We start from the raw sequence: 115343 nt of genomic DNA, 5'->3' as shown, positions 1-115343 counted from the left end.
GCTCTCCGTCCGAGTCGATCGAGCCGCCGAGCTTGCAACGCCCGTGTCGCTCTCGCAGGTCCTCCAGCTCTCGCTCGACCGCGCCCACGTCGGCGGCGCGCGAGAACACCTGCTGGAGCGGCGTCTTCCGCTGGCCGGCCGCGAGCGCCACCACCTGCTCTGCGGCCCGCTTCATCGCCTCGGTGGGGGGCGCGACGGCGCTGAAGCGAAACGTGTTGATCCTGGAAGTCTCGGTGTCGAGGGTGAGCTTCGCCACCATGCGCCCCCGCTCGCAGGCCATCGCGAATTTCGCCTCGCGCGGCCCCTTCGAGGAGAGCGCCGCGCCGGGCTTGCAGGCGCCGTGGTCCTTCCGCAGGCGCTGGACGATCTCCTCGAAGGCGACCGGCGACACGCGATCGAGGAAGCTCCTGGCGAAGAGCTCCTCGTAGCGCGCCGGCTCGAAGCGCTCGTAGAGGGCGACGGACGCCTGGAAGGCCGACTCCAGCCGGGGGCTCGGGCGCTCCTTCCGGGGCGCGGTGACGCCGGCCTGCCGGAGCGCCGCGCGCACCTTGCCGAGCAGCGCCTCCCTGTCGGTCTCGCTGTAGCTCGAGAGCAGCACGAGCCCCACGCCGGCCCGCGGATGGAGCTCCACCCACGCGGAGTATCCGTCTGCCACCCCGCTGTGCCGGACGACCTCCTCGTCCTCGCAGCTCTCGTGGACGTGCCAGGCGAGCGCGATCGCGCTCGCCCGCGCGTCGACCGCATAGCGCCCTTCGTCGCCCGCCGGCTCGACCGAGAGGCGCGCCGGCCGCGCCGCCGTGTGGGCCTCGCGGATCGAGCTCCGCCGCAGGGGCCCAGCCTCCTCGCCGCTGCGCGGCGGGTAGGCCGAGAGCTGGAACGAGGCATAACGTGCCATGTCGCGCACCGAGGAGTAGAGCCCGCCGGCCGCCTCCGACGCGCCGAACCGCCAGTGGGACTCCGGCTTCAGCTTCCCGTCCTTCTTGACATGGCCTGTCGCCATGCGACCAGGCGGGACGGCGCCCTCGTCCCATACCGAGGACGACATGCCGAGCGGCGCGAGGATCGTCTCGCTCACGTAGTCGCGATAACGGCGCCCGGAGGCGCGCTCGACGACGAGCCCGAGGAGCGAGAACCCGAAATTCGAATAGACGTCCTTCGTCCCCGGGACGTACTCGAGGACCGTACCGGGCACCGCCGCGCGGACCTCGGCGGCGGTGACCTCGCGTGTCGCGTCCGTGTAATGGAATTTCCCGAGCCGCGGCAGCCCAGAGGAGTGGGTGAGCAGGTGGCGGATCGTGATCCGCGGCGAATCGGCGGTCGGATAGACCACCTTCGCGAGCTCCGGGAGGTAGCGCGCCGCGGGGTCGTCGAGCGAGAGCTTGCCCTCGTCCCGCAGCCGCAGGATCGCCGTGGCGGTGAGCGTCTTCGTGATCGAGCCGACGCGGTAGACCGTATCGGCGTCCGGGACCGCCCCTGTCGCCGGGTCGCTCGCGCCGAACCCCCGGGAATACGCGAGCTCGCCGCCGATGACGACGCCGAACGAGAGCCCCGGCAGCTTCTGCCTGGCGAGCTCGGCGGCGAGGTGGGCTTCGATCTGCGGGATCACGGCCTGGAGCTTCGCCTTGCGCCCGGGGTCGTCGCTCCACGACGGCGGCTCCTCCGCGACGAGGAGGGGCGCGTCCGTCAGCGCGGCTGGCGGGGCGGCCGGCGGCGCGGGAGCCGCGGGAGCCGCGGGTGCGAGCGCCGAGGACCGCGGCGCCGCGGTCCTCGGCGCGGGGGGCGGGCTCGCGCCCGCGGCGCAGTGGGTCAGGGACAGCAGGACCGGCAGGAGGGCGGCGCGGCGCATGGGCGGCATGGGCGGGGCGCCGAGGCTACCACCGGTTCACCGGCGGGCAGCTGCGACCCGACCCCATCACCCCCGGAGCGCCTCGGCGCCCCACGCGAGCACCGCCTTCACGCGCGCGTTGCCGCGCATGTCCGCGTGGCAGACGCCCCACACGTCGCGCGCGGGCAGCGCCAGGCGCGGGAGCATGCGCACGACGCGCGGCTCAGCGCCCCAAAAGGCCCGTCCCGTTGCTCGCAAGCTGCCGCTCGCGGAGCACGCACACGAGGTGCTCCGACACGACAGCGCCCGCCTCGTTCTCCTCGTCACGAGCGGAATCGACGACGAGCAGCCCGTCGAACAGGTGATCTCGCTCGTCGCGGCTTCGCGCCACGATGCGCACCGTCCGGTGGTGGCCCAATTTGCCCCGGAGTGATTCACATGAAGGCGGGAAGGCAGGAAGATCATTGATCTTTTCTTCCCGCCTTCCCGCCTTCATGTTCAAATCCGGCCACCACCCACCGTCCCGTGCATGTTGAAGTCCGGTATCCTGGGCGCCGTGCGGCCCCGCCCTCCCGCCTCCCCCTCCCGTCCTCGCGAGTACCTCGCCATCATCGCTGGCGCCCTGGCCGGTGGCGCCTGTGGGGCGCTCTTCGATCAGGTCACCGCCACGATCTCTCCGGAGTACTTCCTCGACGGCAAGGGCCTCGCCGCGTCGAGCTTGCCGTTCCGGCTCGCGGTGGCGTGGACGGGGTTCCGCGGAGGTCTGCCGCTCGGCGCCCTCGTCGCCGGCGTGGGCCTCCTCCGCGCCGCGCGCAGCGACCGGTTCTCGTGGCGCGCCTGGCTGGCGAGGATCATGGCGGCGCTCGCCGCGGCGCTCGCGCTCTGCCCGGCCGTGATGGCGGCGCTCGACCCGCTCGGCGTGCGCGAGGCGAGCCTCGGCGCGTGGCGCCCCGGCGCCGCCACGCGGTACCTCGCCTGCTGGGGGCTCCACGCCGGCGCTTACCTCGGCGTCCTCGTCGGCGTCTTCCTGGATGGCCGAAGCGCCCTCGGCCGATCGCCGCGGCCGTGAGCTTCGCGCACTTGCCCTGGTAGGGGCGAGCATGACCCCTGATCTGGCTCAGGGCCGCCGGTGTGGAGCGCGTGGTCCTCGCCGCCGGCGAACACGACAAGGCTCCCGATTCTCGTGCTCCGCCTTGTCTCCCGTCCGCCCCGGCGAGCGCCACGCCTGGTTCACGGCGTTGCCCGATGGCGGCAGGGCGCCGCGGTCCCCAGGCTCGATCCGGGGCGGAGGGGGGATCCATGGCACAACATCGAGCGATCGTGATCGGAACCGGTTTTGGCGGGGCGGTCTCCGCCTGCCGCCTGGCGCAAGCCGGCTTCGCGGTGACCGTGCTGGAGCGGGGCCGCCGCTACGACCAGAAGGTCCCTGAATTCCCGAAAGGCCCTCCCGATCAGTGGCTATGGCAAAAGAAGGGAGGGATGTACGACGTCCGGCCCATCGATCAGATGCGCGTCGTGCAGTCCGCGGCCTACGGCGGCGGCTCGTTGATCTACGCGAACGTGCACCTGCGCGCGCCCGCGGAGGTCTTCGCGCGCGGGTGGCCCGAGGGCTACAGCCGCGAGGCGCTCGACCCGTATTACGATCTCGTCGCCTACATGCTGGACATCCAGCCGATCACCCGCTCGCCGGGGGGATTGCCGCCCAAGACGCGGCAGATGCTCGAGGCGCTCTCCCGGCTGGGGCGCGGAGGCCAGGTCTTCTATCCGCCGCTGGCCCTCAACTTCTCCGACGATCCGACGCTCCGGCCGAACAAGTTCGGGGTGCTCCAGGGCGGGTGCGTCAACTGCGGTGAGTGCACCCTGGGCTGCGTCCACCGGGCGAGGAACACCCTCGACATGAACTACCTCGCGCTCGCCGAGCGCGCCGGCGCGGTGATGCGCACGCTGTGCGAGGTCGTTCTGATAGAGCCGCTCTCCGGCGCGGAGGGGCAACGGTACCGCGTGACGTACCGCGACCGCGGGCGCGGCGGACAGGTGCTCTCGGAAGAGGCCGAGCACGTCTTCGTCTGCGGCGGCTCGCTCAACTCGACGGAGCTGCTCCTGCGGTGCAGGGAGGCGGGCGCGATGCGGCAGCTCAGCGAGCACCTCGGCGCGGGGTACTCGGGCAACGGAGATATGCTCACCCTCGGCTTCAAGGTCGCCGCGCCGTTCGATCCGGAGAGCGGGCCGCCCATCACCGCGGGCGTCGTCTACGCGCGTCCGGGCGGGCGCGACGCGGGGTGGCTCCTGATCGAGGAAGGCGGCTTCCCGAAGGAGATCTGGCCGATCCTCAGGCTCGCGCGGCCGCACACCGACTGGCGCTCCCGGCTCTTCACGGCGCTGCACAGGCGCCGGACCGCCACGCGGGAGCCGCCGACCGCCCGCGTGCTCGACGAGATCGTGGAGGAAGCGTCGAAGCAGGAGCCGCCCCCGGTCACGCCGGAGGAGATGCGGCACACAGCGGTCTTCCTGGTCATGGGGCGAGACCTGGCCAACGGGCGGATCGAGCTCGTGAAGGGCAACAAGCTGTCGGTCCGGTGGGACGTCGCGTCGAACCTGCTGCTCTACAGCGTGGCCGAGCGGCTCTCCCAGGACATCGTCAAGCAGCTCAGGGGGAAGTACGCCGTCTCTCCCTTCTGGCGGTACGCTCACCTGCCGATCACCGTTCACAGCCTCGGCGGCTGCCGCATGGGGAACAGCGCGGAAGAGGGCGTCACGAGCGGGCTCGGCGAGGTGTTCAATTACCCGAACCTCTTCGTCCTCGACGGCTCGATCCTCCCCGCGGCGACAGGGGTCAACCCCTCGCACACGATCGCCGCGGTGGCCGAGCGAAACATCGAGCGGATCATCCGGCGGATCACGGGCCAGGAGGGCTGGACGGCGCCGGAGCGCGCGCACGCGCCGCCGTACGCGGATCCGCTGACGGCCGTCGCGATACCGGCCGAGGGGACGGCGCCGCCGCGGTGCAAGGGGCTCGGCCTGACGTTCCGTGAGCGACTCGCCGGCTCCTGGGAGAGCCGCTCGGAAGGGGCGGCCGCCGGACGCGCGGCGTCGCGCCGGGTGCGCCTTCACCTGCGCATCACGATCTCCTACCTGGCCAGGTTCATCAGCGATCCGGCGCACCCGGCGATCGCGACGGGCACGTTGTTCGTCGAGGGCCTTACCGCGCGGGAGACCGCGATCAAGGAGGGGGTCTGGAACCTCTTCGCCGCCGCCGGGCCCGGCCCGGAGCGGGAGATCCGCTACGTGCTCCCGTTTGACGGCGACGGCGGCCGGCGGTTCACGCTGCGCGGCGCCCGGGTCTTCCGGTCGCGAGGCGTCGCCGCCCTGTGGCGGATGTGGAGAGAGGGCGCCGCGCTCCCCTTCCGGATCCAGGAGGGAGATGACGAGCAGGGGCGCGTCGTGGGCGAGGGCATGACGCGGCTCCGGCCGATCGACGTCGTGCATCTCCTCCTTTCGTTCCGGGTGCCCGGGGGGCGCGTGATGCCGGACAAGACGCGGGCGGTGTTCGGGTTCCTCGCGTTCTTCTTCCGCTCTCTCCTCCAGGTCGCGCTGGGCCGTTCGTGAAGCGACCCTGCATGCCCCGGTGTGCTGTTCCGCTCGTGGCGCGGCCATGACACCGGGGCGATCGTTCAATCAGTGCACCATCCGCAGCCGCACCCGGAGCGCCTCCCCCATGCAGCTCTCGTTCACGAGCGTGGCCAGATCCTGACCGCGGCGCTCCAGATCTGCGAAGCGGCTCGAGTTCATCGTCCCGGCGGGATCAGGCACGGGGGCCCCGTTCCCCTTGAGGAAGCCCGATAGCGCGGGTTGTGAACCGCGCTCCCGGTTTCCGATGTGGAGGAACGGGGTGTTCGTCTCCCCGGCGTGGCACCCGTTGCAGGTGGCCAGCGAGAAATTTCGACGCACCTTGTACGGCACCTCGCCCATCGCCTGCCAGAAGAGACGCAGAGGTACCTTCGCAGACCCCGCGAGGAACCTCTTGCCCGGGGGGAACTCGAGCGGCACCTCGTGCCTGTTCTCGCCGATCTCGCCGGCGTGCTTGCTGATGAATTCGGCGAGCACCGGCGCCTCCCTCAGCGTGAGGTCCGGAGTCTGCAAGACCGCCGTCTCGACGAGATGCTTCTCGCTCGGGCCTGATTGCGCGATCCGAAACTCTCGCATTTCCCACAGCTTGTCGGGCTCTTCGACATCGATCTCATTGGTGCGCACCTGGCCGAGCGCGCTGCCGTTCGGCCTGTCAGGCGCAGCTCCGGCCCGGATCACGGACTCCGTGATCGCCTCCAGCCCGGCGTTGTAGGCGCTCTGGCCCAGCGCCGGGAGCTCGACCCACCGCCGCGCCCACTCCTTCAGCTCCTTGCACCCCGTGCGCTCCACGCGATACTCGAGGATGACCGTGAATGGCAGGGGGGCGCAGCTCTCCGGATCGAGCACGCCGAAAACGAAGCGCAGCTCGCTGGCCTTGCCGGAGCCAAAGACCAGCGCATCCCGGAGGTCCACCCGGTTCACGATCGCGAGGAGACGGAAGGGGGCTCGTGCGAGGTCGAGCGACCCGTCCTGGAGCCGGGGCCAGTTCGCGAAGGTCCGTTGAACCCCGGCGCGAGCTGTCACCGACCAGCCGTTGATCGTTTGAACCTCGTTCCAGTGCTTGGTCCAGCGCTCCACGAAATCGGCAGGCCGGACCCCGGTGACCTTCTCGTTGGCCATCTGCTCCACGAGGTGGCCGAACGTCCATTTCCCCATCGAGGTACCCGGGTTGCCCTGATCGCAGATGTCAAACGTGCGCGCCTTGTCCTCGATGACGGTGAGAGCCGTGATCATCAGGGTCCTATCAGGATCGACCTCCGCCGCCTTGTGGTCGGTCCGGGTGACCTGCGTCGACTCCTGGCGCGAATACTCCTCCAGGAGATGTCGCCGCCAGGGGTCGGACGGTCGCGGGACGGCGACGCGCCCGTCGAAGGCTGTGTTCGGGACGTTCTCGCTTCGCCTCCCTCGCTCGATCCGAGCCCGCTCCGCCGCGATCTCCTCGGCAGACATGGGGGCGACCCCGGTGTACGTCCCGTCCCTGGGCCGCTCATCGTCGCCTCGGCCGTCGTCGCGCAGCTCGACGAGGCCCTGCTCCAGGTGCAGCGTGAGCTCGGGCGGCAGGCGCTCATGCTCCGCCACCTGCGCGAGCACGAGGGCGCGGCCTGCCTGCGCGCCGGAGAGAGGCCTGAGGACCAGGTTCACTATCCGCGGCGGATCGAGCGCGAGATCGATGCGCGCGGGCTCCGCGCACGTCGCCGTGGTCTCGTCGCGCGCTTGCGGCTCGGGAGCCTTGAGGCGTTGACACCCAACTACCGAGGCTACGGTCGTCCCGAGTAGCACGGCCAGCAACATCTTACGAACAGCACGTAACGGCATGAGGGTCCTCCGTGCGCCGGATATGCGCGCTGCGTGCCACGCGACGCAGCACGGAACGTTACCGCGGCGCACGCGCGTCCCTCCGGCATTCGCCATCTGCTCGGCAGTCCATCATCTCGATCTCGATGGAGAGCGCTTCGCCCCAGGGCAAGCACCGGAGGAAGAGGGGAAGATCTCGGCGAAGATGCCGGCCCCACAGTTTGGAGGCGTCATGACCGGTCCAGAGCGCGCTGCAGGAGCCGGGGGCAGCTTGGATCGAGCGCGACGCACGCGCGCCGGAGCCCAGCGTACATGCGGCTGCTGCGTCCAGGCGACGGTGGACGGGCACGTGCCCGTCAGCGTGACAGCCGGCGCAGCGTCGCGCGTCGCCTGAAGCCACGCGGCCCCCTCGACCAGGCGCGAGGACGCCGGTGCCCACATGGCGACCTCAGCAAAGGCTCGCGGCCGCGGCGCACAGCGGCCTCGCAATGCGACCCGCTTTCGCCGCGCGAATACCTGGATCACCTGACCTTCCCTTGCTCACCTACCTGACCTGCTCAGGCGCTCGCCGGGTCATTCGCATTGCGGTGCAACTTCAATTTGACAATCGCCGCTTTTAGTAAAGACCTCTGCCTTGCAAGGGCGCGAGTCAACGGCCGCCCTGCGATCCGCGGTTTCACGCCGGAAGCTCGCTCGCGTGGACCGACGGCACGCCCCCCACCTCGGTCCCCCAGCAGCAGGAGAGCGCCTGGAGCACACGAGCGGTCCCACCGGCGGGAGCACGACCACCCTGAGCAACCCGGGAGCGAGCCTGGAGTTCACGTACACGGGCTCGAACTGATCCGGCGCTCTTCCAGCACCTCCGCGAGGCTCGACGCGACGTCGGCGAGCGCCGCGTCCACCCGGTCCGCGTGCGTCCTGAAGCTCAGGATGCACATCCGCAGCAGGAACCGCCCTCCGGCCATCACCCCCGTGAGCAGCACCCGCTGCTTCGCGTTCACCCGCGCCAGGAGGCGCCGATTCAGCGCGTCGAGCGGCGGCCCTTCATCGACGCCGGGCGGGCGCGCCCTGAACGCGAGGAGCGACAGCTCGGGCTCCGCCACCAGCTCGATGTGCGCCATCCGCCGGAGCGCGTCGGCCGCGCCGCGCGCGAGCGTGAGCTTCTCGTCGAGCTCGGCCCGGAAGACGGAGGCCCCGTGCATCTTCAGCGGCAGCCACACCCGCAGCCCGCGCGCGTCGCGCGACAGCTCGGGGCTGATCTCGCAGAAATCCACGAGATCGTCCTCGGCCTGCATCGGCGGCATGTACGACGCGGAGAGCGCGTGCGCGCGCCGCAGCGCCTCGCGATCGCGCACCGCGAGGCAGCCCGTCCCGTACGGCAAGAAGAGGCTCTTGTGCGGGTCCAGCGTCACCGAATCGGCGCGCTCGATCCCCCGCAGCGCCGCGCGCCCCCGCTCGGTGAGCGCGAAGAAGCCGCCGTAGGCCGCGTCGACGTGCAGCCAGAGGCGCTCCGCCGCGGCGAGGTCGGCGAGGGCGGGCAGATCGTCGACCGCGCCGGTGCCCGTCGTGCCCGCGGAGGCGACGAGCAGGAAGGGCGAGAGGCCGCGCGCCCTGTCGCGCGCCACCGCCGCCGCCGCCGCGTCGGGCCGCATGCGAAAGCGCGCGTCCACCGGGATCTCGCGGACGGCTTCCGGCGGAAAGCCGGCGAGGAGCGCGGCCTTCCTCACCGAGTGGTGCGCTTCCTCCGACGCATAGAGGGTCCCTCGCAGGAAGTCCGGCGGGAGGCGATCGCGGCGCGCGGTGATCACCGCGACGAGGTTCGCGAGCGAGCCGCCCGTCGTGAGGATCCCCCCGGAGCCCTCGGGCAGGCCGAGCATGTCGCAGAACCAGGCGATCACGTTCGCCTCGGTCTGCACGAGCAGCGGGGCGGCCTGGAAGACGCCGACATACCTGTTCACCGCGTCGGCGATCAGGTCGGCCACCGCCGCGTGAAAGAGCCCGCCGCCCGGGATGTACCCCATGTAGCCGGGCGACGCGGTGTTCAGGCTCATCGGGATGAGCTTGCCGAAGAGCCTCCGGAGGAGCTTCTCGTAAGGGACGCCGCGCTCGGGCAGCGGCTCACGGAGCGAGCGCGCGAGCCGCTTGCCCCCGCGCGTGGCGTGCATCGGCTGCTCCGGCAGGCTCTCGATGTGCTTCACGATGCGATCCATCGCGAGCTCGACCATCTCGCGCATGACGTCGCCCGGCAGCTCGAGCGGGTGCGGGCCTGATTGCGGACGCTTCGGGCGGGCCAACGCGCGCCATCCTACTGCATCGCTGCGCTCCGCGCCGGGCGGGGCTGCTCTGGTCTGCGCATGGGGTACGCACCGCTACGCACGTCCAGGGTCACGCGCGTCCGTACCGTCGCTGCCCGTGCACCACCACGGCTCGCGCCTCGCGCTCGGCGTCTTGCGTCTTGATGGCCTCGCGCTTGTCGTAGATCTTCTTCCCCCTCGCCAGCGCGATCTCGACCTTGGCCAGGCCGCTCTTGAAGTAGAGCCGGGTCGCGATGGCGGTCATCCCCTCGCGGGCGATCGAGAGGTCGATGCGCTGGATCTCGCGCCGGTGAAGGAGCAGCTTGCGCGCGCCCTTCGGCAAGTGGCCGAAGGCGGCGTCGGCCATCGAGGCGATGCTCACCCCCTGCAAGAACACCTCGCCCCGGAGGACCGTGCAGAACGAGTCGGTCAGGTCGGCCTTGCCGGCGCGGAGCATCTTCACCTCGCTCCCCTTGAGGACGATCCCCGCCTCGAACCGGTCGCCGAGGTCGTAATCGAAGCCCGCGCGCTTGTTGCGGGCGATGAGGGTCTCGCCCGGCCTGGCCTTCTCCTTCGGCACGACGGGGAGATCGTAGCACGACGCGCCCGCGCCCCGGCGACCACGGAGCCGCGCGAGCTCCCCGGCCCGGCAGCCTCGAGCAGCGCTGCGCGCACCGGAGCGCCCCTGCGCTATGCTCCGCCGGGCCGTGCCCCCGCTGAACCAGCGCCCCGACCGCGAGCGCGTCCTCGCGTTGCTCAAGCGCCACGGGTGGAACGCGACCTCGTTCCAGACCCTGGAGCCCGACTTCCGGTACTGGTTTGACGGCGACGACGCCTGCGTCGCCTATGTCGACACCGGCGGCGCGTGGGTCGCCGCCGGCGCGCCCATCACGGCGGCCGAGCGGCTGGCCGAGGTAGCGCAGGCGTTCGTGGAGGCGGCCGCGGCGGCGGGGCGGCGGGCGTGCCTCTTCGGCGCGGAGGCGCGGTTCGCCGAGCGCGTCCCGTGGAGCGCGATGCTCATCGGGGAGCAGCCGGTGTGGGATCCGGCGCGCTGGGCCGGCGTCCTCCGGTCGAGCCGGAGCCTGCGCGAGCAGCTCCGGCGCGCGCGCGCGAAGGGCGTCGTCGCGCGCGCGGTGAGCCCCGGCGAGCTCGAGGACGCCGGGAGCCCGCTGCGGCGCGAGGTGGAGCGCCTGATGGCGCGCTGGGCCTCCTCGCGGCCGATGGCGCCCATGGGCTTTCTCGTGCAGCTGGAGCCGTTCTCGTTCGCGGGCGAGCGGCGCTACGTCGTGGCGGAGGCCGGAGGCGCCGTGGTCGGCTTCCTCGCGGCGGTGCCGGTGTACGCGCGGCGCGGCCTCTTCCTGGAGGACCTGCTGCGCGACCCGTCCGCGCCGAACGGCACCACGGAGCTGCTCGTGGATCAGGCGATGCGCACCGCCGCGGCGGAGCAGTGCCTCTATGTCACGCTCGGCCTCGCGCCGCTCGCCGGGCCTGTGCGGCGCGGGTTGCGCGCGGCGCAGCGGCTCGGGGCTCGCCTCTACGACTTCCAGGGCCTTCACGCGTTCAAGGCGAAGCTGCGGCCCGACGGCTGGGCCCCGATCTACCTGGTTTATCCGCCCGGCGGCCACGGGCTCGTGGCCATTCACGATGCGCTCGCCGCGTTCGCGCGCGGGGGTCTCTTGCGCTTCGGGCTCTCGACGCTGCTGCGCGGGCCGGCCGTGGTCTTCGAGGTGCTCGGCTGGCTGCTCATCCCCTGGACCGCGCTGCTCGCGCTCGCGCCCGCGGCGCGATGGTTCCCGTCACCCGCGGTGAAATGGGCGTGGGTGGCGTTCGACGTGTGCCTCGCGCCGGCCATGCTGCGGCTGAGCCGGCGGCACGGGCAGACGCTGTCGCTGGTGCTGGCCGCCCTGGTGACCTGCGACGCGGCGCTGACGCTGGCGGAAGCGTTGCTGTTCAACCTGCCGCGGGCGCGGGGGGCGTTCGAGCTCGCGGCCGTGGGGGTGGCGGTCGCGGCGCCGGCGGCCGCGGCGGTGCTGCTGTGGAGCGCGCGGATGCACAGGCCGGAGCGGCTCGTCCGGGCGACGTAGGCCTGCGAGCCTCGACGAGGCGTCACCTCTCGCTGTCGAGCATCGCCATGTGGGCTTCCGCGTAGCGCGCGCCGGCGACCGCGCTCGCGGGCACAGCGGCCTCGAGCGCGGCGACCTCCGACGCGTCGAGGGAGACATCGAGGCTCGCCAGCGCGTCTGCGAGCTGTTTGCGCGTGCGAGCCCCCAGGGTCGGGACGATCGTCACGCCCTGAGCCGCGCCCTTCGCGCGGACCCACGCGATGGCGAGCTGCGCGGGGGACACGCCCTTTGCCGCCGCGATGCGCGCGAGCGCGTCCACGAGCGGCTGGTTCCTCTCGGCGTTGCCCGCGGAGAAGCGGGGCATGTGCGCGCGGAAGTCGCCCTCGCCCGAGGGCTTTGCGCCCGTGAGCAGCCCGCGGGAGAGGACGCCGTACGCCGTCATCGCGATCCCGAGCTCGCGCAGCGCCGGGACGATGCTGGCCTCCACGCTCCGGCTCACCAGGGCATATTCGAGCTGCACGTCGCAGATCGGATGGACCTTCGCCGCGCGCCGGATCGTCTCGACGCCCACCTCGGACAGGCCGATGTAGCGGACGTAGCCCGCCTTCACCATGTCGGCGATGGCGCCCACCGTCTCCTCGATCGGAACATCGGGATCGAGGCGCGACGGCCTGTAGATGTCGATGTGGTCGACCCCGAGGCGCGACAGGCTGTGCGCCAGGGCGTTCTTCGTCGTGGCCGGACGCGCGTCGTGCCCGAGGATCGCGCCGTCCGGCCCGCGGAGCGCGCCGAACTTGACGCTGAGGAGCGCCTTGTCGCGGCGGCCTCGCAGCGCCTTGCCGACGAGGAGCTCGTTCTTCCCCATGCCGTAGAAGTCGCCTGTGTCGAGGACGTTCACGCCGCGCTCGAGCGCCTCGTGGAGGGTCGCGATGCTCTCGACCTCATCCGCTGCCCCGTACCAGCTCCCGGCCCCCATGCCCATGCAGCCGAGGGCGATGGGAAACACCGGAGGACCGCTCTTGCCCAACCTTGCTTCGCTCGTCGTGATCATGTGATCCCTCTCTTTTCAGGTCTCGAAATAACGCCCCTGCTCGAGGTGCCGCGGGTCCGGTCGCGGGAGAGATTGGCGCTGCGTCGAGCCTTCTGCACGTGCATACTCGGAAGCCTGAGCATGAACAAAAGTAGGTCTCGCGGGTTCGACCGGCACCTGCTCGACGGTCTCGGCGTCCTCCGCGCGGTCGTGGAGGCCGGGAGCTTCGTGCGCGCGGGGGAGGCGCTCGGCCTCACGCAATCCGCGGTCAGCCGCGCGATCGCCCGCCTCGAGGACCGCGTCGGTGTACGCCTGTTCCGCCGCACCGCCCGCTCCATCTCGCTGACCGACGAGGGTCTCCGCTACTACGAGTCGGTGGCGCCCCACGTGGCCGCCATCGAGGACGCGACGATCGAGGCGGGGGGCTCCTCGGCCAAGGTCCGCGGCCGCCTGCGCGTGAACGTCAGCGAGAGCGTCGGGCAGTTCGTGCTGACGCCCCGCCTACCGCCGTTCCTCGCGCAGCACCCCGACCTCTCCGTGGAGATCGCCGTGCGCGATCGCATGGGCGACCTGGTCCGCGATGGCTTTGACGTCGCCGTCCGGTTCGGTCATCCGGAGCCGTCAGCGTTGAAGTCTCGCCTGCTCCTGCGCACGCGCGTCGTCACCTGCGCATCGCCGGCGTACCTCGCGCGCCACGGGGCGCCGCGCCTCCCGCGCGACGTCGAGAAGCACGCGTGTGTTCTGATGCGGGATCCCTCCACGGGAAGCCATTTTGGATGGGAGTTCGTGCGCGGGAAGAAGGTCGTCCCCGTGAGCGCCTCTGGGCAGCTGATGGTGAACGGGGTCGGTCCGCTCCTCGCGGCGTGCCTCGCGGGACAGGGGATCGCGCAGGTGCTCGAGCTCTCCGCGCGCGATCTCCTGGCCGACGGACGGCTCGTTCAGGTGCTCCCGGAGTGGGCCGATGAGACCTATCCGCTTTACGCGTACCACCACTCCGCGCAGCTCATGTCGGCCAAGGTACGCGCCTTCCTCGAGTTCGTCGTCGCCCTGACGCGCGCGTAGCGTCAAGGGCAGGCCGCGGTCGCGGCCCTGAGAGCGCGAACGCGTCAGAGCGCGGCGAACTCCCGCGCGTGGATGGAGCGCACCTTCTCGAGCACCCTCGGACCATGCTCCCGGAACGGGAGGTCCCTCGCGCGGTTCTTCCTCAGGTAAACGCCCGAGAGGTCCCGGCTCGCGCCGAAAGCCGCCTCGTACAGCCGCGAAGCGCCCTGGGTCGGCGGCGGGAAGAAGAACCTCATCAGCGCCGCCACGAAGAACGGCAGCCCCGACCGCTTCCCCTTCCTCAGCGTGTTGTTGGCCCCTGGATCCACGCTCCGGATCTTGATCCCCTCCCCCTCGAGCAGCGGCGCCACCTCGCGCGTCCAGAGGGAGAGCGCGAGCTTGGACGTCGCGTACGGGCCGAAGAGCTGCTTGAACGACGCCGGGCGCTCCAGGGCGTCGGGGTCGAAGCGCTTCGTCATGTCGAAGGCAGCGGTGGAGGTGTTCACGATCGTCTTCAAGGCCCCCTTCCGCAACAGCTCTCTGAGCTCCATCGCGATGACATAGGGCGCCACCGTCTGGAGCTCGAAGTGCAGCTCGCGGCCTTGCCTGGAGAAGGTCAGCTCCGGGGCGCTGCCGCCAGCGTTGTTGAAGAGCACGTCGATCTTCTCCTCGCTCGCCTTGATCGCGCCGAGCGCGCGCCTGAGGCTCTCGAAGTCGGAGAGATCCGCCCTGTGGACACGGAGCGTCCGGCGCGCGAGGCTCTCCCGGATCAGCGCGTCTTCCTCGGGGAACCCCGAGCGGTTCAGCGCGATGACCTGAAAGCCCTCCGAGAGCAGGCGGCGCGTGAGCTCGAGGCCGATACCGTGGCTCGCGCCCGTGATGAGCGCGATCTTGTCGTGTTCCTTGGTCTTCATCGTTGATCCTTCGAGGCCGCCTCCCCGCGCTTCCTCCGGAGAGAACGACGGTAAAGCGCGCCGATCGCCCGAGCCGATCGGCGCGCGTTCAGAAGCATCGGTGTCCGCCCCGGAGCGGCCTCCGGCGCCGCGCCCGCGCGCGAAGGCCCGTGCGCGCGACGGCCGCGCCGAGGCCTCCGCCGCGCCCCGGGAGGCGGCGCCGGATGGACTCCGCCCCTGTGACGGCGCGCTCCCTCGCCCGAGATCGCTCGGTACAGGCGTGGAGACGCTACAGGAGGAAGAATGTGCCACTGAGTGGCATTTGTCAAGGAGGGGCACCTGGATCCGGCGCGTGGTAGCGTGGCGGCATGACGGAGGGCCAGGCGCCGGGGCTCCGGGAGCGCAAGAAGGAGCGGACACGCGCGCAGATCATCGAGGCGGCGATCGACCTGTTCCTGAAGGATGGCTACGAGCAGACGACGCTCGATCAGGTGCTCGCGGCGGTCGAGGTCTCGCGGAGGACGTTCTTCCGCTACTTCGAGTCGAAGGAGGACCTCCTCATCGCCTGGATGGACCAGCTCATCGAGGTGGCGCGCGAGGCGGTCCGCGCGCGCCCGGCGAGCGAGCCGCCGCTCATCGCGCTACGCAACGCGATCCGCGACACGCTCGGCCACCTCCACGAGGGGGACGTGCCGCGGTTCGTCGCGGTCCAGCAGCTCGTCGCGAAGACGCCGGCGGTCCGCGCGCGGCAGGGCGAGCGGCTCGACCACTGCGCGGAGGCCGTCCGCGAGCCGCTGGCCGCGCGGATGAGCCTCGATCCGCGGCGCGACCTCGCGCCGCAGGTGCTGGCGAGCTGCGCGATCGCCATCATGAGGTGCTCGATCGAGGCGTGGATCGCCCGCGGCGCGAAGGACGATCTGCTCGAGCTCGTGGACGAGGGCTTCCGGGCGCTCGCGCGCGAGGAAGAGCGGCCGTGACAGGGCGAGACCGGGCGGGCCCCCGGGCGGCTCAGGGAGCGCAGGGATCGAGGAGCCGCACGGTCGGGCCCCCCGGCAGCTCCATCACCGCAGCTCCGTGGCGGCCGGCGGCTCCGGCGGCTCGCTGAAGCAGCCGTCGTCCGCGCCCGCCCGGTGCCGCGCGCGGTACTCCGAGGGGCTGATCCCCTCGGAGCGCCGGAACTGCTCGGCGAAGCGCGACGCCGAGTCGTAACCGCAGGCGGTCGCCACCTCGAGCACCCCGTGGCGCCCCGAGCGCAGGAGCGTCTTCGCGAGGTCGAGCCGCTCCTTCCACAGGAGGGCCCGGAACGAGACGCCCTTGGCGCCGAGCCGGCGGCGCAGCGTCGCGTCGCTCACCCCGAGCGCGCGCGCCACGTCCGGGGCCGCCCAGGGGCGCGCCGGGTCGCGGCGCACCAGCGTCCGGACCGCGAGCGTCGGATCGAGCGCCATCGTCGAGGAGGCGGCGCGCGCCGCCTCGAGCTGCTCCCGGTGCTGCAGGAGCAAGGTGAGGATGACGTCCTCCAGCCGGTGCTCGATGAGCAGCGCGTGCGCGCCCGGCAGGAGGAGCGTGTTCACGAGGTGGATCAGCGCCTGGATCGACGGCATCGCGGAGCGCAGGAGGTGCGGCCGATCCGCCTCGAAGCCGCCGAGCCCCCGCTGGACGCAGAGCGTGGGGTAGCGGCGCTGGAGCCGCTCGTCGACCTCGCTCAGCAGCTCTACGGTGAACGCGCGGTAGACGCCGCGCTCCGGATCCGGCTCGTTCACGAGCTCGAGGGGGATGCCCTGCGGCACGAGCAGGATCTGCCCTTCGCGGGCGACGAGGCGCGTGTTGCCTTCCGGTCCGTCGAGGAACAGCCGCTTCGTGCCGTCGAGGATGAGCACCACGAGCGGCCGGGAGAGCCGCTGGATCGACACCCGCTCGCGCGCGCGGGAGAAGACGTTGATCCAGCGGGCGAGGCCGGCGCCGCCGGTCGACGACGCGCGCTCCAGCCGGGAGATGGCTTCCCTGAGCGCGCCCCAGGCCTGGGTCTGGTCGCTGGGCTCGAGCAGTCGGGTGAGCTGGGTCTTCATCGTCACTCCTGATGACTAGAACAGCGATCACGTTGAAACCCGGAGAATTTTCACAGGGAGGCGGGGAGGCGGGGAGAAAGAAAAATGAAGTTCTTTCTCTTGCCGTCTCTCGCTCCCCGCCTCCCCGCCTCCCTGTGAAAATTCTGTTTTTCTCGTGTTTCAACCCGTTTGTCGCTCTAGCGGTTCATTTCATGTCGAGCAGGACGACCTCGCCGTCGTTGAAGAGCGGGACGAGCAGGCGGCCCCTCGAGCGGTCCCAGCCCAGGTCGGCGGGGCTCGGGAGATCCGAGGCGAGGGTGGAGACGCGCGGCGCCCCTTCCCCGCGGGGGTCGACCTCGAAGATGGCGCTCGCGTCCCAGCTCGACACGAGGAGCCGGCCGTCGTCGAGGCGCACGATGCCGTCCAGCGAGCCGGCCGGCAGGGAGAGCTCGCGCCGCTGCTCCCCCGAGGCGCCGCGCGCGTCGACCCGCGCGGCGCCAAGGTAAGCCACCCAGATCTCGCCGTCCGCGCCCGCCACGCCGTTCGGGTGCGGCAGCGCGGGGTCGGCGACGAGCCGCGAGATCTCCCCGCCCGGACCGATCGCGACGAGCGCGTCGGTGCCCGTCGGCGTGATCGCGCCGTCGGCGACGGTCACGCCGGTGTCCGAGACGACGAGCGACCCGTCGGGCAGGGCCGCGATGTCGTTGAGCAGGCTGGCGCCGGGCACCTCGATGCTGGCGATCGGAGCGCCGTCGCCCGCGTCGAAGACGCGGATCGCGTCGATGTCCGCCACGTAGAGCTTGCCGCCCGCGATCGCCATGCCCTTGGGGGCGCTCAGGGTGACGCCCTCGGACGCGCCGTCGATCCACTTGAGGTCGAGGACGTCGCCGTCGGGCGACACGCGCGAGATGAACCCATTGTCGTCCTTGTCGACGGGTGAGCCGACGATGTTCGAGACGAGGTACACGTCGCGCTCCTCGTCGTGGAGCACGGACTCCGGGGTCGAGAAGCCGCCGACGCGGCGGCGCTCGGGCGCGGCCGGGGCCGCGGGCGCGGCCGCGTCCTCGGCGCACGCCTGGAGGACGGCGGAGCAGCAGACGAGGAGCGCGGCGGCGAGCTTCGGGTGCGAGTTCATGGGCGATCCCTCTCGGTTGAGCGGGCCCGGCGACGCGCCGGCCCGTGCGCCTACCGTGCGCCCGGCCGCCGGGCCGCGCGCGCCCGCGGCGCTCATCGGCGCGCCCGAAACGCTCACGCGCGCCCCGCCCACTGGTCGACGGTGAGCGGGCTCGACTCGACCTCTCCGCGGCTCCGGTTGTGGTGAATGTATTGCTCGCGGCACGCGCGCCATCGGAGCTCGCGCACGCCGCACGCGGTCGGCCGCCCGGCGCGAGGACGCTCGCAGGCCCGACACGACCGTGCCGACGAGCGTTGCGCCTGGAGCCGTCCTCGGCTAGGTGTGACAAAGCTAACAGGCATGGTACCCTGAATGCAGCCGGACCCAGAGAACGAGATTCCCCTCGGCGAGCAGGTGGTCGCGCTTCGCAGCCGCGTGGCGGAGCTGGAGCAGGAGCTGGCCGAGGCGCGGCGGGGCCAGGAGAAGCAGCGCGACGGCATGCAGGTCGACCGGGGAGACGCGTTGCTCTCCAGGTTCTTCTCCGTCGAGCCCTCCGGCCAGATGGCGCTCCTCGACGCCATCCCGGCGATGGTCTTCTTCAAGGATCGAGACCACCGGTACCTCGCCGTCAACAAGGCATACGCCGAGCACTACCGCATCTCGGCCGACAGGATCATCGGGAAGCGCGATGAGGACATCTTCGTCCCCGAGGTGGCGCGCAGCTACCACGACAACGACGAGGCCATCATGGCGGACGGGACCCCCAGGCTGAACGTCGAGCTCCGGTGGCGGCTCGAGGACGGGAGCGACGGGTGGACCCTGGAGAACAACGTTCCCTTCCGTGACGCGAGCGGGCGCGTGATCGGCATGGTGGGCGTCGTCGTCGACATGACCGCGCGGAAGCGGATGGAAGAGGCGCTGCGACGCACCGAGTCCGATCTCCTCGCCAGCCAGTGGCGCCTGCTCGAGACGATCACCGCGCTGTCGACGCCGCTCCTGCCGATCGACCACGGGGTCCTCGTCCTGCCGATCGTGGGCCACCTCGACTCGGCGCGGAGCAGCCAGCTCATGGCGACGCTCCTGCAAGGCGTGCAGCGCCACAACGCCGAGTTCGTGATCATCGACCTCACCGGCGTCCCGCTCATCGACAGCGCGATCGCGTCCCACCTCCTGCGCACGGTGCAGGCGGCGACCCTGCTCGGCGCGCAGTGCGTCCTCGTCGGCATGTCCGCGGCCACCGCGGGCTCGCTGGCGAGCACCGGCGAGGCGCTGGAGGAGCTCATCCTCCTGCGAGACCTCCGGGCCGGCGTGCGCTACGCGATGTCGCGGCGCCGGGCCAGGACCCGCCACCGCCCCATGACGCTCCGGTAGGCGACGAGCGGCGTCGCGGCGGCATCACCCCCGCTCCCCGCTGGGCGCCACGCGCGCCCGCATCGGCTGGAGTCGACTCCCCTCCTCGCACACTCACCCAGTGTGCGCGACCCGAGGCGCAGACATGCGCGGTGGTGGGCTCATCCGCGCCGTCGCGCGCCAGAGGAATCCCGCTTGACGGTCCGTCTCGCGGCTGATGACATCGATATCCGGAGCATCCTGACGCAGGTCAGTTGAGCGCCTGCTGCACAGGCACCGACGTCAAACCACCTTGGGGCCAGCTCCCCTCCTGTCCCGGCTCGGTCTGTCTCGAAAGAAGTTCACGATGGGAGGCACGGAGGCCTTCACGCGGATGCTCGTCGACTCGAACCTGCGCGCGCCGACGCGCCAGTGCGGACAGGCGCCGCCCCGCTGGCTCGCGCTGGGCCGCGCCATCCCCGGCCGGGCCCGCCTCGTCCTCGGCGCCGCGAGCTTCCTGCTGATGGTCGCGGCCTACGCGTGGCTCCCGGACCGGAGCGGCCAGGCCGCCGCGATCGTCCCCACGCTCGCGAGCATCGCGCACGCCACGGCCGACGCCCTCGCCTCGAGGGAGCTGTGGATCGACGTCGAGCACAGCTTCCTGCGGGTCACGGCGGGGTTCGCGGCCGCGGCGGTCCTGGCGGTCCCCCTCGGCGTGCTCGCCGGCGCCTTCCGCTCGGTCGCCGCGCTGCTCGAGCCGCCGGCCGACTTCCTCCGCTACGTCCCGGTGCCGGCGCTGATCCCGCTGGTCATGATCGCGGCCGGCATCGGCGAGGGCGCGAAGGTCCTGCTCGTGTTCCTGGGCACCTTCTTTCAGCTGCTGCTGATGACCGCGGACGAGGTGCGGCGGGTCCCGGCGCCCCTCGTGAAGATCAGCCAGAGCCTGGGGGCGACGCGGCGCGAGATCGTCTGGCGCGTCATCACGCCGGCCGCCCTCCCCGGGATCTGGGCCGCGCTGCGCATGTGCAACGGCTGGGCGTGGAGCTACGTCGTCGTCGCGGAGCTCGTGGCGGCGACCGAGGGCCTCGGCTTCCGCGTCCTGCGCTTCTACCGCTTCCTCCAGACGCCGAGCATCTACGCCTACCTGCTCGTGCTGGGGCTCCTCGGCCTCGGGCTCGACTGGGTGTTCCGCGCGGCCTCTCGCCGGCTCTTCCCCTGGGCGCGGGGGGGCGCGACATGAAGCTGTCGCTGCGCGGCGTCGGCAAGTCGTACTCCGGTCGACGCGGCGAGACGAACGCCCTCTCCCCGCTCGACATGGATGTCCGCGCGGGCGAGTTCATCAGCATGGTGGGCCCCTCCGGGTGCGGCAAGTCGACGCTCCTGCACATCGTCGCCGGGCTCGAGCCGCCGTCGGCCGGGACCGTCGACCTCGACGGCGAGCGCGTCCGCGGCCCCGGCGCCGAGCTCGGCCTGATGTTCCAGCAGCAGACGCTGTTCCCCTGGCTAAGCGTGCGCGAGAACGTCCGCTTCCCCCTGACCCTGGCCCACCGCCGCTCGCGCGTGGGCGCGGGCGACCCCGACCGACAGGCGGCCCAGGTCGAGGGGCTGCTGCGCCTCGTCGGGCTCTGGGACTTCCGGGACAGCTACCCCGCGGAGCTGAGCGGCGGCATGCAGCAGCGCGCCGCCCTCGCGCGGGCGCTCGTCGGGCAGCCCGAGGTGCTGCTGATGGACGAGCCGTTCGGCGCGCTCGACGCCCAGACGCGCGAGGAGATGCAGGAGCTCCTGCTCCACCTCATCCAGCGCCACCGGATCACGACGCTCTTCGTCACGCACGACGTGGACGAGGCCCTGCTGCTGTCCGATCGCGTCGTGGTCTTCTCCGAGCGGCCGGGCCGCGTCCTGGCCACCCTCGACGTGACGTTCGCGCGCGCGGCGCGCTCGTCGGAGCTCAAGCTCGACGAGGCTTTCCTGCACCAGAAGCGCGCGATCCTGGCGCTCCTGCGCGGGCGCCCGCGCACGGCGACGCAGCGCGATCGCCTGCTCCTCGGCCTCACCAACACACGATCGGAAGGGGGATCATGAATCGAAGGACCGTCTTGCAAGAGCTCGGGGCGGCGCTCGCCTGCCTCGTCCTGTCCGTGGGCTGCTCGAACCGGGAAGCCGGGCCGGACCAGGCGCCCTCCGCCGCCCCCGCTTCGCGCGAGCGCGCCGGGGCCGCGGCGCCGCTCACGCAGCCCGCGCAGCCCGCGAAGCTCACCGTGGGTCACGACCTGTGGATCGGCTACTCGGGCGTCTTCCTCGCGAACGAGCTCGGCTACTTCAAGCAGGCGGGGCTCGACGTGGCGCTCAAGCCGTTCTCGAACCCCGGGGACACGCTCGCGGCGCTGGCCTCCAGCCAGCTCGACGTGGGCCTGACGACCCTGCAGAACCTCGCCGTGCTGAACGGCAACAGCGAGACGGACGTGGTGGCCATCGCGCTGGTCGACAGCTCGAACGGCGCGGACGCCGTCGTGGCGAAGGACAGCATCGCCTCGATGGCCGATCTGAAGGGCAAGACGGTCGCCCTCACGCTCGGCGAGGTGAACCACATGCTCTTCCTCTTCGGGCTCGAGAAGAGCGGGATCAGCCCGGACGCGGTGAAGATCACGAGCATGAGCGCCGACGACGCCGGGGCGGCGTTCGTCGCCGGGAAGGTCGACGCCGCGGTCACCTGGGAGCCGTGGATCACCAAGGCGACGAAGAACGGCGGCCACGTGATCTTCTCGAGCGCCAGCATGCCGGACACGATCACGAACTCGGTGGTCGTGCACAAGGCCAAGCTGGACGCGGGGCGCGACGCCTACACGAAGTTCATCGGCGCCGTCGACCGCGGGGTCCAGACGCTGCGCGGCGAGCCCGACAAGGCGTACCCGATCATCGGCAAGTACCTGAACGCCTCGCCCGAGGACGTGAAGGGCATGCTGGCCGGCGACAAGATCTACGACCTCGCCGACAACAAGCGGCTCTTCGGCGCGGCGGATGCGGCCGGCCCCATCCACGCCTCGATGAAGTCCGTGGTCGACTTCGCGGTCCAGTCGAAGCTCGTCAAGAAGGCGCCGGCGCCGGCATCGATGTTCGACGCGAGGCTCGTCCGATGAAGCGCGACGAGGAGCTCATGGGGCGCGCGCTGGAACTCGCGCGCGGCGCGATGAAGGCCGGCGAGCCGCCGTTCGGCGCCCTGGTAGCCGCCCCGGACGGCACGGTCGTGGCCGAGGCGACCGACGAGGTGAACGCCCAGCGCGACTTCACGTGGCACGCCGAGGTGGGCGCCGTTCGCCGCGCCTGCGCGGCCGTCGGGCCGGACTTGCAGGGATACACGCTGTACACGACCGTCGAGCCGTGTCCGATGTGCTTCACCGCGGCCTGGCTCGCCCGGATCAGCCGCATCGTCTTCGGCTGCACGATGGCGGAGGTCACGGAGGCGACCGGCGGCGCGCAGCGCGAGCTGGCGGTCCCCGCGCGGTGGATGAACGAGCGCTCCGGCGCGCCGGTCGATCTCGTCGGCGGCGTCCTCGACGATCAGTGCCTCGCGCTGTTCGGCAAGGCGTAGCGGCGCTCGGCGGCCCTCGCGCCCTCGCGGGGCGGCTCTGGACGCCTCGCCGCGGGGCCCGGGCGCGCCAGCGCTGCTGCTGAGGCAGCAACAGCGCTGAAGCGCTGCTCGGATCCGTGCAGCGCGCGGAGGGGCGAGCGCCGCGCGACGCGGAGCGCGAGCGCCGGAGAGGCGCTGAAATCAAGAGTCAGGACGGGAGTCGGGGGGCGAGCGCGCCGGGGGCACGCGCGTTGCACTGTGCTGCGCGCCAGCACGGCCAATCGTTCTTCCACGGCGACCTCGGCGCGCCCTGAGGCATCCCCTCAAATTTTTCGGAAAATTGAACAGGGAGGCGGGGAGACGGGGAGGAAAATCTCCCAAATACTCCCCGCCTCCCCGCCTCCCTGTTCAATTTTCCCGCTGAAATGGCTGCAAATGAGGAGATTGCTCAGCGGCGCGCCCCTACCCTCTCCGGAGTCTTTCATGACTGACCGTATCGCTCGTCTCAAGGCCTCGCCCTCCGTGGCGGTCAAGGAAAAGCTCGACTACCCCGTCATCGACACGGACATCCACACCAACGATTACACGCCGGCGCTGGAGGACTTCGTCGCCACGTACGGGGGCGCCAAGCTCGTCGACGATCTGCGCAAGGCGATGAGCTCGCGCCGCCGCAACGCCGAGAACAGCAGCGGTAAGGACTGGTACACGCAGACGCCGGAGGAGCGCCAGCACTACCGCACGGTGAGGTCTCCGTGGTGGGCGCGGGTGACGCGCAACACGCTCGACGTGGCGACATACCACATCCCGTCGCTGCTCGCCGAGCGGCTGGAGGAGCAGGGCTCCGACTACTCGGTGCTGTTCCCGAACAACACCCTCGCGCCGCTCGCGGTGAAGGACCCGGGCGCGCGGCAGGCGCTCCAGCGCGCGATCAACCATTACCACGCGGACCTGTTCCGCAAGTACAGCGACCGCCTCACCCCGGTCGCCGGCATCCCGCTGAACACGCCGCAGGAGGGCATCGAGGAGCTGGAGTTCGCCGTCAAGAAGCTCGGGCTCAAGGCGATCAACATCGCCGGCGGCGTGCGCCGGCCGATCAAGGCGATCGCGGAGAAGTACCCGGCGGACCAGCACCCGGAGATCGCCAAGTACGCGACGTACATCGATTTCTACGGGATCGACAGCGAGCACGACTACGATCCTTTCTGGGCCAAGGTGGTAGAGCTCGGCGTCCCTGTGCTCACCCATTACGGGAGCCAGGGCTGGACGGGGCGCTCGTCGATCAGCAACTACATGAACAACCACATCGGCCACTTCGCCGACGGCTCGGAGGCGTTCGCGAAGGCGCTGTTCTTCGGGGGCGTCACCCGCCGCTTCCCGGGGCTGCGCATCGGCATGCTCGAGGGCGGCGCGGACTGGGGCGCGCGGGTCTACATCCACCTCGTGGACCGCTTCCAGAAGCGCGGCCCCGAGGGCCTGAAGCACTACGACCCGGCGGCGACCGACCGCGCGCTCCTGGCCGAGCTGTTCCGGCGGTACGGCAGCGATCTCGTGAGGGGCCGCTCCACCGAGGGCGAGCAGCTCATCGCCGACACGCTGGGTGCCGGGTACACGAGCGACGCGCGCCAGCCGGCGCCGGAGTACCGCAATGACTTCGCGGCGGCCGGCATCGAGAAGATCGAGGACATCCGCGACCGCTGGGTGAACAATTTCTTCTTCGGGTCCGAGTCGGACGACCGCAGCATCGCCTCCGCCTTCAACAGCAAGGCGAACCCGCTCGGCGTGAAGATCAACGCCATCTACTCCTCCGACGTCGGGCACTGGGACGTCCCCGACCTCACCGAGGCGCTCGCGGAGAGCTGGCACCTCGTGGAGGAAGGCGTCCTCAGCGCCGAGGACTTCAAGGCCTATGTCTTCGAGAACCCGTACAAGCTCTACACCGAGGCCAACGCGAGCTTCTTCAAGGGCACGCGGGTCGAGGAGAAGCTGAGGCGGCAGGCCGCGACGCACGGCGCGCACGGCGCGCGCGACGCTGGCGACGAGCGGCGCGCGCCGCAGCCGCGGGCGGACGGCTCAGCCGGCAAACCGGTCGAGATAAGCGCGTAGGCCCCCGAGGTCGAGCCCGGCGCCCAGCGCGAACATCAGCGCGAGCCTCGCCTTCGGCCCCGAGAGCGCGCCCGCGGGGATCACCCCGAGCTCGCGGAGCCGCCGCCCGCCGCCGGGCGCGCCGTACGTCGGCGTGACCCGGCCGCCGGGGCAGCGCGAGGTCAGCACCACCGGGGTGCCGGCCTGCACCAGCGCGCGGATCGCCCCCTCCCAGCTCCCGCAGACGTTCCCAGCGCCCGAGCCCTCGATCACCACCCCGCGCGCCCCGGCTTCCAGGAGCGCGCGCAGGAGGAGGTCGTCCATCCCGGACGCCATCTTGACCAGGTAGACGCGCGGCTCGGGGTCGGCGAGCGGCAGGGTCGGCGTCCGCGCGGGGCGCGCGAGGATGCGCACGCCCTCGCCGTCGACAGCGCCGAGCGGCCCCGCGCCCGGCGAGGCGAACGTGCCGAGCGCGGTCGTGTGGGTCTTCATCACGCGCCGGGCGGCGTGGATCTCGTCGTTCATCGCGACGAGCACGCCGAGCCCGCGCGCCGCGGGTTCGACCGCCACCTTCGCCGCGGAGACGAGGTTGCGCGGGCCGTCGGTGCCCGCCGTGCTCGCGTCGCGCATCGCGCCGGTGAGCACCACCGGGGTGTCGCCGTCGAGCAGCAGGTCGAGCGCGAAGGCGGTCTCCTCCAGGGTGTCCGTGCCGTGGGTGACGACGACGCCGGTCACCGCGGGGTCGGCCTGCAGGTCGCGCGCGGCGCGCGCGAGCGCCGCGATCCTGTCCGGGCCCAGGTTCCAGCTGCTCTCGAGGCAGTGCTCGGTGACCGCGATCTCGGCGACGCGGCCGAGCGCGGGCACGCTGGCGACGAGCTCCTCCGCGCGGACGGCGGGCACGGCGGCGCCGGTCTGGGGGTCGACGCGGCTCGCGATGGTGCCGCCGGTGGTGACGAGGTGAACGCGAGGCATGGGGGTGGCTCCGGGCGTGGGGGGCGACGGCGAACGAGGAATGGCGCGGGGCACTCTACTACGCTGCGACGCCACGTCGCGACGTCGTGCCCTGAGCCTCTCGCGCCCATCTGCCCTCGACACGCGCGGAGAGCGCTGGACGGCCACGCCGCGCGAGCGGCCCTGGAGCTTGCGCCAGCAGAGGACGCAGGGTAATCAACGGCGAGCCAGGGATACGCGAAGAGGCGGAGTGTCTGCGAGCCCTCCCGTCGTCAGGACAGCGCTAGCTCGCGGCGCGTGCGCGCGGGAGAGCCGGCAGCGCTCTCCGTGAAGACCTCGGCAGGCGTGCGCCGCGATCGGCGAGGTGCCCCGGGCGCCTCGCCGGCGCCCCGGCCGACCCGGCGATCCGGCGCGTCACGGGTGGTGGGGCCGTCGACGACGCGAGCGGCGTCACGCCGGGGACGCGCATGTCCATGTTCCGGAGCTTCACCAGAGGAGGGAGCCCATGAGACTGTTCTCGGCTTGTGCCATGGTCGCGACCTGCGCGCTCATCGGTTGTGGATCATCAACGGACGTGACGGGACACGTGACAGAGGGAACGGACGCGGCAGCGGAGGCGTTCGGCTGCCATTCCCCCTCTCCGATCGTCACCCGGCGCGGCACCACATCGCTCTCCGCGCCTCCGACCGGCGCCGCGACCGATGACAACCTGCTCGTGCTCGACAGCGGCGAGATCGAAGCAGCAGGCGGCTCCGAGGGCCCCGAGCCCCCACCCCCGGGCAGCCTCCCGAGGCCCGCGCCCACCCCCGTCACGAGAGACAACCCGGGCGCCTCGGGGTTCAACGGTCTCACGCACCGCGACCAGCTGCTCGCCGGCACCGGGAAGTACGCGGGCACGCAGGCGAGCCTGGAGCCGCCGGACGTGCCGCTGTGCGCCGGCAACGGCTTCGTCCTCCAGGCGGTGAACCTCGCGATCACCGCCTACGACAGGCGCGGCGACCGCCTCGTCGCCCCGGTGCCGCTGAACCAGTTCTTCCGGCTGCGCCCCCTGGTGGACCCGGAGACGGGAACGGTGAACGAGTTCATCAGCGACCCCAAGTGCTATTTCGACCCCGAGGTCCGGCGCTGGTTTCTCACCATCTTTCAGGTGGACCCGCTCCCCGTGGATCCCGCCGAGCCCATGCGATCTCACGTCGAGCTGGCGGTCAGCAAGACAGACGACCCCACCGGGGAGTGGAACCTCTACGAGGTCGACACCACCAGCGATGGCGAGGACGGCACGCCAGAGGTCGGCGAGTGTCCCTGCATGGCAGATCAGCCGCTCATCGGCGCCGACAGGTTCGGCCTCTACTTCAGCGTGAACCTCTTCTCGTTCGATACCTCGGAGTTCCAGGCCGCGCAGGTCTACGCGCTGCAGAAGTCGGCGCTGCTCCGGGGCGCTCTGCCGCAGGTCGACGTGCTCGGCGTCCCGGCGCAGGAGGGCGCGGGCGCCTCGCTCCAGCCGGCCCTCATCCCCCCGCGCGGCCGGTTCGAGCGGCGGAACGGCGGCACCCAGTACTTCTTGAGCTCCATCAACTCGGGGCGCCCGGAGGAGCGAATCGCGGTCTGGGCGGCCACCAACACGAGATCTCTCGAGCGCTGCGCGCCGGACATCGCCCTCGATCAGGTCTTCGTGCCCAGCCTGGGGTACGCGCCGCCGCCTCCGGCGCTGCAGAAGCCCGGGCCGACCCCGCTCCGCCGGCTCCTCCAGGACATGGGCTTCGATGAGCCGCTCGAGCGCCTCAACGCCGACGACGTCCGCATGCAGCAGGTCTACTTCGCCGACGGCAAGCTCTGGTCAGGCCTCAACACCGCGGTCGCCGACCCCGAGCGCGCGGGCGTCGCCTGGTTCGTCGTCGAGCCGGACGCGCGCCGCGGGCTCGCGGCCCGGATGGTGAACCAGGGGTACATCGCGCTCGGCGACGCGAACAGCGCGATCTACCCCGCCGTCGCGGTCAACGCCCGCGGCAAGGGCGCGATCGTGTACTCGATCAGCGGGCCGGACTTCTTCCCGAGCGTCGGCTACTCCCTCCTCGACGAGCGCGGCGCCGGGCTCGTTCACCTCCTCGCCGAGGGCGCCAGGCCGGAGGACGGCCTGAGCGGCTACACCGCCTTCGGCGGCGAGGGCGTCTCGCGCTGGGGCGACTACTCGGGCGCCGCGGTGGACGACGACGGCTCGCTCTGGCTGGCCGCCGAGTACATCCCCGACCTGCCGCGATCCACGCTCGCGAACTGGGGCACCTTCATCGCCCACGTGCGCCGGGACGCCACCGACCCCGAGCCGTCGCGCCCGTGAGGCCGGTCCCCGGCGCACGCCGCGACGGCGAGGACCTCGCGCGTCCGGGCCGGGAGCTCCGCGATCTTGCGGGCCAGGAGCTCGACGACGGTCTCCGTGACGGCGAGCCGCTCGAGGTCGGAGAGGGCGGCGCGGAGCGGGTGCGACGGGTCGACCTCGTTGTCGCGGTACGCGCCGAGCAGCATGAGCCCCGGCTGTCGGTCCTCGCCGAGCAGGTGCTTCAGCAGCCCGAGCGACGCGGCGTCGACCCACTGCAGGTCGTCGAGGAACAGGACGAGCGGGCGCTCGGGGCTGACCAGGGCGCCGAGCAGGCGGGAGAAGAGGTGGTTGAAGCGGTTCTGGGCCTCTTGCCCGGACAGCACCGGCGCGCTCGGCAGCTCGCCGAGCAGCGGCCCGAGGCCCGGCATCACGGCGACGAGCGCCTGCCCGAGGTCCCCCACGGCGGCCCGCGCGGCCTCCTGCCTGCGCGCGTACTCCGGCGCGGGCAGCCCGAGCACGCGCGCGGAGAGCGCCTCCATCGCCTGCACGAAGGCGCCGTACGGCGTCGTGCGCGCGTGCTGCTCGCACTTGCCCGCGACGAGCGCGCCGCCGGCCGCCGTGACCTCCTCGCGCAGCTGCTCGACGAGCGAGGTCTTGCCGATGCCGGAGTAGCCGGCGATCAGCACGACCTCGGGCAGGGCGGCGCTGCGCTCGAACGCCGCGCGCAGCGCCGCGAGCTCCTTGTCGCGCCCGGGATGCCGAGCGCGTAGAGATCCGCCCGGTGGTCGAGCCGGTGCCGGGTGCGCCCCGTCTGCTCGGGGGCCATGTACTCCAGCGTCCCGGCCGGCTCTCCGAGGCTGCCTTCGAGCCGCGCGCCGCGCACGGCGAGGCCGAGGTCGATGACGCGGATCTCCCGGGTGGCCGGCGAGACGAGGACGTTCGCGCCGCTCAGGTCCCGGTGGATGACGCCGGCCTGGTGCAGCCCGGCGAGCGCGCGCGCGATCGACGCCGCGACCTCGACGCGCTCGCGCAGCGCCGGGCGGTGCTCCGCGACGAAGCGCCGCAGCGTGATGCCGTCGAAGAGCTCGAGGTAGAGGACCGGCTTGCCGTCGACGACGCCTCGCCCGTGCAGCTTGCGGATCCCGGGCACGGCGAGCCCGCTGAGGATCTCGAACTCGTTGTCGAGCGCCGCCTCCTGGCGCTCGGTGACGAGCTCCCCCGTCGGCTCCTTGAGGGCCACCTGCTCGCCGAAGGGGGTGCCGCTCGCGGCGTGGACCGTGAAGCCTGTGCCCTCGTGAAGGATGGTGGTTTGCATGTCAGATCACCCCGGCAGAACGACCGCGTATCGCGTTAAGGGCTGCGACGCGAAAATTCCGATCCCGCTCGAAGATCGCACCCCCGCGGAAACGATCACGTCACGCCGACGTGTCACGATCGGCGCTATCGGGCGTCAGGAATCCCTGGCGTGATTTCTGTTGCGCGATACTAGACTGCTGCCGATCGGTGCTCCCCTTCCCTACGCATGCTTGCAGCTCCCGCAGGTCGCGCCCGAATGGCGCCTCTGCGAGCGAGACCCACGATGGATAGCGACGTCCTCTCGTTCGTTCGTATCAGCGGTGTATCCGCCGCCCTGGGGTCGTTGATCTACGCGGTCGGCGACGTGCTGTTGCTCGCGCCGAAGGTCGGCCCGACCAGCGGCGCCCCCCTGGCGATCGACACGGTGTCGCGCCCCGAGCTGCGGCGGCGGGCGGCGCTCCTGGCCAACCTCTCCATCTTGCCGCCGAGGCGGCTGATCTGGGGCGGGCTCCTCGGCGTGTTCGCGGCGCCGCTGGTGCTCGCGGGCGTCTTCCAGATCTACCAGGGGCTCCGCCCGGCGGGCGTCGCGTGGGCGCTGCCGCCGGCGCTGCTGTTCGCGTACGCGATCGCGATCGGCCCGTTCGTCCATGGTTCGTTCATCTACCTGGGCGAGACCGCGCAGGCGCTCCGCGCCGGCGGCCCTACCCGGGAGGTGCTCTTCCGGAGCCTGCAGCGCCAGCACGGCGTGATGCAGCTCGGGTATGCGGTGATCTTCCTCTGCACCCTCGTCGCCTCGTTCTGGTTCTCGGCCGTGGTGGCGAGCGGACGTACCGCCTTCCCCGCCTGGATGGCCGCCGTCAACCCGGTGGTGGCGACGCTCGCCTGGCTCGGGGCGAAGCGGGCGCTGCCGCAGCGGGCGCGCGACTGCACCGAGGGCGCGGGGTTCAACATCGCCTACGTGATCTTCTTCGCGCTGACCACGGCGACGCTCTGGTAGCGAGCGAGTCGGGGAGCGCGTTCGGGCTGCCTCGAAGGCGCTGGTCGGGGGTGGCTGGTGCCGCGTTTGCCCCTGGCGTCCGGGCGGCGCGCACGGACCTCGTCGCGGCGGCCGCGGCACGGGGGACGCGGCGCACGCGGCTCGTCAACCCGCCGCCCGAGCTCGTCGAGACTCCAGCGCAGCGCGCCGTGGCGTCCATTCCATCGACCCAGGCTCTTTTTTCATCGGCAGTCCATCGCCCCTGCGAATCGGGGGCTATGAACAAATTCTGGCAATTCACAGCATCAATTCGGAATGAGTTGCAGCCGAGTTCTGGAGGGTGCGCTCCCGCCCGGCCAATCGCTTTTTCATCTCACGATGAGCGAAGACCCCTTTTCGTTCTGCCCGGTTGTGCAATGAATTTGCGAGTCGATGCCGCTCGTCTTTCTGCCCGACGATCTCCGCTTCTTCCTCTGGGACGACACGGCCCCTGAGCGGCTCGCGGCCCGGTCGCTCGGCGCGACGACCCCGGCGGAGGCGGTCGTCGTCTCCGAGGCGGGCCGCGCCGTGAGGAAGGCCGGGGAGGCAGCGGCGCTGCTCGACGGCGTCGCCGCGCTCGCCAGGATGGCCCAGGACGACCTCGGGCGAGCGCCGCCGTCGGTCGCCGCGTGGAGCCTCGCGAGCAAGCTGGCGCTCGATCTCGTGGTGCGCGAACGGGTCGTACCCCGCGTCACGCCCGGCGACGGAGGCGGCGGCGGCGTAGAAGCACGCTGGGCGGTGTCGCTCGCCGCCTTGGAGGACGCCGCGCGCGTCGCGGCGCTCGCCCGCGCCATGCCGCCCGCCGCGCACGCGGTGCCCGCCGCCGCGCACGCCGGGCCGACCGCCGCGGGGCGCGGGCGCCCGCGGGCGAGCTCCGCCCCGGAGGTCTGGTCCGCCGAGGCCCTGCTGCGCGCCTTCCTGGACGCCGTGGCCGACGCGCTCGCGCGCGGCAGCGCGACGAACCACCCGAAGCCGCCGCAGCGACCGGCGCGCGCGCCCTGGGAACACCGGCTGGTCCTCGCCTTGACGGGCGAGCGGCGCTCCTTCGCCACGGAGGGGTTCGCCGAGCGCGCGCTCGCGGCCGACCTCGACGCCTGGGTCCGGCCGGCGCTCGGCGCCTGCGACGCGCTGCGCGCCTGCTTCCGGCTGGAGCTGCCGGAGGGAGACCGCGGCTTCGCGCTCGGCTTCCTGCTGCAAGCCACGGACGATCCGAGCCTGCTCGTGCCCGCCGCCGACGTGTGGAAGGCCAGGGGGCGCACGCTGAAGGCGCTCGGGCGCGCGTTCTCCGACCCGCAGGAGGCGCTCCTCGGCGCGCTCGGCGCCGCGGCGCGGCTGTTCCCGCCGATCGGGCGCGCCCTCGGCGAGGCGAAGCCGGAGCGCGCGGCGCTCGATCCCGCGGAGGCGTGGGCGTTCCTCGCGCAGGCCGCCCCGGCGCTGGGCGAGGCCGGGTTCGGCGTGATCGTGCCGGCCGAGCTCCTCGGGTCGGGGCAGCGCCGCCTGCGCCTCCGCATGCGCGTCGGCGCGACGGGTCGCACCGCCGGCGTCGTCGCCGGCAGCGCCGCGCTCGGCCTCGATGAGGCGCTCGACTTCCGGTGGGAAGCGGCGCTCGGCGACGAGGTGCTCTCGGCGCGCGAGCTCGCGGCGCTCGCGCGGCAGAAGTCGCCCCTCGTCCGGCACCGCGGGGCGTGGATCGTCGTGGTCCCCGAGGAGCTCGCCGAGATCCAGCGGCGCCTGGAGGCCGGCGGCGGGCGCGTCCCGGCGCGCGAGGCGCTGGAGGTCGCGCTCGCGGGCGAGGCCCAGGTCGACGGCGTGGCCGTCTCCGTGGTCGCCGAGGGGGCGCTCGCGCAGGCGATCGAGCGGCTGCGCTCGGGCGCAGAGCGCGCCGCCGCGCCGCCGGAGGGGTTCGCGGGGACGCTGCGCCCGTACCAGGCGCGCGGCGTCGCCTGGCTGCACACGATGGCCGGCCTCGGCCTGGGCGCGTGCCTCGCCGACGACATGGGCCTCGGCAAGACCGTGCAGCTCCTCGCGTTCCTGGTCGGCCGGCGGGGGGCCGCGCCCGGCGACGCGCGCCCGACGCTGCTCGTCGCGCCGACGTCGGTCGTGGGCAACTGGGAGCGGGAAGCGGCGCGCTTCGCCCCTGCCCTGCCCCTCGTGCGGCACCACGGCGAGGGGCGCGCCCGCTCCGCCGAGGAGCTCGCGGCGCGCGCGTGCGGCGGCGACGTCGCGGCGGACGGCGCGGCGAACGACAACGGCGCGGCAGACGACGGCGGCGCGGCGGATGACGACGGCGCGGCAGACGACGGCGGCGGCGCGGGCGGCCCGAACGGCGCTCGCGCCGCGCACGGCGCGCTCGTCATCACCACGTACAGCCTCCTGCGCCGGGACGCCGCGATGCTCGCCGGGGTGGACTGGGCGGCGGTCGTGCTGGACGAGGCCCAGAACATCAAGAACGCCGCGTCGCGCACCGCTGCCGCCGCGCGCGCGCTCCGCGCATCGCACCGCTTCGCGCTCACGGGCACGCCCGTCGAGAACCGCCTGGCCGAGCTCTGGTCGATCCTCGAGTTCGCGAACCCGGGCCTGCTCGGCCCGCTCGAAGCGTTCCGGCGCGCCTACGCCGTGCCCATCGAGCGGTACGGCAACCGCGAGGCGGCGGAGCGGCTCCGGCGCGTCGTCGGGCCGTTCTTGCTGCGGCGTGTGAAGACCGACCCCGCCGTGGCCGGCGACCTCCCGCCGAAGAACGAGGCCAGGGTCTTCTGCACGCTGACGCGCGAGCAGGTGACCCTGTACCAGGCGGCGCTCGACGAGGCGATGCGCCGCATCGAGGAGGCCGAGGGCATGGCCCGGCGCGGGCTCGTGCTCGCGCTCCTGACGATGCTCAAGCAGATCTGCAACCACCCCGCGCAGTGCCTCGGGGAGGCGGGGCCGCTCGCGGGCCGGTCCGGCAAGCTCGCGCGCCTCACCGAGATGCTCGAGGAGGCGCTCGCGGCCGGCGATCGCGCGCTCGTCTTCACGCAGTTCCGCGAGATGGGCGACCGGCTGGTCCGGCACCTCGCCTCGGCGCTCGGCACGGAGGTCGCCTTCCTCCACGGCGGCACGCCGCGGCTCGCGCGCGACGAGATGGTGCGGCGGTTCCAGGAAGATCCGCGGGGGCCGCGCGTCTTCGTCCTCTCGGTCAAGGCCGGCGGCGCGGGGCTCAACCTGACGGCGGCGAGCCACGTGTTCCACTTCGATCGCTGGTGGAACCCCGCGGTCGAGGACCAGGCGACCGACCGCGCGCACCGGATCGGGCAGCGGCGCGCGGTGCAGGTCCACAAGCTCGTCTGCGCGGGCACCGTGGAGGAGAAGGTCGACCGGATGCTGGAGCAGAAGCGCGACCTGGCGGCGCGCGTCGTGGGCCAGGGCGAGGCGTGGATCACCGAGCTCGACGACGCGGCGCTGCGCGAGCTGTTCGCGCTGTCGCGGGACGCCGTGGCGATCGCGGGCGAGCTGGACGACCGTGACGAGCCGGAGGGCGATCGGGGCGATGGCGACGCGCCGGAGGGCGACATGCTGGGCGATGGCGACGGTGACGAGCCGGAGGGCGACCGAGGCGACGACAAGCGCGTGCGAAAGGCGCGGCGCGCCGGGAGCCGGCGGCCGGGCGCGAGGCGCGCGCGGGAGGCATCGACATGAGCTCGCCGGCGCGCTGGGCGCCGTTCCGCCGCGAGGCCGGGCCGAAGCCGCCGCCGCCGGCGCGGGGCATCCGGATGAAGCGGGCAGGCGCGACCTGGTGGGGCAAGCGCTGGGTCGAGGCGCTGGAGCGCATGGCGCCGGACGAGGCGGGTCGCCTCGCGCGCGGGCGCACGTACGCGCGCGCCGGGCGGACGCACGATCTGGAGGTGAAGCCGGGCCTCGTCGTCGCGCGCGTGACCGGCTCGCGGCCGAAGCCGTACAAGGTGATCCTCACGCTCGCGCGCCTCGACGACGCCACGTGGGCGAAGGCGATCGCCGCCATGGCGAAGCGGGCGAAGTTCGCGGCGGAGCTCCTCGCGGGCCGGATGCCGGACGATATAGACAGCGCGTTCCAGAATGCCGGCGCGAGCCTGTTCCCGGAGAGGCCCGAGGACCTCACCACCGCCTGCTCGTGCCCCGACTGGGTGAACCCTTGCAAGCACGTCGCGGCGACCCACTACGTGCTCGGCGAGGCGCTCGACAAGGACCCTTTCCTGCTGTTCGAGCTCCGCGGGCGCACGCGCGAGCAGGTGATCGAGGCGCTCCGCGCCGCGCGGGGCGGCGCACAGGGCAGCCGAAGGGCGCGCGTGGGCCGGAAGAGCGCGCCCTGCGCCGCCGAGGCGCCGCCCGTCGCGACGGTGACGCTCGGGCCCATGGAGTCGAGGGACTTCGACGCCTGGCGCGGTGCGCCGCCGGCGCTCGACGTGGCGCTGGAGCCGCCGCGGTCGCGCGGGGCGCTGCTGTCCCAGCTCGGCGCGCCGCCAGGCTGGACCGAGGAGCGCTCGCCGGCGGAGCTCCTGGGGCCGCTGATCCGGGCGGCCTCCGAGCGGGCGCGCGAGATCGCGCTGGCGGAGGGCGCGGAACCGGCGGAGAGCCCCCGGGCCCGCGCCGAGTCACGATAGACAGCGCATGAGCGACCACGACCCCGCGCCGGCGCCGCTCCGTGGGGCCGAGACGCCCGCCAGCGACCGCGAGGGTTTCGAGCGACTTGCCGCCGAGCTCGGCCCGCAGCTGCGCCTGCATTGCTATCGCATCCTGGGCTCGCTGCACGACGCCGAAGACGCGCTGCAAGAGCAGCCGCTCTGGCGCATCGCCCGGCACAGGTCGCTCTACCCCGAGGCGCTGCGCCTGCCCGCCGACATCGACCTCGTCCTCCGGCCGAGCTTCTCAGGACGCATGAGCGCGGGGCTCACCTGTCCAGGTCGGTTCGCTCGTATTCCGAGATCACCTGGCGCGGCTCCTGCTCGAGCGCGCGGCGAATACGGAGGCAAGGGCGAGAAATGCGAACCCGCCGAGACCGGCGGTGGCGTCTTCGGAGTTGACGGCGCAAGCGCAGCCCGCCGCGGAGCCGTCATCGTCGGAGGCCCCTGCGGCTCCGGCGGGGCCGTCCGTGCCGCCCGTGGCGCCGCCGCTCTCCGGGAAGCCGCCGATACCCACAGCGCCACCCTGGCCAGCGCCGCCGGCCGCGCCCATTCCACCGCCGGTGTCGCTCGCGCCGCCGGACTCGCCGCCTCCGCTTCCATCGGCTGCCGTGCCGCCCACGCCGCCGCCCCCGGCGCCCGAGCCACCGGTCCCTGCGGCGGGTCCGGCGCCGAGCTCGTAAGCGCCGAGGTCCGGCGCCGATCCGACGAACGGAAGCCCCACGTCCGTGCCTTCGTCGATCAAAGCGCTCCCAGCCTTGAGCTTCATGAACACGCACGCGGAGGGGATGCTGCCGTCGGCGTCGCGGGGTCCGGTGCAACCGTCGTCGGACGTGCTCTCGAAGGCCGAGCTGGTCTCCGTGATGTTCAGGTCCCAGGTGTTGAACGCTGTATCGACGCCTCCCATGTTCGAGTTCTTGTTCGGGAAGCCGATGTTGTTCCGCATGACGTGCGCGAGCTCTCCGGTCAAGATGATCGTCTGGCTGCTGTCGTCGGGCGGGCTCGCCAGCATGTTGTACTGGGTTCCATTCTTGTACGCGGTGTTGTTGAGCCAGGTGTTGCCGCCCGACGAATGGTTCGCGTAGAAGCCCGCGGCCTTGTTCTTCCAGGCCACGTTGTTCCGCACGATATGCCGGATGCCCGTCTTGCTGCTGCCGACCTTGAACCCGTTGCCGTTGCCCTCGCTGCCCCGGCCGTTCGACATGGCGAAGCTGCCCTCGGTGATGACCGGCACCTCATGCGAGATGTAGTCGTAGCCATCGTCCGAGTTGTTCCACGCGCGGCATCCCCGGATGATCGTGCTGGGGCCCGTCGTCTGGTAGTGGACCCCGAAGCCGTCTCCGTTCTGGCCGTCGCCCTGGCTGCCGTTCTGGTCGTAGTTGTCGTGCGAATCGCAGTTGAGGACGAGGTTGCCGCCGGTGCCTGTATCGATGAACAGGCCGGGCCCGAAGCCATGATGGAGGTGGAGCAGCTCGAATGTGTTGTTGCTGGAGCTCTTGGTGCGGAGCAGCGAGTACGAGTGGTCGCCGCTGCTGCCCACCTTGGCGTTGGCGATCTCGAGCCCTCGAAGGTGCATCCAGCTTCCGGTCACCAGGACCACCGGCACGTCGACGGCCCGGTTGCTGGTGACGTACCTCGACGCATCGAGCACCGGCTTCTCACCTGGGTAGGCCCAGATCTTCGTGCGGCTCGTGTCCGAGGTGCCGCTCCTCGAAAGGACGAGCTGGGTCGTGATGTAGTACGTGCCGCCGCGCACCCAGATGGTGTCACCGGCGGCGGCGGCGCTGTTCGCCTTGGAGAGGGTGGCGAACGGCTGGTCCATGTTCCCGCGATCGGAGTCGCTGCCGTCCGGCGCCACATAGTACTCCGCCGCGCGCGCGGTTCCGGCCGCCAGCAGCACGAGGAGGCCCGCGGTCGTCGACGTCGCTGCCAGAGACTTCTTTCGATTGATGCTCATCGGTGTGGCCTCGCTGATTCCGGGTCCGGAGATGATCGGCACATGCAAGAGACCGGGCTGGCTCGACGGATCGGGTCTGAATCCGGCCCACTTCCCGCCGGGCAAGCCCGACCAGTATGTGTGATCAGGTGCTGGCTTTCGGTCACCACTCCGCGGCGTCCACTCGCCTTTTTCGGTGGCGGAAGGCCGGAACGATCGCGCCGGAAGGTATTTGTTCGATGAGGAAGGAAGCTATCGCCGCGATGACGCGTGCGACGCGCTCGGCGCGGTCGCGGAGAGCCGCAGCGCGCGGCCCGGTCGACGACCTCGACGCTGTCGACGCGCTGCCGCGCCGTCGTCCTCGGGGATCAGGAGGGGCCCGGGTCGCTCACGAGGGGATCGGGCGGCTGGCCCGCTCGTGACGAACCCGTGCCCCGAAGAGCCGGATGCGGGTATTCCGCACGTCCGGCTCTGCGGGGGGGCCGGGGGGTCGACCCCGGCCTGACCGACTGGCTAGCAGTTTCGCGCGGCCGGGGCGCTCGTCCGGGTCGCCGCGGCGGCGCGCACCGCCGCCTTCTCCGACTCGGAGAGGACGACGTTCAGCTCGAGCACGTCGCAGTCGCCGCTCCGCTCCACGTTCACGCTCACCTGATCCAGGTCGATCCGCTCGTATTTCGAGATGACCTGGAGCAGCTCCTGCTTCAGCCGCGGCAGATAGTCGGGCTCGCCGGTCGGGCGCACGCGCTCGCGCGCCACGATGATCTGCAGACGCTCCTTCGCCACGGCCGCAGACTTCGGCTGCGTCCTCCGGAAATAATCCATGATCGACATGGCAGATCTCCCTAGGCGGTCGCCGCCTGGCCGCCGAAAATCCGGCTGAAGAACCCCTTCTTGGCAGGCTCCAGGAAGCGGTGCGGGCGCTCCTCGCCGAGGAAGCGCTGGACCACGTCGAGGTAGGCCTGCGCCGCGTCGCTCGTCGGGTCGAGCACCACGGGCGTCCCGGCGTTCGACGCCTGGAGCACCGCCGTCGACTCCGGGATCACGCCGAGCAGCGGGATGCCGAGGAGCTCCAGCACGTCCTGGTGCGCCAGCATCTCGCCCTTGGCCACGCGCGCCGGCGCGTACCGCGTGAGCAGGAGGTGCGTCTTCACCGCCTCCTCGCCGAGCTCCGCCCGGCGCGTCTTCGCGTCGAGCAGGCCGAGCACGCGGTCCGAGTCCCGCACCGAGGAGACCTCGGGGTTCGTCACCACGATCGCCTCGTCCGCGAAGTACATCGCCATCTGCGCGCCCCACTCGATGCCCGCCGGCGAGTCGCAGAAGATGTACTCGAATCCAGCGGCGCGCAGCTCGTCGAGGATGCGCCCAACGCCGTCGAGCGTGAGGGCGTCCTTGTCCCGCGTCTGCGACGCGGGGAGCACATAGAGGGTCTCGATGCGCTTGTCCTTGATCACCGCCTGGCGGAGCGTCGCCTCGCCGCGGATCACGTTGACGAGATCGTAGACCACCCGGCGCTCGCACCCCATCACGAGGTCGAGGTTGCGCAGGCCCACATCGAAATCGATGGCGATCGTCTTGTAGCCGAGAGCCGCGATACCGGACGCGAGGTTTGCGGTCGTGGTGGTCTTGCCGACTCCGCCCTTGCCCGAGGTGACGACGACTACCTTTGACACCAGAAACCTCCTTAGATGGTTCGAAAGACGTGGCTGTCCGACGGCCGAGCCCGCTCGGATGCCCGTCCTCCCGGCGTCCAGTCGGCGCCGTCGACGTGATGGGAGCTCGGCGCCCACCCGATTCCATTGAGGCCGGGGACGCGCTCGACTGGGTACGTCATCGCGAACCGAACGAACAACTTTTTCGCAGCGAAACTTGAGAGCTTAATCCGGTGCGAGAAACGGATCCAAGTTACCTACATGTAGGTAACCGCGATCGACGATGAGCGACGCGCGCGAACCGCGGCTCCCCGAGGGTGGAGACGGTCCATCGCTGGTTCGGCCGATCCGCGCGACCGCCGTGCCGGTGAGCGCCAGAACGGCGGCGAGCGCCGCCATGCGATACTGCGGCGCGCATGACGCCGGGGCAGCGGATCGGACCGCATCACGTGGTGGAGCGGCGGGCGGGGGCGGGCTCCCTCGGGACCGTCTACCTCGCGCGGCGCCTCGCGACCGGGGAGCCGGCGGCCATCAAGGTCCTGAGGGATCCGAGCGACGAGGCGCGCAGCCGGTTCGCCCGCGAGGCGCGCGCGCTCGCCGCGCTGAACCACCCGCACATCGTCCGGTACATCGACCACGGCGTGATGCCGGACGGCGAGCCCTACCTCGTCATGGAGTGGCTCGAGGGGGAGGACCTCGCGGCGCGGCTCGGCCGCGGCCCGCTGGAGCCGGCCGCGGCGCTCCGGCTCGCGGCCACGGTCGCCGACGGGCTCGCCGTCGCGCACGCGCAGGGCGTCATCCACCGCGACATCAAGCCGCAGAACCTCTTCCTCCCGCAGGGCGACCTCGATCAGGTCAAGATCGTCGACTTCGGCCTCGCGCACCTCCACGACGCGACGTACGCGCTCACGCGCGCCGGCCAGACGCTGGGGACCCCGTCGTTCATGCCGCCCGAGCAGGTCACCGGCGAGCAGGAGATCGACCCGCGCGCCGATCTTTACTCGCTCGGGTGCGTCCTCTTCGCGTGCCTGACCGGCCGGCCGCCGTTCGCCGCCGCGCAGCTCGTCGCCACGCTCGCCAAGGTGGTGTTCGACGAGGCGCCGCTGCCGAGCTCGCGCTGCCCGGGGCTGCCCGCGGCGCTCGACGCGTTCGTGGCGCGGCTGCTCGCCAAGAAGCCCGCCGCGCGGCCCAGCAGCGCCGTCGCCGTCGCCGAGGCGCTGCGCGCGCTGGAGGCCAAGGTCGCCGGGCCCGCCTCGTCGAGCGCGCCGGTCTCGTCGGCCGCGCTCACCGGCCGCGAGCGGCGCGTCGCCAGCGTGATCCTCGCGGCCAACGTGGGCGACGTCGGGCGCGGCCTGCTCGCCGCGGACCTGCTGCGCGACCGCACCGCGCCTCTAGCTGACGCACGCGACGCGCGCGACGCGGACGACGCGCGCGCGCTCGACGGCGTGGGGCTGACCGCGCAGGCGCTCCGGCAGGTCGTGACGCGGCACGGCGCGCAGCTCGAGCTGCTCGGCGACGGCTCCCTCGCGGCGGTCGTCCCGGGCGCCGGCTCGCCCACCGAGCTCGCCACGAGCGCCGCGCGCTGCGCCCTGGCGCTGCGCGGGCTCCTGCCGAGCGCGCGCGTGGCCCTCTCGACGGGCTGGGACGAGATCGAGCGGATGCAGCCGATGGAGCAGGTCATCGACCGCGCCAGCGCGTTGCTGGAGGGCCGCACGAGCCGCGAGGGCCGCGCGGAAGGCCCGGCCGACGGCGCCCCGCCGATCCTGCTCGACCCGATGACCGCGGCCCTGCTGAGCGACAGGTTCGAGATCGCGCGCGGCGCCGACGACGGGCTCGTCCTCGTCGGCGAGAACGAGCCCGCCGACGAGGCCCGCAAGCTGCTCGGCAAGCCGACGACGTGCGTGGGCCGCGAGCGCGAGCTGCTCCTCCTCGAGGCGACCTTCGACGAGTGCGCCGGGGACTCCGCGGCGCGCGCGGTGCTGGTCACCGCCGGCGCCGGCGTGGGCAAGTCGCGCCTGCGCCACGAGCTCGTACGGCGCCTCGGCGCGCGGGCGGAGCCCGTCGAGATCTGGAGGGCGCAGGGCGACTCGATGCGCGTGGGCGCCCCGTTCGGGATGCTGGGCCAGATCGTCCGGCGCGCCGCGCGGCTGCTCGACGGCGAGCCGCTCGAGGCGCGGCAGCGGAAGCTCGCCGCGCGCGTCGCGGCGCACGTGCCGGAGCCCCTCCGGCGGCCGGTCGCCGAGTTCCTCGGGGAGATGGTGGGCACGCCCTTCCCGGACGACGACAGCGTGCTGCTCCAGGCGGCGCGGCAGGACGCGAAGCGCATGGGCGACCAGATGCAGTGGGCGTGGGTGGAGTTCGCCCGCGCCGAGTGCGCCGCCCGGCCGGTGCTGCTCGTCCTCGAGGACCTCCACTGGGGCGACCGGCCCACGGTGGAGTTCGTCGACGCGGCGCTCCGGCTCCTCGACGACCAGCGGCTGATGGTGCTGGCGCTCGCGCGCCCCGAGGTCCACAAGGCGTTCCCGGCGCTGTGGGAGGCGCGCGCGCCCACCGAGCTCCGGCTGAAGGAGCTGTCGCGCAAGGCGTGCGAGCGGCTCGTGCTCGAGGCGCTCGGCCCGGCCACGCCGCCCGCCGTCGTCGCGGAGCTCGTGGGGCGCTCCGCGGGCAACGCCTTCTTCCTCGAAGAGCTCGTGCGCGCGGCGATGGAAGGCCGCCCTGACGGCGTCCCCGAGACGGTGCTCGCGATGACGCAGGCGCGCCTCGCGGGGCTCGTCCCGGAGGCGCGGCGCCTGCTGCGCGCCGGCAGCATCTTCGGTGAGGTGTTCTGGCGCGGCGCGGCGAAGGCGCTGCTCGGCGCGCCGGTGGACGAGCCCGAGCTCGACGCCTGCCTCGCGGACCTCGAGCAGCGCGAGCTCGTCACGCGCCGGCCGGAAGCGAAGTTCCACGACGAGGTCGAGTACGTCTTCCGCCACGCGCTCCTGCGCGACGCGGCGTACGAGATGCTGACGGACGACGATCGCTCGCTCGGCCACCGCCTCGCGGGCGCGTGGCTCGCGCAGGCCGGCGAGACCGACGCGATGGTGCTCGCCACGCACTTCGAGCTCGGCGAGGAGCGCGAGCGCGCCATCAACTGCTACCGGCGGGCGGCCGAGCAGGCGCTCGGCGGGAACGACTACGCGGCCGCGATCGAGCGCGCCGAGCGCGCGGTCGCGTGCGGCGCGGCCGGCGAGGAGCTCGGGGAGATCGCGACGATCCAGGCGGAGGCGCACCGATACCGCGGGGACTTCGCCTCGGCCGAGCAGCACGCGGTCGCGGCGATGGCGGCGCTGCCCGAGGGGAGCATCCGCTGGTACCGCGCCGCGAACCTGGTCGCGCTGGCGGCGTGCCCGCTCGGCCACGAGGAGACGGCGACGGGGCTGGCCAGGGCGCTGTGCGAGCGCTGGTCGGAGCGCGCGGCGCGCGGGCCCGAGGTCATCGTGATGGCGCAGGCGGCGAGCGGGCTCCTGGTCCTGCGGGGCGAGTGCGAGGACGCGGCGGCGCTGTGCCGGCGGATCGACGCGGTGGCCGAGCGGTTTCAGGCCGATCCGGCCGTGAGCGCGGCGGTCCTGCGCCTCGGGGTGCACCGGGCGATCCTGGCGGGGGATCTCGGCACCGCCCGGGAGCGCTGCGAGGCGGCGGCGCAGCGCTTCTCGCAGGCGGGCGACGCGCGCATGGCCTGCAGCTCGCGCAGCAACGCCGGGCACCTCTGCAACGAGCTCGGCGCGTATGCCGAGGCCGCGGTCCTGATCCGCGCCGCGCTGGCCGACGCCGAGCGCCTGGCGCTCGCCAACACGGTGGCGCACGCGAAGGAGAACCTCGGCCGCGCGCTCCTCCACCTCGGCGCCCTCGAGGAGGCGCGCGCGCTGGAGGTCGACGCGCGCCGGCACTTCGTGGCCGCCGGACAGCGGCGGCTCGAGGGGGGCACGTACATCTACCTGACCGAGGCCTACCGCCTCGCCGGGGACCTCGCCGCGGCCGAGGCCGAGGCGCGCCGGGCGTGCGAGCTCCTCGCCGACCTCCCGCCGCTGGCGCCCTGCGTGCTCGCGACGCTCGCGAACGTGCTGCTCGCGCAAGGGCGCGCCGGCGAGGCGCTCGGGCTCGCGCAGCGCGCCGCGGAGCTCGCCGCTGCCGTCGTGGCGTCGCTGGGCCACCTCGAGACGGGCGAGTCGCTCGTCTACCTGGTGCACGCGGAGGCGCTCCAGGCCGCGGGCGACGCGCCCGGGGCGCGCGCCGCGATCGCGCTCGGCCGCGACCGGCTGCTGGAGCGCGCCGCGAGGATCGCGAACCGCGCGTGGCGCGCGTGCTTCCTCGAGAACGTGCCCGAGAACGCCCGCACGATCGAGCTGGCCCGCGCGTGGCTGGGGGAGAGCGACGGGCGAGAGGCTCGCTGAGCCGCGCCGTCGCGCGGGGCGGTGGCGCACCGAGAGCTCTGCGCTTCGTCTGGCGGGCGGGCTCGGCGATGAGTGGTCGCTGGAGTCTTCTGCTCTGGTTCGATCGCCGTGATGGGGGGTCGCGCACAATCCGACAACGTCGCTCGGGTGCGGTTCGAGCGAAGGACGACCGAGTTGCCGGCATCCACCAGGTGACGGTCGAGCGGCGACGCAGGACCCATCCGCGCCTCGAGGATCGAGGCCGCAGCTACCGCAGGAGCGTCGTTTCCGGTCCCCGGGAGCGCTCGGGGGCAGCTCGCGCCCATTCCTGGGGCCCGCTCAATGACCTCGACGACACGACGACACAACGCGACGGAGCTTATCATGAAGACAGGCATCATTTTCTTGTTGGCGGCATCGTTCCTTTCGGCGTGCGCGGGAGAGGTGGACGAACTGCCCACGAGCGACACGGACGCCGCGCCCGCGAGCATCATCGGAGGCACCATCGACGAGGGCGACCCGGCCGTGGTGCGGCTGCAGGTGAGCCGACCGCGAGGAGACGACTTCAGTATCAACCACTGCACCGCTTCGGTCATCGCCCCGACGGTGCTCCTGACTGCAGCCCACTGCGTGCAGCCCTCGCAGGTGAACGGCGCGACGATAAGGGCCTTCTTCGGCACCGACGCCCTGAGTGAGGAAGGGACCTGGGTGAACGTGACCGAGACCCATTTCGACCCCGCGTACGACGGCTCGAACATCAGCGCGGGGCACGATATCGCGGTGGCCATCCTCGAGGAGCCCGTCTCCGTCCAGCCGCTGCCTTACAACCGCGCGCCGATGACCCAGGCCATCGTCGGCGAGCCGGTCCGGCTGATCGGCTTCGGCGCTGACGACGAGGGGTGGGACGGCGTCAAGCGCCACGTGTCCACCACCGTCAACACCGTCACCCCGCTCCTGCTCGGCCTCGGCGACGCGGCCCACCACACGTGCCAGGGAGACTCGGGCGGGCCCGCGCTGATGGATGTGAACGGCGTCTCCACCATCGTCGGTGTCACGTCGTTCGGCACCTCGAACAACACCACCATCTGCGCGGACGGCTGGGATACACGGGTCGACCTCTACCTCGACTTCATCGACCAGTTCGTCGGCGCGCCCTAGCAGGAGCGGCGGCGGCCGAGCGGGCGCCGCCTGCGCGCGGCGGCGAGCGCGACGAGCGCCACACCGGCGGCGTACGCGGCCGAGGAGGAGGGACGGCCCGGTGCGGCGCTGCAGGCGCCGGCAGCGCCCGGCGCGGCCGACGGAGGCAATACGCAGTGGCCTCGCAGGTTGCAGACGAACCCCAGCGCGCAGTCGTCGAGCGAGGCGCACTCCGACCTGCAGGTGCCGCGCTCCGGATCGCACCGGTAGGCGATGCAGGCGACGCGCTCCTGCTCAGGACAGGTGGAGGACGCCGCAGTGCACAGCGCCGGCAGCAGGCTGTGGGTCTCACCGTCGCACCTCGGGGGCGCACATTCGCTGCCGGCCTTCACCGGACTGCCTCCGGGGCCGCAGTGGCCCGCGGAGCTGCATGCGCCGCAGGGGCAGGGCGCGTCGCAGCAGATCCCGTCGACGCATACGTCGCCGAAGAGGCATACGGCCGCGGGGTCTGGGCACAACTGTCCCCGAGCAATGCCGAAGCGCTCTGATGTCAGCTCGCTGCCACCCGCCAGCAGGACCTCGCCGGTCGGCAGCAGCGTCGCGGTATGAAAGGCGCGCGGGAGCGCCATCGAGCTCGTGTCGGTAAAGGTCCCGGTGTCGGGGTCATAGAGCTCCGCGGTCTCGAGAGAGACATTCGCGTTGTACCCGCCCGCCACCAGGACGTGGCCGCTCGGCAACAGCGTCGCCGTTTGCGAACGGCGCGGATAGCTCATCGAGTCCGTGACGGTCCAGGTGCCGGACGCTGGATCGTACAGCTCCGCGATGTCGATGGCGACGCTCGAATTGTCCTCACCGCCGCCGGTCACCAGGACATGGCCGCTCGGCAGCAGCGTCGCGGTGTGCCCCTTGTGCGCGTGAACCATCCTGGCCGCGGCGGTCCACCTGTCGGTCGCTGGATCGTACAGCTCGGCGCTGTCGAGCACGGGGCCCTCCATGTCTCCGCCCGCCACGAGGACCAGCCCGCTCGGCAGCAGCGTCGCGGTATGACCTGCGCGCACCTGCGCCATGCTGCCCGTGGCGGTCCAGGCGCCGGTCGTGGGATCGAACAGCTCCGCGGTTTTGAGCAACGAGTCGAAATTGGTGCCGCCTGCCATGAGGACCATCCCGCTCGGAAGCAGCGTCGCCGTGAACCTGCCCCGTGCCTCCATCATCTCGCCCGCGGGCGTCCAGGTGTCGGCCGCGGGGTCGTACAGCTCCGCACTATTCATATAGACCGGGTCCAGAGAGGAGACGTCATCCAGGCCGCCAGCGACCAGGACCTGGCCACTCTGCAGCAGCGTCGAGGTGTGCAAGACGCGCGGGGCGCCCATGCGCGCCGCGAGGGTCCAGGCGTCGGTCGCAGGGTCGTACAGCTCTGCGCTGTCGAGGGCGCCGGACGCTACTCCGCCCGCGACCAGCACCTGGCCGCTCTGCAACAGACTCGCGGTGTGCAACATGCGCGGCTCATTCATGACGCCGGCCGGCGCCCACGCGGGATCGACCAGCACCGCCTCGCCGCCCGCGTCGATCGAGAGCTCGATGCGCGCCCCCCGCGCCGTCAGCGTCGCGGCCACGAGCCGCCCCGACGCCGCATAGGCGCGCGGCGCCGTGACGCGCAGCACGGCCGCCCCGCTCTGCTCGTCCACGACCTCCACCGCGGCGCCGCGCGCGCGCAGCGTCGCTCCCTCCACCTCCCACGCCGCGACGGCTTCCTCGCCGCGCGCGATGCCTGCCTCGAGCAGCAACCACTCCTCCACGCCGTGCTCGGTCGCGGTCCAGAACGACGTCCCACCCACCCGCGCGTACGCCACAGCCCATTCCACCGGGGCGCTCTCGCCCAGGGCCCCGAGCTCCCGCACCAGCACCTCGGTGCCCTCCGGCGTGCGGAACCGGATGGGCTCGCTGCCCTCGCGGGGAAGCACCACGTGGAGCCGCCGGGCTCTCCCGCTCGTCGCTGCGGCGTGCAGGTGAAAGCCCTCCGCATCGGAGACGAACGCCTCGCGCGCCAGGAGCACCAGGGAGGCCTGCTCCGGAAACATCCGGTGCAGGGCGGCGGCCCCGGGCGGCTCCGGCGCCGCGGCGCAGCCGGAGAGCAGCGACGAGGCCCCGATCAGGGGGGCAGCGCGCAACAGGACGCGCTGGAGCAAGCCGCGCAGGGTCGTCATGAGTTCTACGGCTCTCTTGCTGGTTTCGCCCGACACACCCATGACCTGCGCTTGCCCATCGCGAGGAGCGCCAGGAGCAGGGCGCCCAACAATCCTTGGTCGAAGGTGAGCTCCGCGGCGGCTGGCGTGACGCCACAGCCGCGGCTCGCGGCGGGCGCGGGAGCGGTGCACTGGCCTGAAAACGCGCAGGCGAAGCCCGGCGCGCAGTCCTGCAGCGAGCCGCACTCCGTCCTGCAGGTGCCGTCGACCGCGTTGCAGCGGTAGGGCGCGCAGTCCACCGGCTCCCTGGTCTGGCCGGCCGACGCCGGGCAGGTGGCCCCGTCCGCGGGGCAGCGGATGGGCTCCAGGCTGTGCGTCTCATCGGTGCATTCACCCGGGATGCACGCGGCGCCCTCGGGGATCGCGACGCAGGATCCGAACCCGTCGCACGCGCCATCACAGCCGTCCCGCGCACATTCATCGCGGAGATCCGAGCCGTTCGGCTGGGGCACGCAGTAGCCGAGATGTTCGCTCCGGACGCAGGTATGACAGGGCTCGGTGCACCGCGAGCTGCAGCAAACGCCGTCCACACAGACGGAGTGCTCGCAGTCGTCGTCCGACGTGCACGCGGCGCCGAGGCTCGCATGATACCGCTCGGCGAGCTTGGAAGCGCCGGCCACGAGCACCTGGTCGTTCAGCAACAGCGTCGCGGTATGCGCTGCGTGCCCGACGCGCATGGTGGCCGTGACGGTCCATGCGTTGGCCTCGGGGTCGTACAGCTCCGCGCTGTTGGAGGCGGTGGAGGGGCCTTTGCCTCCTGACACCAGGACCTTGTCGTCCGGCAGCAGCGTCGCCGTGTGCAGCGTGCGCCGGGCGCTCATGGAAGCCGCGTCGGTCCAGGTGCCGGCCGCAGGGTCGTACAGCTCTGCGCTCCCGGTGGCATTGCCGGCGTTTCCGCCGCCCGTGACCAGGACCTGGCCGCTGCTCGGCAACCACGTGGCGGTGTGATTGCAACGCGCGGCGCTCATGAATTCCGTGAACGTCCAGGAGCCGGTCGCCGGGTCGTACAGCTCTGGGTCGCGATAGACGTCGCCGAAGCCCGCGCCAGCCGCGTAGCGGTCGCCCCCGCCCGCCACCAGGACCTGGCTGGTCGTGGGCAACCACGTCGCGGTGTGCGCGTAGCGGAGAGAATTGAACATCGAGTCCGTGTGGGTCCAGGAATCCATCACCGGGTCGTACAGCTCCGCGCCGGTGACACCGGAGTCCTCGAGCACTCCGCCCACCACCAGGACCTCGCCGCTCGTCGGCAACCACGTCGCGGTGTGCCTGAAGCGCGCGCCCCCCATGGGGGCCGCGGCGGTCCAGGCATCCACCGTCGGGTCATACAGCTCCGCGCTGGCATGGATGGATTGCGGGTCGTCCGTCACGCATTCGCCCGCCAGCACGTCGTCCCTGCATCCGCCCACGATCAGGACCTTACCGCTGGGCAGCAACGTCGCAGTGTGCAAATGGCGGGGGACGCTCATCGAGGCCGCGGGGGTCCACGTATCCCGCACCGGGTCGTACACCTCCGCGCTGGCCTGGACATCGTCATTGAACACCATTCCGCCCGTCAGCAAGACCTTGCCGGACGGGAGCAGCGTCGCCGTGTGCCCGCTGCGCGGCACGTTCATGCGACTGGTCGACTCCCACACCGGGTCGGCGAGCACCGCCTCGCCGCCCGCGTCGCCCATGTCGATCGACAGCTCGATCCGCGACCCGCGCGCCCTGAGCGCGAGGGCCACCGGCCGCCCCGACGCCGCGTGGGCCCGCGGCGCCGTCACGCGCATCACCGGCGCGCCGCTCTCCTCGTCCACCAGCTCCACCGCCGCGCCGCGCTCGCGCAGCACAGCGCCCTCCACCTGCCACGCCGCCGCCGCCTCGCCACCTTCCTCGAGCAGCAGCCACTCCTCCACGCCCCCCTCGGTCGCCGTCCAGTACGACGTCCCGCCCGCGCGCCGGTAGCTCACCGCGCGCTCTGCCATCCGGCCCTCGCCCGCGGCGCCGAGCTCCCGCACCCGGATCTCGCCGCCGCCGGCGCGCCGGAACCGGACCGCGCCGCTCCCGTCGTGCGGCAGCACCACCTCCGGCCGCGCAGCCTGCACCCAGGCCCCACCCGTCGCGGTCGCTTCCAGGCGGAACCCATCCGCCGCCGGAGCGAACGCCTCGCGCGCCGACAGCACGGTGTCCGCGTGGTCCGGGAAGCGCAGGCGCAGCGCCGCGGCCGAGGTGTCCTCCGGCTCTGCTCCACAGCCGCCGAGGAGCAGCGCGGCGGCGATCAACGGTGACAGCGCTGCGGGCGAACGTCTTGACGAGGGTGCGTGCATTGCGGGTCTCGTGGCGCCGAGTAGAGTAGCCTCGCTCCGGTCCGCCCAGCTCCCCGTCGGCGTCGCACGACTCCGGCGCCGGCCCCCGACGCCGGCTGGCGTCGAGCTCGCCTTCCGCAGCCAGCTCCGCCTGCTGCGCGGTCCGCGGCCCGAGAGGGCGCCGCGCGTGTTGCCCCGGCGAGCGGTACACCAGCGTCAAGCCGGCGTGTCTCGCCAGCCCTGTCCCGTCCTCCGCTGACTGGGGAGTGAAGACGGCTCCTTCGATGCGTCGCGCGGTGTCCGCTGCTCAGGGGCAGGTCGGTCGCCATGCGTCGTCGGGGAAGTACCTGGCGATGAGATCGTGCAGCGGGCGATCGTAGTCGCGCAACTCGGCCCGGGTGTTGATCTCGTTGTGGATCCCGTTCCCCGGGATCGACTCGATGTTGGTGTCGAACCAGTCCTGGACCCCCTCGGCCCAGTATTCGTCCTTGTTCGTCGCGGCGTAGGTGTCCGCCCATTTTCCGGCCTGGATCGCGCCCTCGAACACGTCCTCGAGCTCTCGGTCGAAGGTCGGCTCGGCGAACGCGATGCCCATGATCGCGATGGCGTGCGAGAACTCGTGCACCAGGATGTCCTCGCCGAGGTACGGATCGCTCGGGTAACAGAGGACGTTCTCCTCGGCGCAGGAGCTCGCCGGCCGGGCGGGGGTCGCGCCGAGGCCGCGGGCCCGCGTGTCCCAGTCCGTCCCCGGGAACGCCTCGTAAAGGTCGCTGTGCTCGGGGATGTCGGTTGTCACCTCCGTCTCCGCCATCACGGCGACCCGCGTGTGGTTCGCGATCATCGCCTGACGCACGTCGTCGCGGTGGCCGAGCATGCGGAGGACGACCGAGCACGCGCGCAGCAGCGCCGCGTCCGGCGTCTTCTCGGAGCTGATGATGGGGATCCCCGCGGCGTCGATGTACTTCTTGTAGAAAGGGTCGAGTCCCAGCTCGGACGGCACGTCCGAGACGCTGGCGCACGCGCTCTCGGGCTCCCCGCCCCCGGTCCCGCCACCGCCGTCCCCGCCCTCGCCGCCGCCGCCCCCGCTGCCTGTCGCGGAGCTGGACGTCGGGCCTTCTGCCGCGCTCGAGCTGGTCTCCGCGGTGCTGCTCGAGCCGCCGCTGCCCGCTGGCCCCGTGCCACCGCCGCCCGCGCTGTCGTCCGTCGGCGACTCCGAACAGGCAGCCAGGGCACAGACGAGGACCGCGACGCATCTTCCACGCATGCTCGCGAGCTTACATGAGGTCATGCGAGCGTCCAACTTGCTCGCATGCCGGCGGGTCAGCCGACGCTGCGCTGGACGCCCTGCGCCAGGGCCTGTCGGCGGAGATCGAGGCTGAAATGCTGGAGCACCCAGCGCTCCGCGTCGGTGACGGACGAGAAGACCTTGACCGGGTGCGGCGGTGGCTTCAGCCAGTTGAGCGCGGTCAGGATGCCGTTCACCAGGCTGGAATCGCCCACGATGCCGGACGCGAGCAGGTGCGCGCGCGTCTGGGGCTCGTAGTCGGCGTACATTTGCGCGACGGCGCGCCGCTGCACGGCGTTCGGCATCCTGCTGCCGCGCGTGTCGTTGATCAGACCGAACGGCCCCGTGACGATGAGCTGAATCATGCCCGTCATCAGCGCGTCCCAATCGTCCTGGGTGTAGCGCTCGCCGGCTCGCATCACGACCAGCGGATAGCGCGAGCGATCCAGCTCAACTCCGCGAGCCAAGACCGCCACCGTCTCGAGGGACGCTACGCTGACACGACGCGCCGCTCGATTCGCACGAGAGGGTGATCCTGGAGCATGCGGGGGTCATCAACGTCCCGCCCGGTTCAGAAGGGCGGCAGCAGAATGAAGAGCAAAGCGGCGCGGTGATGTCAACGAGAAATCACGGCGCCGGCCCGGGGGCGTGCCGTCACCGAAAACGAGCTCGACGTCGCAAAGCATGGGCCTTGCTCGTTTGTCGAAGGCTTCATGCGAACCGAGGCCTTCTTCCCCCTGCTCGTGCTCCAGCTCCTGCCCGCCTGCGGCCCCGCCTCCGAGGCGAAGGCGCCCCCCTCCAGCGGGCAGACGTTCCCCGAGGCCGTCGCGATGATGTGCGACGTGGACAGGCTGGCCGGGCTCGACGCAGAGGCGGATCCGATCAGCGTCGGGCAGCAGCGATCGGCGTGGGTTGCGCAGCACGTCGCCAATCCGGACGCGATCGAGCTCCGCACGCTGCTCAGCGTGAAAGGGGCCGCGGAGCAAGGCGGGATGCTGCGCGAGGAGTCCAAGGAGGTTGGGCTCGCGCGCTGCGCGCTGGCGGACGCGCTGGAGAGAGACGGGACGGGAGGGCTGTCGCCGTGAAGGCGTCGAGGGCCAGGCCAGAGCAGCACCCGGAGCGGCGGATCGAGGTCCTCTGCGGCCATACCCACGGCGCCGGCGTGGCGGAGATCCTCCCGAACCTCCTCGTGCGCACCGGCGGCGCCGAGTACGGCGAGCCCGCGGTCCAATGCGTGATCGCGGCCGAGTAGGCCGGGAACACGCTTCCGAGCGAGCGCCAGAGCGCTCATGGCGACGCAAAGCGCCTGTCAAAGAAATGTTCATCGAGGCGGTAGAGTCGGTGTCGATGTTCGGCGCCAGGGCGCGAGACCGGATGGCGAACCGCGTCCAGCGCGGGCGGCTGCTAGGGCGACAAACGGGTTGAAACCACGAGAAAAAGCAGAAATTTCACAGGGAGGCGGGGAGGCGGGGAGGCGAGAGACGGCAGGAGAAAGAACTTCACTTTTTTTCTCCCTCCCCGCCTCCCCGCCTCCCTGTGAAATTTCTCCGGGTTTCAACGTGATCGGTGTTCTAGGATGCGGCGTGCCGGGGCTGGCGGCGCTCGTCTCGAGGTCATCCATGGTCATCGCGCGATTCCTGGGTTGCGCGCTCGCGGCGGCGACGCTCGCGAGCTGCAGCGACCCCGATCCCATCATCGAAAACCGCTACGGTGCCTACGCGGGCGACGCCTATCCGGACCGCCGTCCGGAGATCGTGATTCCGGAAGGTGGGATGGGCGTGGTGACCGATAGCCTATCCGACACGATCTCCCTCATCGCGCTCGAGACAGGGGAGCGGTTCGGCGTCCGCCCCGTGGGCCGCGATCCCGTGACGATCGACGGGCCTCACCGCGTGGCCGTGGACGCCGCGGGCGGCGCGCTCTACATCGCGCTGTCGTACCCTGACACCGCCGGCTCGGTCGGCCCCCATGCGGTGCACGGCGGGAGCGCGGTGGCTGGCTATGTCCAGAAGCTCGCGCTCGACGACCTGCGCCCCTTGGGGCAGGTGCGGGTCGAGGCCAACCCGGGCGACATCGTGATCTCGGAGGACGGCGGGCGCGTTGTCGTCTCTCATTTCGATCTCAAGCGCGCGCTCGACAACCCGGAGGACCTCGCGGCGGCGCGCTCATCGCTCGCGGTCGTGGATCCCGACGCTGTCTTGTCTCGGGGCTCGGCCGCGCCGACGCTCATTCCGGTCTGCAAGGCCGCGAACGGGATCGCCCTCTCGCGGCCGGACGGCGCCCGGGCCTACGTCGCCTGTTATGGCGACGACGCCCTCGCGATCGTCGACCTGACGGACCCGGACGCCGAGGTGAAGCTCGTCCCGGTCGGGCCGCCCCTGCCGTCCGACGCCCACGCGTCGGCTTACGGGCCCTACGCCGTCATGATGTCGCCCGATCAGAAGACCATCGCCGTGAGCAACACCGACAGCCGGGAGGTGCGCTTCTTCGATGTCGCGTCGGAGACGTTCGACGAGTCCAGGACGATCCTCACGATCGGCGCGCCCTATTTCGGCGCGTGGACCCCGGACGGGAGCGCCATCTATATACCGACGCAGGTGCCCGGCACGATCGTGCGGATCGGCGCGACCCCGGACGACAGCGCCGCCGTCTCCCGGAACATCAGCGAGGAGTGCCTCAGGCCGCACCTCGCGGAGCTCGACGAGGAGCACGGGCTCTTCATCGTCTGCGAGGGCGACCAGACCGTGACGCCGGGCAAGGTGCTCCGGCTCGATCCCAAGACGCTGGAGACGCTCAGCGTGGCCGAGGTGGGCCTCTTCCCCGACGCGTTCGCGCGCGTCGCGGCGGGGGCGCGATGAGGGTGCGCGCAGGCGAGCGCGGCCTGCGGAGCACCGCTCTGGGTCGTGGACGAGCGGTCGAACCGCCTCCTGGCGCCGTCGCTGGCCCTCGCGCGCGGTCGATCTACGCCCCTTCTCCGGTGCGTCGAGGCCGACCTGACCCCGATCGGGTCGCCGGCGCAGCGCCATCGCGCGAGCGCGTGGAGTAGAATCCGTCCATGTCCGTCATCCGCTTCTATCGCGCCGGCGACGCCCACGGAGGCTTCTCCAACTTCTCGCGCCACCCGGTCACGCTGAAAGGCAAGGTGTGGCCCACGAGCGAGCACTACTTCCAGGCCCAGAAGTTCCCGGGAACGGCCCACGAGGAGGAGATCCGCAACGCGCCCGGCCCCGGCGAGGCGGCGCGCATGGGCCGCCAGCGGAGCCGCCCGCTGCGCCCCGACTGGGAGCAGGTGAAGGACGACATCATGCGCGAGGTGGTGCTGGCGAAGTTCACCCAGCACGAGGATCTCAGGCGCGCCCTGCTCGACACAGGCGACGCCGAGCTGATCGAGCACACAGCGAACGACGCCTACTGGGCCGACGGCGGCGACGGGAGCGGGAAGAACATGCTGGGCAAGATCCTGATGGAGGTCCGCGAGCAGCTGCGTCGCTGACGCGCCTGACGCGCCCAGAGAGCGCATCTCTCCGCGGGAGCCTCGCGATCGCCGGCGATACGCAGGGGGAGCGCGCGGACACCGGGGCACGCGCAAGCCCCGTTGCTCCGCGCTTTGGCAGAGACGCCGGGGCCGGTCGGGTGTAATCACGGCGCACCTTCATGAGGAGAGCACCCATGTCGAGGCGCGTGTCCTTTCCAGGGCTTCTCACCGCGGCCGGCCTTGTCGCGCTCGCGTCCTGCGGAGGCTCCACCGCGGCGACGCCGCCCTCGCGCTCGGCCGCGGCCCCGGCCCCCGCAGGGACCGCGCCGTCGACCGTCGCCGCGACGCCGCGACGCGTGGAGTCGCTCGTCGACGTCGTGCCGAGGGACGCGGTGCTCGTCGCGAGCGTCCCGGGGGTCGACACGCTCCTCGCCGGCGCTCCGCCGGCCGATCGGGAGGCGGTCCTCGCGGAGGTCGCGGCGATCCTGGCGGGCAAGGCCGGCCTGAGCCCTGACCTCGCCCGCGACCTCGCAGCGTCGTTCGACGGCGCCACGGTGTTCGCCGGGGGCGAGGCGGCCCGGGGCGGAGCCCTCTGGGCGCTCGTCGAGCAAGGCTGCGCGGCGGCGCGCTTCCGCGACGGGGCCCCCGTCGAGCGGGCGCTCAAGGAGCTGCCGCTGGAGGCCGGCGAGGGCGGCGTGTTCGCGATCCGGGGCGACAAGGCCAGCGTGGTCGCCCACGGCGCGTGGCTCGCGGAGTCGCGGGTCGCCCTCCTCTGCGCCCGGCCGGAGCCGCTCGCGAGGGCCCTGCGCGTCGCGGAGCGGCGCGAGGCGTCGTTCAGGACCTCCCCGCTCTTCCAGGCCGAGCGCGCGAAGGATCCCTGGCTCGCGGTCGACCTCCACGGGCTGAGCGGCAGCGGCGCGACCGGGCCCGAGCCCGGCTCGCGGCTCTTCATGGCCCACCCCCTCCGCGAGGACAACTCCGGCCTCCACGTGGAGCTCGCCGTCTACGGGCCGGGGTATCCAGCCCTCGGCACGGTGCTCGCGGCGACGGACCATGGCTCCGTGGCGAAGCTGCCCGCGGGCGCCCTGGCGACGCTCGGGCTCTCGCTCCAGCCGGCGCCGGGAAAGACGGTGCGCGACGTCCTCGGCGCCTTCGACGGGCTCGCCGGCGGGCCTGCCGCGGCCGCGGCCGCGGGCGCGCTCGCCGGGATCGGGCTCGAGCTCGGCGACCTCGACCGGGCGCTGGGCGGCGAGGTCGCGATCGGGATCTACCGCGATCCGAAGCACAAGCTCAACGTCTCGGGCGGCCAGGGCGACGAGGCGCTCAGGCACAGCGCCGTGCTGATCGCGCTCGCGACCGACGATGAGGCGGCGCAAAAGAAGGTGTTCGGCGCGATCGCCGCGCAGATGAAGCGGACGTCGAAGAAGCTCAGGACCAGGCCGGGATGGCTGGCGCAGGACCTCGAGGAAGGCAACGAGCTGACGGCCGAGGTCCGGCGGGGATTCGTGCTGATCGGCGCCGGCGACCGGGGCTACCTCGCGCAGGTCGCCGCGCGCTTCGGGAAGGAGAAGGAATCCCTGGCCGCGAGCCCGTCGTTCGCCGAGGCGCGGGCGGGCGCGAAGGCGGCCTCGCACCTGCAGGTGTACATCGACCGTCAGGGCCTCGCGGGCATCCTCGACGAGGCCGTGGCGGCGAGGATCCGTGCCCTCGGGTCGCCGACGCTGCTGTCGCTGGCGCTCGCGCCGAGCGACCGCGGGCTCGAGCTCGCGCTGAGCGGCCTTGGCGGCGTCGAGCTCGTCGGCGCGAGCGCCGCGCTCGCCGTTCACGGCGTCAGGCGCTACATCGCCTCCGCGAAGGCGGCGGAGGCGAAGAACACGGTGATGGCGATCGCCCGCAGCGCGGCCGGGGCGTTCGAGCGCGCGGCGGGCGCGGCGGGCACGCAGAAAAGCGGGCCGCCGTCGCGCGCCCTCTGCAAGTCGGCCACCCCGGTCCCCGCCGCCGTGCCGCCGGGGACCCGCTACACGCCCTCTTCGAGCCCCGGAAAGGACTTCAACCAGGGCGACGACGCCGCGGGCTGGCGGTGCCTGCGGTTCGGCGTGGAGGTGCCGTTCCATTATCAATACGACTACCGCGCCGGCTCGGGCTACAAGGGCCCGGCGCGCGGCGGGCCCGATCCGGGCAAGGACGGGTTCGAGGTCTCCGCCGAGGGGGATCTCGACGGCGACGGCCAGACGAGCCTGTTCACGAGGACCGGGAAGATCGAGAACGGGAAGCTCGTGCTGAGCCCGCAGATCTTCATCTCGAACGAGCTGGAGTAGCGCGCTCCCCTCACCGCTCCCGCGGCGCGACCACGCGCAGCGACGCGCGCGCATGACCGACGCGCACCACGATGTCGCCCTCGCCCCAGCGCTCGTGGAGCGGGTAGGCGCGCACGCGGATGCCGTTGCCCAGAAAGCCGCTGCACACGGCCGCCATGTGGCCGCAGCGCGGCGGATTGACCGCGAGGAAGTCGGGGTGGCTCCACGCCACGCTCCGAGACGAGACGAGGTCGAGATCGAAGGGCTCCCCGCGCGCGGTCAGGGCCTCTACCTCGAGCTCCACATCGCCCTTGATGACCCCGGGCCCCTTCACGGTCAGCCGCGCGATCGGCGCGACGACAAGGGCGATGTCGCCGTTCTCGCACCGCACCACGCCGCGGCCTGCGCGCGTCGCCTCGACGTACACGGGCGGGCTGTCGCCCGGCTCCACCCGGAGGGCGTCGCCGCCCTCGTGGACGCGGCACGCGCCGCCGCCGCGCACCGGGAGGACCACGCTCACGCCGGCGGGCACGCGGTGCTCGCCGAGCAGCGGGTGACACCCCGCGAGCCAGGGGAGCAACGCCAGGACACAGGCGCGGCGGGCCAGACCGCCGCCGACCGCGGCAGCGGGACGAGGGCGCCTCCTGCCAGAGCGCCGCGTGGCGCCGGGCAGGCATCGAGGCCGGACCATCACGACAACGTATCACGGCCCCGGACGGCGCTCAGAAATCCGCCACGTTGAACGGCGTCCCGGAGACCGACCCTTCCGGCCCGCTCCCGACGGGGTGGCTCTCGGCCATCCCGCTGATCGTGCCGTGGGCGGCGCTGCTGCTCAGCGTGCCGCTCAGGGAGACGGTCACCTTCCTGAACTCCGCGGGATCGACCTCGGTGACCTCGTACGAGCCCTGGAGCGCCTCGAGATCGATGTTGTGATAGTAAGTGCCGGCGTCGACCTGCCTCGCCCGGAGCGTGACCGCGAACGACTCGTCGAACGCGCCGTCCTCCGTCGCGAAGGCCAGCGGGACGTCGATCTGCAGGTGATCGGCGCAGTCCACGCCGAGCGCCGGCTCGGCGATGCCCGGCCCGCTCCCCTCCGGCCCGCCCCCCTCCGACGGCTGGGACCGGACGAACCGCGCGGAGACGAGCGCGCCGAGGGAGACGGTCGCCGTCGTGCTGCCGCCCTTCGCCCACGTGAGCGGCGCGGAACGCTCGCCGGAGAGCGCCGAGATCACCTCGTTCGCCGAGAAGCCCAGCGGGGAGACGACGTCCGCGCCGATGTCCTCCGCCTCCTCGTCGCACCCGCCCTCCGCGCCGTGGACTCCGCCGATCTGGCCGCCCTGCGGGGGGCCGCCCTCGCCATCGACGCACCCGAGGAGCCCGACGCCCGTCACCGCCGCAAGCACCCAAGAAAGCCAACGCCGCTCGCTCATGTTCAAGACCTCCTGCGGCATACCTTGCGTTCGCCCCCGGGGCGGCGCCAGCTCAGCTTCGCACATTCCATACCGCAAATAGACCGGTAACTGTGCGATTCTGCGATACGTGAACCACGAATCCCTCGCAAAAGAGCTGATCCGCGCCCTCCGCGGGCGGCGCTCTCAGCTCGGCTTCAGCCGCCGGCTCGGCTTCCGCACCAACGTCGTCTACACGTGGGAGTCCGGGCGGCGATGGCCGACCGCGGCCACGTTCCTCGCGGCGGCGCGGCGCGCTGGCGTCGACGTCGCGGCGGCGGTGGGGCGCTTCTTTCCCTCGCTGCCCGCCTGGCTCGCGCACACCGATCCGGCGTCGGCCGAGGGCGTCGCGGCGCTCCTCACCGAGATGCGGTCGATGTCGCCCATCGTCGACGTGGCGCGGCGCGCGGGCAGGAGCCGCTACGCCGTCGCGCGCTGGCTCTCGGGCGCGGCCGAGCCGCGGCTCCCGGACTTCCTGCGCATGGTCGAGGCCTGCTCGCTGCGCCTGCTCGACTTCGTGGCGCTCTTCGCGAACCCGGCGGCGCTCCCGGCCGCGACCGCGGCGTGGCGCACGCTCGAGGCCCAGCGCCGCGCCGTCTACGAGGAGCCGCTGCTCCCCGCCATCCTGCTCGCCCTGGAGATGCCTTCCTACCAGGCGCTGCGGCGCCACGAGCCGGGGTGGATCGCGCGGCGGCTCGGGTTCCCCGTCGAGGACGAGGCGCGCTGCCTGGAGCGGCTCGCCGAGGCCGGCCAGATCCGGAAGAGCCGCGGGCGCTGGAGCGTCGCGCCGATCCGGACCGTGGACACGCGCCCCGACCCGGACGCGGAGCACCGGCTCAAGCGCTTCTGGGCCGGCGTCGGGCTGGAGCGGCTCTCGCGCAAGGCGGAGGGGCGCTTCTCGTTCAACGTCTTCACGGTCTCCGCGGCCGACCTCGCGAAGCTGTCCGAGCTCCACGTGAGCTATTTCCAGAACATGCGCGCGGTGATCGCCGAATCACGTCCGCCCGAGCGCGTCGTCGTCGTCAATATGCAGCTCTTCCCCCTCGACGGCGAGTGAGCCGCTCACGGCCGCTGTCGGGGAGCCCCCCCCCGGGGACGCCCGCGCCGCGCCCGCTGCCCTCCTCGATTCACACGATCGCGAAGATTCACACGATCGCGAACGCCCGGACCGGGAATGTACCGAAGGAGCGGACCTTCACCGGGACGGCGAAGAGCCGGGCCCCGGCGGCCGGCAGCTGGTCGAGCGCTGTCATGTGCTCGCAGATCGGGATGTCCTCGCCGAGCAAGATCGAGTGGACCGGCCGCGCTGGATCGGCCGTGTCGTCGATGTTGTAGGTGTCGACGCCCACGAACGCGACGCCCGCGCCGGCGAGGAGCCGCGCCGCGTCCCGCGTGAGGTACGGGTGCCCCTCGAAATAGCGGTCCGAACGCCAGTGGGCGCTCCAGCCCGTGCGCACGAGGACGGCCTTGCCGGCGAGGTCGAGGCCCGCGAAGGCGCCCTCGTCGATCGCGCGCCCGGGCCGGTCCCGCGCCTCGACGACGACGCTGTCCAGGTCGGCCAGCGATTCGAGCCGCAGGTCGGCGAGGTCCTTGCCGTGCGCATAGCGATGGAAGGGGCTGTCCAGGTACGTCCCCGTGTTCGCGACCATGTCGATGCGGCCGATGTGGAATTCGACGCCTTCCGCGTACAGCTCGCGCGACCGCTCGCGCGAGAGGAAATCGCAGATCACGGGGGCCGGCAGTCCCTTGTACGTGGTCATGCCGTGCTCGATGGTGTGGCTCAGATCGACGAGCCGTCGTGAGGTGGGCGTGGTCACGGTCCGCTCCTCGGGAGGGCCGCCACGCGGGCGGAGGCTCCCATCGCCCGGTGAGTTCCCCGAGCCGCCGGCAGTCTCGCGACAGGACGCGAGGAGGTCCAGAAATCGGGTAAGTTGACATGCTCTCACATCCGCCGATAGAGTGTGAATTCGGGGATGGCGCGCTCGTTCCGGGGCACCCTGGGGCGGGCGCTCTGCGGTGGCGCCTCGGCGCGTGCCGGTCCGGGCGTCGCCATTGCAAAGAGCGTCGATAGAACGTCAATAAAGCGTCGATAGAGCGTCAATAGAGCGTCGCAGGGAGAGCCGAGATCGCCCGGATGGAGAACGTTATGCCTGGGATGAACCGAGCCATGCCGCGTCGCGCTTTCATCCTGTCGGCGCTGCTCCTCTCCGCCGGCGCCGCGGCGGGCTGCTCCTCCAAGGAAGGCGCCGCCGTCGCTCAGGAGCGGCGCGGAGCGGCGTCAACGGCGCCCGCGCCGACGCCCGCGCCGCAGCCTCAGGCGAAGGGCGCCGCGCTGGTCACGGTCGCGAGGGAGCAGCAGGCCACGTGGGTGCGCAACTTCAATCCCCTGCTCCCCGAGGGCAACTCGCGCTTCCCGACGGTCGCCGGCATCTACGAGCCGCTGCTCGTCTACAACACGATGAGAAACGAGTACACGCCGTGGCTCGCGGTCAGGTACTCGTGGAGCGACGGGAACAAGAAGCTCACCGTCACGACGCGCTCCGGGGTCAAGTGGTCCGACGGACATCCGTTCTCGGCGCGGGACGTGTCGTTCACGTTCGCGCTCCTCAAGAAGCACCCGGCGCTCGATCTCGCGGGGATATGGAAGTTCCTCGGCGGCGTCACGGCCGAGAGCGAGGACGTCGTCGAGTTCACGCTGAGGCGGCCCTACGTCCCCGGGCTCAGCTACATCGGCCACCAGCCGATCGTGCCGGAGCACAAGTGGAAGGACATCGCCGACCCGGTCACGTACGCGAACGAGACCCCCGTGGCGACGGGGCCCTTCACCGAGGTGAGGACGTTCCAGAACCAGGTGTACGAGCTCGGCAAGAACCCGCATTACTGGCAGGAGGGCAAGCCGGCGGTCGACGGGCTGCGCTTCCCCGCGTACCCGGGCAACGACCAGGTCAGCATGGCGCTCATCAACGGCGAGATCGACTGGGCGGGCGCCTTCGTGCCCGACATCGAGCAGGTCTTCGTCGCGAAGGATCCGGCGCACCACCATTACTGGTTCCCGCTCGTCGGCGGCACGGCCACGCTGTACCCGAACTCCACGCGGAAGCCGTTCGACGACGTGCGCGTGCGCAAGGCCATCAGCATGGCCATCGACCGGGACCAGATCGTCAAGCTCGCGGCCGACAACTACACGCACGGCGCGGACGCGACCGGGCTGGACGACTCCTACGAGCGGTTCCGCAGCGAGAAGGCGGTGGAGGCGGGCGACTGGGTGAAGCTCGATGTCCAGCGGGCGAACCAGATCCTCGACGAGGCGGGCTACCCGCGGAGCGCGGACGGGGTCCGGACGAGGAACGGCAAGCCGCTGCGCTTCGAGATCAACGTGGTCAGCGGCTGGTCGGACTGGGTGCGCGCGGTCCAGATCATCACGCAGAACCTTCAGAGCGTGGGCATCGAGGCGACGATGCGGACGTACGACTTCAGCGCGTTCCACGAGGCGCTGCAGAAGGGCATGTTCGACATGTCGATGGGCTGGACCACCGTCGAGCCGACGCCGTACAACTTCTATCGTGATCTCATGAGCGCGGAGCTCGTGAAGCCTGTCGGCGACATGGCCGCGCGCAACTGGCACCGCTTCGGCGCGAGGGAGGCCGACACGCTGTTCCGCGCGTTCGAGGCCGCGACGGATCCCGCGGAGCAGAAGCGCATCCTCGACGCGCTGCAGATGATCTTCGTGCAGACCGCGCCGGTGATCCCGCTCTTCAAGAACCCTTCCTGGGGCGAGTACAGCACGAAGCGGTTCACGGGGTTTCCCACCATGGAGAACCCGTATGCCAAGCTGACGCCGAACAACCCGCCGGAGTACCTGCTCGTCCTGACCGAGCTCCGGCCGAGGTGAGCGCGCCGGGGATCAAAGCCGCGTGATCACGAGCCCGTCGTTCTGCACGGAGACGCGGGCGGGCTTGCCGCGGTGCTCGTCGGGGATCTCGTCGGCCATGAGGTAGCGGCCGGCGATGGAGACGAACTCCGCCTCGAGGCTCATGCAGAAGATGCTCGCGTCCGCGTTGTTGTGAGCGCCGGCCATCGCGCGGCCGCGGAGCGGGGCGTAAACGTGGATGTTGTCGTTGGCGATGAGCTCCGCGCCCGAGCTGACCGGCGAGAGGACCACGAGGTCGCCGTGGGGCACATAGATGACCTGCCCGCTGCGCACCGGGTGCCGCACGGTGAGCCCCGCGGGCGGCGGCTCGCCCGCCGCGTCCGGCGCCGGGGCGGCCTCCCTGGGGCGCCGGCCGGGCCCGGCCGGCCCGCGGTCCGCCGCCGCGGCGCCGGCACCCCCGCGGTCCGCCGCAACAGGGGCCACGGCCACGGGCCCCGGCGTGGGGGTATTCCCCTCGCCCGACGCGACCTGGCGCGGCGAGCGCGAGAGGGGCGTCCGCAGGACGCCGAGGCCGGCGGCGACGGCCCGCTCGCGCTGGGCGTCGGTCGGGTTGCGCACCGCGATGGGCACGAGGTTGTGCTTCCTCAGCAGCTGGGCGAGGGCGCCCAGGTCGACGAGCTCGTCGCCGAGCTCGGCGAGGTCGAGCAGGATCGGCAGGTGCAGGAAGAAGTGCGGCATCTGCGAGATGTGGTCGGCGAGCTGACGCTCGACGGCCGAGACGTCCGCCGTCCGCAGACAGAGCATCGTGATGGCGGGCATCGTGCCCTTGAGCGCAAACGCCTGCTGCTCCTGCCTCTTCTCCCCTCGTCTGCCCGACACCATCGCTGTCCTCGCTCGCAAAAAGGTGCTTCCGCGGCGGCACTGTAACCCGGATCCGCCGGCGCGCGCCGGAAAAACCGGCGGGCTCTCCGCGCCTCACCCCCGCGGGCGCGCGCGTCGCTGTTCCCTCGGCGCGCGCCTCGCTGGTTGGCTGGCCCCCTCGGACGGTGCTAACGGTGGTTTGGCCATGCCCACCGCGCGCCGCGCCTCCGTACGGCGGCTCGACCTCGATCTCCTCTCGACCTCCCCCTCCTCGCCATCGTCGTCCTCCTCCCCGCCGTGCGGGGGGCCCCCGCCGGTCGACGCGCTCGCTCGGCACCTCGCCCTCGAGATACCGCGCGTGTTCTCCGAGGCGGAGCGCGCCGCGCTGGTCGCGGGGGTCCGCGCCGCGCGCGCCGAGTGGACTGCCGACTTCGGAGGCGAGCAGTTCTCGCTGGGGCGCGCCTTCTACACGCACCTGGAGCAGGGCCGCTCGAAGCTCTATTTCGCCGACGCGGCCGCCTCCGACGCCCGCGTCGAGCGCCACCTCCCCGGCCTCCAGCGCCGGATGCGGGAGCTCGTCGCGGCGCTCACCGGCGGGCTCGCGCGGCCCCGGCGCGGCTTCTGCGGGCCCGGCGTGCACATCTTCCCCGCGGGCGAGAAGGTCGCGCGCGGGGGGGGCGTCATCCACTTCGACACGGAGGGCCTCTCCGACTACCACCTTGCCCGCCGGCTCCGCGCCATCACGGTCGTCGTGATGCTGGAGCTCCCCGACGCGGACGGCGGGCTCAAGCTGTGGGACGTCCTCTACGACGGGCGCGACGACCCAGGCGACGAGGCGCCCTCCGCCCGGAGCCTCGTCGCGAGCTACACCGCCGGCGGCGCGCTCGTCATCGACAGCTACCGGCTGCACCAGATACAGCCCTTTCCAGGCGGCCGCGACCGCATCTCCGCCACGGTGCACGCCGCCGAGATCGACAGCGGGCGCTGGGAGACGTGGTTCTGATACCTGGTCCCCCGAGGACGAATCTGGCGTGGCCGGCGGGCGGCGCCGAGCGCGATCCAGCAGCCATGCTGACGAGCCTGGCGTCGATGGGCCACGCTGGCCGGCAGGCTGGGTGTTCGAGCGAAGGCAGGGACGGGAGCAGGGAGAGGCGAAGTCGAAGCAGCGAAGAGCGCGCGATCTGAACGATTCACGCACGCCAGAACGGTCGCGTTCGCTTCACAGCCAGCCTGCGAAACCTGGTACAATGGATGAGCAAATGTACACCACGATCGTCTTTATCAAGACGATTGACGAAGTGCGTATGCTGCTGATAGGGTGCGGTTACCTGCCCGACGTGGGGTGGGTCGCGCCTGACGAACTGAGCCTACCGACGATCGTGTAGCCGGTGGCGACCACGGCCGCCAGCGCGGCGGCCGCGGATGCTGATCCCAACCCAGGGGGGCCGTGGGCGAGCGGGAGCTCTCGTCTCGCGGTCACGGGGGTGCGGAGGCCAGAGCCGGCCGCGGTCCTGGACCTCGTGCGTGATGGCTTTGCGCGAGCCCCCGCCCCGGGGTGGACCGATGCACATCCTGGTGCATCCACCGGGTTTCATCAGGCGCAGTGGAACACGCATTGCGAGGCGCAGACGGCTCGCCCTGCCGCACCCATGGTCCTGTCTCATGGGAATTATCTGCTGATATGACATCGACACGAGGGGCGAGTTCGGGTGATCAAATTTCGGAGTCGTGGGAATGTCTCGGGGGGATGGTCCACGGCGGGCGCGCGTCGTGTGCTGCTTGAAAAGATCATTGCTTGGTCGGCCACTGCCGGCCTGCGAGAACGACATGCTAAATAACAACCTGCTACACGTATCTGCGACCGACCACCGCACATCCCGACGGCGCCTCGCCACGCTCGTGGCGCTGACCACGCTGTCGCTCAGCGCGTGTGTTGGTGAATCGAACGGCTCGTCGAGCGGTGGGTCGGAGGGCGGCGCGGGCGGCACCGATGTGACGGCCGGAACAGGCGGCTCGCTCTCGCAGTCGAGCTCGCAGTCGGGGCCGAGCTCGGTCAGCAGCGGTGTCGGCGTCGGTGTCGGCGGCGGTGGCGGTGAGGGTGGCGGCACGCCCAGCCACCCGTTCGACCACTGCGTGGAGGGCTATCGCCCCCACCCGACCGACTCGAGTCCTGAAATGAAGGACGGCCCCGCGGACTTCTTTCCGCCCGGCAACAACGATCCGAACATCGTCGATACGACGGTGCAGCCGGAAGTCCTGAAGTGGATGTATGACCACTCCTGGCAGGATGCCCACGTCGAGTGGCACGCGATCCGCGGGTGCAGCGTTCCGGGCGGCGGCGGGCTGAGCAGGGTGAACATCTGCTCGTTCACCCAGCTGGTCCCGGAGGATCAGAACTGCCAGACCCCCGGCGACGGTTACCAGTTCCTGGTGTTCCACCGTCACATGATCCAGGCCTTGAAGCAGCTCTGGCCCAACCATAGCGAGCAGTTCACGGGCTTCCCCAAGTTCCCGACCTCGGCGGCGGACGTGCCGCCCCAGTGGCGCTCCGCGTGGAAGGACTGGGATGCGGCCGCGCTCGAGGCCGGGAGGATCGGCGACGAGATCGACAAGCCCGAGAACCTCGCGAGGTTCCCGGACGAGGGCACGCTCGGCTTCTGGCTCCAGTGCAACGTGGGTCAGATGCTGAGGGGGGCGACCAACATGCCGTGGGTGGGCCTCCACTTCGTGCTGCACGCCAAGTGGGCGCGGCCGGGCAACACGACGCACGGCGTGAACAACACCAGCGCGAACATCGACAACTACATGTTCTGGAAGCTCCACGGCTGGATCGACAACGTGTGGGAGAAGTATCGCCTCGCCAAGGGTCTGCTGCCGACCGATCAGAAGCTGAAGGACGATCTCGTCGCGCAGTGCCGCGAGATGGACACCGAGATCAAGATCATCCAGGAGAAGCTGGACCCCGGCGAGGTCACGGATCCCAACGAGCCTTTGCCGGTGGAGTCGGGGTTCTTCCACGAGCGGGTGCGGCCCATCCTCGAGAGCGCGACGAACCTGTGCACCGGCTGCCACGCCGAGGTGGGCGCCAACGCGAAGCTGACGCTCGGTGGCCACGTCAGCTCCAGGAAGATCGTCGACGGTCTGGTCAACAAGCCCTCCACCGGCGGCGGTCAGTACAAGCTCGTCGTCCCGGGCGATCCCGACCACAGCTGGCTCTACCTCAAGGCCTCCGGCAGAGCGGAGACCGCGGGCTGCCAGCAGTCCTCCACGGCACAGTGCATCACGGGCGTGATGCCGCCGAGCACGGGCGGGCCGACCGTGAGCGCGGCGCAGCTCGAGGTCCTGCGGCAATGGATCCTGGACGGCGCTGAAGGCCCCCCCTGATACACGGCGAGAGCTGAAGGGAGACGGGGACTGCCATGTCGGCGCGGCCGTCGCGACAGCATGGCAGTCCACTCTCCCCGGCCGCCGAGAGCACGCCGACTTCGGACAGCCAGGCGGGCGGGACGGCGCCGGTGGAGCGTGTGACCACGACCGTCCCCCGCGCCGCCGGCTCTCGCGCGGCCCCCCGCTCGAGAGCGCCTACCGCGACAGCATGAGATCCGGAGGCGGGGGCTCCGGCGCTCCGCCCTTCGAGGGCCGCGGGAGCGACCTCGGAGGCGGGGGCGGGGGCACCAGCACCCGCGGCGAGGGCAGCGGCTGCTCCGGCAGCGGCAGCGCGATCGGCGGGCGCGGCAGCTCGCGCAGCTCGCGCAGCTCGGCCGCGCTGAGCTGCCGCGGGTTGCCGTCACCGGACAGCGTGGTCTCCGTCGAGGCCGCATAGGCCTCGGCCTTCTCGAGGACCCGCACGAAGTTCCCGCCCAGCATGCTGAGGATGTCCCCGTCCGAGTAGCCGCGACGAACGAGCTCCAGCGTCACGCTCGAGAGCCCGTCGTTGCTGGCGAGCCCTTCCTGGAGCACCTCGAGCTCACCGAAGCTGGAGCCGAGGCCGACGTGATCGACCCCTGCGATCTTCACCACGTGGTCGATATGGTCCACGAGCCGGGAGAGCGACGGCGGCTTCATCGGCCCTTCCTGGGCCTTGAGCTTCTCGATCTCCTCGCGGAGCGCCGCCGTGTCGCCCGGGGACCTCTCGACGACCGCCTTGAGGTGCGCCGCGTACTTCTGCGTGAAGCGCTCGGACTGCTCCGCGTACGCCTCGTCGAGGAAGAGCGCCCAGGAGTTCACCATGACGATGCCGCCGTTCTCGGCGATCGCGCGCAGCATGTAGTCGTCGACGCTGCGGCGGCGGTGGCCGCCGGCGTGCATCGAGGACGAGGCGATGACCGGCGCCTTGGCCACCTTCATGACGTCCTGGAACGTGCTGTCCGACGCGTTCGAGACGTCGACGAGCATCCCGATCCGTTGCATCTCGCGGACCACGGCCTCGCCGAAGGGGGAGAGGCCGCGGTGGTGGACGACCCCGGGCTCGAGGGCTCCTCCCGCGGAGTCCGCCCAGTCGTTCGTGGTCGTGTCCGTGAGCGACATGGTGCGGACGCCGAGGCGGTAGAACGAGCGCAGCGCAGGCAGGGAGTTCTCGATGGCGTGCCCGCCCTCGATGCCGATGAGCGCGGCGACCTTGCCTTCACGCTTGGCGCGGCGCACGTCTCTCGCGCTGCGCGCGAGCACCAGCGTGTCGCCGTGGCGCTCGATCTGCCGGTGGGTCGCGTCGATGAGGTCGAGCGCGAGGCGCGAGGCGCCGCCGTCGAACGGCGAGGCCGCCTGCGACGAGGGCGCGCTGACGCGGATCGAGAAGAACTCGCCGGCGATGCCAGCGGCCTTGATCCTGTCGAGCTCCGCGGCCGTCAGCTCGTGGCCTGGGCTCCCCCGATCGAGCGAGCCGCCGAGGAGCAGCGCGGGCAAGGCGCTGTGGCCGTCCACGAGCGTCGCCCTGGCCCGCAGCCGCGCGGCCCGCTGCTCCTCCGGCGTCGCGGGTGCCGGCGTCGTGGGTGCCGGCGTCGCGGGTCCCGGTGGGCTCTCGACGACGGCGGGCGCGGTTGCGGCCCACGGCCCGACCTCGTCGATGGGCGGCGCGAAGGGATCGGGCGACTCCGCGGGCGCAGGGGGATGAACGCAGGCCGCGAGCGTCGCGGCGGTGAGGAGCGCGAGGGACAGCGACGTACGCATGATCGGATCGTATCATGACGACTCGGCGCCTGAATGGCCCAATCACCGGCGCGACTGTGCCCCGGGGACGCGGGGCCGACAGCACCAACGGACGCGGGCGCGCCGGTCCTGATGGCACCCTCTCCATGCCGCTTGTTGCCGAGCCGACGACGCCACCCTCTCCACGCCGCTTGTTGCCGAGCCGACGACGCCACCCTGACCACGGGCGGGCCGAGGCTCCCGACCCCCGGCGACCGCCCCGAACGCGCGGCTGTCGCCGCCTCGCCCTCCAGACTGCAACATGCATCATGGCGCCTCATGCCGACATCGGCAGAGCCGTCGCTCGAAAGGCGACCTCTCATGACACGAGAGGGCATGGACCGGTGTGACGCGATGGACGGGCCAGGCCGCAGCGCCCTTGTCAGGGACCGGCCGCCTACGGAGGTACCTGCCGGTGCTGGATGGCGTGCTCGGCCTCCATCGTGTACCGGCGGCTCTCCGCCTCGTCCGGCGTGAGCCCGAGCTCGCCATAGAGATACGCCATCGCCAGCGTCTGGAGCGCCGCAGGGTGCTCCAGCTCGCCGGCGCGCTCGTAGAGCTCCACGGCCTTCCCGTCGTCCCTCGGCACGCCCGCGCCCGCGCGGTACGCGTTGGCGAGCAGGAACATCGCGTCCGGCGACCCTCCCTTCGCCGCGACCTCGAACCAGCGCGCGGCCTCCGCGGGGTCCGCCCTCGCTCCCTCGCCGTTCTGGCTCATCACGCCGAGGAAATACGCGGCGCTCGGGTGGCGCGAGGGGGCGGCTCGCAACAGCCACGCGCGGGCGCGCGCCGCGTCCCTGGGGACCGCCGGCAGGCCCTTCAGGTAGATCCTCCCGAGCGCGATCTGCGCCTCGACGTCTCCCTGCTCGGCCGCCCGCGCGAGCGCGTCCATCCCGGCGAGGACCTCCCCGGGATCCGCCAGCGCGAGCAGGCGAAAGCCGAGCGCCCGCGCGTCCATACCGCCCGGGAGCGGAGCCCCGGGCGCCGACGCCGGCGGAAGCGCCGCGGCGAGCGCGGGGCTGCCCGCCTCGGGACGATCGCCCTCCCGTGGCCCCCCCAGGACGAGGGCGGCCACGACGCCGAGCACGACCGCGCCGGCGGCCAGCGCGGTGAGCCGCGCGGGGTGCGTGACGCTCACGGGCTCAGGTCGATGGAGTAAACCGAGAGCATCTTGCCGCTGCCGTCATCCGCCGCGAGGAGCGAGATGTTGTTCAGCCCGGCGGCCTCCGCCTTCGGCAGCGCGTTCTGCGCCGAGGTGAAGGTCACGGGGCCCATCGTCTCGACCTCGGCGAAGCGCCAGCTGCGGGCGGAGCCGTGCTCGGCCCGCGTGAGGTCCTCGACCTTCTTGATGTACGCGATCAGCACCTCGCGGTTCGTGTCCGGCGCGGCGTAGATCGTCTTCGAGCCGTCGAGGCCAGGGAAGCCGCCGCCGCCGCTCGCGCGGTAGTTGTTCGTCGCCACGATGAACTCCGCCGCCGGGTCCATGGGCTCCCCGTTCCACAGGAGGTTCTTGATCCGCCCGCTGGCCTTCATCCCCATGGGCGGGAGCGGCTGCGTCACGTCGATCTCGTACGAGATCCGGCTGTCGGTGAACACGTCGAAATTGTAGCCGGGCATCGCGACGTTGATGAGCGGCTGCGGCTCGGTCTTGCTCGGGTCGATCTGATTGAAGCGCGTCGCGGCCCTCTCCAGCCAGTCGAGGATGTCCGCGCCGGTGACCTTCACCGCCTGGATCGTGTTCGCGTACAGGTAGAGGTCGGCCGCGTTGTTGATCGCGATGCTCCCCGCCGGCACGTCGGTGTAGTCGTTGCCGCCCTGAAAGCCGGACTTGAACGGCGCGCTCACCGAGAGAACGGGGAGCGCCGCGTACTGCGGCAGGTTCTCCTCGATGTAGCGAGCGACGTAGTCCGCCTGGGCCTGGTTGACGATCTGGATCGCGGTGACGTCCCCCACGTCGGCGAACATCGACGACATCGCGAAATCGGTGGTGCCGATGGGCGTCCTGACGTAGGCCATCGTCGCCTGGTGCTCGGCGTCGAGGAGCGGCGCGATGGAAGGGTCGGCCTCGACGAAGACCTTCGTCTTGTCCGGCTGCGCGTCGCAGCGGGTCGCGAACGCGCACGGCGCCCCCGTGCGCCAGCGCTCCATCGCGTCGCACGCCTCGGGGAGCCCGCCCTTGCAGCTCGTGGCGATCGGCCGGGCCTCGACGACCGTCCTCGCCTTGTCGACCGTCCAGCCCTCGCCGTCGTGGGTGAGCCCCATCTTGATGACGCCGAGGTGCTGGCCCCAGAAGTTCGCCATCACCGCGGGGACGCCGTCGACCGTCCCCGCGTCCTTGTCGACCTTCGGCAGGCTGAACTGGGCGACGGTGCTGCTCGGGTTGGGGAAGATCTGGTGCGAGTGGCCCATGAGCATCGCGTCGATGCCGGGCACCTGGGCGAGGTACCACGCCTGGTTCTCGAGGGTGGGCGTGTAGGGCGAGGCGTCGAGGCTGCCGTGGATGATGGCGACGACGAGCTCGGCCCCCCTGGCGCGGAGATCGTCCACCAGCGGGGCCGCGACCTCCTTCACCCCCTTCGTGAAGACCTTGCCGTCGAGCCATCTCTTGTCCCAGCTCAGGATCGTCGGCGGCGTGAAGTCGATGAAGCCGACCTTCAGCGTGCTCTCGATGGCGCCGCCGCCCGGCGCCGTCGCCGTGATGGTCTTCTCGACGAGGACGGTCGGCGAGAAGAGCGTCTCGTTCGTCTTCAGGCTGAAGACGTTGGAGTTCACCTGCGGGAACCGAGGGCCCTCGCAGCCCGCCGACGCGGCGAGATCGAGCCCCTCGACGTCGAAGGGGGTGTGGGTCACCTGCGAGAGGAAGGCGAGGCCGTAGTTGAACTCGTGATTGCCGATCCCGCCGACGTCGAACCCGATGTGGTTCATCGCCTTGTAGATGGCCAGCGTCTCGCCGCACCCGATCGGCTCGACGAGCGCCTGATGGTCGGCGAGCACGGTGCCCTGGATGGTGTCGCCGTTATCGACAAGGATGTTGTTCGGGAGCTCGGCGCGCGCCTGGTTCACGAGGGTCGCGGTGCGCTCGAGGCCAATCGACGGGTCCGCGACCAGCTTGAAGTAATCGAAGCCGAGGATGTTGGTGTGGAGATCGGTCGTCTCGAGCAGCGCGAAGTCGGCCGTGGCCCCGCTCGGCGTCGCGGGCGCTCCCCCCTCGCCGCCTCCTCCAGCGACGCCTCCCCCCTCGCCGCCTCCTCCAGCGACGCCTCCCCCCTCGCCGCCTCCTCCAGCGACGCCTCCCCCCTCACCGCCTCCTCCCACGACGCTTCCCCCTTCCCCGCCCGAGCCGGTGGAGGTGGAGGTCGGCGAGCCTGCGACGCCCTCGTCGTCTCCGCACGCGGCCAGCGCCGTCATGGCCAGGATCACCGAGGAAACCGCCGCTATCCGTCCGGCTCGACCTGTCATCGTGACGACCTTTCCGAGCGCCGCTTCGGCCGATGCCTCTTCGCGTGCGCACAGCCACGTTGAATGCGGCGACCGAGTTCTGGCACCCCCGCACGGCCGGATCAAGGGGCACGATGCGCTGCTCGAGCTGTCAACAGCACCGGATAGGCCAGGCGGCGGGAGAGCGCTTGATTGACGCTTCACGCACGCCGCTGTGTCCGGCCGATGGACGGCCGATGACAGCCTCGTCTATGCTCGCCACCTGCGGAGGACCGCGCGAAAGGACGCTCATGCACCGGACAATCCCGGCGATCTGCCTGCTCCTGCTCGCCGTATGGCTGCTGTCCCTCACGGGCTGCGCCGCTGTGCCGCTCGCGCACCGCGAGCGCAGCTCGGGCGCGTGGGTGCGGCTCCGGACGGAGCACTTCGATCTGTGGACCGATCTCACCGGCGGCGAGGCGCGGCGCGCCGCCGAGGCGCTCGAGCGCACCCGCGCCGCGCTCGTGACCGCGGCCTGGAGCAAGGGCGCAACGAGGCGGTCGACCGTCCGCGCGAACGTCGTCGTGCTCGCGAGTGGCCTCGATTTCGATCGGTACGCGGACAGCCGCTTCACGGGCGTGTTCAGCGAGCTGGGGCGGCCAACCATCTTCCTCTGGGGGTCCCCGGAGCGCTGGGAGCGACGCGACCAGCTGAAGGACGCGTCGACCACATCGGTGCTCCGCCACGAGCTCGTCCACCAGCTCGCCGCCGGGATCTACGGCCGGCAGCCGCGGTGGTTCGCCGAGGGGCTCGCGCAGCTCCTCGAGTCGCTCGTCATCTCCGAGGACGGCACGACGGCCATCCTCGGTCGCCCCAACCTCGTCGCGCTGCGCAACTACAGGAGGCAGCGCACGTTCGGCGTCCGCGACGCCCTCGCGTGGAAGTCCGACGAGGGCCTGGGTGAAGGCGCGGTTCATGGCCTGTACGGGCTGAGCTGGTTGATGGTGTACTGGATGTACAACACGCAGCCGGACGCCTTCGCGGCGTACCAGGGGCGGCTGGCGGCGGGGGTCGATCCCGAGCGCGCCTGGCAGGACAGCTTCGGGGCGCTTTCGCTCGACGAGCTCGACAAGCAGCTCTATCACTACGCGCGATTCGGCAAGTTCCAGGAGGTCAATGTCCCGCTGGCGCCGGTGAAGGCCGAGCCGACGCCGGCGACGATCACCACGGCCGACGTCCACGCCCTGCGCGCGCAGCTCGCGCTCACCGGCGCGTCGATCCGGGCGGACGACGCGCTCAAAGAGGAGGCGCGCAGGGAGCTCGACCGCGCGCTCAGGCTGGAGCCGGCGAACGTCCTCGCCCTGCGGGTCCTGATGCAGTTCGAGAAGGGCTTGCCGATCGGCGAGTGGATCAGCCGCCTGGAGGAGCAGGTGGCGCGTCGGCCCGACGACGGCGACGCGTGGCTCCTCCTCGGCCAGCTGCTCGGCCGCCAGGACCGCGACGCGGAGCAGGTCGCGGCGCTGCGCCGGGCGGTCGCGCTCCTGCCCGGCAACGCCAACGCTTATAACGACCTCGCGTGGGCGCTCGTCGCCACGGGGCACCCGGAGGAGGCGCTCCCCCTGGCGACGAAGGCCGCCATGCTCGCCCCCTGGAACGCCTCGATCCTCGACACGTACGCCGCGAACCTGTTCGCGCTCGGACGCTGCCCCGACGCGCTCCGGGTGCAGGCGCGCGCCGTCGACCTCATCTCCCATCGCGCGCAGGGCTCCAGCGGCGCGCGCTGGCTCACGGACAAGCTCGCCGAATACCAGAGCTCCTGCGGCCAGCTCGCGAAGTCCCCATGAGAGGGCGATGGCCAGCTCAGGAGCGCGGCGAGCGCGACGTGCAGCGGAGATCGCTCGACGGGTGCGCGCGCGGCGCGGATGTGGGTGGGTGGACGCGGCCAGCACATCAGCCTCCACCCGCTCGGATTGACTTTCAGGGCCTCTGCACGACATGGTGAGCCGCATCGTGATCAGCGATCTCATCGAATCGGTCATGGCGATCGCCTTTGGCGTCCGCGGACTTGAGGACGGCTGTACGGAGGCGGACATCTGTGCCGCCGAGCAGCGCCTCGGCGTGTCCCTGCCGGAGGCGCTGCGGGACTACCTCGCCACGGCGGGCCGCCATGGCGGCATGATGGATGCCGACTTCCACGTGCTGCCGCCCGACAAGCTCAGGCTGGCGGGGGACTGCCTGGTGTTCTGCGAGGAGAACCAGTATGTCGCCGAGTGGGGCATCCAGGCGGCCGACAGGGTGTCTCCCAACCCACGGGTGAGCGGCCGCGCCCGCAACACCGAGAGATGGTACAGCGAGGCGTCCAGGCTCTCGGGCTTCCTGATCCATGTGGCGACCTGGCAGGCCGTCATCTCGATGCCTGAGTGCTCCCGCTGCGAGCTGCCCGAGAAGGAGCTGAAGGCGCTGGAGCCGCTGCTGGAGTACATCGGCGACAAGAAGCTGCGCTCCGGGGGGCATCGCATCAGCTTCATCGACCGGACCAACGCGCTGCTGGCCACCTATCTGCACAACTCCGAGACCCTGTACGTGGGCGCCGCCCGGCCCGAGGCGCTCGAGGACTTCGAGGCGCGCTGTGGGCTGGAGCTCGAGGCCCTCTAGCCCTACTTTCGCAAAACAGGCCCCGGATCGAGCTATTCGTCGCTCTTTTTGAGCCTAAAACGGCGCCAACTAGCTACAGGAACGAAATCCGGCTTGGAACAGAGGCTGGATGGAGCGTGCTGCGTCAAGCGGGCGGCCATCCGACGGCGTTTCAGTGATAGTGAAATTCGGAGTTCGTTCATGCGAATGACCTCGTGCAGAACTGGGCCGAATTGACGATGGATGCGGTGGCAAAGCCTGCTTTTTTGCGAAAGTCCCGCTAGAGCGGCGGTCACCCGCTTCGGATACGGGCCCATCTCGACGTTTTCGGTGCTCAGTGCACAGGAGTGCGCTTGCGCGCCGAAAACGCCGATCTGGACCCGTCTCCTGTGCGGGTGACCGCCGCTCTGTGTCGCATGCACCAGACGCGGCCGAGCACCGCTCTAGCTAGAGCAGCACGCCGGGCCGAGGGACGACGGCTGGCGGACGGAACTAGACGATCTGCCGCAGATAGTGGAACTTGGGGTCCTTCAGGTCCTCGGGCGTGAGCGCCCACCCCTCGTCCCGCGGGATCAGGTAGATGACATCCGACTTGACGCTGGCGAAGCTCACGTGCCCCAGGCTCTGGAGGATGTGGCCGAAAACGTCGCGGCGCCAGAGGCGGTCCTTGGGGATGTCGCAGACCGTGCGGAGCATCCGATCCGTCGGTGAGCCCTGCACCAGCAGGAACGCCATCGTGAAGGTCAGGTAGCGCGGCTGGCCGCGGTACGCGTCCGGCGTCCCCGAGGGGCCCTTGCGCGCGCCCTCCTCGGTGATCATGCCGCGGGACCACATGCCGTAATCGTTGAGCGCCCGGGAATCGTCGTCGAAGTAGTCCCAGCACCCCTTCTCGAGGACGTGCAGGTTGGCGAGCAGCGCCACTTGCGCGCGGCGGTACTGGTGCCACTTCTGGTTCAGGCTCATCGTCGCGCAATGGCCCATGATCGACTCGTGCAGGGTGCGCTGCAGCGGGCTCCCGGGGTCGATGCGCGCGCACACCTCCATCGCGAAGATCGAATGCTCCACGATCAGCCTCCGTATCCGCCCGAGGCCCGGTTCCACGAGCCGCTCCGGCTGAGCGCCGCGCCGAGGATCACGCCGGTGCCGAGCGCCACGACGACAGGCACCGTCCCGAAGGCCTCCGGGCCCCGCGGCGCCCCGCCGGGCGCGCTGCTGCTCGAGAACGGCGTCGCGCGCAACGTCGGCGTGTAGAGCTTGCCCGGCCTCCTCACCCCCGCGGACGGCTCGACCGGCGCCGGCGGGCGCGGCGGCCCCCACGGGTAGTCCACCCAGAACCAGCCGTGCGACGCGGCGGCACCGCCGTAGTAATAGGGAGGCCAGTCTTCTGTCTCGGCCGCGGGCTTCGCCTCCGCGGGGTCCGGGGCGAAGACGTTCGCGGCCATCATGCGCACGTCGAGCTGGCGCGCCCGGTAGGCGACGAGATCGTCGTTGAGGTCGTCGGACTCGATCGTATCCAGGTCGGTGGGCACGACATAGAGCACGTGGCGGCCCCCCCGGTCCCAGAGCGCATCGGCGGCAGGCAGCCTCGCGACATACCGGTTGTCGAACTGCGACGCGTCGTCCGAGTACGCCGAGAGCCGCTGCCGATCGAGGACGAACATCGTCGCGCGGAGGCCGGGAGCCGAGCGGGCGAAGAGCGGCTGATAGTAAGCCGCCGCGGCGAGCGTCAGGTGCGCCTTGACGACGCCGCGCGGGTGCGGCCAGTTGTCGAAGGTGAACACCGGCTCGAACGCCTCCGCCGCGCCGGCGGCGAAGGCCACCGACTCGGGGCCGTCCAGGTCGACGATGACCACGATGTCCCGGCGGAGGCCGCTGTCGGTGCGCGCGGCCAGGAGCAGCGACGCGAGCGCCTTGCCGCTCCGGTAGGCGCGGTCCATCGCCAGCGTGAAGATCGGCCGGAGCACGTTGATGAGCGGCGTGACGGGCGCTGGATCGCCCTGCGCGACGACCGTGGGCGTCGCCGACGGCGACTCGAACAGCGAGGGCACGTAGTAGGCGCGCAGGGCCTCGTCCGCCGGCCGCAGGTCCGTGGACATCCGGGCGAGCGCGCCCTGGTCGAACGGCTTCTTCGACTCGCCGTCGAACGTCACGCTCTCCTGCGCGGCGCCGAAGCTCCAGCCGAAGGTCCGCTGCATGTCGAGCGCCCGCTTCCGCTGGACCTCGGTCTCGTCGTCCGAGCACCCGTCGGCGGCCACGGCGATCGCGGCCGCGACCCCCGCGAGCCCGACCGCGCCGAGCGCGAGCATGATCGCGCTCCGCCGCGAGGCGTCCTTCGGCGCCTCGGCGAGGCCCTGGTGCCACCAGCGCGCGCCCACGATCCCGGGCTTGTCGAGCACCTCGGCTCGCTCGAACGGCTCGTCCAGCTTGCTCACGCGGCGGCCTCCCCGGCGTCGCGAGGCGCGGGCCGCGCCGCCGGGGCGCCGTGATCGCGCCGGAGCGCCTCGATGAGCTCCGGCGTGAAGGTGCCGTCGACGCGCAGCGAGTACCTGAAGAACGGATCCGCCTCGACGCCATGGTAGTCGTGATCGTTGAACCAGTAGGCGCGGCCGGCGACAGGCGTCTTCCGCCGCGCCTGCTCGTCCCACAGGAACAGGCGCTTGTTGCCCGCCGGGCAGAGCGTGATGAAGTGGTCGGGCTCGCGCCGCGCGCTCTCTCGCAGCGCCCCTTCCGCTTCTTCAGCCCCCTCCCCTTCTTCAGCCCCCTCCCCTTGCTCCCCGTCCCCGTCGCGGTGCACCGTGCCGTGGTCGTTCGCCTCGAGGCCCATGATGTTGCAGCGCCCGATGGACGAGAACGGCAGTCGCTTCACGTACGCGATCGTCTTCGGGAAGAACGACCGCGCCAGCCGGGTGAAGTCCTTGCCCTCGCTCCGGCTCTTGTCGCTCCAGTAGCGGTTGGGGATCAGCTCGACATAGACCTTCCAGGGGAAGTAGACCCCGTGGCGGAACTTGAGCCAGAGCATCTGCCGGCGTGAGAGCGGTAGTTCGCGCTCCTCGCCGAACTCGAGCGTCGCGCGGGATGACCGGTCGATCGCGGCGGGGTCGTCCGAGAGGCGCTGGAACGTCAGGAACTCCTCGTCGCTCAGGCCGCGGATCACCTCGCCATAGTCGGCGAGCGCTTCGCCGCGGCGCGACGGCGGCATGATCCCCATCGCGCGGTGGCTGCCTCCGGTGTAGTCGATCGGCACCTGCGTGAGCGCGAGGCAGATCTCCTCGTGGATCTCCGCGAGCGGCGAGAGATCGAGGTACGGCTCGAGATCGATGTAAGGGCGCGCCAAGATGCCCTGAATGCCCTGGGTGCCTGAGTCGCGATGAGGTTCGGCCATGGGGACGCCGCGGGGGCCGGGTCGCCTCGCCCGGCACGCCTACCCATATCACAAAGGCCACCCCGCCCCGCAAACCCGCAAGGCCGGAGACGCCCCGCGCCGCCCGGCGCTACGTGAGCCCAGGGCGGCCGGACAGCAGGCGCCGCAGCCCCTCCTGCAGCGAGGCGAACGTCGGGAGCCCCTCGAAATCGAGGCCACACTCGACCAGCATCCGCGCCGTTTGACCCGAGATCCCGACGATCATGCACTGTGCGCCGAGGAGCTCGGCGGCGCGCACCGTGTCGCGCAGGTACCGCGCCGCGTGCTCGTCGATCTGCGGCACCCCGGTGACGTCGAGGATGACGTGCTGCGCGTTGTTGGCGGTGATGCTCTGCAGGAGCACGTCGAGGACGCGCGCGGCCCGGTCCGGATCGATATGGCCGATCAGCGGCAACGCCAGGATGCCGCGCCAGACGCGGAGCACGGGCGTGGACAGCGCGGCGATGGCGCGCTGCTGCTCCTCGCTGATCCGGAGCTGCTCGGCCAGCTCGGCCGTCCGCTCGACGACCGCCGCCTCGAGCCGCTGTTTCTGGGCTCGCAGCTCCTCCTCCGAGTGTTTGAGCTCTCCGACATCCATGTGGAGCTGGATCACCTCGCGCGGCCCCGCTGTATCCTCGACCGGGAGGAGCGCCGAGGCGACCCAGCGGGCTGAGCCGTAACCGATCAGCTCGACCGGATCGTACCGGATCGTCGGCAGCCGCGTGGCCTCTCCGTCGCGGAAGGCCCGCTCCACGACGGGCAAGAACCCACCCGCGGCCACCTGCGCGTCCTCCAGGAGGGAATACTTGCCGTGGATTTCCTCCGGCCGGAGCCCCCACAGCCTGTCAAAGCAGGGGTTTGCCTCCGCGCTGTAACCGTCGCGGTAGATCTGGACGCTGACGACGCCACCGTCGTAGAGCGCCTTGAAGCGGCGCGCGGGGACCTCGAGCTCGGCGACCCGCCGCCGGAGCTCCTCGTTCTCGCGCCGGAGCTCGTCGATGGTCTGCGCTTCGTGAGGAGTGCCGGCGGATTCGGTGGGTTCCATGCTCATTCGTGGGTCCTGAAGCGCGGGCCTAGCGTGCTCAGCGTCGCAGCGGCGACTCCAGATCACCGGGAAACGGGATAGAATAGAGGAGCCACGAGCGCGCCGCAAGGCGGACAGCGCACCGGAGCCGAAGACCGTACACGTGCCAACGCAGGCGGCGCGGGACGGTCGAGCTCGCTGAGGCCGTCGCAGGAGCCGTCTCCCTCGGTGCGAGCACAGAAGTCGTCGACTGCTATCATGACGTCGAGCACGTGAGTGTCGCCCTGGGCGCGGCGCACCGCGAGGAGGCGGTGAAAGCGCTGCTTGGCGGCCGCCGTCGGTGATTCCATCGTCAGGGAGCGCGCCACACCCGACCCGCACGGCCCGCAGACGCTCCGCGCCGCCGGCGCTCGGGCCTTGTGACGTCGCGGCGCGTTCTGTAGCGTGCGGGCCCATGGATCTGTCCTACGTCATGGGGTTCGGGCTGGGCACCACGCTCGCTCTGCTCGCCCTCCTGCGCATCGGGCAGCGGCTCTTCTCGCCGGCGCACACGGTCGCCCGCGATCTCACCGAGACCAACGCCGCGCGCCGGCTGCTCACGGTCGGCCAGGTGCTCGCGGTGTTCCTCGTCGCCGCGAACGCCGTCAAGAACTGCCTCGACGGGTCGAGCTTCGCGCGCGACCTCCTCTGGGTGGGCGCGTTCGCGGTCGTGGGCCTCGTCCTCGTGATCGCGACCGGTCAGCTCGGCATCCGGCTCCTGCTCAGGGCGCGGCTCCCGGCCGAGATCGAGCGGGGCAACGCCGCGGCCGGGCTCGCGGCGGGCGCGCACTACGTGGCCACCGGGCTCATCACCTCGCGCGCGATCGCCGGCCAGGACCTCGGCGATCTCGCGGTCTCCCTCGGCTTCTTCCTGCTCGCGCAGGCCACGCTGCACGTGTTCATCTCGCTCTTCCGGGCGCTCACCACCTACGACGACGCCGAGCAGATCCAGGGCGAGAACCTCGCGGCCGCGCTGAGCTACGCCGGCGCCTCGATCGCCGTGGCGGTCATCATCGCGCGGGCGCTCGAGGGCGACTTCGAGGGGCTCTTCGTCTCGCTGAAGGGCTATGGCGGCGTGCTGCTCTACCTGCTCGCCCTCTACCCCGTCCGGCAGCTCCTCGTGCAGAGCCTGCTGCTCGGCGCGCCGCTCTCGCTGCGCGGCGGCCGCCTGGACGCCGGCATCGCGGCCGACCGCAACGAGGGCATGGGCGCCCTCGAGGCGGCGACCTATCTCGCCACCTCCATCGCCATCGCGCGCCTCCTGTGAGCGACGCGCTCCGCGCCTACGACGCCTTCGCCGCGAGGATCGTCGAGACGGGCCTCATCACCGATCCGTGGGTGGACGGCGCGCCGCGCTTCCGCGAGGAGCCGGTGCTCGTCACCGCGGCGGAGCAGCGCTCGCTGTACCGGGCCGCCGAGGAGGTCGCGGCCGTCTACAACGAGCTCTGCCTCCTCGTCGCGGACGAGCCCGCGCTGCTCGACGACTTCTTCTGTCTCACGCCCTGGCAGAAGGCGATGTGGCTCGCGTCGCAGCCGCTCTGGCACGGCATCGCGCGCGCCGACGTCTTCCTGACGGACGAGGGCCCCGCGATCGCCGAGCTGAACTGCGACACGCCGACGGGCGAGGCGGAGGCGGTGGTGCTGAGCGCGCTCGCCGCGCCGGGTCACCCTGGCGCGCGCGACCCCAACGTCGAGCTCGGCGCCCGGTTCTGCGCCATGGTGGACGAGGTCGCCCGCGCGCTGCTCGGCGAGGCCGCGACGCGGCGCCTCGGCTTCGTCTATCCGACGGAGTTCACCGAGGACCTCTCGGTGATCCGCCTTTACCGGCGCTGGCTCGAGGAGCGCGGCTACGCGGTGGTCCTCGGCTCGCCGTACAACCTCGGCCACGACGATCGCGGCCTGTCGCTCTTCGACACGCCGTTCTCGGTGCTGCTCCGTCACTACAAGACCGACTGGTGGGGAGAGCGCTCGAGCGTGTGGACCGACGAGCAGATCCCCGACGCCGAGCCGCTCGCCGGCCCGCTCGGCGCGGTGCTCTCCGCCGCGGCCGACGGGCGCGTCGCCGTCCTGAACCCGCTCGGCGCCGTGCTGCCGCAGAACAAGCGGTCGATGGCGTTCATGTGGGAGCACATCCACCGCTTCTCGCCGCACGCGCAGTCGGTGATAGAGCGCTACGTCCCCGTGACGTCGCGGCTGGAGACGGTGCACCCGGAACTGCTGCTCGCGCAGCGCGAGGAGTGGGTGTTGAAGAGCGATTACGGCGCCGAGGGAGAAGAGGTGATCCTCGGGCGCCACACGCCCGACGGCGTCTGGCGCGCTTCCCTGGCCAAGGCGCGCGAGGGCCGGTGGATCGCCCAGCGGTACTTCGCCGCGCTGGAGAACGAGCGGCGGGAGTCGGTCAACTACGGTATCTACCTCATCGCCGGCGAGGCGTGCGGCATCTACGCGCGCGTGCAGGCCGGGATGACGGACGCGACCGCGCTGAGCGCGCCGGCGCTGGTGCGGTAGGGACGCCGCTGCGGTGCGTGACGCGCCTCAACCGGCTCCGGCGAGCAGCCGCTCGATCTCGTGCATCGTCTCGACGTCATCGCCGACCATCGCCTTCATCGCCTGGATCCTGCGGCACACGATCGCGGCGATCTTCTCTTCGACGGTACCGTCGGCGTACGCCCAGTAGACCTGCGCAAACCGTCCATCGCGGTGACAGCGGCCCTCGATCTGCGCCATCTGGATCGCCGACCACCGCAGATCGTGGATCACCTCCGAGCGCGGCACCTCGTTGTGCTCGCCCTGGTGGAGCGAGATCCCTTCTTCCACGGTGAAGAGCACGACGCTCGACTCGCCGCGCTGGAAGCGGAGGCGCTCGGCCTCCTTCTCGCCGGCCGGCATCGCGCCGTGGATCGTCGCGCACGGGACGCGCTCGCTGGCCAGCGCCGCCTGCACGGCCTCGAGCGTCTCGATGAACGCGACCGAGACCGCGACCTGATGCCCGTTGTCGAGCAGCTCGCGCACGAGCTCCACGGTGCCCGCCACGCGGATGAGCGAGCTCTTCTGCCGCAGGCGCAGCGTCGCGGCGAGCGCCGACCTCGGGTTCGCGCCCTTCGGCACGAGCTCCATCTCGCGGCGGAACGCGGTCCACGCCTGCGCATAGAGCTCGCGCGCGGAGGCGTCGAGCTCGAGGGGGGTGAGGATGCGGTTGATCTCGGGCCAGCCGGCCACGTCCTCCGGGCGACGCCGTATCCCCGCCGCGGGACGGCCGTCGAACAGGAGGGCACGCACCTTCTCGCAGTCCGCCGGATCGCCGCGCCAGTCCCACCTGCCGAACGCGCCGCGCGCGACGCCGAGCCCCTGGCCTTCGCACCACTGCTCGAAGTCCTTCAGGTCGGCGGAGCGGCTCCCGGTCGCGCTCGCCAGGAGCGGCGCCAGATACGACAGCTCCAGCGGGTTCTGCCCCGCGGTGGCCGAGAGCCACAGCACGAACCCTGCGCGCGCGTTGAGCTTGACCGCGAGCTTGGAGCGCGCCGCCGCCGGGTTCTTGCAGCGGTGGCTCTCGTCCCAGATCACCACGTCGAACTCCGCGGCGCTGCCGGCGCGCGCGAGGCCCTTCTTCGACCGGATCCTTCGCCGCGCCTCCGGGGTCACCTCGAAGAGCTTGCCGAGCCGGTCATAATTGATGATCACGATCTCTTTGCCTGCGTCGCCCATCGCCTGAACCGTGCGGCGCCAGTGCGCGACGACGGCGAGCGGGCAGACGATCAGCACCGTCGTGGCGTCCGGCATCCCGAGGACCGCTGCCCAGGCGGTGATCGTCTTGCCGAGCCCGACATCGTCGGCGAGGAGGAACCCGGCGCGCCTCTCGGCCCTCGCGGCGGCGATGGCCCGCACGCCGTCCAGCTGGTGCGGGCGGAGGACGATCGCCCAGGCGGGGGCGGCCGGCGCGGGCGCGGGGTCGTCGTTGAGCTCGTGCTCGACGCGTCGCTCCCACGAGTACGGCGCGGCGCGGAACGGCGCGAGGGCCGGCGGGAGCGCCTCTGCGCGAACCACGAACACGCCGTGCGCCGCGTCCCAGCGCGCGCCGCTCGCGGACGCGACCGCGCGCAACGCGAACGGGATGTCGAGCACGTGGGCCCGCTCCGGCGCCGCGCGCGGCGCGGGGACCGCGGGAGCGGCCGCGCTGGGGGCTCTACGAGGGGCCGAGACGGTCCGCTTGGCGCGCATCATCGTCATGGCGGCCCTGATACCAGCGCGGCCGCGCGCTCGCGAAGGAATCGGCGCGAAGGTTCGGCGCGACCTCCTCCTCGTCGGGCTCGACGCGCCGCGGGCGGGCTACTCGCAGGGCAGGATGCGCAGCACCTTGATCCTGGTGCTCGCGCTGCCGGGCGCGGCGAAGGCGACGCTCCCGTCGGGGAACGCGGCGAAGTCCTGATAGCGGTTGCCGAGCACATCGACCTTCAGCGGCTCGCCTTCGGCCTCGCCTGTCGCGCGGTCGAGCGCCTGCACGTACAGCGCGCGCGCCCGGTCGTTGCGGGCGATGTCGCCGGCGACCGTGGTGGTCTCCCAGGCAGCGAGCATGCGCGAGCCGCCGTAGGCGGCCAGGTGCGGCGCGCGGACGTTCAGGCCCGGGTCGCTGGCGATCGTGACGTCCCGGTCTGCGGCGCCTTCGTTGAAGTGGAGCAACCGCACCTCCGCGAGCCCGTTCGAGCCCGCCGGCTGGCCCGCGCGGATGTCGCTCGTCGTGAGCCAGTAGCCGCCGCCGGCCGCGGTGACGAGGTTTCCGAGGTTCGCGTAGGCGAGGTCGACCGGCTGGATGGTCGTGTAGCTGGGCGCGATCGCGATCCGGTTGTTGTTGTCCGTCTTGCACACCGTGACGAAGCGGTTCACCCGGTCGTCCCAGACGATGCGCTCGTAGCCGCTGTGGCTGCAGCCCCAGTCGAAGCCGTCCCGCAGGAGCTCCCCGTCCGCGTCGACCACCTTCATGCGGTCGCCCTGGTGGATGTTGATGCACCCCTCCTGCGAGACGCTGATGGCGGCGCCGAAATAGCCCGCGTAGCGCGCGCCGTCGGAGGCGATGCGGCCATGGTGAGCGTACCACCAGATCATGGTCACGCTGGGCCCGGTGGGGCCGGTCGAGTAGGGCGGCAGCGCGGCGCTCGAGCTGGTCAGCTTGGTCGCCCAGGTCTCGCTCGCGCCGTCGAAGCGGACCATGTACATGTCGTGACAGGCGATCGGCGGGGCCGGCGGCGTGCCGCACAGGTTCGCCGGGGTGCCGCAATTCAATGTTCCGCCGCCCTCGGCGTCGCGGGTGAGCAGCAGCACGCCGCCGGTGTCGTCGGCGTACAGATCGGAGAAGTCGTTCGCCGGCAGGGCCAGGGGGCGGCCCACGACATGATCGCTCGTGTCGAGCTGGGCGATGTGGACCTGGTCGTCGTCGCCCATCCAGGCCAGACGCGAGCCGCCGGACGGCATGGGCGAGATGACGAGCGGCCGCAGCGCGGCCTCGTCCTCGTTGTTGAGCACGGGGGTCCCGACGTCGATCTCGGTGATGCGGACGCGATCGGGGGTGACGCCGCACGCGCCTGGCTCAGGGTTGCCGCCGGCGCCGCCGCCGCTCGCGCTGCCCGCGCCGCCTGCGCCGCCGCTCGCGCTGCCCGCGCCCCCGGTGCCCCCACCACCGGCGCTCGACGCCCCGATGCCGCTGCCGCTCGCGCTCGACGCCCCGGTGCCCCCACCACCGGCGCTCGACGCCCCGGCGCCGCCGCCGCTCGCGCTGCCCGCGCCGCCTGCGCCGCCTGCGCCGCCGCTCGTCGCCGAGCCCGACTCTCCCACGCACGCCGCGGGCGCGGCGACGAGGACCAGAGACCAGATGACCCGAAGATACCGTATCGACATCACCTCAAGCTACCGGGCGATTCCTTGGCATGACAAGCCATGAAGAGCAGAATCAAACACAGAGATCCTCGCCCTCACAGCCATCCGGCCGTCTCCGCGACCACGGCAGAAACAAGCCTGCTTGCCTGCATGCGTGGACCAGCCCGGGAGGCTTGTTCGCGCGCCGTTGCCGCCCAGAGGGCAGCTCAGAAGATCGTGCTCTTCCACATGCCTGTGTCGGTCGCGCGCTTTCGCGGGGGCGCTCCGGCCGCGCTCCGCGGCGCCTCGGACGCGCGGCGCGCCGCGGCGGGGTTCGGCGCGGGCTCCGGCGGCGCCGCGACGGCGACCGGCGTCGCGACGGCGACCGGCGTCGCTACGGCGACCGGCGATGTCGCCGGGACCGCGGCGGACGCGCCCGCCTGGGGCGCCCTGAACGCCTGCGCCGTGGGAGCGCGGCGCGCGACGCCCAGCACCACACCGCTGGCCGCGCGCAGCGCGGCGGCGGACTCCGGCGGCTCTCGAGGCGGCGCGGTGGCGAGCGCCAGCCCCAGCCCGAGCGCGAGGACGAGGCCGGCCGCCGCGAGGTGCAGCTTGCTCCGCCGCGCCGGCGCAGCGGGCTGCTGCCGCGACTCCGGCGCGGGCGGCTCGTCCGGCGCGCCGGCCGCGGCCACGAACGCCGCGATCATCGGCTTGATGGAGGGGAAGCGGTCTTCCGGATTCAGGGCGAAGGCGCGCGCGAACCAGGCCTCCAGCTCTGGCGGCGCCCCCGGGGCAAGCGTCGACAGCGGGGGGCGCGCGTTGGAGATGACGGAGACGAGGACATCGGCGATGGTGCGGCCTTCGAAAGGCTGCTGGCCGGTGAGCGCCACGTGCGCGACGACCGCGAGGGCCCACATGTCGAGCTGGGGGTCCGCGTGTCCGTCGCAGGTGTGCTCCGGGCTGAGGTAGGCCGGCGTGCCCAGCACCACGCCCTCCGCGGTCTGGCGGGGGAAGTCGGCCGCCAGGTCCTGTCGGATCCACTTGGCGATCCCGAAGTCGGCGATCTTGGCGCGCAGGCGCCCGTCGCGCCCCTCGCGGAGCATGAGGTTCGACGGTTTGATGTCGCGATGCACGATCCCGAGGTCGTGCGCCACGGAGAGGGCCTCTCCGATCTGGCAGAGCAGCGCGGCCAGCTCGGCCGCCGGAACCGGCCCTTGCTCCTGGATCTGCTGCCGGAGCGACCGGCCGCGCACGTACTCCATGACGAGGTACGGGCCTGTCTCCGGGTCCTCGCCGGCGTCGTGCACGGCGACGATGCGGTCGGTCTTGCGCCCGAGCTGCGCCGAGACCTGCGCCTCGAAGCGGAAGCGCTCCATGGCGTCGATGGGCAGGTTCTGGCGCGGGAGCACGAGGAACTTGAGCGCGACGTCGAAGCGCCGGACGCTGTCGTGGGCGCGCCACACCTCGCCCATGGCGCCCCGGCCGAGCGGATCCAGGAGCCTGTATCGCCCGGCGACGACGCGGCCTGGCTGGAGCGCCGCTCGGGGGTCGTGCCGAGCGGCGCGCGGAGCGGCGGGACGGAGCTGCGCCGCGTGCGCGCTGAGCGTGACGGAGTCTCTCGCTGGAGGGTCGGGCTGGCGGCCGGTGGAGGGCGGCTGAAGAACGCCGTTGATCTTCGTCCCGCTCCCGTGTCCCAGATCGGGTGCTGTGCCCATGGGACGACGACCTGGGGTGAGAGTCCGGGACATGTCCGCAGCGTACCGCGAACGCCGGGGGCTTTTGAATGGCCAATACCCTGGATTGCTCGCGCACGCCTCCCTGCACGCCCACACGACAGCGTCGCGAGGCGCAGCTGTGCTGCACTTGTCGCCCACGCGTGAGCGTCGGGCAGCTCTGCTGCACTTATCGTTGATTGAACGACCCGACCCGGGTTGGGCGACCCTGCCCAGGTTGGGCCTCCACCGCACCGCCGTGCCGGTCGATGCTCCCCTCGACCGCGACCACCGGGACGCCGGACGCAACGTGCCGCAGCGCGTCCACCGCCAACCGCTGTGGCGCGATAATGACAATGGCATCGGTATCGAGAATCGCTGCATTCCCAGCCCATTCGGGTTGACATTCCCGCTTGTGAGCGTTCACAATAGCTCCTGCGGGGGGGCAGTTTTGCCTATTGCTCCGGATGGGTCCTCATGCACACCGGGACCTTCGTCATCGACGGCAGCGCGACGAGAGACGGCGGGATGGCGGGCTTGATCCCGCTGTGCGATGCGCCGGCCTGCCTCGAAGTCATTCACGCAGCAGGGCGGGCTCACCAGGAGGTGTCGTGTGAACCGATCTTCATCATTGGCCGCCCCTGAAGGGCGTGTTCGCGCCGCCTTGAAGCGCGCCCTCGGCACAGGTCCGGGTCGCCGCGAGGGCCGGTGTCTCGCAGCCGAAGTCATGAATTTTTCCAATCACGATCGCGACCCGAGCGTCGCGTACAATCGACCGGAGGTAAAATTGTTTGCTCGCAGCAAAGCGGCCTCTCGACTGCGGGGAATGGCCGCGTGCGCGTCGCTCCTCGTCGCAGGGTGCCTGGGCGATATAGGCAATGGCGCGCCCCCCGCGGGCGACGGCGTGAGCCCCTCGGGCGGCGGCGGCGTGAATCCCTCGGATAGCGGGGGCGGCCTGTGCAACCCGCGGCTGGAACAACGGGTCGTGCTGCTCGCCGACCTGCAGTTCACGAACGCCATCCGGGATCTCCTGGGAGACGAGGCCATCGAGCCGGACCAGGCGCCGGACGCGCGGACGAAGCCGTTCGTCAAGAAGGGCATCGTGGCCGGGACCTCCCTTGTGCATGCGCGGCTCGCGAGGGCCGCCTATGCGGCCGACAGCATCGCGGGGCGCTTCGAGCAGGTGACCGGCTGCGCCCCGGGCGGAGATGACGCCTGTGCCAAGACGTTCCTGACGCGGTTCGCGCAGCGGGCGTTCCGCCGGCCGCTGGAAGCGACGGAGCTCGACAACCTGTGGTCCGTGGTTCGCCTCGGGCAAGAGACGAGCTACGAGCGCGGCGTCACGCTCGCCGTCGAGGCGCTCCTCGCGTCCCCCTCTTTCTCCTACCGCACCGAGCTCGGCGACGCCGAGGTCGGCGAGGTGGTGAAGCTCTCCGCGCACGAGATCGCGAGCGAGCTCTCGTTCTTCTTGACCGACAGCCTGCCGGACGCCGAGCTCGCCGCCGCCGCCGACTCCGGCGCCCTGAACGACCCGGAGGAGCTGACGCGCCAGGCCGGGCGCCTGCTCGAGAAGCCCGAGACGCGCAGCAGCCTGAGCACGACGCTGATCGCGGCGTGGGGGCTCAGCAACCTGTTCGGCACGGTGAAGGATCCCGGGCTCTTCCCCGAGTACACCCCCGCCCTCCAGGCGAGCATGTTCCACGAGACCGAGCTGCTCCTCGACGAGCTCCTGTGGAGCCGCGAAGCGGACGTGTCGGCCCTGCTCACCTCGCGGGAGACGTTCGTGAACGGCGCGCTCGCGCAGGTCTACGGCGTGGAGCACACGGGCGCGAGCCCGGAGGAGTTCGTGAAGGTCGAGCTGCCGGCGGACGAGCGCGCCGGGCTCCTCACCCAACCCGGCCTGCTCGCGGCGCTGTCCCGGACCGACAACACGAGCGTCGTCGCGCGGGGGCTCTTCGTGCGCGGCGCGCTGCTCTGCCTGGGGAAGATCCCGTCACCCCCGGAGTCGCTCGCGGACGCGATCAAGGAGCTGCTCGAAGCCGACATGACCGAGCGCGAGCGCGCCGAGACGCGCGCCCAGAACGCCACCTGCGCGGCGTGTCACAGCCAGTTCGACGCCTTCGGCCTGATGCTCGAGAACTACGATCCTGTCGGCCGGTACCGCGACACCCTCGACGGGGAGCCCATCGATTCGCACGTCGACCTGACCCGCATGGATGGCGTCGGTGGGGTCTACACGAGCGCCGTCGAGTTCGCCGACGCCATCGCCAAGACCGATGGGTTCGCCGCCTGCGTCGCCCGGAACCTGCTGACCTACGGCACGGACGACGAGGGGCTCTCGACCCGCGACTGTCAGGTCCAGCGCGTGATCGCGGCGCTGCCAGCGGGTGAGCGGACGCTGCCCAACGTCGTGAAAGCCATCGTGACATCGCCAGCGCTGACCGAGCGCGCGAAGGAGAAGTGATCGTGGGCTACAACCTGTCTTATGCTTGGTCTCGCCGCCGCTTCCTGCAAGGCATCGGCGCCGCCGCGGGCCTCGTCACGGTGCTGAAGGGCCTGGAGTCGGCCGCGGAGGGCGCGGCGCCCCCGAAGCGCCTGCTGATCGTGCAGCGCCCGGTCGGCACCGTGTACGAGAACTTCTGGCCGCAAGGAAACGGGACCAACTTCACGCTCTCCCGCATCCTCACCCCGTTCGCGGCGATGAAGGATCGCATGGTCGTGATGCGCGACCTGAAGCTGCCCTTCGACGGGTCCGTCGGCGGCGGCCACGAGCGCGGAACGGTGCTGATGACCACGGGTACGCGGACCAAGCAGCTGTATCCGGGCAACGGCGGCGACGATCCGGTGGCCGAGGGACCGAGCATCGACCAGCTGCTCGTGAAGCAGTCGGCCGAGCTCCAGGGCACCCCCATCGCGTCGCTCCAGGTCTCTTGCGACAACCGCGCCGACACGCCCGAGGTGTCGACCCGCCATATGTCGTACTCGGGCCCGCGCGCGCCGATGACGCCCTACTACCAGCCGCTCGACGCGTACCGGCGGGTGTTCGGCACGCTGATGCCGGGCGGCCCGACGGGCGAGAACCTGGACGCCCTGGCGCGGGCGCGCCTGGAGAAGAAGAGCGTGCTCGACTTCGCGATGAAGGACCTGCAGCGCCTTCAGAGCCTCGCGCCGAGCTCGCAGCGAGAGGCGCTCGAGGGGCACGCCGCCGCCATCCGTGAGGTGGAGAAGGAGTTCGACGCGGACCCGAGGGATCCCGCTTCCTGCGGCGTCGCGCAGGAGCCCGAGGTCATCCAGGTGAGCGGGCACATCGATCCTTACGGGAGCTCGCACGTCGTCAACGAGCGCGACGACGTGAAGCACGCGCGCATCGGGGCGCTGCACTTCGCCGTGATCAAGGCCGCTTTCCGCTGTGACCTGACGCGCGTGGTCACGTTCCAGTGGTCCCCTGGCACGAACCACGTGAGCTTCGGCGAGCTGTGGCCCCCGAACTCCGCCATCTTCAAGGTGCACCACACGACGAGCCACGATCCCGATACACCCGACACGCTCGAGTTCCTCACGCGGGTGGAAGAGTTCTACGCCGGCTACGTCGCCGGCTTCCTGAAGGAGCTCGCGGAGACCAAGGACGTGGCCGGCGGGACGCTGCTCGACACCACCCTGGTCCCGTACATCACGGAGGTCGGCACGCGGCACCACAACTGGGACAAGATGCCGTGGGTGATGTTCGGCGGCGCGGACACCAAGCTGCGCGGCGGGCAGGTGTGGACCAACGGCAACCGCGGCCTCCGCTCCACCAACGACGTGTGGATGGCGATCGCGGGCGCCTTCGGTGCCCCGGATCTCGTGATCGGGGACAGCGACCTGCGGACCAAGGCGGTCGAGGGGCTGTTCGGGTGAGCGGAGGCCTGCCGGGCGCCTGTGTCTGGGCGCTCGAGCCGGTCCGCCGCCGTCATCCCCCTGGGCGCGAGGGCTCGCCGGCCCGTCGCGCCCCCATGAACGTACACACGACGGTCTGACCAGCGCCACGACGCTGGCGGCGCGGGCTCACCGGCGCTTCGGCACCGCGGTGCTCTTGCGCATCACGAGCTCGGCCTCGACCACGACGCGCGGCGCGGAGCGCTGGCCGCTCTCGATCTGATCGAGCAGGATGTGGAGGCACCGGCGCCCGAGCTCGGAGAAGTCCTGGCGCACCGTGGTGAGCGGAGGCGTGAAGTAGGCCGCCTCCGGGATGTCGTCGAACCCGACGATGCTGATGTCCTGCGGCGTCTCGCGCCCGTTCTCGTGCAGGAAGCGGAGCAGGCCCAGCGCCATCTGGTCGTTGCCCACGAACACGGCGGTCGCGCCCGCCGTGCGCACCAGCTGCGACGCGAGCTCGTAGCCGGAGCGCGCGCTCCAGTCGCCCCGCAAGAGCGGCGGGACCTCCGCGCCGGCCGCCTGCAGCGCCGAGCGCCAGCCGTCGATGCGCTGGTCGGCCTCGAGCCAGTCGGTCGGGCCGGCGATGTGCCACACCGTCTTGTGCCCGAGATCGAGCAGGTGGCGCGTCGCGGCCACCGCGCCGCCGTGCTGATCGACGGCGACCACCGGCACCGAGTCGTCCGGCCCGCCCTCGACGGCGACCACCGGGACGTCGGAGGTGAGGTGGCGGAGCGCGTCCACCGCCGACCGCTGCGGGGCGATGACGACGACGCCGTCCGCCCCCTGATCGCACAGCCGCTGCACGGCCTCCACCACCGGCGCGCGGCTGAGCGACCTCAGGCTGGCGATGCTCACGCCGTAGCCCGCGTCGTGCGCCGCCTCCTCCAGCCCGAGGAGCGTCGACGCCGGACCGTAGAGCGTCGTGTCGAAGCTGACGACACCCAGCGTCCTCGACCGCCCGGTCACGAGCGCCTGCGCTACCGAGCTGGGCCGGTAGTCGAGTTGGCGGATCGCGTCGAGCACCCGCTCCCGCGTGTCGCGGCGCACGTGGGGGCTGTCGTGCAGTACCCGCGAGACCGTCTGGTACGAGACGCCGGCGAGCTTGGCCACATCGACCATGACCGCTGCCCGGCGCCCTCCTCTCTTGACGCGGCGCTCCTGAGCAGACCCGCCAGCCTTGTCATCCATCGGGGCCGGAGGATAACCTCGGACGGACCGATTGGAATTGACATCCGTCATGTGAACGTTCACATTGATTTCGGGGCTCATTCTTTTTCTGCTTTTACCGAGCAGCGGGTCGTCTCATGCGCACCGGGACCTTCGTCATCGGGATTGATTTCGGCACGGACTCTGTTCGCGCTGTGGTCGCGGACGCGACCAACGGCGAGCTCGCGGGGGCCGGGGTCGCGCCCTACCCGCGCTGGGCGCAGGGCCTTTACTGCGACCCTCACGCGCACCAGTTCCGCCAGCACCCGCGCGACTACCTCGAGGCCATGGAGGCGGCCGTCGGCGCCGCCCTGGGCCAGGCCGGCGCCGACGTCGCCGCGCGCGTGCGCGGGATCGCGGTCGACACCACCGGCTCCACGCCGGTCCTCGCCGACGCGAAGGGCAGGCCGCTCGCGCTCTGCCCCGGCTTCGAGGAGGACCCGGACGCGATGTTCATCCTCTGGAAGGACCACACCGCCGTGGCCGAGGCGGCCCGGATCAACGAGCTCGCCCGGACCTGGGGCGGCCCTGACTACACGAAGTTCGAGGGCGGCGTGTACTCGTCCGAGTGGTTCTGGGCCAAGGCGCTCCACGTCCTCGAGACGAGCCCGGCGGTCGCGCGGGCGGCGGCCACGATCCTGGAGCACTGCGACTGGATCCCCGCCGTCCTGACCGGCACCGACGATCTCGGGCGGATCAAGCGCAGCCGCTGCGCCGCCGGCCACAAGGCGATGTGGCACCCGGAGTTCGATGGATATCCGTCGAACGACTTCCTGGCGCGGCTCGACCCGCGTCTGCCCGCGCTCAGGGCCACCCTCGGCTCGCGCACCTGGACCGCGGACGCGCCCTTCGGGACGATCTCGCCCGAGTGGGCCGCGAAGCTCGGCATCCCCGGCGACGTCGTCGTCGCGGTCGGCGCCTTCGACGCGCACATGGGCGCGGTCGGCGGCGACATCCAGCCGCACCACCTGCTCAAGGTCATGGGCACGAGCACGTGCGACATGCTCGTCGTCCCGAGGACGGGCGCGCCCGAGGTCCTCGTCGCCGGGATCTGCGGCCAGGTCGACGGCTCGATCCTCCCGGGCGCGATCGGCTACGAGGCGGGGCAATCCGCGTTCGGCGACGTGTTCGCCTGGTTCAAGCAGCTCCTCAGCTGGCCGCTCCTCGCGATCCTCCCCTCCCTCCCCGGCGCCGGCGGCTCGCCCCGCGAGGGGCTCGCCGACGCGATCACGGAGCGGATCCTCACCGAGCTGGACAGGGCGGCCGCGGAGATCCCGCCGGGGAAGACCTCCGTCCTCGCGCTCGACTGGCTGAACGGGCGGCGGACGCCGGACGCGGACCAGCGGCTCAAGGGCGCCCTCGTCCGGCTCGACCTCGGCACCGACGCCCCGCGGATCTACCGCGCGCTCGTCGAGGCGGTCGCCTTCGGGTCGCGCGCCATCGTCGAGCGCTTCCGGTCCCAGGGGATTCGCATCGACGGCGTCATCGGCATCGGCGGCGTCGCGCGCAAGAGCCCGTTCGCCATGCAGGTCCTGGCGGACGTGCTCGACATGAACGTCGAGGTCCGCGCCGGAGAGCAACCGGTCGCACTCGGCGCGGCGATGTTCGCCGCGACGGCCGCCGGCCTGCACGCCACGGTCGAGGGGGCGCAGCGCGCGATGTCGCCAGGGACCGAGGCCATTTATAGGCCAGACGCCGCTCGCGTCGCGCTCTATGATGCGCTGTACAGGGATTATGTCGCGCTCGGGTCCTTCGTGGAGAGGGAGCTGACGCGATGAGCGGAGTTGTCATGAAGGATTTGCTCGAAGGCTTCGAAGTTTGGTTCTTGACCGGCAGCCAGGACCTCTACGGTGAGGAGACGCTGAAGCAGGTCGCCGCGCACGCGCGGGAGATCGCCGCTCACCTCGACGCGTCGGGCAAGCTCCCGGTCAAGGTCGTCTGGAAGCCGACGCTCAAGAGCCCCGAGGCCATCCTCGCCGTCTGCCGCGAGGCCAACGCGTCGCCCCGGTGCGCCGGCGTCATCACGTGGATGCACACGTTCTCGCCCGCGAAGATGTGGATCGCGGGGCTCACGCGCCTGGAGAAGCCGCTCGCTCACCTGCACACGCAGTACAACCGCGAGCTGCCCTGGGGCACCATCGACATGGACTTCATGAACCTGAACCAGTCGGCCCACGGGGACCGCGAGTTCGGGTACATCGGCGCGCGGCTGCGGATCGAGCGGAAGGTCATCGTCGGCCACTGGACGGACGGCGACGTCCTCGCCCGGCTCGACACATGGGCGCGCGCCGCCTGCGCCGCCGTCGACGCGCGGCGGCTCAAGATCTGCCGCTTCGGCGGGATGAACATGCGCGAGGTGGCCGTCACCGGCGGCGACCGCGTCGAGGCGCAGGTCAAGCTCGGGTGGGCGGTGAACGGCTACGGCGTGGGCGATCTCGTCGGGCGCATCGCCGACATCGACGAGGGCGAGGTCGATCGCATCGTGGCGGAGTACGGCGACGCGTACGCCATCGCGCCCGCGCTGAGGAAGGGCGGCGAGCGCCACGGCGAGCTGCGCTACGCGGCGAGGCAGGAGGCGGCGATGCGCTCCTTCCTCGTGGAGGGCGGCTTTGGCGGGTTCACCACGACGTTCGAGGACCTGCACGGGCTCAAGCAGCTCCCCGGCCTCGCCGTCCAGCGGCTGATGGCGGAGGGCTACGGCTTCGGGGCGGAGGGAGACTGGAAGTCCTGCGGCCTCGTCCGCGCGCTGAAGGTCATGGCGTCCGGCCTGCGCGGCGGCGTCTCCTTCATGGAGGACTACACCTACCACCTCGTCGCGGGGAAGGAGCGGGTCCTCGGCGCCCACATGCTCGAGATCTGCCCGTCGATCGCCGCGGGCAGGCCGTCGCTCGAGATCCACCCGCTGTCCATCGGCGGCCGGGGCGACCCGTGCCGGCTCGTGTTCGACGCCGGGACCGGCCCCGCTGTGAACGTCGCCATGGTCGACATGCGCGGCCGGATGCGGATGGTCGCCAACGAGCTCGAGGCGGTGGCGCCCGACGCGGAGATGCCGGAGCTGCCGGTGGCGCGCGCGGTGTGGATCCCGAGGCCCGATTTCAAGCGCGCTTGCGAGGCGTGGATCCTGGCCGGCGGCGCGCACCACTGTGCGCACAGCCGCGCGGTCACGATGGAGCACATCGAGGACTTCGCCGCGATCGCCGGCGTGGAGCTGATCCGCATCGGCGACGGGACCGAGATCCGGGCGCTCAAGAACGAGCTCCGCTGGAACGACCTCGCCTACCGGCTGGCGCACTGAAGGGGCAGGACGTGAGCGCTTCCTACCGAGAGCTGCGAGAGCGCGCCTTCGTGGCGAACATGGAGATCCCTCGCCGGGGGCTCGCCATCTACACGTTCGGGAACGTCTCGGCGTTCGACCGCGACCGGGGCGTGCTCGCCATCAAGCCGAGCGGCGTCGCGTACGATCAGCTGACGGTCGACGACATCGTGGTCGTCGACCTCGAGGGGAAGGTGGTCGAGGGCCGCCTCCGCCCTTCCTCGGACACCCGGACGCACATCGTGCTCTACGCGAACTTCCGCGGGGTGGGCGGCGTCGTCCACACGCACTCGACCTACGCGACGGGCTGGGCGCAGGCGGGCACGCCGATCCCGATCTACGGGACGACCCACGCCGACCACCTGGCCGAGGACGTGCCGTGCACCGAGGTGATGGGCGCGGACGCCGTGCAGGGCGACTACGAGACGGAGACAGGCAGGCAGATCCTCGAGTGCTTCAAGGAGCGGAGCCCGCTCCACACGCCGATGGTGCTCGTCGCGGGCCACGGCGCCTTCGCGTGGGGAGAGGACGCCGACAAGGCGGTCTACAACGCGGTGGTGCTCGAAGAGATCGCGAAGATGGCGTTCCTCACCCGCACGATCCACCCGGGCGCCGCGCGCCTGCCCGACGCGATCGTGCGCAAGCACTTCGACCGGAAGCACGGGAAGGGCGCGTATTACGGCCAGAAGTGAGGCCGGGCGTCAGGCAACGACGACGAGCAAGCCGCCTCGAAAGACGGGGCGCATCACGGATGAAAAGGAGCTGCGCCATGAAGAGAAGCCGTTTTGTCGCCGCGGCAGTGGTGGTCCTGACCGGCCTTTTGGTGATCCTCGGGGGTCTGGGCTGTCAGTCGGAGAAGAAGAAAGTGACGCTCGGGTTCTCCCAGATCGGCGCGGAGAGCGAGTGGCGGACCGCCAACACGAAGTCGATCGAGGAGTCCGCCAAGGAGGCCGGGATCGACCTCAAGCTCTCGGACGCCCAGCAGAAGCAGGAGAACCAGATCAAGGCGATCCGGTCGTTCATCGCCCAGAAGGTCGACGTCATCGCCTTCTCGCCCGTGGTCGAGACCGGCTGGGAGCCCGTCCTGCGCGAGGCGAAGGCGGCCAAGATCCCCGTCATCCTCAGCGATCGCGCCGTGGACGTGAAGGACGACAGCCTCTGGGTCACCTTCATCGGGTCGGACTTCGTCGAGGAGGGCCGCCGCGCTGCGAACTGGCTGGTCGAGAAGACGAAGGGCCAGGAGGGCACCGTCAACATCGTCGAGCTCCAGGGCACCGTCGGCTCGGCCCCCGCGATCGATCGCAAGAAGGGGTTCGAGGAGGTCATCAAGGACAAGCCCAACTTCAAGATCATCCGCTCGCAGACGGGCGACTTCACCCGCGCCAAGGGCAAGGAGGTCATGGAGGCGTTCCTCAAGGCCGAGGGCAAGAACATCAACGTCCTCTATGCCCACAACGATGACATGGCGATCGGCGCCATCCAGGCGATCGAGGAGGCGGGCCTCAAGCCCGGCAAGGACATCATCATCATCTCGATCGACGCGGTGAAGGGCGCGTTCGAGGCGATGATGGCCGGGAAGCTCAACGTGACCGTCGAGTGCAGCCCCCTCCTCGGGCCGCAGCTCATGAGCGCGGTGAACGACCTGGTGGCCGGCAAGACGCTGCCCAAGCGCATCGTGACCCAGGAGGGCGTCTTCCCCATGGAGACGGCCGCCCAGGAGTTCCCGAAGCGCAAGTACTGAGCGCGGGCGCGCTGTCGCCTGTCCACCTACATCTCAGCAAGCGCGGGGAACCGGGAGACGACCGGGTTCTTCATCCCCTTCCCCGCCCCCCATGGTCTAGTGCCAGCACAACCCTGAGCATGCGCGACGGTCATCGCCGCGCGAGAAGAGCGTGAACGATGGCGAGCGAAGCCGTGCCCGTGCTCGAGATGAAGGGGATCTCCAAGGGTTTCCCCGGAGTGCAATCGCTCTCGTCGGTCGACTTCCGGCTGTTCCCGGGAGAGGTGCACTCGCTGATGGGGCAGAACGGCGCGGGCAAGTCGACGCTGGTCAAGGTCCTCACCGGCGTCCACGCGCCGGACGGCGGGAGCATCCTCCTCGACGGCCGCGAGATCAGGCCGGCGAGCCCGCTCGACGCGCAGAAGCTGGGCATCAGCGCGGTCTACCAGGAGGTGAACCTCTGCACCAACCTGTCGGTCGCCGAGAACATCTTCCTCGGGCGCGAGGGCTCGAGCGCCTTCGCCATCCCGTGGCGGGAGATGCGCCGGAACGCCGCCGCCGTGCTGAGCGACCTCAACGTGCACATCGACGTCGCCGCGCCGCTCTCGGCCTACTCGCTGGCGGTGCAGCAGATCGTCGCGATCGCCCGCTCGCTGACCGCCAAGGCGAGGATCCTCATCCTCGACGAGCCGACCTCGAGCCTGGCCGAGGACGAGGTGCGGACGCTCTTCTCGGTCGTCCGCCGCCTCAAGGCGCAAGGGATGGCGATCCTCTTCATCTCGCACTTCCTCGACCAGATCTACGAGATCTCCGACCGGATCACGGTGCTGAGGAACGGCCAGCTCGTCGGCGAGTACCTGGCCGCCGAGCTGCCGCGCGTGCAGCTCGTGACGCGGATGGTCGGCCGCGAGGTCGCGGAGGACGGCCCGCGCCGGGCCGAGCGCGACCGGGCGGCGAGCGCAGCGGGCGGGGGCGGCGGGGGCGCGACCTTCTTGCGGACACGCGGCCTCGGCAAGAAGGGCTCGGTCCGGGACATCGACCTCGAGGTGAAGCTCGGCGAGGGGCTCGGCATCGCGGGCCTCCTGGGCGCCGGAAAGACCGAGACGGTGCGGCTCCTGTTCGGGATCGACTCGGCGGATCACGGCGCGATCGAGATCGACGGCGAAGACGCGCGCATCGGCTCGCCGATCGACGCGATCGCGCGCGGCCTCGGCTTCTGCCCCGAGGACCGGAAGACCGAGGGCATCCTCGGCGACCTCTCGCTGCGCGAGAACATCATCATCGCCCTCCAGGCGAGGCGCGGCATCTTCCGCAACCTGTCGCGGGAGCGGCAGGACGAGATCGCCGACCTCTACATCCAGCGGCTCGGCATCGTGGCGGCCGACGCGGAGGTGCCCATCTCCAAGCTGAGCGGCGGCAACCAGCAGAAGGCGCTCCTCGCCCGCTGGCTGGCGACCGACCCGCGCATGCTGATCCTCGACGAGCCGACCCGCGGCATCGACATCGCGGCCAAGGGCGAGATCATGGGCCAGGTCGCGGAGCTCTGCGACCGGGGCATGGCGGTGGTGCTCGTCTCCTCCGAGATGGCCGAGGCGCTGCGCTACTCGGACCGGCTCGTCGTCCTGCGCGACCGGCGCAAGGTCGCGGAGCTCGCCGCCCGCGAGGCCGACGAGCAGGCGGTTTACCACATCGTCGCCGGAGGTGAGGCGTGAGCGCGGCCGCCTCCCTTCGCCAGCTCACGAAGAAGAGCACCTTCTGGCCGGCGGCGATGCTCGGGCTGCTGCTCCTCTTCAACCTCGTGAGCAGCCCTCGGTTCTTCGCTATCACGGTGAAGGACGGCCACCTTTACGGCAGCCTCATCGACATCCTCAACCGCGCCTCGCCGCTCATGATCGTCGCCATGGGGCTCACCCTGGTGATCGCCACCCACGGCATCGACATCTCCGTCGGCGCGGTGGTCGCCATCTCGGGCGCCGTCGCGGCGGCGATGATCGGCGGCCAACTGGTGCTGAACGGCGGGGCCGGCATGGCGGACGTGACGCAGTACCCGTTGCCTGTCGTCCTCTGCGGCGCGCTCGGCGTGGCGCTGGTCTTCGGCATGTGGAACGGAGCGCTCGTGTCGTTCCTCGGCATGCAGCCGATCATCGCGACGCTGATCCTGCTCGTCATGGGCCGGGGCGTCGCCCAGCTCATCACGAACGGCCAGATCATCACGATCTATTACAGCCCTTACCACGTGATCGGGAACGGCTTCTTGCTGGGCGTCCCTGTCGCGCTGTTCATCGTCGCCGGCGTGGGCGCCGTCCTCTGGCTCCTGACCCGCAAGACCGCGCTCGGCCTGTTCATCGAGGCAATCGGCGTCAACCCGGTCGCCTCGCGGCTGGCCGGCATCCGCGCGCGCTCGATCACCTTCGCCTGCTATGTCGTGTCCGCGCTGTGCGCCGGCATCGCCGGTCTCATCGTGAGCTCGAACGTCAAGAGCGCGGACGGCAACAACGCGGGCCTGCTCTTCGAGCTCGACGCCATCCTGGCCGTGGTCCTGGGCGGCACGTCGCTCTCCGGGGGCAAGTTCACGCTGGCGGGGAGCGTCCTCGGCGCCCTGATCATCCAGACGCTCACCACCACGATCTACTCGGTCGGCGTGCCGCCCGAGGTCAACCTGGTGGTCAAGGCGCTCGTCGTCTTCCTGGTGAGCATCCTGCAATCGCAGAAGGTCAAGGATCTCATCGGGAAGCAGCGGGCGAGGAGGGTGGCCGTATCATGAGCGACACCGCCGCAGCGACACCGCCGCAGCCACGGAGGCATCCATGAGCGACACAGCCGCAGCCACGGGGCGATCCATGAGCGACACAGCCGCAGCCACGGGGCGATCCGTGAGCGACACCGCCGCGAGCGCCGGGCGACCCGTCCGGCTCGACCCGAGGCACCTGCCGCTCGCCGTCACCGTGGGCCTGTTCGTCCTGATGTTCGGCGTCGGATCATGCCTGTTCGACGGGTTCTTCTCGCTGCAGGTGTTCCTCAACTTCTTCATCGACAACGCGTTCCTGGCGATCACCGCCATCGGGATGACGTTCGTCATCCTCTCCGGCGGGATCGACCTCTCGGTCGGCTCGGTCATCGCGCTGACAACGATGGTCTCGGCGTCGCTCGTCGAGCGGCACGGCATGAGCCCGGCCGTGGTCATCCCGCTCGTCCTGGCCATGGGCGCTGGCATCGGCCTCGTGATGGGGCTTGTCATCCAGTACTTCGAGGTCCAGCCCTTCATCGTCACGCTGGCGGGCATGTTCCTGGCCCGCGGGCTCTGCTACCTCATCAGCATCGACTCCATCACGCTCACCGACGGCTTCTACGTCGCCGTCTCGTCGCACCGCATCCCCTTCCTGCTCGACACCTCGATCACCTGGAACGTGGTCATCGCGCTGGCGCTGTTCGCCGTGGCCATCTACCTCGCGCACTACACGCGCTTCGGCCGCATCGTCTACGCGATCGGCGGCAGCGAGCAGTCCGCGCTGCTGATGGGCCTCCCGGTGCCGAGGACCAAGGTGCTCATCTACACCTTCAACGGGTTCTGCTCGGCGCTCGCGGGCGTCGCCTTCACGTTCTACATGGTGTCCGGCTACGCGCTGCACGCGGGCGGCATGGAGCTGGACGCCATCGCCGCCGTCGTCGTCGGCGGCACCCTGCTGACCGGCGGCCACGGCACGGTGGTCGGCACCCTCTTCGGCGTGCTCATTCTCGGCACCATCCAGACGCTCATCATGTTCGAGGGCACGCTCAGCTCCTGGTGGACGAAGATCGTCATCGGGCTCCTCCTCCTGGTTTCCTGCCTGCTCCAGCGGCTGCTCGCGCGGCGGCCGGGCGGGGTCGCGCGAGGAGGATGACAGGAGCGCCTCCCTGCTGTGCCAGGCGTGATCAGACCGGCACCCTCCGGGAATTCCGAGCCTGACCAGCGAGCCGCGAGCCTGGGGACCCCAGCACGCCCTTCCGCGGCAGCGGGCGACGATCGAAGACTGTCCGTTCACCAACCAGAGAACTCAGACGGACCAAGCGAGACGCGGGCGACGACGCGACGCTTGAACGCCGGAGAGCCTCTGCGCGCCCGACCGTCGTCTCCACGCGCCGCTGGCGGCTCGGACCAGAGCGGAAGGCTCGCCGCGCCGGGTGTTTGTAAAGTGATTTGACAATCAGGGATCATCCCGCCGGCAGGCGCAGGCCCGTCCTGCGCTGCAGCCTCATGGTCCCGAGGAGCTGTGTTGTTGTGCCCTGCACGTCGCGCGCGCCGGCGGGAGTCCATCCGCGGGAACAGTCGAGGAAGGCCGCTCATGACGACCATCGAAGAAGATTGCAGGGCCAGCGAGCTGGGGGGGGTCAACGAAGGCGGCGCCCGCGCGGAGCGCGCCGGTCGCCCGTGTGCCGGCCAGGGCAGGCGAGCGCTCGGCGCGCTCCGGAGGAGCTTCAGGCCGATGCTGCGGACAGGGCTCCTCCTGGGCCTCCTGCCCCTCTCCCTGTCGTTGCTGGGGAGCTGCTCGACGCCTGACGGCACGCCGCCGACCTCCGGAGGTACGGGCACGCAGCCGGGCGATCCGGGCGCGCAGCCGGGCGATCCGGGCGCGCAGCCGGGCGATCCGGGCGCGCAGCCGGGCGATCCGGGCACGCAGCCGGGCGATCCGGGCACGCAGCCGCACCCGGAGGATCCGGAGAAGTACGTCTCGTTCGAGCCCAGGTCCGACAGCTTCCCCCTTGTCGCCGGCGGCAAGGCCGCGCCGCTCGTCGTGAGCGCGAGCGACCACCCGGGCGTGATCCGGGTGGTGAACGACCTCAAGACCGACATCGGCCGGGTCACGCAGGTCGAGCCCGAGGTCTCGCTCGACGAGATCCCGGCGGCGGAGGACGTCGTGCTCATCGGGACCCTCGGCAGGAGCCCGCTCGTCGACAGGCTGGTGAGCGAGAAGAAGCTCGACGTCACCGGCATCGAGGGACGGTGGGAGACGTCGCTCCTCCAGGTGGTGAACGATCCGGTGCCGGGCGTGCGCCGCGCGTTCGTGATCGCGGGCAGCGACCCGCGCGGGGCGATCTTCGGCGCGTACGACGTCTCGAGGAACATCGGCGTGTCGCCCTGGCACTACTGGGACGACGTCCCCGCGCACAAGCACAGCGAGCTCTACATCCTGCCGGGGCGCTACTCGCAGGGCGAGCCGAAGGTGAAATACCGCGGCTTCTTCATCAACGACGAGAACCCCGCCCTCGGCACCTGGGCGCGCAACACGTTCGGCCCCGCGCCCAACGCGAGCGCCCCGAACGGCTTCGATCACGAGCTCTACGCCCATGTGTACGAGGTCATGCTCCGCCTCAAGGCGAATTACCTGTGGCCGGCCGTCTGGGGAAGGTCGCTGTTCGACGACGACCCCGAGAGCCAGGCGCTGGCCGCCGAGTACGGGATCGTGATGGGGACCTCGCACGAGGCCCCGATGATGCGAGCGCAGGACGAGTGGAACCGCCACGGGAGCGGGGAGTGGAACTTCGATAACAACGCGGAGTACCTGAAGAAGTACTGGGCCGACGGCATCCGGCGGATGAAGGACTACGAGAGCGTGGTGACCGTCGGCATGCGCGGCAACGGCGATCTGCCCATCGACAACGGCGGCAACATCGATCTGATGCAGCGGATCGTGCAGGCGCAGCGGCAGATCCTCACCGAGGTGACCGGCAAGGAGGTCGCCACCATCCCGCAGGTCTGGACGCTCTACAAGGAAGTCCAGAGCTTCTGGGACGACGGCATGCGCGCGCCGGACGACGTGATCATCAACTGGTGCGACGACAACTGGGGCAACATGCGCGAGCTGCCCGACCTCTCCGCGGCGCCGCGGGCCGGCGGGTACGGGCTCTATTACCACTTCGACTACGTGGGCGGCGGCCGGAATTACAAGTGGGTGGACACCAACCTCCTCCCCAACATCTGGGAGCAGCTCCACCTGTCGTATCGCTACGGCGTCGATCGGCTCTGGGTGGTGAACGTGGGCGACATGAAGAACGAGGAGCACCCGCTCGAGTTCTTCCTGGACTACGCGTGGAACCCCGAGCGGTGGCCGGTGGAGCGCATCCCTGTGTGGGAGCGGCAGTGGGCGGCGCAGCAGTTCGGGCCGGAGCACGCGGCCGAGATCGCCGAGGTCCTGACCATGTACTCCCGGCTGCAGTCGCGCCGGAAGCCCGAGCTGCTCAACCGGGCCATCACCGTCAGGGCCGGCGCCGACGTCGGCAGGGACCCGAACAACGCCATCGTCTACAGCGACGGGAGCCCCTTCAGCCTGATCCACCACGACGAGCTGGAGCGGGTCGTCGCCGAGTGGCAGGCGCTCGCGGCCGAGGCGGAGCGGCTCAACGAGGCGCTGCCGGCGGACTACCGTGACGCCTACTACGAGCTCGTGCTCTACCAGGTGAAGGCCAGCGCCAACCTCTATGCGCTCCGCCTGGCCGGCTTCAAGAACATCCTCTACGCCGCGCAGGGGCGCGCCGCGACCAAGGACATGGCCGACGCCGCCCAGGCCCGGCTCGCCGACGACAAGTCGATGTCCGCCTACTACAACAACACGCTCGCTGGCGGGAAGTGGAAGGGCTTCCAGACGCAGCCGAAGATCGGCTACGGCGGGAACTATCCGGACTCGGGCTGGCAGCAGCCGGAGCGGAACAACGCCGTCCTGGAGGACTTCATCTGGCCGGAGCTCAAGCAGATCAACGTCCCGCGCGCGGCGGACATGGGCGTGGCCATCACCGGGTCCGACAAGCACTGGCCCGCGGAGCAGACGGCCGCGGTGCTGCCCGAGCTCAGCCCGTTCCAGACCCAGCCGGCGCAGCACATCGAGGTCTTCAACCGCGGCCAGGAGCCGTTCGATTATACCATCGAGGCGGCCGTACCCTGGGTGACGGTGGCGCCGAACAGCGGCAGAATCGAGAAGGAGGCGCGCGCGACGGTGAGCGTCGACTGGGACGCCGCGCCCACGGGGACCACGGAGGTGCCGATCACGGTGAAGGGCCCGGGCGGCAAGACGGTGATGGTCAAGGCCGTGGTCAACAACCCGGACGTGAACCGCGCGGAGCTCGAGGGGTTCGTGGAGAGCAACGGCTACGTGTCCATCGAGGCCGAGCACTTCACCCGCGCCGTGAGCGCGGACCCGATCACCTGGCAGCTGATCCCGCACATCGGCCGGACGGCGGGCGGCATGACGCCCTTCCCGGTCACGTCGCCGCGGCAGACGCCCGGCGGGGAGAGCCCGCGCCTCGAGTACGAGATGAACCTCTTCACCAGCGGCAAGGTGACTGTCTGGGCGTACCTGTCGCCGAGGAACAACGTGCTGCACAGCGACGGGCTGAAGTACGCCGTGTCCATCGACGACGGGCAGCCGCAGATCGTCAACGTCACCACGGCGCTCAACGGGGTCCCCATGAACAAGTCGTGGGAGAGGAACACCTCGGACAACGTGAACCTCACGTCGACCACGCACACCATCGCGCAGCCCGGCGCGCACGTGCTGAAGTTCTGGATGGTCGACCCGACCGTGGTGGTGCAGAAGATCGTGGTGGACACAGGCGGCCTGAAGCCGAGCTACCTGGGGCCGCCGGAGAGCTTCCGCGTGACGAAGTAGAGAGGCCCTTGGGCCACCCTCCACTGGAAAGGCTGATGCAGATGACGCTTGCTCCGGAAAACGAGAAATCAAGTTGCGCAGACGGGCCGCCCAGGAGACGGTCCCATTCGCTGACGGTCCTGAGATTTCCGCTCCTTCTTGTCGGGCTGCTGAGCATCGCGCTCGCGAGCGCCTGCTCATCGAGCGGCGCCGATGAGCCGAGCGGGGGGACCGGCAGCGGCAGCGGCTCGAGCGGCACTGGCCCCGGCGCCTCGGGCGGCGGCGGCGAGGGCACCGGAGCCTCGGGCGGGGGCGTCGTCGGCAGCGGCGGCGGCACCGGCGCGGGCACGGGAGGGGGCGAGAACACGGGCGGCGCGTCGGGCTCCGACGAGGAGTATCCCGTGCCGGATTCCCTGCCGAACGAGACCGGCGCTGACCTCTGGCTCAGGTACCCGAAGCTCCCGATTCCGGGGCGCCTCGCGGAGTATCAGGCGGCCTTCAAGCGCGTGGTCAAGTCCGGGAGCGGCGCGAGCCTCGACATCGCCGAGGCCGAGCTGGTGAAGGGCCTGAGCGGCTTGACGGGCGGAACGGTCGCGACCGGCGCGGCCGTCGAGGGCCCTGGCGCCGTGGTGATCGGGACGGCCACGGCGAGCCTCATCAAGGACCTGCCGCTCGCGGCGCGCCTCGGAGCCCTGGGCCCCGAGGGCTACGTCGTCGAGACAGCGGACGTGGGAGGCCAGTCGGTGATCGCCGTGGCGGGCAACACGGAGGTGGGCGTGCTCTATGGCACCTTCGCCCTCCTCCGGCACGCCCAGAGCCACAGCGCCCTCGCGGGGCTGTCGCTCGGCGGCTCACCCAAGATCGAGCACCGCATCCTGAACCACTGGGACAACCTCGATCGCACGGTGGAGCGCGGCTACGCGGGCCGGTCCATCTGGGACTGGAGCGCGCTGCCGGGCACCCTCTCTCCCCGATACAAGGAGTACGCGAGGGCCAACGCCTCCATCGGCATCAACGGGACCGTGCTCACGAACGTGAACGCCAACGCGCAGGTCCTGACGCCATCGTACCTCACGAAGGTCAAGGCGCTCGCCGACGTCTTCCGCCCTTATGGCATCAGGGTCTACCTCACCGCCCGCTTCAGCGCCCCGATCGAGATCGGCAACCTGAGCACGGCCGATCCGAACAATTCCAGCGTCAAGCAGTGGTGGGTGAGCAAGGTCAACGAGATCTACCAGCAGATCCCCGACTTCGGAGGCTTCCTGGTGAAGGCGAACTCCGAGGGGCAGCCGGGGCCTCAGGACTACGGGCGGACGCACGCCGACGGCGCCAACATGCTCGCCGACGCGCTCGCGCCTCACGAAGGCATCGTCATATGGCGCGCCTTCGTCTACTCGGACGACAGCCCGCCGGACCGCATCAAGCAGGCCTACGAGCAGTTCAAGCCGCTGGACGGCAAGTTCAAGAGCAACGTCCTCGTGCAGGCCAAGAACGGCCCGCTCGATTTCCAGCCTCGAGAGCCGTTCCATCCGCTGTTCGGGGCCATGCCCAAGACGCCCCTGGCCCTCGAGCTCCAGGTCACGAAGGAGTACCTCGGCGAGGACACGCACCTCGCCTACCTCGGCCCGCTCTTCGAGGAGGTCCTCAAGGCGGACACCTACGCGGACGGCGAGGGCTCGACCGTGGCGCGGGTCATCGACGGCACCCTGCACGGCTACGCCACCACCGCGATCGCGGGCGTCTCCAACGTGGGTGACGACACGAACTGGACCGGGTCCCACATGAACCAGGCGAACTGGTACGTCTTCGGGCGCCTGGCGTGGAACCCGGATCTCTCCGCGGAGGCCATCGCCGAGGAGTGGGTCCGCCAGACCTTCTCGAACGACCCGGTCGTCGTCACTCCGGTCGTTCAGGTGATGATGAGCTCCCACCAGGCGCTCGTCGACTACATGACGCCTCTCGGGCTGGTCCACATCATGGGCAGCGACCATCACTACGGGCCGGCGCCGTGGGTGAGCAACCTGAGCCGCGCCGAGTGGAACCCGGTCTACTATCACAAGGCGGACGCCCGCGGCATCGGCTTCAACCGCTCGTCCTCGGGCAGCAACGCTGTTGCCCAGTACTTCGGGCCGGTAGGGCAGAAGTTCGGAAGCCGGGACACGGTGCCCGACGACTTCCTGCTCTTCTTCCACCACGTCGGCTGGCAGGACGAGCTGAGCTCGGGGAAGACGCTCTGGGAGGAGCTCGTCCATCGCTACAGCCGCGGCGTGGACGAGGTGGGGGTCATGCGAGAGACATGGGCGTCCGTCGAGGGGCGCATCGACGGACAGCGCTTCAAGGACGTGACCGACTTCCTGAAGATCCAGCACTACGAAGCGCGCTGGTGGCGCGACGCGTGCCTCTCCTACTTCGGCCAGTTCGGGAACCTCCAGGTCCCGAGCGGCTACGCCCCCACGGCGAACTCGCTGAGCTTCTACCAGGGGCTCAGCTGCCCGTCCGACGTGAAGAAGCCCCGCTGCTCGCAGATCTACACGGGCGATCCGTCACCCGCCATCCTCCCCTGAGAGCGGCCAGCCTCTCGCTGATCCGCCTGCCCACCCCGCCCGGTTGCGACCACTAAGCGCTGGAGGCGCTGCCCTGGGCGTCGGGGGCGCGGCCCGAGGCGCCGCCCGAAGCGCCGGCGGAGCGGCGGCCGCGGGCCGCGCCGGCGAGCGCGAGCCCGAGCAGCGCCGCCTGGACGAGGCACGTCTCCACCTCGGGGTAGATCCCGATCGCGGCGACGCGAGGGAGCGGCAATCCATGGACCGGCACCAGCCCGCAGAGCTGGAGGGCGGCCACGCCGCGGCCGGCGAGCGGTACGCACAGCAGGCAGGCAACCCAGGCGGGAGGGCTCGCCCAGCGGCGCGCGGCCGCCCGGCTCACGCGGATCGCGAGCGCCGCGCCGGCGACGAGCAGCGCGAGCGCGAGCAGGGCACCCGCGACGGCGGGCGGCGCGACCGGGAGGGACACGCCGAGCGCGGCGTCGAGCCCTGAGAACGCCGCGCCGAAGCTGGCCAGCAGCGCGGTCGCGAAGACGACCGCGCGAGCGCGCCGCGACAGGCCCTCTCGCGATGGCTCGCGCGGGCGCGCCTGCCGCGCGTCGCGCCACAAGGCGAGCGCCGCCGCGCCGGCGACGACAGCGACCGCGAGCGAGGTCGCCGCGCCGGCCACCAGCGTGCGCCAGAAGCCCGCCATGTGCCCGAGCGCCGCCGCGACCCACGCGGCGAGCGCGAGCAGCAGGGCCGCGCCCGACGCGACGTGGACGACACGCCGGCTCCGGGACGGAGCGACGACGGCGAGCGCGGCGAGGAAGAGCGCCGCGGCGGCGAGCTCGCGCAGCAACAGGCGGCTCGAGACAAGGGCGACGAGCCGACCCGGCACGCCCCCGGAACGGGCGAGCGATACCTCGGCATAGGTGGCGTCGCGCAGGAGCGCGGCCATGCCGGCGTCCAGCGCGTCCGTGGTCGCGCCAGCCGCCGCGCCGGCCGCGAGCGCCGCTCGCAGGGCGAAGGCGCCGTCGCCGAGGTCGTCCGCGAGCGCCTCCTTCACGGTGCGGACGCTCGCCTCCGCCGCGTCGATGCCGTCGAGCTGCGCCGTGTCGAGCGCCGCGCGCGCCTCCACGAGCCGGCCCTCGCGCAGGGCGGCGCGCCCCCGGTCGAGCGCGGCGCGCGCGGTGGTGAGGGGTGATGACGAGGCCTCGGGGGCATAGGGGACGCGCCGCCGGAGCTCCGCGAGGAGGGCCGCGTGCCGCTCGGCGGGGATCCCGCGCGCCGAGAGCTCGGCGCGGAGGTCCCCGTCGGAGCGGAGCGCGAGCTCGACCACGGAGTAGCCCGGCAGATCGAGCGGCCGCGGGGCGGCGGGCTGCGGGTGGTGGAGGCCGGCGACGTGGAAGGCAAGGTCCCAGCGCTCGCTGGCCGTGAGAAAGGTGAACGGCACCATGGCCGTGCCGTTGACGCCGAATCGAACGGTGGACTCGACGGCCGTCGGCGCGAGCTGCTCGGCGATGTCCGCGTCGTGGAAGTTCGCCGGGTGCGGGACGAGGCTCGCCGCGCGCTTCGTATCGGCGTGCCCCGTCGGGCCGTGGCAGCTGGCGCAGTTCTCCTGATAGAGGGCCGCGCCGCGCTCCGCGTCGGGCCGCGAGAGCGGCGCCTCCGCCAGCCGGAAGGCGGCGGCGACCCGGTCGCGCGCGGCCCTGGCCGCAAGGGCGACCCGATCCGCGGAGACCTTCGCCTCGACGAGCGCGCGCACGTCGGCGACGCCCTGGGCGAGGTCCCCCGCCCCGCTCTCCAGCGCGGACGGCTGGATACGGGCGGCGATGTGGATCGCCTCGCCGAGCAGCGTCAGCTGCTCGTCATACTCGATCGCGCTGGTGACGGCGCCGTCCGCCACGCAGCCGCCATAATCCATGGCGACGTAGCCGAGCATATGAATGAGGCGGCGCGCCTCGACCTCGGCCGGCTCCCCCGCGTCGGCCAGCGCGGGACGCTCGCCGACGAGCAGGACAGTGGCCGGGATGGCCAGCAAGGTGGCCGCACTGGCCGCGGCCAGTGCGGCCAGCGCGGCCACCCGCGCCGGCGGTGAGGGCGGCGAGCGCGGCGAGGGCAAACAACCGCTCGGCCCCGGCGCCTTCATGTGTCCAGGTTCCGGGTGGGCGCGAGCGCGGGCGCAAGCGCGGGCGCGGGCGCGAGCGCGGGCACGGGAAAGAAATCGGAATGACACACTTCCCTCATACAATCGAAAAGGAGTTCATGCTAGCTTCCCGCGGTTGTGCTGCGTCCCTCGTCAACGACAATGGTTTGAGGTCCTTCTGATCATGATCGCACCCCGTGGCGCTCCGGGTCGCCATGCCGCCTGGCCAGGGAGCGGAGAGGCTTTGCCAGGTTAACCTGCTGCTGCCGATCGGCGGCTCCGCGGCGAAGACCCCCGCCCTCCCGGCGGAGGCAAGCCGGCAAACAAGGCCGGGACCACCGGAGCCAATCGTCGGCAGAATTGTCGGCAACGGACGCGCATTCAAGGATGTCGCGTCCGCTCAACAGGTACAGCGAAATCGTGTCGTGCTCTGAGCACGATCCGGCTTCGCTCGCCCTCTCGCGCCGTGCAGAGACGCGGGATGCGCCAGATGCGCTAGATGCGCTGGATGCGCGGGATGCCACCGTGGTGGATGTGCGAGGCGCTCTCCGATTTAGGATGATAGTTCATGCGCGCCTGCGGTAAGGTGATAGCAGCGCGTCCACGTCCGATGCGCTGATCGCGCGAGGTCTCAGGCGCGATCCGGTCGATGGCGTGACCGCACCAGGAAGGTGCTCGGCTCGCCCATGGCGAAGGTTTGTCGGAGGCACGCGGGATGAATGAGGAAACACGGAGGGTGAAGCGATGAAATTTAACCCCGGACGTCATCTGACCATCGCGTCGATGGCAGTGACCATGACGATGGCGTGGGCCGGACAGGCGGCCGCTCAGTCGGTGGTGAGGCAGCCCTATCTGCAATCGTTGACGCCCAGCTCGGTCTATGTCGTGTGGACGACCGACGTGGGCACGAACAGCCGCGTGCGCTACGGCACCGATCCAGCGAACCTGACGCAGACGGTGGACCTCGGCGCGCTCGCGACCCAGCACGAGGTGTTCATCGGGGGCCTCGCCCCGGACACCCGCTACTATTACAGCGTCGGCACGTCGAGCGCGGTGCTGGCCGGCGGCTCCTCCTCCTTCTACTTCGAGACCGCCCCGCCCGTGGCCACGCCGAAGAAGTTCCGGGCCTGGATCATCGGCGACACCGGCTACAGCGGCAGCGCGCCCTGGGCGACGCGCGACGCGATGCTGAGCTTCGTCGGCGCGTACCGCCCCAACCTGTTCCTCCACATGGGGGACATGGCTTACAACTTCGGCACCACCGACGAGTTCACCAACGGCTTCTTCGCTCAGTACGCCACGATCCTCCGCAACACGGTCGTGTGGCCGACGTTCGGCAACCACGAGGGCCTGAGCTCCGACTCGACGACGCAGACCGGTCCTTATTACACCGCCTACGTGCTCCCCAGCGCCGGGCAGGCCGGCGGGGTGCCCTCCGGGACGGAGGCTTACTACTCCTACGACTACGCGAACGTCCACTTCGTCGTCCTCGACGGCTACGGCTCCTCGCGCTGGTCGACCGGCGCGATGGCGGACTGGCTCGCCGCCGATCTCGCCGCGACGGACCAGGACTGGATCATCGCGTACATGCACTTTCCCATGTACACGAAGGGCAGCCACGACTCCGACGAGGACTGGCTGATCATCGAGCACCGGGAGAACCTCGCGCCCATCCTGGAGGCGGGCGGGGTGGACCTGGTGCTCGCCGGCCATTCGCACAACTACGAGCGCTCGTTCCTGGTGGACGGCGCCTACGACACGCCGACCACGGCGGCCGGGCACATCGTCGACGGGCACGACGGCAAGCCGCTCGGCGACGGCCCCTACGTGAAGCTCCCCGGCAAAGGGGTCCACGAGGGGACGGTCCATGTCGTCGCGGGCCACGGCACCTACGTGGGCGGCGCCGGAGGCCACCCGCTCATGTACTTCAGCGAGCAGCAGAGCGGCTCGTGCCTCCTCGACGTCGAGGACAACCGGCTCACGCTCTCCAACATCCGCTACGACGGCGTGATCAGCGATCGCTTCGCCATCGTGAAGGGACCGGCCCTCGACGTCGCCGCGCCCGACGGCGGAGAGCGCCTGGCCCCGGGCGGCGTCTACCCGATCCGCTGGGCGACCTCGGGCAACGTCCCCACCGTGCGGCTCGAGTACACGACCGACGACGGCGCGACCTGGACCACGATCGCGAACAACGTCGCCAACACGGGCCGCTACAACTGGGTGGTTCCGTCCGTGGACACGTCGACGGCCCTCGTGCGCGTCTCCGACGCCCAGAATGTGCTGCTCTCCGACGAGAGCAACGCCGGCTTCACGATCCAGAGCCTCCCCCGCACGGCGGTCTACTTCGGCGATTACTGGGTTTACGACGACCAGGGCGTCGACCGGGGTACCGCCTGGCGAGGCCTCACGTACGATGACTCCTCGTGGAAGGGGGGCTGGGGACAGCTCGGCTACGGCGACGGCGGGGAGACGACGGCCCTCTACCGGGCCACGCCGTCGTATCCCACCGCGTACTTCCGCAAGATCATCCCGATCGACGGGCCCGTCGCGCAGGCGACCATGAAGCTCATCCACGACGACGGCGTGGTCGTCTGGCTCAACGGCAACCAGGTGGCATCGAGGCGCGTATCCGGCACGGCCTACGGTGACTATGCGGGGCAGGAGTCGCGCGATGACGAGCTCTCCACGGTGACGCTCTCCCCGAGCTCTTTCGTGGTCGGGAGCAACATCATCGCCGTGATGGTGAAACAGTCGGCCCCCTCCTCGACCGACCTGTCCTTCGATATGGAGCTGACGCTCACGTACGCGCCGCCCGGGGGCGGGACCAGCAGCTCGACCAGCAGCAGCTCGACCACGAGCAGCTCGACCAGCACCAGCTCCAGCGTCTCGAGCTCGACCAGCACCAGCTCCAGCGTCTCGAGCTCGACCAGCACCAGCTCCAGCGTCTCGAGCTCGACCAGCACCAGCTCCAGCGTCTCGAGCTCGACCAGCAGCTCGACCACGAGCAGCTCCAGCGCTTCGAGCTCGACCAGCACCAGCTCGACCACGGGCAGCGTCATGATGAGCAGCTCGATGAACGCGAGCAGCACGGGGTCGGGCGGCGCCGGCGGCGCGGGCCCGGGAGGTACGCCCGTGTGCAGGACCGTGCAGCGCGGCGTCTTCGGCACGGTCTGGGACGCGACGCTCTGGTCGGGCTCGGCGAATTACCAGGACGGGGCGTACACGTCGATCTACTCGGGCGGCGGCGGCACCGGGGCCTTCCGTACTGCGCTGCTCTGGTTCAACCTCTCGTTCATCCCCGCAGGCGCGCCGGTCTACTCGGCCACCTTGACGATCAACCAGGTGTACAAGATGCCGCTGACCCTCGTCCGCCTCCACCAGGCCCTCGCGCCCTGGGGCGAGACGACCGTGAGCTGGTCCAGCTACAATCAGAGCTGGGATCCGCTCAGCTTCGCGTCGATCATCTCCGGCAACGGCGCTGGCGATCGGACCGCCGATCTCACGGACATGGTGACGGACTGGGTGAACGGCGTCCCGAACTACGGGATCGTGCTGGAAGAGGACGCGACGGCTTCCACGCAGTGGCGGGCCAGCGAGGACACCACGCCGTCGCGCCGCCCGCGCCTCGAGGTCTGCTACGCAGAGTGACCGCGCGGGATAGCGCCCCGCCGGACGTCGCCCGCTGATCTCATCACCTCATCCGGGCCCAGCTACCCCAACCTCGGTTGGGTCCCAACCCGGGTCGGTTCCTCCCGCAGCGTCTCCAGGATCACCCTCCGCAAGCACGCACCGGCAGGGTCCCTGTGCGTCCGCTCGTGCCACGCCAGCCACATCTCGTGCCCGAGGTCCGCCACGGGCAGCTCGACGAGCCGGACCGGGAGGTGCGACCCGAGCGCCACGGCGACGCGACGAGGCATGAACGCCACGAGGTCGCTGCCCGCCGCCGCCATCGCCGCGGCGGCGAACCCGGGGACCACCAGGGCGATCCGGCGGACCAGGCCCTGCGCGCGGAAGGCCTGCTCGACCAGGGCGTGACCCCGACCCGGACGGCCGAGCGGGATGTGAACGTCGATGAAGCCGAGCCGCGGGAAGGCGCCCCGCGCCAGCCGCTTGCCCACGATCGGGTGATCGCGGCGGACCACCCCGACCGTCGGATCCCGGTAGAGCGGCGCGACGCGCAGCGCTGGGTCGCGCTTCCGCATCCCGATCGCCGCGTCGATCCCGCCCGCGGACAGGCCCCCGGACGCCACCAGGTAATCGACGCTCACCACGCGGAGCCGCGCGAGCGGCATCTCCCGCGCGAGCGCCGCCGCGACGGGCGGCACGTCCGCGATCTGCGAGTTGTCGGCGCAGGCGAGCGTGAGCTCCCGGGTCGACGTGAGCGGATCGAACGCCCTCCGGTGCTCGATCATGGACCGCAGCTGACCCATCGCCGCGGCGAGCTCCGGCAGCAGCTCCTCCGCCGCCGGCGTCGGCGCCATGCCGCGGCCGTCGCGCACGAGCAGCGGATCGCCGAGGAGCTCGCGCGCCCTCGCGAGCGCGTTCGACACCGCCGATTGCGTGACGCCGAGCCGCCGCGCGGCGCGCGTCGCGCTGCGCTCCTCCAGCGCAACCGCGAGCACGTGGAGCAGGTTGAGGTCGATGCTCGATAGATTCACCACGGTGATGACATCTATCACGAACCATCACTGGAGATGGCACGTGGCGCCTGCGTAGATACGGCCATGTCCACACGTGAGAGAGGCTCGACGCGCGCGCAATGCGCTCTTCTCTGGCTCGCGGCCGCCGGGCTGGCCGCCTCCGGCTGCGACGATTTCCGCCAGTGCGATCCGCCCGACCCGGGACGCCAGGCCGAGCTGCCCGCGGCGCTATCGCAGACCGGCCTCTACGCCGACATCGCCGCGGGCACGGTCGCGAGCGACGTGGTGACGTACGAGCCCGGGTTCGAGCTCTGGAGCGACGGCGCGGAGAAGCGGCGATTCCTCCGACTGCCGCCCGGGGCGCAGATCGACACGAGCGATCAGGATGCGTGGCAGTTCCCCGACGGGACCCGCTTCTGGAAGGAGTTTCGCAGGGACGGCGCGCTCGTCGAGACACGCGTGCTCGCCAAGGTGGGCTCCGCCCCCGAGGACTGGGCCGCGGTCGCCTACGTCTGGAACGCCGAGGGCACCGACGCGCTCGCGACCCCCGGCGGCGCCGACGACGCGCGCGGGACACCGCACGACGTGCCCGCGGCGGCCGAGTGCATGGGCTGCCACGGCGGGACGGAGAGCCGGGTGCTCGGGTTCTCCGCGATCCAGCTCGCCTCCAGCCAGGGCGAGGTCGACCTCCGCGAGGTCGTGGCCCGCGGGATGCTGTCGGATCCTCCGCGCCAGCCGATCGAGGTGCCCGGAGACGCCGTGGCGCGCGCCGCCCTCGGCTGGCTGCACGCGAACTGCAGCCATTGCCACAACAAGCGCCGCCCGGAGAGCGACGGGGCGCGCTGCTACGACCCGGAGCGCCGCTTCGATTTCACCCTCCGGGTCGCCGATCTCGCGTCGGTCGAGTCGACCGCCACCTATAGAACCGCCGTGGGCACGGTGATTCACGCGGGCGATCCCGACGAGAGCGACGTGATCGAGCGCGCCCGGAGGCGCGATCCGGACTGGCCCTCGATGCCGCCCCTCGGCACCGAGATCGTCGACGAGGCTGGCCTCGCGGCGCTGCGCGCCTGGATCCGCGGGCTCTAGCCCCTGGCCTCGCGCTGGCCTCCCGGCCGCGGCGCGCCGGCGCCAGCGCGGTCTTTCGTGGGATCCATGCCGTCGCGGCCCGCCCGTCCGGCTGCCCGACGGAACGGAAGCGGACGGCGCTTTCGCCACACTGAGACACTCCGCGACGCCCGCGCCAGCCGCCACGCCGGAAGCGGACGGCCTGCTCCGACGGCCCGCGCGGTCAAGGCTCGTGACGCGCTCCGGTCTCGCCAGTATGGCACATGGCTTGCCAGCGCGAGCACGAGCGCACGAGCGCGAACGCGAACGATGCCAACGAGCGGCGAGCAAAGAGACCGGCTCTCAGCGAGACCTTCCACCATCATGCCCACTCGCTTCGACAACCTGACCGCGCGCCTGCGCAGCGCGTGGAAACCGATCAAGCAACCCACCGCCCCGCGCGCCTACCGATGCCAGTGCGGCAGGCCGGTGTTCTTCCGCAACAGCCGGTGCCTGGCCTGCGATACGCAGCTCGGTTACGAGACCGAGCGCGCCAAGGTGCTGCCGCTGAAGGCCGGCCCGACCGAGGGCGCCTGGCAGCTCTGGGACGACACGGCGGACCCGCCGCGGCTCTACCGGCGCTGCGGCAACTTCGACTCGGCGTCGGGCTGCAACTGGCTGGTCCCGGTGGAAGGGCAGGAGACGCCCGCGCTCTGCGTGGCGTGCCGGCTCAACCGCACCATTCCGGACCCCGCCAACGACGAGCACCAGGCGCTGTGGCGCCGCATCGAGACGGCCAAGCGACGGCTCGTGTCCCAGCTCCTGGCGCTGAACCTGCCGGTGAAGTCCAAGGTCGGCGAGGACCCGGAGCACGGGTTCTGCTTCGACTTCCTCGCCTCGCCGCCGGACGGCCCCCGGGTGATGACCGGCCACGCCGACGGCGTGATCACCTTGAACATCGAGGAGGCGGACGACGCCACGCGCGAGCGCATCCGCGCGGCGATGCGCGAGCCTTACCGCACGCTGCTCGGGCACTTCCGCCATGAGGTAGGTCATTACTACTGGGACCGGCTGGTGCGCGACACCGGCTGGCTGGCGTCGTTCCGGGAGCTGTTCGGCGACGAGCAGCAGGACTACGCCGCCGCGCTCAAGGCCAACTACGAGCAGGGCCCGCCGGCCGACTGGCCGCAGCGCTTCGTCAGCGCCTACGCCAGCATGCACCCGTGGGAGGACTGGGCCGAGACCTGGGCGCACTACCTCCACATGGTGGACACCGTCGACACGGCGCTCAGCTTCGGCATCGACGCCGACGAGGTGGAGCTCGACGTCGAGCCCTGGGGCGCCGACGCGCTGTGGCGGCCGGACGATCCCGAGGCGAAGAGCTTCCTCGGCTTCGTGAACGCGTGGGTCGAGCTGACGGGCGTGCTCAACGAGATGTCGCGCAGCATGGGCCAGCACGACTTCTACCCGTTCGTGCTGCCGCGCGTCGCCGTGGCCAAGCTGCAGTTCATTCACCTCGTGGTGAGCGGAGCCCCTGCCCCGGCGACCGTCGCGGCCACGCCGGCCGTCAGCACGCCTGACGCCACCACGCCGGCCGCCACCGCGCCGGCCGCCACCGCGCCCGGCGCCGCCGTGCCGGCCGTCAGCACGCCCGACGCCGCCGCGCCCGCCCCGATCGCAGCCATGGCGCCCGACGCGACCTAGCCAGCACTCACCACGCCGCTGGCCCCCCGCCCGCCGTCACCCCGGCGCCTTGGGCCAGGTGAACGAGAAGCTCGCGCCGCGCCCGACGTCGGAGTCGAGCGCGATCGTGCCGCCGCTGCTCTCGATGATCTTCTTCACGAGCGCGAGCCCGATCCCCGTACCCCCCGACTTCTCGCGCGCCTGCAGGGTCTGGAAGATGACGAACACCTTGTCGTGGAAGCGCGGCGCGATGCCGGGGCCGTCGTCCGCCACCGTGAAGCGCCAGTGCGCGCCGGCGTCCGCGCAGGAGATGACGACGCGGCCGCGGGCCTTGTGATGGTGGTGCTTGATGGCGTTGCCGACGAGGTTCATGAAGACCTGCTGGAGCAGCGTCCGCTCGGCCGCGATGCTGGGCAGAGGGCCGGCGGCCTCGACGCGAAAGCCCTCCGGCGGCGACAGGAGATCCA

At 71.4% G+C, this 115343-nt stretch carries 83 protein-coding genes and 1 pseudogene (2 of these 84 only partly in view); 46 read left to right on the top strand and 38 right to left on the bottom strand.

Features of this window, described 5'->3' with window-relative positions; genetic code table 11:
- The 3 genes in view from WME85_RS20655 to WME85_RS20645 are tightly spaced (at most 57 nt apart) and all read right to left on the bottom strand, a layout consistent with a single transcriptional unit that may run on beyond the window.
- Positions 1–1855: the 5' portion of a serine hydrolase domain-containing protein gene (locus WME85_RS20655; RefSeq protein WP_437840418.1), read on the bottom strand. 143 nt of this gene lie to the left of the window's left edge; 1855 of the gene's 1998 nt are visible here — the first part of the coding sequence; it begins with the start codon at positions 1853–1855; its stop codon lies beyond the left edge, outside the window.
- Between the two features lie 57 nt (positions 1856–1912).
- Positions 1913–2038, bottom strand: coding sequence for a hypothetical protein (locus WME85_RS20650; RefSeq protein ID WP_437840417.1), 126 nt, complete (start codon positions 2036–2038; stop codon positions 1913–1915).
- Between the two features lie 10 nt (positions 2039–2048).
- Positions 2049–2321 (bottom strand): hypothetical protein, encoded by a 273-nt coding sequence (locus tag WME85_RS20645; protein ID WP_437840416.1) that lies wholly within the window; start codon positions 2319–2321, stop codon positions 2049–2051.
- A 33-nt stretch (positions 2322–2354) separates the two neighbouring features.
- Between WME85_RS20645 and WME85_RS20640 the strand changes: the two genes are divergently transcribed.
- Together WME85_RS20640 and WME85_RS20635 are read left to right on the top strand one after the other, a co-directional pair.
- The gene (locus WME85_RS20640; protein ID WP_437840415.1) at positions 2355–2894 is read left to right on the top strand and encodes a hypothetical protein; all 540 of its coding nucleotides are present in this window, start codon (positions 2355–2357) and stop codon (positions 2892–2894) included.
- Positions 2895–3124: 230 nt separating this feature from the next.
- A complete protein-coding gene (locus WME85_RS20635; RefSeq protein WP_437840414.1) occupies positions 3125–5431 on the top strand; it encodes a GMC oxidoreductase in 2307 nt (768 codons plus the stop codon).
- A gap of 69 nt (positions 5432–5500) precedes the next feature.
- On the opposite strand, the gene WME85_RS20630 is transcribed toward WME85_RS20635, so the two are convergent.
- From WME85_RS20630 to smpB, 3 genes are all read right to left on the bottom strand, one after another.
- The gene (locus WME85_RS20630; RefSeq protein ID WP_437840413.1) at positions 5501–7231 is read right to left on the bottom strand and encodes a hypothetical protein; all 1731 of its coding nucleotides are present in this window, start codon (positions 7229–7231) and stop codon (positions 5501–5503) included.
- 833 nt (positions 7232–8064) lie between these two features.
- The gene (locus tag WME85_RS20625; RefSeq protein ID WP_437840412.1) at positions 8065–9540 is read right to left on the bottom strand and encodes a pyridoxal phosphate-dependent decarboxylase family protein; all 1476 of its coding nucleotides are present in this window, start codon (positions 9538–9540) and stop codon (positions 8065–8067) included.
- Positions 9541–9631: 91 nt separating this feature from the next.
- Positions 9632–10120: an SsrA-binding protein SmpB gene (gene smpB / locus WME85_RS20620; RefSeq protein ID WP_437840411.1), complete on the bottom strand. Its 489-nt coding sequence runs from the start codon at positions 10118–10120 to the stop codon at positions 9632–9634.
- Between the two features lie 127 nt (positions 10121–10247).
- On the opposite strand from smpB, the gene WME85_RS20615 reads away from it, so the two are divergent.
- Positions 10248–11624, top strand: coding sequence for a phosphatidylglycerol lysyltransferase domain-containing protein (locus WME85_RS20615; RefSeq protein ID WP_437840410.1), 1377 nt, complete (start codon positions 10248–10250; stop codon positions 11622–11624).
- A gap of 22 nt (positions 11625–11646) precedes the next feature.
- Here WME85_RS20615 and WME85_RS20610 read toward each other — a convergent pair whose 3' ends face one another.
- Complete coding sequence (locus WME85_RS20610) at positions 11647–12654, bottom strand: aldo/keto reductase (RefSeq protein WP_437840409.1); 1008 nt, start codon at positions 12652–12654, stop codon at positions 11647–11649.
- Between the two features lie 120 nt (positions 12655–12774).
- Between WME85_RS20610 and WME85_RS20605 the strand changes: the two genes are divergently transcribed.
- A complete protein-coding gene (locus WME85_RS20605; protein WP_437840408.1) occupies positions 12775–13695 on the top strand; it encodes a LysR substrate-binding domain-containing protein in 921 nt (306 codons plus the stop codon).
- A gap of 44 nt (positions 13696–13739) precedes the next feature.
- Here WME85_RS20605 and WME85_RS20600 read toward each other — a convergent pair whose 3' ends face one another.
- Positions 13740–14588, bottom strand: coding sequence for an SDR family NAD(P)-dependent oxidoreductase (locus WME85_RS20600; protein ID WP_437840407.1), 849 nt, complete (start codon positions 14586–14588; stop codon positions 13740–13742).
- A 347-nt stretch (positions 14589–14935) separates the two neighbouring features.
- Between WME85_RS20600 and WME85_RS20595 the strand changes: the two genes are divergently transcribed.
- Positions 14936–15544, top strand: coding sequence for an acyl-CoA-like ligand-binding transcription factor (locus WME85_RS20595; protein WP_437840406.1), 609 nt, complete (start codon positions 14936–14938; stop codon positions 15542–15544).
- An 84-nt stretch (positions 15545–15628) separates the two neighbouring features.
- Here the strand turns inward: WME85_RS20595 and WME85_RS20590 are convergent, their stop codons facing one another.
- Both WME85_RS20590 and WME85_RS20585 read right to left on the bottom strand, forming a co-directional pair.
- Positions 15629–16633 (bottom strand): helix-turn-helix transcriptional regulator, encoded by a 1005-nt coding sequence (locus WME85_RS20590; RefSeq protein ID WP_437840405.1) that lies wholly within the window; start codon positions 16631–16633, stop codon positions 15629–15631.
- 184 nt (positions 16634–16817) lie between these two features.
- A complete protein-coding gene (locus WME85_RS20585) occupies positions 16818–17747 on the bottom strand; it encodes an SMP-30/gluconolactonase/LRE family protein (protein ID WP_437840404.1) in 930 nt (309 codons plus the stop codon).
- 351 nt (positions 17748–18098) lie between these two features.
- Here WME85_RS20585 and WME85_RS20580 point away from each other — a divergent pair, with 351 nt between their 5' ends.
- From WME85_RS20580 to WME85_RS20555, 6 genes are all read left to right on the top strand, one after another.
- Positions 18099–19097 (top strand): PAS domain-containing protein, encoded by a 999-nt coding sequence (locus WME85_RS20580; protein WP_437840403.1) that lies wholly within the window; start codon positions 18099–18101, stop codon positions 19095–19097.
- A gap of 325 nt (positions 19098–19422) precedes the next feature.
- Positions 19423–20295, top strand: coding sequence for an ABC transporter permease (locus tag WME85_RS20575; RefSeq protein WP_437840402.1), 873 nt, complete (start codon positions 19423–19425; stop codon positions 20293–20295).
- Positions 20292–21137, top strand: coding sequence for an ABC transporter ATP-binding protein (locus tag WME85_RS20570; protein ID WP_437840401.1), 846 nt, complete (start codon positions 20292–20294; stop codon positions 21135–21137). The genes WME85_RS20575 and WME85_RS20570 overlap by 4 nt, the downstream gene beginning before the upstream one ends.
- Positions 21134–22192 carry an ABC transporter substrate-binding protein gene (locus tag WME85_RS20565; protein ID WP_437840400.1) on the top strand — a complete coding sequence of 353 codons (1059 nt, stop codon included), beginning with the start codon at positions 21134–21136 and terminating at the stop codon, positions 22190–22192. The genes WME85_RS20570 and WME85_RS20565 overlap by 4 nt, the downstream gene beginning before the upstream one ends.
- Positions 22189–22644, top strand: a complete 456-nt coding sequence (locus tag WME85_RS20560) for a nucleoside deaminase (protein ID WP_437840399.1) — start codon at positions 22189–22191, stop codon at positions 22642–22644. The genes WME85_RS20565 and WME85_RS20560 overlap by 4 nt, the downstream gene beginning before the upstream one ends.
- Before the next feature lie 462 nt (positions 22645–23106).
- Positions 23107–24726, top strand: a complete 1620-nt coding sequence (locus WME85_RS20555; RefSeq protein ID WP_437840398.1) for an amidohydrolase family protein — start codon at positions 23107–23109, stop codon at positions 24724–24726.
- Here WME85_RS20555 and WME85_RS20550 read toward each other — a convergent pair.
- Positions 24694–25677: an asparaginase gene (locus WME85_RS20550; protein ID WP_437840397.1), complete on the bottom strand. Its 984-nt coding sequence runs from the start codon at positions 25675–25677 to the stop codon at positions 24694–24696. The two genes, WME85_RS20555 and WME85_RS20550, sit on opposite strands and share 33 nt — an antisense overlap.
- Before the next feature lie 565 nt (positions 25678–26242).
- Between WME85_RS20550 and WME85_RS20545 the strand changes: the two genes are divergently transcribed.
- A complete protein-coding gene (locus WME85_RS20545) occupies positions 26243–27991 on the top strand; it encodes a hypothetical protein (protein WP_437840396.1) in 1749 nt (582 codons plus the stop codon).
- 239 nt (positions 27992–28230) lie between these two features.
- Here the strand turns inward: WME85_RS20545 and WME85_RS20540 are convergent.
- A pseudogene (locus WME85_RS20540) lies at positions 28231–28668 on the bottom strand (AAA family ATPase); the annotation flags it as partial.
- Entirely contained in the window at positions 28650–29285 is a 636-nt protein-coding gene (locus WME85_RS20535) for a protein kinase domain-containing protein (protein WP_437840395.1), read from the bottom strand. The gene WME85_RS20535 and the pseudogene WME85_RS20540, both read right to left, overlap by 19 nt.
- A 264-nt stretch (positions 29286–29549) precedes the next feature.
- Here WME85_RS20535 and WME85_RS20530 point away from each other — a divergent pair, with 264 nt between their 5' ends.
- From WME85_RS20530 to WME85_RS20520, 3 genes are all read left to right on the top strand, one after another.
- Positions 29550–30263 carry a DUF6796 family protein gene (locus WME85_RS20530; protein ID WP_437311105.1) on the top strand — a complete coding sequence of 238 codons (714 nt, stop codon included), beginning with the start codon at positions 29550–29552 and terminating at the stop codon, positions 30261–30263.
- 411 nt (positions 30264–30674) lie between these two features.
- Positions 30675–33953: a DEAD/DEAH box helicase gene (locus tag WME85_RS20525; RefSeq protein WP_437840394.1), complete on the top strand. Its 3279-nt coding sequence runs from the start codon at positions 30675–30677 to the stop codon at positions 33951–33953.
- A complete protein-coding gene (locus tag WME85_RS20520) occupies positions 33950–34894 on the top strand; it encodes an SWIM zinc finger family protein (RefSeq protein ID WP_437840393.1) in 945 nt (314 codons plus the stop codon). Before WME85_RS20525 ends, WME85_RS20520 begins: the two co-directional genes overlap by 4 nt.
- Positions 34895–35216: 322 nt before the next feature.
- Here WME85_RS20520 and WME85_RS20515 read toward each other — a convergent pair whose 3' ends face one another.
- From WME85_RS20515 to minD, 3 genes are all read right to left on the bottom strand, one after another.
- Complete coding sequence (locus WME85_RS20515; protein ID WP_437840392.1) at positions 35217–36869, bottom strand: right-handed parallel beta-helix repeat-containing protein; 1653 nt, start codon at positions 36867–36869, stop codon at positions 35217–35219.
- Between the two features lie 492 nt (positions 36870–37361).
- Entirely contained in the window at positions 37362–37679 is a 318-nt protein-coding gene (minE, locus tag WME85_RS20510; RefSeq protein WP_437840391.1) for a cell division topological specificity factor MinE, read from the bottom strand.
- An 11-nt stretch (positions 37680–37690) separates the two neighbouring features.
- Complete coding sequence (minD, locus tag WME85_RS20505) at positions 37691–38518, bottom strand: septum site-determining protein MinD (protein ID WP_437311098.1); 828 nt, start codon at positions 38516–38518, stop codon at positions 37691–37693.
- A gap of 395 nt (positions 38519–38913) precedes the next feature.
- On the opposite strand from minD, the gene WME85_RS20500 reads away from it, so the two are divergent.
- Positions 38914–42927, top strand: a complete 4014-nt coding sequence (locus WME85_RS20500; protein WP_437840390.1) for a protein kinase domain-containing protein — start codon at positions 38914–38916, stop codon at positions 42925–42927.
- A 363-nt stretch (positions 42928–43290) separates the two neighbouring features.
- Positions 43291–44064 (top strand): S1 family peptidase, encoded by a 774-nt coding sequence (locus tag WME85_RS20495; RefSeq protein WP_437840389.1) that lies wholly within the window; start codon positions 43291–43293, stop codon positions 44062–44064.
- On the opposite strand, the gene WME85_RS20490 is transcribed toward WME85_RS20495, so the two are convergent.
- The 4 genes from WME85_RS20490 to WME85_RS20475 form a co-directional block, all read right to left on the bottom strand.
- A complete protein-coding gene (locus tag WME85_RS20490) occupies positions 44061–46247 on the bottom strand; it encodes a kelch repeat-containing protein (RefSeq protein ID WP_437840388.1) in 2187 nt (728 codons plus the stop codon). The genes WME85_RS20495 and WME85_RS20490 overlap by 4 nt on opposite strands.
- A 5-nt stretch (positions 46248–46252) precedes the next feature.
- Positions 46253–48547, bottom strand: a complete 2295-nt coding sequence (locus WME85_RS20485; protein ID WP_437840387.1) for a Kelch repeat-containing protein — start codon at positions 48545–48547, stop codon at positions 46253–46255.
- Between the two features lie 331 nt (positions 48548–48878).
- A complete protein-coding gene (locus WME85_RS20480; protein ID WP_437840386.1) occupies positions 48879–49835 on the bottom strand; it encodes a hypothetical protein in 957 nt (318 codons plus the stop codon).
- A 56-nt stretch (positions 49836–49891) separates the two neighbouring features.
- Positions 49892–50332 (bottom strand): hypothetical protein, encoded by a 441-nt coding sequence (locus WME85_RS20475; RefSeq protein WP_437840385.1) that lies wholly within the window; start codon positions 50330–50332, stop codon positions 49892–49894.
- 237 nt (positions 50333–50569) lie between these two features.
- On the opposite strand from WME85_RS20475, the gene WME85_RS20470 reads away from it, so the two are divergent.
- From WME85_RS20470 to WME85_RS20450, 5 genes are all read left to right on the top strand, one after another.
- Entirely contained in the window at positions 50570–50941 is a 372-nt protein-coding gene (locus tag WME85_RS20470; RefSeq protein WP_437840384.1) for a hypothetical protein, read from the top strand.
- A complete protein-coding gene (locus WME85_RS20465; RefSeq protein ID WP_437840383.1) occupies positions 50938–51108 on the top strand; it encodes a hypothetical protein in 171 nt (56 codons plus the stop codon). The genes WME85_RS20470 and WME85_RS20465 overlap by 4 nt, the downstream gene beginning before the upstream one ends.
- 331 nt (positions 51109–51439) lie before the next feature.
- Positions 51440–52714, top strand: a complete 1275-nt coding sequence (locus tag WME85_RS20460; RefSeq protein ID WP_437840382.1) for a YncE family protein — start codon at positions 51440–51442, stop codon at positions 52712–52714.
- Between the two features lie 197 nt (positions 52715–52911).
- On the top strand, positions 52912–53349 hold the full coding sequence (locus tag WME85_RS20455; protein WP_437840381.1) for an NADAR family protein: 438 nt from the start codon (positions 52912–52914) through the stop codon (positions 53347–53349).
- Positions 53350–53525: 176 nt separating this feature from the next.
- Entirely contained in the window at positions 53526–55649 is a 2124-nt protein-coding gene (locus WME85_RS20450) for a hypothetical protein (RefSeq protein ID WP_437840380.1), read from the top strand.
- A gap of 10 nt (positions 55650–55659) precedes the next feature.
- On the opposite strand, the gene WME85_RS20445 is transcribed toward WME85_RS20450, so the two are convergent.
- Together WME85_RS20445 and WME85_RS20440 are read right to left on the bottom strand one after the other, a co-directional pair.
- Positions 55660–56319 (bottom strand): hypothetical protein, encoded by a 660-nt coding sequence (locus WME85_RS20445; protein WP_437840379.1) that lies wholly within the window; start codon positions 56317–56319, stop codon positions 55660–55662.
- A gap of 31 nt (positions 56320–56350) precedes the next feature.
- On the bottom strand, positions 56351–57058 hold the full coding sequence (locus WME85_RS20440; protein WP_437840378.1) for a hypothetical protein: 708 nt from the start codon (positions 57056–57058) through the stop codon (positions 56351–56353).
- A 109-nt stretch (positions 57059–57167) separates the two neighbouring features.
- On the opposite strand from WME85_RS20440, the gene WME85_RS20435 reads away from it, so the two are divergent.
- Positions 57168–58133 carry a DUF4423 domain-containing protein gene (locus tag WME85_RS20435; RefSeq protein WP_437840377.1) on the top strand — a complete coding sequence of 322 codons (966 nt, stop codon included), beginning with the start codon at positions 57168–57170 and terminating at the stop codon, positions 58131–58133.
- Between the two features lie 88 nt (positions 58134–58221).
- Here WME85_RS20435 and WME85_RS20430 read toward each other — a convergent pair whose 3' ends face one another.
- On the bottom strand, positions 58222–58893 hold the full coding sequence (locus tag WME85_RS20430; RefSeq protein WP_437840376.1) for a cyclase family protein: 672 nt from the start codon (positions 58891–58893) through the stop codon (positions 58222–58224).
- A 350-nt stretch (positions 58894–59243) separates the two neighbouring features.
- On the opposite strand from WME85_RS20430, the gene WME85_RS20425 reads away from it, so the two are divergent.
- Positions 59244–60968 (top strand): ABC transporter substrate-binding protein, encoded by a 1725-nt coding sequence (locus tag WME85_RS20425; RefSeq protein ID WP_437840375.1) that lies wholly within the window; start codon positions 59244–59246, stop codon positions 60966–60968.
- 12 nt (positions 60969–60980) lie between these two features.
- On the opposite strand, the gene minC is transcribed toward WME85_RS20425, so the two are convergent.
- Complete coding sequence (gene minC, locus WME85_RS20420; RefSeq protein WP_437840374.1) at positions 60981–61829, bottom strand: septum site-determining protein MinC; 849 nt, start codon at positions 61827–61829, stop codon at positions 60981–60983.
- A gap of 184 nt (positions 61830–62013) precedes the next feature.
- Here minC and WME85_RS20415 point away from each other — a divergent pair, with 184 nt between their 5' ends.
- From WME85_RS20415 to WME85_RS20405, 3 genes are all read left to right on the top strand, one after another.
- Positions 62014–62811 (top strand): hypothetical protein, encoded by a 798-nt coding sequence (locus tag WME85_RS20415; RefSeq protein WP_437840373.1) that lies wholly within the window; start codon positions 62014–62016, stop codon positions 62809–62811.
- Between the two features lie 256 nt (positions 62812–63067).
- Positions 63068–63193, top strand: coding sequence for a hypothetical protein (locus WME85_RS20410; protein WP_437840372.1), 126 nt, complete (start codon positions 63068–63070; stop codon positions 63191–63193).
- Between the two features lie 514 nt (positions 63194–63707).
- The gene (locus WME85_RS20405; RefSeq protein ID WP_437840371.1) at positions 63708–65192 is read left to right on the top strand and encodes a hypothetical protein; all 1485 of its coding nucleotides are present in this window, start codon (positions 63708–63710) and stop codon (positions 65190–65192) included.
- 198 nt (positions 65193–65390) lie between these two features.
- Here WME85_RS20405 and WME85_RS20400 read toward each other — a convergent pair whose 3' ends face one another.
- The 3 genes from WME85_RS20400 to WME85_RS20390 all read right to left on the bottom strand — a co-directional run bounded on the left by WME85_RS20400 (position 65391) and on the right by WME85_RS20390 (position 70400).
- Complete coding sequence (locus WME85_RS20400; protein ID WP_437840370.1) at positions 65391–66974, bottom strand: dipeptidase; 1584 nt, start codon at positions 66972–66974, stop codon at positions 65391–65393.
- A gap of 415 nt (positions 66975–67389) precedes the next feature.
- The gene (locus WME85_RS20395) at positions 67390–68130 is read right to left on the bottom strand and encodes a tetratricopeptide repeat protein (RefSeq protein WP_437840368.1); all 741 of its coding nucleotides are present in this window, start codon (positions 68128–68130) and stop codon (positions 67390–67392) included.
- Positions 68127–70400, bottom strand: coding sequence for a 5'-nucleotidase C-terminal domain-containing protein (locus WME85_RS20390; protein WP_437840367.1), 2274 nt, complete (start codon positions 70398–70400; stop codon positions 68127–68129). The genes WME85_RS20395 and WME85_RS20390 overlap by 4 nt, the downstream gene beginning before the upstream one ends.
- Before the next feature lie 320 nt (positions 70401–70720).
- Here WME85_RS20390 and WME85_RS20385 point away from each other — a divergent pair, with 320 nt between their 5' ends.
- Together WME85_RS20385 and WME85_RS20380 are read left to right on the top strand one after the other, a co-directional pair.
- Positions 70721–72253: a DUF1570 domain-containing protein gene (locus WME85_RS20385; RefSeq protein ID WP_437840366.1), complete on the top strand. Its 1533-nt coding sequence runs from the start codon at positions 70721–70723 to the stop codon at positions 72251–72253.
- A gap of 151 nt (positions 72254–72404) precedes the next feature.
- Positions 72405–73064: an SMI1/KNR4 family protein gene (locus WME85_RS20380; RefSeq protein ID WP_437840364.1), complete on the top strand. Its 660-nt coding sequence runs from the start codon at positions 72405–72407 to the stop codon at positions 73062–73064.
- Between the two features lie 471 nt (positions 73065–73535).
- Here WME85_RS20380 and WME85_RS20375 read toward each other — a convergent pair whose 3' ends face one another.
- The 4 genes from WME85_RS20375 to WME85_RS20360 all read right to left on the bottom strand — a co-directional run bounded on the left by WME85_RS20375 (position 73536) and on the right by WME85_RS20360 (position 77488).
- Entirely contained in the window at positions 73536–74108 is a 573-nt protein-coding gene (locus WME85_RS20375) for a hypothetical protein (RefSeq protein ID WP_437840363.1), read from the bottom strand.
- Between the two features lie 2 nt (positions 74109–74110).
- Positions 74111–75475: a hypothetical protein gene (locus tag WME85_RS20370; protein ID WP_437840362.1), complete on the bottom strand. Its 1365-nt coding sequence runs from the start codon at positions 75473–75475 to the stop codon at positions 74111–74113.
- Positions 75472–76425: a hypothetical protein gene (locus tag WME85_RS20365; RefSeq protein ID WP_437840360.1), complete on the bottom strand. Its 954-nt coding sequence runs from the start codon at positions 76423–76425 to the stop codon at positions 75472–75474. Before WME85_RS20365 ends, WME85_RS20370 begins: the two co-directional genes overlap by 4 nt.
- A gap of 109 nt (positions 76426–76534) precedes the next feature.
- Positions 76535–77488 carry an STAS domain-containing protein gene (locus WME85_RS20360; protein WP_437840358.1) on the bottom strand — a complete coding sequence of 318 codons (954 nt, stop codon included), beginning with the start codon at positions 77486–77488 and terminating at the stop codon, positions 76535–76537.
- Between the two features lie 433 nt (positions 77489–77921).
- Between WME85_RS20360 and WME85_RS20355 the strand changes: the two genes are divergently transcribed.
- Both WME85_RS20355 and WME85_RS20350 read left to right on the top strand, forming a co-directional pair.
- Positions 77922–78773, top strand: coding sequence for a DUF350 domain-containing protein (locus WME85_RS20355; protein WP_437840357.1), 852 nt, complete (start codon positions 77922–77924; stop codon positions 78771–78773).
- Positions 78770–80014 carry a glutathionylspermidine synthase family protein gene (locus WME85_RS20350; RefSeq protein ID WP_437840356.1) on the top strand — a complete coding sequence of 415 codons (1245 nt, stop codon included), beginning with the start codon at positions 78770–78772 and terminating at the stop codon, positions 80012–80014. The genes WME85_RS20355 and WME85_RS20350 overlap by 4 nt, the downstream gene beginning before the upstream one ends.
- A 27-nt stretch (positions 80015–80041) precedes the next feature.
- On the opposite strand, the gene WME85_RS20345 is transcribed toward WME85_RS20350, so the two are convergent.
- From WME85_RS20345 to WME85_RS20335, 3 genes are all read right to left on the bottom strand, one after another.
- Positions 80042–81733, bottom strand: coding sequence for an SNF2-related protein (locus WME85_RS20345; RefSeq protein ID WP_437840354.1), 1692 nt, complete (start codon positions 81731–81733; stop codon positions 80042–80044).
- Between the two features lie 99 nt (positions 81734–81832).
- Positions 81833–83395: a hypothetical protein gene (locus WME85_RS20340; protein ID WP_437840353.1), complete on the bottom strand. Its 1563-nt coding sequence runs from the start codon at positions 83393–83395 to the stop codon at positions 81833–81835.
- A gap of 185 nt (positions 83396–83580) precedes the next feature.
- Positions 83581–85068: a serine/threonine-protein kinase gene (locus WME85_RS20335; RefSeq protein ID WP_437840351.1), complete on the bottom strand. Its 1488-nt coding sequence runs from the start codon at positions 85066–85068 to the stop codon at positions 83581–83583.
- A 474-nt stretch (positions 85069–85542) separates the two neighbouring features.
- On the opposite strand from WME85_RS20335, the gene WME85_RS20330 reads away from it, so the two are divergent.
- From WME85_RS20330 to WME85_RS20320, 3 genes are all read left to right on the top strand, one after another.
- On the top strand, positions 85543–85710 hold the full coding sequence (locus WME85_RS20330) for a hypothetical protein (RefSeq protein WP_437840350.1): 168 nt from the start codon (positions 85543–85545) through the stop codon (positions 85708–85710).
- A 181-nt stretch (positions 85711–85891) separates the two neighbouring features.
- A complete protein-coding gene (locus WME85_RS20325) occupies positions 85892–87529 on the top strand; it encodes a DUF1592 domain-containing protein (RefSeq protein ID WP_437840349.1) in 1638 nt (545 codons plus the stop codon).
- Positions 87530–87531: 2 nt separating this feature from the next.
- Positions 87532–88962 (top strand): DUF1552 domain-containing protein, encoded by a 1431-nt coding sequence (locus tag WME85_RS20320; RefSeq protein ID WP_437840348.1) that lies wholly within the window; start codon positions 87532–87534, stop codon positions 88960–88962.
- A gap of 147 nt (positions 88963–89109) precedes the next feature.
- On the opposite strand, the gene WME85_RS20315 is transcribed toward WME85_RS20320, so the two are convergent.
- Positions 89110–90168, bottom strand: a complete 1059-nt coding sequence (locus tag WME85_RS20315; RefSeq protein WP_437840347.1) for a LacI family DNA-binding transcriptional regulator — start codon at positions 90166–90168, stop codon at positions 89110–89112.
- A gap of 116 nt (positions 90169–90284) precedes the next feature.
- Between WME85_RS20315 and WME85_RS20310 the strand changes: the two genes are divergently transcribed.
- The 9 genes from WME85_RS20310 (at position 90285) to WME85_RS20270 (ending at position 105402) form a co-directional block, all read left to right on the top strand.
- Complete coding sequence (locus tag WME85_RS20310) at positions 90285–91964, top strand: ribulokinase (RefSeq protein ID WP_437840346.1); 1680 nt, start codon at positions 90285–90287, stop codon at positions 91962–91964.
- Positions 91965–91975: 11 nt separating this feature from the next.
- On the top strand, positions 91976–93481 hold the full coding sequence (araA, locus tag WME85_RS20305) for an L-arabinose isomerase (protein ID WP_437840344.1): 1506 nt from the start codon (positions 91976–91978) through the stop codon (positions 93479–93481).
- Positions 93482–93492: 11 nt separating this feature from the next.
- The gene (locus tag WME85_RS20300) at positions 93493–94191 is read left to right on the top strand and encodes an L-ribulose-5-phosphate 4-epimerase (RefSeq protein ID WP_437840343.1); all 699 of its coding nucleotides are present in this window, start codon (positions 93493–93495) and stop codon (positions 94189–94191) included.
- A gap of 77 nt (positions 94192–94268) precedes the next feature.
- Entirely contained in the window at positions 94269–95240 is a 972-nt protein-coding gene (locus WME85_RS20295; protein WP_437840342.1) for an ABC transporter substrate-binding protein, read from the top strand.
- Positions 95241–95398: 158 nt separating this feature from the next.
- Entirely contained in the window at positions 95399–96931 is a 1533-nt protein-coding gene (locus WME85_RS20290) for a sugar ABC transporter ATP-binding protein (RefSeq protein ID WP_437840341.1), read from the top strand.
- A gap of 56 nt (positions 96932–96987) precedes the next feature.
- On the top strand, positions 96988–97983 hold the full coding sequence (locus tag WME85_RS20285) for an ABC transporter permease (RefSeq protein WP_437842334.1): 996 nt from the start codon (positions 96988–96990) through the stop codon (positions 97981–97983).
- 76 nt (positions 97984–98059) lie between these two features.
- Complete coding sequence (gene yjfF, locus WME85_RS20280; RefSeq protein ID WP_437840339.1) at positions 98060–99100, top strand: galactofuranose ABC transporter, permease protein YjfF; 1041 nt, start codon at positions 98060–98062, stop codon at positions 99098–99100.
- Between the two features lie 441 nt (positions 99101–99541).
- The gene (locus WME85_RS20275) at positions 99542–102859 is read left to right on the top strand and encodes a glycosyl hydrolase 115 family protein (RefSeq protein WP_437840338.1); all 3318 of its coding nucleotides are present in this window, start codon (positions 99542–99544) and stop codon (positions 102857–102859) included.
- Positions 102860–102900: 41 nt separating this feature from the next.
- Positions 102901–105402 (top strand): alpha-glucuronidase family glycosyl hydrolase, encoded by a 2502-nt coding sequence (locus tag WME85_RS20270; RefSeq protein WP_437840337.1) that lies wholly within the window; start codon positions 102901–102903, stop codon positions 105400–105402.
- A 52-nt stretch (positions 105403–105454) separates the two neighbouring features.
- Here WME85_RS20270 and WME85_RS20265 read toward each other — a convergent pair whose 3' ends face one another.
- On the bottom strand, positions 105455–107509 hold the full coding sequence (locus tag WME85_RS20265; protein ID WP_437840336.1) for a c-type cytochrome: 2055 nt from the start codon (positions 107507–107509) through the stop codon (positions 105455–105457).
- A gap of 780 nt (positions 107510–108289) precedes the next feature.
- Here WME85_RS20265 and WME85_RS20260 point away from each other — a divergent pair.
- Positions 108290–111154, top strand: coding sequence for a DNRLRE domain-containing protein (locus tag WME85_RS20260; RefSeq protein WP_437840335.1), 2865 nt, complete (start codon positions 108290–108292; stop codon positions 111152–111154).
- A 62-nt stretch (positions 111155–111216) separates the two neighbouring features.
- Here WME85_RS20260 and WME85_RS20255 read toward each other — a convergent pair whose 3' ends face one another.
- Positions 111217–112185 carry a LysR family transcriptional regulator gene (locus WME85_RS20255; RefSeq protein ID WP_437840334.1) on the bottom strand — a complete coding sequence of 323 codons (969 nt, stop codon included), beginning with the start codon at positions 112183–112185 and terminating at the stop codon, positions 111217–111219.
- 45 nt (positions 112186–112230) lie between these two features.
- Between WME85_RS20255 and WME85_RS20250 the strand changes: the two genes are divergently transcribed.
- Together WME85_RS20250 and WME85_RS20245 are read left to right on the top strand one after the other, a co-directional pair.
- Positions 112231–113235: a hypothetical protein gene (locus WME85_RS20250; protein ID WP_437840333.1), complete on the top strand. Its 1005-nt coding sequence runs from the start codon at positions 112231–112233 to the stop codon at positions 113233–113235.
- 342 nt (positions 113236–113577) lie between these two features.
- Entirely contained in the window at positions 113578–114897 is a 1320-nt protein-coding gene (locus WME85_RS20245) for a zinc-binding metallopeptidase family protein (protein WP_437840331.1), read from the top strand.
- Between the two features lie 36 nt (positions 114898–114933).
- Here WME85_RS20245 and WME85_RS20240 read toward each other — a convergent pair whose 3' ends face one another.
- Positions 114934–115343, bottom strand: the 3' portion of a protein-coding gene (locus tag WME85_RS20240) for a PAS domain-containing protein (RefSeq protein WP_437840329.1). The gene runs 2422 nt beyond the window's last position; the window shows 410 of its 2832 coding nt (coding positions 2423–2832); its start codon lies beyond the right edge, outside the window — the gene reads right to left on this strand; it ends in the stop codon at positions 114934–114936.

Source organism: Sorangium sp. So ce1153 (assembly GCF_051521595.1).
Classification (GTDB): Bacteria; Myxococcota_A; Polyangia; order Polyangiales; family Polyangiaceae; genus Sorangium.
The sequence above is the reverse complement of the archived record's forward strand: the minus strand, read 5'-3'. Positions and strand labels throughout refer to the sequence as shown.

Excerpts from the sequence above, each read along its gene's own strand:
- WME85_RS20580 (WP_437840403.1), top strand. The coding sequence starts at position 18,099 with ATGCAGCCGGACCCAGAGAACGAGATTCCCCTCGGCGAGCAGGTGGTC.
- yjfF (WP_437840339.1), top strand. The coding sequence starts at position 98,060 with ATGAGCGACACAGCCGCAGCCACGGGGCGATCCGTGAGCGACACCGCC.
- WME85_RS20645 (WP_437840416.1), bottom strand. The coding sequence starts at position 2,321 with ATGAAGGCGGGAAGGCGGGAAGAAAAGATCAATGATCTTCCTGCCTTC.
- WME85_RS20570 (WP_437840401.1), top strand. The coding sequence starts at position 20,292 with ATGAAGCTGTCGCTGCGCGGCGTCGGCAAGTCGTACTCCGGTCGACGC.
- WME85_RS20310 (WP_437840346.1), top strand. The coding sequence starts at position 90,285 with ATGCGCACCGGGACCTTCGTCATCGGGATTGATTTCGGCACGGACTCT.
- WME85_RS20275 (WP_437840338.1), top strand. The coding sequence starts at position 99,542 with ATGACGACCATCGAAGAAGATTGCAGGGCCAGCGAGCTGGGGGGGGTC.
- WME85_RS20330 (WP_437840350.1), top strand. The coding sequence starts at position 85,543 with ATGCACACCGGGACCTTCGTCATCGACGGCAGCGCGACGAGAGACGGC.
- WME85_RS20530 (WP_437311105.1), top strand. The coding sequence starts at position 29,550 with ATGGATAGCGACGTCCTCTCGTTCGTTCGTATCAGCGGTGTATCCGCC.
- WME85_RS20295 (WP_437840342.1), top strand. The coding sequence starts at position 94,269 with ATGAAGAGAAGCCGTTTTGTCGCCGCGGCAGTGGTGGTCCTGACCGGC.
- WME85_RS20455 (WP_437840381.1), top strand. The coding sequence starts at position 52,912 with ATGTCCGTCATCCGCTTCTATCGCGCCGGCGACGCCCACGGAGGCTTC.
- WME85_RS20415 (WP_437840373.1), top strand. The coding sequence starts at position 62,014 with ATGCCCACCGCGCGCCGCGCCTCCGTACGGCGGCTCGACCTCGATCTC.
- WME85_RS20600 (WP_437840407.1), bottom strand. The coding sequence starts at position 14,588 with ATGAAGACCAAGGAACACGACAAGATCGCGCTCATCACGGGCGCGAGC.
- WME85_RS20285 (WP_437842334.1), top strand. The coding sequence starts at position 96,988 with ATGCTCGGGCTGCTGCTCCTCTTCAACCTCGTGAGCAGCCCTCGGTTC.
- WME85_RS20550 (WP_437840397.1), bottom strand. The coding sequence starts at position 25,677 with ATGCCTCGCGTTCACCTCGTCACCACCGGCGGCACCATCGCGAGCCGC.
- WME85_RS20495 (WP_437840389.1), top strand. The coding sequence starts at position 43,291 with ATGAAGACAGGCATCATTTTCTTGTTGGCGGCATCGTTCCTTTCGGCG.
- WME85_RS20450 (WP_437840380.1), top strand. The coding sequence starts at position 53,526 with ATGTCGAGGCGCGTGTCCTTTCCAGGGCTTCTCACCGCGGCCGGCCTT.
- WME85_RS20525 (WP_437840394.1), top strand. The coding sequence starts at position 30,675 with ATGCCGCTCGTCTTTCTGCCCGACGATCTCCGCTTCTTCCTCTGGGAC.
- WME85_RS20355 (WP_437840357.1), top strand. The coding sequence starts at position 77,922 with ATGGATCTGTCCTACGTCATGGGGTTCGGGCTGGGCACCACGCTCGCT.
- WME85_RS20555 (WP_437840398.1), top strand. The coding sequence starts at position 23,107 with ATGACTGACCGTATCGCTCGTCTCAAGGCCTCGCCCTCCGTGGCGGTC.
- WME85_RS20315 (WP_437840347.1), bottom strand. The coding sequence starts at position 90,168 with ATGGATGACAAGGCTGGCGGGTCTGCTCAGGAGCGCCGCGTCAAGAGA.
- WME85_RS20380 (WP_437840364.1), top strand. The coding sequence starts at position 72,405 with ATGGTGAGCCGCATCGTGATCAGCGATCTCATCGAATCGGTCATGGCG.
- WME85_RS20515 (WP_437840392.1), bottom strand. The coding sequence starts at position 36,869 with ATGAGCATCAATCGAAAGAAGTCTCTGGCAGCGACGTCGACGACCGCG.
- WME85_RS20470 (WP_437840384.1), top strand. The coding sequence starts at position 50,570 with ATGCGAACCGAGGCCTTCTTCCCCCTGCTCGTGCTCCAGCTCCTGCCC.
- WME85_RS20560 (WP_437840399.1), top strand. The coding sequence starts at position 22,189 with ATGAAGCGCGACGAGGAGCTCATGGGGCGCGCGCTGGAACTCGCGCGC.
- WME85_RS20425 (WP_437840375.1), top strand. The coding sequence starts at position 59,244 with ATGCCGCGTCGCGCTTTCATCCTGTCGGCGCTGCTCCTCTCCGCCGGC.
- WME85_RS20490 (WP_437840388.1), bottom strand. The coding sequence starts at position 46,247 with ATGACGACCCTGCGCGGCTTGCTCCAGCGCGTCCTGTTGCGCGCTGCC.
- WME85_RS20595 (WP_437840406.1), top strand. The coding sequence starts at position 14,936 with ATGACGGAGGGCCAGGCGCCGGGGCTCCGGGAGCGCAAGAAGGAGCGG.
- WME85_RS20250 (WP_437840333.1), top strand. The coding sequence starts at position 112,231 with ATGTCCACACGTGAGAGAGGCTCGACGCGCGCGCAATGCGCTCTTCTC.
- araA (WP_437840344.1), top strand. The coding sequence starts at position 91,976 with ATGAAGGATTTGCTCGAAGGCTTCGAAGTTTGGTTCTTGACCGGCAGC.
- WME85_RS20245 (WP_437840331.1), top strand. The coding sequence starts at position 113,578 with ATGCCCACTCGCTTCGACAACCTGACCGCGCGCCTGCGCAGCGCGTGG.
- WME85_RS20410 (WP_437840372.1), top strand. The coding sequence starts at position 63,068 with ATGTACACCACGATCGTCTTTATCAAGACGATTGACGAAGTGCGTATG.
- WME85_RS20445 (WP_437840379.1), bottom strand. The coding sequence starts at position 56,319 with ATGGTCCGGCCTCGATGCCTGCCCGGCGCCACGCGGCGCTCTGGCAGG.
- WME85_RS20360 (WP_437840358.1), bottom strand. The coding sequence starts at position 77,488 with ATGGAACCCACCGAATCCGCCGGCACTCCTCACGAAGCGCAGACCATC.
- WME85_RS20265 (WP_437840336.1), bottom strand. The coding sequence starts at position 107,509 with ATGAAGGCGCCGGGGCCGAGCGGTTGTTTGCCCTCGCCGCGCTCGCCG.
- WME85_RS20325 (WP_437840349.1), top strand. The coding sequence starts at position 85,892 with ATGGCCGCGTGCGCGTCGCTCCTCGTCGCAGGGTGCCTGGGCGATATA.
- minC (WP_437840374.1), bottom strand. The coding sequence starts at position 61,829 with ATGGTGTCGGGCAGACGAGGGGAGAAGAGGCAGGAGCAGCAGGCGTTT.
- WME85_RS20270 (WP_437840337.1), top strand. The coding sequence starts at position 102,901 with ATGACGCTTGCTCCGGAAAACGAGAAATCAAGTTGCGCAGACGGGCCG.
- WME85_RS20635 (WP_437840414.1), top strand. The coding sequence starts at position 3,125 with ATGGCACAACATCGAGCGATCGTGATCGGAACCGGTTTTGGCGGGGCG.
- WME85_RS20340 (WP_437840353.1), bottom strand. The coding sequence starts at position 83,395 with ATGTCGATACGGTATCTTCGGGTCATCTGGTCTCTGGTCCTCGTCGCC.
- WME85_RS20365 (WP_437840360.1), bottom strand. The coding sequence starts at position 76,425 with ATGGCCGAACCTCATCGCGACTCAGGCACCCAGGGCATTCAGGGCATC.
- minE (WP_437840391.1), bottom strand. The coding sequence starts at position 37,679 with ATGTCGATCATGGATTATTTCCGGAGGACGCAGCCGAAGTCTGCGGCC.
- WME85_RS20610 (WP_437840409.1), bottom strand. The coding sequence starts at position 12,654 with ATGATCACGACGAGCGAAGCAAGGTTGGGCAAGAGCGGTCCTCCGGTG.
- WME85_RS20480 (WP_437840386.1), bottom strand. The coding sequence starts at position 49,835 with ATGCGTGGAAGATGCGTCGCGGTCCTCGTCTGTGCCCTGGCTGCCTGT.
- WME85_RS20585 (WP_437840404.1), bottom strand. The coding sequence starts at position 17,747 with ATGAACTCGCACCCGAAGCTCGCCGCCGCGCTCCTCGTCTGCTGCTCC.
- WME85_RS20520 (WP_437840393.1), top strand. The coding sequence starts at position 33,950 with ATGAGCTCGCCGGCGCGCTGGGCGCCGTTCCGCCGCGAGGCCGGGCCG.
- WME85_RS20535 (WP_437840395.1), bottom strand. The coding sequence starts at position 29,285 with ATGCAAACCACCATCCTTCACGAGGGCACAGGCTTCACGGTCCACGCC.
- WME85_RS20440 (WP_437840378.1), bottom strand. The coding sequence starts at position 57,058 with ATGAGCGAGCGGCGTTGGCTTTCTTGGGTGCTTGCGGCGGTGACGGGC.
- WME85_RS20565 (WP_437840400.1), top strand. The coding sequence starts at position 21,134 with ATGAATCGAAGGACCGTCTTGCAAGAGCTCGGGGCGGCGCTCGCCTGC.
- WME85_RS20575 (WP_437840402.1), top strand. The coding sequence starts at position 19,423 with ATGGGAGGCACGGAGGCCTTCACGCGGATGCTCGTCGACTCGAACCTG.
- WME85_RS20385 (WP_437840366.1), top strand. The coding sequence starts at position 70,721 with ATGCACCGGACAATCCCGGCGATCTGCCTGCTCCTGCTCGCCGTATGG.
- WME85_RS20400 (WP_437840370.1), bottom strand. The coding sequence starts at position 66,974 with ATGCGTACGTCGCTGTCCCTCGCGCTCCTCACCGCCGCGACGCTCGCG.
- WME85_RS20605 (WP_437840408.1), top strand. The coding sequence starts at position 12,775 with ATGAACAAAAGTAGGTCTCGCGGGTTCGACCGGCACCTGCTCGACGGT.
- WME85_RS20290 (WP_437840341.1), top strand. The coding sequence starts at position 95,399 with ATGGCGAGCGAAGCCGTGCCCGTGCTCGAGATGAAGGGGATCTCCAAG.
- WME85_RS20345 (WP_437840354.1), bottom strand. The coding sequence starts at position 81,733 with ATGACGATGATGCGCGCCAAGCGGACCGTCTCGGCCCCTCGTAGAGCC.
- WME85_RS20500 (WP_437840390.1), top strand. The coding sequence starts at position 38,914 with ATGACGCCGGGGCAGCGGATCGGACCGCATCACGTGGTGGAGCGGCGG.
- WME85_RS20335 (WP_437840351.1), bottom strand. The coding sequence starts at position 85,068 with ATGGGCACAGCACCCGATCTGGGACACGGGAGCGGGACGAAGATCAAC.
- WME85_RS20390 (WP_437840367.1), bottom strand. The coding sequence starts at position 70,400 with ATGACGGCGCTGGCCGCGTGCGGAGACGACGAGGGCGTCGCAGGCTCG.
- WME85_RS20640 (WP_437840415.1), top strand. The coding sequence starts at position 2,355 with ATGTTGAAGTCCGGTATCCTGGGCGCCGTGCGGCCCCGCCCTCCCGCC.
- WME85_RS20260 (WP_437840335.1), top strand. The coding sequence starts at position 108,290 with ATGGCAGTGACCATGACGATGGCGTGGGCCGGACAGGCGGCCGCTCAG.
- WME85_RS20590 (WP_437840405.1), bottom strand. The coding sequence starts at position 16,633 with ATGAAGACCCAGCTCACCCGACTGCTCGAGCCCAGCGACCAGACCCAG.